The following is a 115,343-nucleotide window of genomic DNA, read 5'->3' as shown; positions in this document are numbered from 1 at the left end:
TTGGTGGCGGCTATTTGCTCGAGTTCCAGGCAGGACTCGCCATTTAACTCCCGTACGGTGCGCTCAACCACCACTGAAAAATGCTGGCGAATATAATTCGGATCCGCATCGGCCAGTTGCAGGGCGGTGTTGATGCCAAGCTGCTGCAGCCGTTTCGTCAGTTTACCGCCAATGCCCCATACTTCGCTGACCGGCAACAGCGCCAGCAGTTTGCGTTGACGGGCCTTATCGGTTAAATCGACCACGCCCCCGGTTTGCGGCCAGGTTTTGGCAGCATGATTAGCCAGTTTAGCCAGGGTTTTACTGGGCGCAATGCCGACACAGACAGTAATGCCCTGCCACTTTTGAACGCGCCGGCGAATAATCAGGCCAAACTCGGCCAGGCTCTGCAGCTGCTGCAGCCCGCTTAAATCCAGGAAAGCTTCGTCTATGCTGTACACTTCTAAAGCCGGCGCCAGGGCTTCCAGCGTCGCCATAACCCGTTGCGAGATATCTGCGTATAGCGCATAGTTAGAAGAAAATGCCAGCACACCATGCCGGCGCATCAGCTGCCGCACCTGAAAGACCGGCACGCCCATTTTAATGCCAAGCTTCTTTGCTTCTTTAGACCGCGCTACCACGCAGCCATCGTTATTTGACAGCACCACCACCGGGGTAGTGGCTAAGTCGGGCCGAAACAGCTTTTCACAGCTGGCGTAAAAGTTATTGCAATCGACCAGCGCAAACACCGGCTTATTTATTTGTACCACAACATCTGCTCATTATTTCCGTTTCATTTGCCGGATCACGTTAGTCACCACCCCAAAGATATTCAGCTCATCGCCGTCGCGCAGACATATCGGCTGATAAGCCGGGTTACGCGGCAATAACTGCAGGGTGGGCCGGGTGGCCAGTTGTTTCACGGTAAACTCGTTACCTACTGCGGCCACCACAATATCGCCATGTTCAGCGTCGATAGCCCGGTCGACCACCAGCACATCGCCGTCGAAAATGCCGGCATCCAGCATCGAGTCTCCTTCTACCCGGACAAAAAAGGTGGCCGTGGGGTGGCGCACACACAGCTCATTTAAATCCAGGGTGCGTTCAATATAATCCTGTGCCGGTGATGGAAAACCGGCCATTACCGGATCGCTGTAAAACGGCATGCGCCGTTTAGGCCAGACATCGGCGTTACCTAAAAATACTGCAGCCATGCTCACCTCAAATACTGTTTATTCATACAGTATACCAAGCCAGCTTAAATTGGCAATGACCTGCCCTGTTGAGGCATCACCGAAAGAACTTGATCCAGATCAAACTTCGGCCGTACAATAGTTTCAGAAATTTCTGAAAGTTCAGTAAGGGCAACAGATGCAAATGACACCAATGATTGAGTCTTTCGTTTGTCACTTCGGCGAGATGGGCAGCCGTTGGGGCTTTAACCGCACCGTGGGCCAGATTTACGCCTTGCTGGTGGTCAGCTCAGAGCCGATCTGCGCCAATGAAATTGGCGAGTTACTGGGGATATCCCGCGGCAATGTCAGCATGGGTTTAAAAGAGCTGGGCAGCTGGCAACTGGTGCAGGTGCAGCACAAAGCCGGCGATCGCAAAGAGTATTATTTTTGCCGCGGCAGTATCTGGGATATGGCCAATAAAGTGTTTGAAGAGCGGCGCAAGCGCGAAATGGACCCGACCCTGTCGTTGCTGCGCGACATTATGATGGACGAAGCGGCTAACCAGGACGAAGCCTATGCCCAGCGGCGGATCACCGAAATTCACGACTTGCTGGAAAACATTACCGAATGGACTCAAAGCTTACAATCGCTGTCGCCGGAAAAGCTCAACACCCTGATGAAACTGGGCTCCGGCGTCGGTAAAGTACTGGAATTTACCGATAAATTCCGGCCGAAAAAAGACGCCTAGCAGGTATTGGCAGTGAGGTAGTTATGTTAGATACATTAATTTTGTCGCGCATTCAGTTTGCGGCAAATATCAGTTTTCATATTCTGTTTCCTACTATTACCATTGCGCTCGGCTGGTTATTGTTTTATTTCAAAGTACGCTTTGACATATCACAGCACCCGGTATGGATGCGGGCCTATCGCTTCTGGGTAAAGGTTTTTGCCCTGACCTTTGCGCTCGGTGTCGTCAGCGGCATTACCATGTCATTTCAGTTTGGCACCAACTGGCCGGGCTTTATGGAAAGCATCGGCAATATTGCCGGGCCGCTGCTGGCATATGAGATCCTGACCGCCTTTTTCCTGGAAGCGACCATGCTGGGCATTATGCTGTTTGGCTTTCACAAAGTGCCACGCTGGGCTCATACCCTGGCAACCTTTCTGGTGGCGCTGGGCACCACGTTCTCGGCGTTCTGGATTTTAGTGTTAAACTCCTGGATGCAGACGCCGGCGGGCTTTGAAATGATTGACGGCGTCGCCCATGCCACCGACTGGCTCGCGATCATTTTTAATCCGTCTTTCCCGTATCGTTTCACGCATATGCTGCTGGCCTCTGGCTTAACAGTCTGTTTTCTGGTGGCGGGTATCTCAGCCTACCGGATTTTAAAAGGCGATAACAAAAAGGCACCAAAACTGGCCCTGAAAACGGCGCTGTTAAGCGCCGCTATACTGGCACCAACTCAGGTGCTGGTGGGTGATTTGCATGGTTTAAACACGCTGGAGCATCAGCCACAGAAAATTGCGGCGATGGAAGGGATATGGCACACCGAGCGGGGTGCACCACTGGTGTTATTTGCTATCCCGGATGAGCAAACACAACAAAACCGCTTTGCCATTGAAATTCCGCAGCTGGCCAGTCTGATCTTAACCCATGACGCCGACGGCGAACTCAAGGGCTTAAACGAGTTTGCCGGGGAACATCCGCCGGTAGCGCCGGTATTTTACAGCTTCCGGGTAATGGTCGGTATTGGCATGTTAATGCTGCTGACGGCCTGGTGGGGCAGCTACCGGTTACTGCGCAAAAAATCGTTCAGCCCACTGCAGCTGAAAATCTTCATTGGCATGACCTTTTCCGGTTGGGTTGCTACCCTGGCCGGCTGGTATGTGACCGAAATTGGCCGCCAGCCTTATCTGGTATACGGCGTGCTGAAAACCCGTGATGCGGTGACGACGGTGCCGGGCGAACATGTCGCCATGACCCTGGCAATGTATCTGACGTTGTATGCCGTGCTTTTACTCGCTTATATCAAAACCCTGTTCTGGCTGGCTAACCGCGCCGTCGAGGTTGAAGAATATGATTTAACCCAGCCAGGCCTGGCGGAAAACCGCAGCCAGCCACTGCCAGCGGCGGTTGCCGGCAATGTACCTGATACCCGCACCGGAGCCGCAGTATGAGTTGGTTAACAGCAGAAAACTTAGCACTTATTTTCGGTGGCCTGACGGCGCTGTCTATCCTGATGTATGCCATTCTGGATGGCTACGATTTGGGCGTTGGCATTACCCTGCCAATGGATAATGAGCCCTGGCGCGACACCGCTATTGCCTCTATCGGCCCATTCTGGGATGCCAATGAAACCTGGCTGGTACTGGCCGTTGGCCTGTTATTGGTGGCATTCCCGGCAGCGCACAGCGCCATTTTGCATGCACTGTATTTACCGGCAGCCTTATTACTACTGGGGTTGATTCTGCGCGGCGTTGCCTTTGACTTCCGGGCTAAAGTGAAAGCTAAACGTAAAATTCGCTGGGATTATACTTTTAAAGCCGGCTCAATACTGGCCACATTCAGCCAGGGCTTTATGCTGGGTATTTATGTGATGGGCCTTGAGTACACTGCCGGCAGTATTATTTTTGCCTGCTTTAGCGGCCTGTGCGTTACCGCCGCCTTTGCCATGATTGGTAATGCCTGGCTGATCGGTAAAACCAGCGGCGATTTGCAGCTGTATGCCATCAGGCAGTGCAAAATAGCCGGGATACTTACCCTGGCCGGCATTCTGGCGGTAAGTACCATCAACCCGCTGGTCAACGCCAATGCGCTGCAGGTATGGACCGAGCCACCCATGGCTTACCTGTTTGCTGCTATACCGCTGCTATGCTTTGCCATGTTTGTTATTGGCTACCTGGTGCTAAAGCGCTTGCCGCTGCCCGGTGATGCCGGCGCCTGGTTACCCTTTATTATTTGCAATATTATTTTTATCTGCAGCTTTCTTGGCCTGGCGCTTAGCTTCTATCCGTATGTGGTGCCTAACCAGCTAACCTTATATCAGGCTGCCAGCTCCAGAGAGTCGCTGATTATTATCTTTTTTGGTGCTGTGGTGGTGGTTCCGGTTATCGCCGGATATACCGCGCTGGCGTACTATGCATTCAGGGGCAAAGCCGATAGCTTAAGATATTATTGATCCATAAGGTTTTTAACGCTGTTAAACCATAGTCTATGCTTGAACTATTTAGCAAAACAGCAAACAGGCCTGACAGCGAATGAGTCAACCCAAGCAAAACAGCAACAGCAGTCCGCGGCGCCATTTATTCGGCACCTTTGCCGGGGTATTTACCCCCAGCATCCTGACCATAGTCGGTATTATCATGTTTTTGCGTACCGGCTATGTGGTGGGCGAAGTCGGCCTGGCCAGTACCTTGCTTATTATGGGTGCGGCCTTTAGTTTATGCCTGCTGACCGGTTTGTCGCTGGCCGTGATTGCAACCGACATAAGAGTGAAGGAAGGCGGCTTTTATTATGTTATTTCGCGCACCCTCGGGCCCGCTTTTGGTGGCGCTCTCGGTCTGACGTTATTTTTATCAATTTCGATATCAGTCGCGTTTTATATCATGGGCCTAGTCGAAGTCCTGGCTACTGTGGCTACGCTACCAGACTGGCTGAGTGTACGTCTGCTGGCATCGGTTATCACTCTGGTGCTGTTTGTCTTTGCCTGGCTGGGTGCCGACTGGACTACCAAATTGCAGTTTGTAACGATGAGCCTGGTTGGCTGTGGCTTACTGTCTTTTTTTATTGGCGGCACTATGACGTTCAGTCAGCAAACCCTGGCTGACAACTGGACCGTTAATGCCGGTACCGAGCAATTCTGGCTGGCCTTTGCCCTGTTTTTTCCTGCGATTACCGGTTTTACCCAGGGCCTGAATATGTCCGGCGATTTGCAGGCACCGCACCGCGCTATCCCAATCGGAACCTTTGCCGCTATTGGCGTGTCGGCCGTACTCTATTTACTGGTAGCGCTTATCCTGGCTGGCTCTGCCAGCTCCGCTGCGCTTAGCGGCAACTACTATATAATGGCAGACGTGGCGCTATGGCCAGTGCTGGTGGCAGCGGCGGTTATGGCAGCAACACTCTCGTCAGGCATGGCCTCGATGCTCGGCGCGCCGCGGGTACTGCAGGCGATGGGCGGCGACAAACTGATCCCGTTTCTTACCCCCTTTGCGCGGGGCGAGGGGCATGACAATAACCCGCGCCGCGCGGTTATCGCTGCCACAGCCATCGCACTGGCTTGTGTGCTGATTGGCGATCTGAACCTGTTAGCACCGGTGATCAGTATGTTTTTTCTGGCGGCTTATGCTTTGCTTAACTACGCGACCTTTTTTGCGCTGCACTCAGCAAGCCCGTTTTTCCGGCCCCGTTTTAAATGGTCGCATAAAACCGTCAGCTTGCTTGGCGGCATAGGCTGTGTGGCGGCGATGCTGGCCATCAATTTTATCGCGGCCGTTATTGCTGTAGCCGTGTTAATTGCACTGCATCAATATCTGGCGCGCAGCGATCAGCAGCGTAAGTTCACCGACCAGCAACGCGGCGTGTTATTTAAACGGGTACGCGACCTGCTGTTTCAGTTAAACGAACTCGAGCCTCATCCGGGCGACTGGCGGCCGCATATTCTGGTTTTTTCCAGGCACACAGAAAATCAGGCGCAGTTACTGAAGTTCTCAGCCATCCTTGAAGGCCAGAGCGGAATGACCACGCTGACCCGGATTATTCATCCGGACAATACTGATGAACCGCTCAGGGATGAGGTGCTTGAACAGCATAGTCAGGCGATTGATAGCGCTGAAGTCAAAGCCTTTACTCTGGTAACCCAGGCCGCTGATTTTCAAAGTGGTCTGCGCCAGATCCTGCAAGCCTATGGCATTGGCCCAATTCGCCCCAATACCGCCGTTATTCACTGGACGGCTGGCAAAGCAGATGCAGATAGTGATAACCAACCTGAAGATTATGCCGCTAATTGCCGGGAAACGATCCAGGCTGGCATGAATCTGGTGGCCCTGGCCTGTGATCAGCAACGGTTGTTTGAGCTGAAGTCGCTGGACAGAGACAGAAAAATTGATATTTGGTGGCGGGGCGGTCCTACCGCCCGTCTGATGCTGATGTTTGCTTACCTTTGCACCCGCTCTACAGGATGGCGACACACTAAGTTACGGATCCTTACTGAGGCGGAAAAGTACCCGACAGAGCAGGTCCGGCAAAGTTTCAGCACTTACCTGGATAATGTCCGGATCGACGCAGAGATAGAAGCGCTGGACCAGGTCGACCTGGCCATCATCGAACGCTATTCCGGCCAGTCTGATCTGGTGTTTTTCCCAATCGAAGTCGGAGAAGAAAACATTGTTGACAATTTTGGCGCAGGGCTGCAACAGCTGGTAGAAAATATGAATAACCTGGCGCTGGTCCAGGCCTGTCAGGCAATGCAACTGGATCCGGATCCCGACAGTGGTAATCATGCCAAACCTGAAGTTTGAACCGATGATGCTTATCTAACGCTAACTGCAAAAACCGGATCTGCCCCTTAAGATAATCAACAAGGGAAATAAAATGGGTCAGAGTGAATTAAAATTATCTCCGCCAATAGACTCAGCGGCTATTATGGCCGAAACATGCAAATTCTGTTTAAACATGATTTTTTTATGCAAAACTTCAGCTAGTGATTATTTTTAAATAGAGAATTTAAAGCAGAGGATTAAATGGTGCCCGGGGCCGGACTTGAACCGGCACGCCCTTTCGAGCGAGGGATTTTAAATCCCTTGTGTCTACCGATTTCACCACCCGGGCAGAGTTGCGTGCACTGAAAAGTGCTGGCAGAACGGCGCGCATAATAATGAACGCCGTCTGCTTATGCAAGTATTTTATTTACCACTCGATTGACGAGGGCACCCGTGGTGTTGTTAACAGCCGGCTAAACCGGGCCCAGCGCTCAGCCTGGTCATCTGTCTGTTCAATATAGTCTTTTACCAGGTCTTTACCCCAGTTATAGTTAATAACATAAGCGCCATAAGTGTCGAAAAAGCGCAGCCGCTGCCGCGCTTCGGCTTCGCTGTTCAGGCTGTATTGCTGCAGCAGCGCCACCGCCTGTTCACCATCAATATCACCATTAATATACTGGCGGGCAATTTCATTACCGGCATAACTTAACTTGGTCATTAATTTTAAAAATGCGGCGTACTCAGCCGCTTTTGCCGGGTCCAGCCCGGCCAGCGGATAGAGCACATCACGTTCAAATTCCATTTTCTGCTCGAGTGGAAAAGCCAGGGTAATACCATAATTAGCGGTACCTTCGGCTATCAATGATTGCGGACTGTACAGCGGATAGACACTGAATTCCTGCCAGCCAAGCTCATCGACCAGTTTATGCTCCAGCAACGCATTGTAAGTGTGGTGGCCCGGGTAGCCCTCATGACAGCCCAGATCAACGGCGCGGGAAATATCGATTGGCCGCTCACTGTTAATCTGAATTAAGCTGTATGCTTTGCCTTTATACCAGTTGTAACCGCTCCAGGGCTTATCCTGCACATACTCCAGACTGAAATCTTCATTTTCAGGCAGACTGATATGCGCGGCAGTGCGCTGCTTACACTCATCAATAGCGCGCTGAAATACCGCATCAAGTTTGTCTGCCGGAATGACAAAGTTTTCCCGGTATGCCACTACCCGCTCGGTTAAATTACCTTCGCCCGGTACCAGCTCATCGATACCGGCCAGCACTTCATCAAAATCAGTCAGGCTGTAATTGGGCGGCGTGGTGTCATACAACGCCTGGGCCTGGGCTTCAAAATTAGCTTTCTTGCCGTTAGTCAGATGTTCAGCATGAAATGCCAGTGCCTGTATTTGCTTATCAAGGTAATGCAGGCGCAGCTTGCGCAGATCGCTGTCTGCCGGCGGCTGGGTATCAATTTTTTCCAGCAGACTTTTTGCCTCAGCAGCAATTTCTGCCGGGGTCATGCCCCGGGCAACGGCCTCGTCGCGTAATTGCTGCGGGCCATAATAGGCATCAACGTAATTGCTGTCGTGCTCGCCCAGCGCCAATACCAGCTGCATATACTGGCGGGCGATATTGTCCACATCGACCGTCGCGGCCAGCCGCGGATCAGGTGCTTTGCCACACGCCGTAACCAGCGCAATGCTGGCCGTCAGTATCAATGGTTTTAACAGTGGGTTTCGCATAATCAGCTTCCTTGGTTTGTTTTAGTTTTAATAAGTTAGAACGCTTTCTAATCATTAATCCTAGCGCTTAGCCTGCCATGCGGCAACTTTTTAAGCATTTGACTTTACCTGCCTCTCCAAACCAGCCACGCCAACAGTTTTTTGCTGTTTAGCCATCTATACTGTTGCAGTTAAAAAATAACCATGTTATTACTAGTGTCGCTTTGCTATTAATTTAACCCATAAGAGCAATTAATGAATTTACAACGTTGTGTTTCTATTATTAGCCTCCTCGTGCTCCTCAGCGGTGCGCGGGGTGTGGTTTATTGGTAGAAACGTAACGAACCGATAACGAAAAACCCCGTGCCACAGGCCGGGGTTTTTTGCATTTAAACCCCCGCCACAGGTTGCAACCGACACCGGAATAACGGAACAGGAAACACAAGATGAGCGGCGACAATAAAATCTGGATCTTTGATACCACCTTACGCGACGGCGAGCAGGCATTGCGGGCCAGCTTAAGCCAGAAGCAGAAAATTCAGCTGGCGCATGCCATTGCGCGCTTAAAAGTCGATGTTATGGAGGTAGGTTTTCCGGTTTCCAGCCCGGGCGACTTTGACTCAGTGCAGCGAATTGCCCGCGAAGTCAAAGGCCCCATCATCTGCGGCCTGGCCAGGGCAGTCAGCGCCGATATTGAAGCCTGTGGCGCCGCGTTAAAAGATGCGCAGCAACGCCGTATTCATACTTTTATTGCCACTTCGCCACTGCATTTACAATATAAACTGCGTAAAACATTGCAGCAGGCTACCGAGCAGGCGGTTGCGGCCATTAAACTGGCCAGCCGTTATACCGACGATATAGAGTTTTCCTGCGAAGATGCCGGTCGCACCCCCATTGACGATTTATGCCGGATAATTGAACAGGCCATCAAAGCCGGCGCCACCACCATTAATATTCCCGATACGGTTGGCTATACCATCCCAAATGAGTTTGCAGCCATTATCAGCGCCTTACGCAACAAAGTGCCAAACATTGATAAGGCCCGCTTAAGCGTGCACTGCCATAACGATTTAGGCTTAGCCGTAGCCAACAGCATCAGCGCCATTCAGGCCGGTGCCCGTCAGATAGAATGCACGGTAAACGGCATTGGCGAGCGGGCCGGTAACTGTTCGCTGGAAGAAGTGGCAATGATTATCAACACCCGCAAAGATGTGCTGGCGCCACTGTATACCGATATTAAAACCACTGAAATTTACCGCAGCTCTCACCTGGTCAGCCAGATCTGTAATATGCCAATCCAGCCAAATAAAGCGATTGTCGGCGAAAACGCCTTTGCCCACAGCTCCGGCATTCATCAGGATGGCGTGTTAAAAGCCCAGAATACTTACGAAATTATCGCACCAGAGCAGGTTGGCATCCGCCAGAACGAGCTGAACTTAACCTCGCGCTCTGGCCGGCATGTTATCCAGCACCGGTTGGCTGAACTGGGTTACACCGATGCGGACTACGACCTGGAAGCCGTCTACAAAAGCTTTGTGGCGCTGGCCGATCAGAAAGGCCGGGTATTTGATTATGATCTGGAAGCACTGGTGTTTTTTGAAAATATGCAGGAGCAGAACGACTACTACTCGCTGGATTTTTTAAGCTCGTCTACCCACACCGGCCATATTGCCAGTGCTACCGTCGGCTTACGCTGCGGCGATCAGCTATTTACTGAAGCCGCTACCGGTAATGGCCCGGTAGAGGCCGCATTCAGCGCTATTGCCCGGATCAGCAAACTGCAAATCAAAATGGTCGACTTTAACTTACAGGCCAAAGGCAGTGGCGAAGATGCACTGGGCCAGGTCGATATTATTGCCGAGCACGAAGGGCGGCGTTTTCATGGTGCCGGCCTGGCCACCGATATTGTTCGCAGCTCAGTACTGGCCTACGTCCATGTGCTGAATATGATCCAGCGCGCCCAGACTATCGACGCTCACAGGCACGCCCGCCAAACCCATACAAACGGACAGAACATAATAAAAATTGCAGCAGGTGAACAACAATGAGTAAGCAATATAATATTGCGGTATTAGCCGGCGACGGTATTGGCCCGGAAGTCATGGCCGAAGCCGTAAAAGTATTACAGGTGGTAGCCGATCAATTTCAGTTTAGCCTGAACCTGACGCCCGCCCTGATTGGCGGTGCCGCTATCGATGCCAGCGGCGAGCCGTTACCGGCACAAACCTTGTCAGTGTGTCAGCAAAGCGACGCCATTTTATTTGGCTCAGTCGGTGGCCCTAAGTGGACCGGTTTAGCACCGGACAAACAGCCCGAGCGCGGCTCGTTATTGCCCCTGCGCAAAACCTTCGATTTATTCTGTAATTTACGCCCGGGCCAGATTTACCCGGCATTTGCCGATTTATCACCGCTGCACCCCAGGGTAAGTAGCCTGGGTATGGATGTATTGTGCGTGCGCGAGCTGACCGGCGGTATTTATTTTGGTGAAAAAGGCCGCAGTGACAGCGATGCGTTTGATACCCAGCGCTACAGTGTGTTTGAAATTGAACGGATTGCCAAAGTGGCATTCGAAGCCGCCCGGAAACGCAGCAATAAAGTCACGTCGATTGATAAAGCCAATGTGCTGCAAACCAGTATTTTATGGCGCGAAACCGTTGAGCGTATCGGCAAAGACTACCCCGATGTTACGCTGGAGCATATGTATATTGATAACGCCGCCATGCAGCTTATCCGCAGCCCGCAGCAGTTTGATGTGCTGTTATGCGATAACCTGTTTGGCGATATTTTATCTGATGAAATTGCCGCTATAGCCGGCAGTTTAGGCTTACTGCCCTCTGCCAGCCTGAACGCCAGTGGTTTTGGCTTGTACGAGCCAGCCGGTGGCAGTGCGCCCGATATTGCAGGCCAGGGTATTGCTAACCCCATCGCCCAGATTTTAAGTGCCGCACTGATGTTGCGTTACAGCTTTGGCGAAGAGGCTGCAGCCTGTGCTATCGAGCAGGCTGTGCAGCAATGCCTGGAGCAACATATAGTTACCCGGGATATTAACCCGCAATCAACTTATGGCACGGCGGCTGTTGGCGCCGCAATTGCGGCTACCTTGCGCCAGCAAATCCAGCGCCCGCCAGCACAGTCTCAGTCAGCACAGCATCAGCAGGGAGCACACTAATGTCGGCCTTTTCATCAGCACGAACCTTATATCAGAAAATTTATGCCAGCCATGTGGTCGGCAAGTTAAACCCCAGTACCGACTTATTGTTTGTCGACCGCCATTTAATTCATGAGGTGACCTCGCCGCAGGCCTTTTCCGGTCTAAAGCTGGCAAACCGTCATGTACGCCGGCCGGATTTAACCTTTGCCACCATGGATCACAATGTCTCCACCCAGCGCCGTAGCATCGATGCTGCCGGTGAAACGTCGCGCAAGCAACTGGAAGCATTAGCGGCTAACTGCAGCGAAAACAAGATTCCGTTGCTGGATTTAACCCACCCCGATCAGGGTATTGTGCACGTTATCGGCCCCGAGCAGGGTTTAACCCAGCCGGGAATGATTATTGTTTGCGGTGATTCGCACACCTCCACCCACGGCGCGTTCGGCGCGCTGGCCTTTGGCATTGGCACCTCTGAGGTGGAACATGTACTGGCGACCCAGACTTTGCCGCAACAGCAGGCTAAAACCCTTAAAATTGAAATAAATGGCGATTTAAGCGCCCATGTTACGCCAAAAGACGTGATTATGGCGGTAATAGCCCAACTTGGCACAGCCGGAGGCAATGGCTATGTTGCCGAGTTCTGCGGCAGTGCTATCAGTGCAATGAGCATGGAGGGGCGAATGACCTTATGCAATATGAGCATAGAAATGGGTGCCAAAGCCGGGCTGATTGCCCCCGATGCCACCACTTTTGCCTACCTGCAAGGCAAGGCCCATGCTCCCAAAGCAGAGCATTGGGACGCAGCCGTACAATACTGGCAAAGTTTGTATTCAGATGATGATGCGACATTTGATAAAGTGGTTGAAATTTATGCCGGCAGTATTAGCCCGCAAATTACCTGGGGCACTAACCCTGAACAGGTTATCGCCATTGACCAGAGCGTGCCCGCGCCGGCCAGTTTCAGCGATGCCAGCAAGCGCGACGCTGCCGAGCGCGCCCTGGCGTATATGGGCCTGTCCGCAGGTCAGAAACTGACCGACTGTAAAGTAGACGTGGTATTTATTGGCAGCTGTACCAATAGCCGGATTGAAGATTTGCGCGCTGCCGCCAGCATAGTGCAGGGCAAGCAAGTTGCCAGCGGTGTACGGGCATTAGTAGTGCCGGGCTCTGGTATTGTTAAACGCCAGGCTGAAGCTGAAGGCTTAGCTGATATTTTTAAAGCCGCCGGTTTTGAGTGGCGCGAGCCCGGGTGCAGTATGTGCCTGGGCATGAACGATGACCGGGTAACTGCCGGTGAGCGCTGCGCCAGCACCAGTAACCGCAACTTTGAGGGCCGCCAGGGCCGTGGCGCCCGCACCCATCTGGTCAGCCCGGCAATGGCCGCTGCCGCCGCGATTGCCGGACAGTTTGTTAATATCGCAGCTAACTCTGAATCTACCGCAACATCAGCAACATCAACGGGAGCACTGGCATGAGTAAGATTTTTGCAAAGGGCTTAGTTTGCCCGTTAGATAAAAACAATGTTGATACCGATCAGATTATCCCAAAGCAGTTTTTAACCAGTGTCAGCCGCGATGGCTTTGCCGACGCGATGTTTTATGACTGGCGCTATTTAGCTGACGGCAGTCCCAACCCGGACTTTGTGATCAATAAACCTGAGTATCAAGGCGCCAGTATTTTACTTACCCGGGAAAACTTTGGCTGTGGTTCCAGCCGCGAACATGCGCCCTGGGCCATTCAGCAGTATGGTTTTAATGTCATTATCGCTGAAAGCTTTGCTGATATATTCTTTAATAACAGCGTCAATAACGCCATGTTGTTAATTCAGCTAAGCAAAACCAATATCGAGTTGCTGTTTAACCGCTGCGCTCAGGGCCCACAGCACTGGCAGATTGACCTGCAAAGCCAGGAGATTATGTTTGGTAACAATGCCGCTATGGGCTTTAATATCGACGCCGATATTAAACAACGGTTACTATCCGGCCTGGATTTTATCGGCAGCAGCGAGCAGTTAAATCCGCAAATTGCCGATTTTGAGCAAAGTCGCAAAGCCAGCCACCCCTGGCTGGGGTGAGTGGTTATCAGGGGCGCCATGTTTGCGCCCTTGCTGGTATACCCTATCAACTAAGGCTGATGTGGCAATCCGCTACCGACTTTCTATACTTAATGCCTGTTTATCAGAGCAACAGGGATAACCTATGTTAAGTAAACATTTAATGAAGTCTGTAATCAGCGCACTGCTGCTTATCTTGCTATGGTTGCCGGATGCTGCTGCCCACCACGGTTGGGACTGGACCGAAAAGCAGCAAACTGAGATGAGCGGTACTATAACAGAGGTATATATTGGCCCACCGCATCCCCGTTTGATTATTGAAACCGACGATGGCCGCTGGCAGGTAGATCTGGGCAATCCGCGCCAGACAAAAGAGGCCGGTTTTGTTGACGGAGAAGCGAAAGCCGGTGATCAGGTGCTGATCCGTGGTCACCGCTCGGCGAAGCAAGATGAGCGGATTATCAAAGCAGTACGCGCTACCATCAACAACAAACAATATACTTTTTATCCGCAGTTATTGCGCGAGGACTAAGCCACAGTGCCTGAAACCTGGCTGCTGAGTCTGGGCGAGTCTGGGTTAGCCTCAGCGCTGCGACAGTCCGCTATCGGCTACCCCCTGCTGTCTTCAGCGCATATTCTCGGTCTGGGTATACTGGTTGGCAGTATTGTCACGCTCGACTTACGCATGTTAAACATTGTTAAGCGTGGCCGCCTTAGCGAACTGGCCCCGTTATTAAGCCGGGTTGCCGGCTGTGGGCTGTTGCTGTCAATCGTCAGCGGCTTACTGTTATTCAGCGTGCAGCCTGCGCATTATCTTGACAACAGCGCTTTTCTGTTAAAGCTGGTGTTGGTGAGTCTGGCATTGATCAATGTCGCCATTGTGCACAGTTTGCCAGCCTGGCGCGTTTTACTGGCAGGCCAGCCGGCCAGCTTGCTGCTGAAATTTACCGCCACTGTCTCACTTTTACTATGGCTTGCCATTCTAATTGCCGGCCGCTGGATTGCCTTTGTGTAGCTGGCACTAAGTCACTTGTTTATCCGCTCGCTAAGCCTTTACCATTTGTATATCATCAGTCATACAAGTTTAATCCATAGCAACTCAGGCAAATTTGAAGTAAAGGAATGCCCAATGCAAAGAAGTCGCAAACTAACGTTTCTGCTGTTACTTGCCGTTATAACAACAGGTTGTGCCAGTAACAACCTTAAGCAGGCAGCAGACGATTTTGCCGATGGTGCTGTCAGTAATGCAGAGCACCGGCAGCAAAAAAAGAAGAATCAGTCTGTTTATGACGATAATAAACTTAAAAAAGAGGACTCTGCCGCCGGTATCCTTAACATTGGCCTGCAGGGTTTTCTCAGGTTGTTTAAATCTGCCGAGCCGGAATAAACCATGCCTAAGCTTTTTTCCTACGGTACCTTGCAGCAAAAAAACGTCCAGCTGTCTAATTTTGGCCGTGAACTCACCGGCTGCCAGGACATTCTGCCGGGCTATGTTGTCGGTGAAATAGCCATTACCGACCTGCGGGTACTGAGGGAAAGTGGCAAAGCCATTCACCCAATACTGCGTTTTACCAGCAATAGCAGTGATCAAGTGGCCGGGACCGTGTTTGAGCTTACCGACACTGAGCTGGCCCGGGCCGACGATTATGAAGTGGATGCTTATATCAGGGTAAGTGCCTGCTTAAAATCGGGTACTGACTGCTGGATTTATGCGGCGGCGGCACCAGACAGCAGGTAAAACGCATGTCTGATAGCTTATTACTGTTCTTAGCCGATGCCATTCTGATTATTCACTTTTTAGTCGTACTGTTTGTGGTTGGCGGCCTGCTGGCCATTTATCTTGGCCATTTTCTGACGTGGCAGTGGGTTGGCAATAAAACCTTCCGGCTGCTGCATCTGCTGGCAATTGCTATTGTGGTCCTACAATCCTGGTTGGGCGTTATCTGTCCGCTTACGGTCTGGGAGATGGCATTAAGGGAAAAAGCTGGCGCAGCTACTTATGCCGGCTCCTTTGTTCAGCACTGGCTGCAATATCTGCTGTACTACACGGCGCCAGACTGGGTATTTATCGCACTGTATACCGGCTTTGCCGCCCTGGTGCTGATAAGCTGGTATCTGGTACCGGTAAGGACGAACAAACATGACTGATAACCCACTGTCTGTAGCCAATACCGCGTTACTGGCCAGGGTTCGCCAATGCAATTTATGTGCGGCCGATTTGCCGCTGGGCCCCAGGCCCATATTACAATGGCATCCCGATGCGCGTATTCTGATAGCGGGCCAGGCGCCGGGGCGCAAAGCGCATCAGGCAAACATGCCCTTTGCCGATGCCAGTGGTGAGCGCTTGCGTTCGTGGTTGGGATTAACGGCTGCGCAGTTTTATAACCCGCGGCTGGTAGCAATTTTACCGATGGGCTTTTGTTTTCCGGGTAGCGGCACCAGTGGCGATTTAGCACCACGGCCAGAATGCGCCCCGACCTGGCAGCAGGTTTTATTGCAGCAGTTAACCCAGCTGCAGTTAACGGTGGTTATTGGTCAGTATGCGCAGGCTTATCACCTGGCCGATATTAAACCGACACTGACGGAAACTGTAGCCAGCTGGCAGGATTACTGGCCCGATAAGATACCCTTACCTCATCCCAGTCCGCGCAATAATATCTGGCTAAAGCGTAACCCCTGGTTTATTGAAACGGTATTGCCAAAATTACAGGCCAGGGTACAGCAGCTGCTGGCAACTACTAATGTTACTGCAGTCGGGGAGGAATAATGAAGTATTTTGCCTATGGCTCAAATATGTCGCTGGCCCGGATAAGACAGCGGATCCCGGGTGCAGCGCGACTTGGCGTGTTCAGGCTGGCTCAGCATGCGTTGCGTTTTCATAAGGTTGGTTATCTGGATGGCTCGGCAAAATGCGATGCGTTCTTTACCGGCAACTCGTCTGATCAGGTAATTGGCAGCTTGTTCAACATCTCAGCCAGCGACAAAAGCACCCTGGACAAAATTGAAGGCGTCGGTTTTGGTTATCAGGATAAAGTGGTACAGGTAACGGATAATCAGGGTGCCAGCGTTACGGCAGTTACTTATGTTGCAACCAATATTGACCCATCACTGCAACCCTTTAACTGGTATGTAAATCACGTTTTGCTTGGCGCGACAGAAAGCGGGCTGCCAACTGACTATATAGCGATAATAGCGGCAACCCCCGCCATCGACGATCCGGATAAAGCCCGCGATGCAGCAGAGCGGGCAATGTATCCATCACTCTGATCTTGTTATGCTCAGTAGTCCGGCAATAAAAAAGGCAGCCAGGCTGCCTTTTTCAACAAGCTTAATGGTTTAGTTAGCAACCATTTTCAGGTTAGCAAATTTAATCATCTGCTCTGGCGTTTGCAGTTCAGCCATTAACGCACCTGATTGCACTGCATCAAAGCTTAAGGGTTCGGCAAAGCTGACATTAACCTGCAGTTTTTCTGGCTGGTTTATAAAAGTAGTCAGGCTTTCTTTCATTTCCAGCGGCAGGTTTTCATCGGCGGTTATCGCCATCAGTGCCATGCCTTTTAATGCATCCATTGGTGGCATCTGGCCCTGGGCACTGCCCATTTCGACCAAACGCTCAATAAAACCGTTGTTAGTTACTACCAGCTCACCACTTTTCAGTGCGCCTTTTACCAGATTGGCCATCACGTCGGTCATGTAGCTGTCAGACATTGCTAACTGTTGTTGCTCTTCCGGCGTTTTTTCGCTCATATCGCGGGCGAAGGCCCATAATTCCTGCATCCGGGCAAAAGAGATGTTGTATGCCAGACTGAACTCGTCGTTGATCCGGGTATCCTGGCTGAAATACAGCTCACCGGTGGCCGGCGTATATTGGTAGCTGTAATCGGCATGCAGCGCCACGCCCTGCACAAAAGCACTGATATCCGGTGGTAACATCGCCAGCATCGGCTCGGCTACTTTCGCGCCAACCAGCTGAGCACTGCCTTTATCCGCCAGGCCTTTTGGCTTTATGCCCACAGCCGTAACTTTATCAATAGTTGCTACCTGGCCCATGCCTGCAACGCTGACATCTAAGCCGGTAACGCTGTAGCTGGACGTTAAGACATTGGCCGACACATCCTGATAGCCAATGCTGATTGCTGGCATCAGGCCGCTTGCCGCCATTTCCGCATAAGACTTATTTGCCTGTTCAATTTGTTCTTTAATGGCATTTTCAGCTTGCGAATTGGCATAATAAAAGCCCGCAGCGGCGGCAACCACAACAATACCGGCACCAACAACTAATTTATTCATAGTAATCCTTTATTCACTATTATTTATCAAACGTATTTTTTACAAAAGCGTGAAATCCTAGCACAACACCCCCGCCACCGAAAAGGCAGTATTTCAACTATTTCTCAAGTTGCTTAGCGCAGCGGAAAATATTTACCTGCCGGCCAAAGCCTGCTAGCGTGACACTATCTATCTGTCGCTGACGTATACCCTGCCATGGCCACTTACTTTCTCTGGTTTGATTTACTGGGCGTTGCCGTATTCGCCGTATCGGGCACGCTGGCGGCGTGGCGCAATCAGATGGATGGCTTTGGGGTCATCGTGCTGGCCAGTGTCACTGCTATTGGAGGGGGCACCCTGCGTGACCTTATTCTGGATGTTCCCGTTATCTGGATAAATAATAACAGTTACTTTTATGCCATTTTTATTGCGGCAGTCACCACTATTTTGCTGGTCCGCAACCGGCTAACCATTCCGCATAATACGCTGCAACTGTTCGACGCGCTGGGGCTGGCATTTTTCGTTATCATGGGCACGCAAAAAGCACTGGATCACGGTACTTCTGCCATGGTGGCTATTTTGCTTGGCACGATGAGTGGTGTATGCGGCGGCATGATCCGCGATGTGCTGTGCCGGGACATTCCGATGGTATTTCGCGGCGAGTTGTATGCGGTAACCTGTATTGTTGGTGGCGGTGTTTATACCAGCTTACTGATGCTGGGCGTCGCGCAATTGCCGGCCATGTTAAGCGGCATGGCGGCATTACTGTTGCTGCGACTGGCTGCGATTAAATGGCAAATCAGCATACCGGTTTTTGGTAAACATCATAACGAATTAAATGAGCCGTAAGTATGCAGCAAGCAACTGACACTACAAGCCCTGGCCAGCGGCTTGTCCAGCTGGATATTATCCGGGGCCTGGCCATTTTAGGTATTTTACTGGTTAATATTTTTGCTTTTGCCAACCCGCCGGACTACTCCCACAGCCTCATCTGGCAGCAAAGTGTCAGCACCCTGGATGTCTTTCTATTTAACGTGCAGACAATACTGTTTTCCGGCCGCTTTTTAACCCTGTTTAATCTGCTGTTTGGGGTCAGTTTGCTGCTGATCATCCAGAAATATGGCGAGGACTACTTAAACCGACGTTTGCAATGGCTGGCCGTGTTTGGCCTGATCCATATTAGTTTTATCTGGTTTGGCGACATTCTGCTTTGGTATGCCCTCACCGGCTTGCTGGTAGTAAAGCAGGGCTACCATAAACTCGACTGTGCGGCATTATGGCGCAAAGGGGCCCGGCTATTCGCTGTTTCGCTGATTTTGCCGGCTATTTTCAGTGTGTATCTGCTGCTCGATGCTCCCCCCCCGCAACAACCACTGCCAACCGAGGAATTGCTGGCACAACAGCAATTATGGACCGGCCCCTATCTTAAGCAACTGCTTGAACTGTTAGGGCACAACCTGTTTATGCTGGCAGGTTTTGTGTTAACCCTGTACTGGCTGATGGCAGCGCTGATGCTGTTTGGCATGGCATTACACAAAGGCGGCTGGTTCAGCCAGGGCTACTCGCCCCGCAAAACCCTGCTGTTGTTGCTGACGTCACTTTTTATCAGCGGCACTACCGCAGTGCTTGATCATTTGACCGGTTATGGTTACGACCTGGGTATTTCGCTACCATGGGAGCAAATCAGCGCCTTATTGATGGCATTAGCCTTTGCCAGCTTGCTGATTAATGCCAGGCAAAAGCCTGAGGTATATTATTGGCTGCAGCGCTGGCTGGCCCCCTGCGGCCGCATGGCGTTTACCCTGTATTTAAGCCAGAGCCTGTTAATGGTATTGCTGTTTAAAGTGCTTAAACCAGACTGGTTTGCCAGCCTTGACCGCGCCGCACTGCTTGGCATTGCCATTGCCACCATTGTTCTGCAACTGCTGTTCTGCCGCTGGTACCTGCAGCATTTTAACCAAGGCCCGCTGGAATGGATCTGGCGGCGGTTAAGTAAAAAGCCGGTTACTGCTGCGGCTGACAGCAGCCATTAACCTGAAAGCTGTCTGAAAATTATCTGGAAAAATTAATAACCCTCTGTTTGTCAAAGCCTTGCCAACAAAAGTGAGCTGTAACTTTCGTTCAGCACTAGTTACTTAATAAACAATTGACTCTCATTTCATTTACAGTTATCTCTATAATAAAAACAATAGAGGAAACAATATGAAGGGATTTATTACCAGTCTGCTGCTCTGGGCCATCTGTTTTACCGCGCAAGCCACCCCACAGAATATGGATTTTTCTCAGGTTAAAGATGAAAAGCCGGAGCATTGGTATATTCAGGGCAGCGAACCTGACACCATCAGTGATGATCACCCAACCAGCGCTGGGCAGAGCTTGCGTTTAAACAGAACCAGCAGTAGCGAAGCTAGCTTTGCCTCAGCTGCGCAACGCATTCCTTTTAGCTACGATGGCCAACAACTTACCATAAGTGGCTGGATAAAAACCGAGCAGGTGACAGCAGATGGCGCAGCGTTTTGGCTAAGATTACATAGCGGTCAGGATATGGTTGCGTTTGACAATATGCATGGACGACGACTAGTGGGTGACCAAGCCTGGCAACAGGTGCAACTGTCAGTTGATGTGCCAGCGGGTGTCGATAGCTTAGTATTCGGGGGTATCTTAATTGGTACAGGCCAGGCCTATTTTGCCGATCTAAAGCTGACACTGGACGGTGTAGCTATTGAGAAAGCGCCAAAGGCCAAATTTCTTCGTGCTGCGGCACCTCATGAATTTGAGCAGGACTCTGGTATTCGCCTAACTGCACTTAGCCAGCAGCAACATGCTAACCTTGCGGCGCTGGCCAAGGTTTGGGGCTTTATTAAGTATTATCACCCCGAGTCTGCTGCGGGTAATATCAGCATGGACGCCGAGCTGTTTAAACTGATCCCCAATGTATTAAAAGCAGATGCCAAAGCACGCGACCAGTTGTTGGTGCAATGGATAAAAGGTTTGGGTCAGTTGAACGGCTGCAAAAAATGCAAAGACAGCACCAATGCGGCACTGGCGCACCCCGCGCAGCACTGGTTAACCTGGCAGTTATCGCCAGAGCTAAATAACGCCCTCGCCAACGTGTATGCCGCAGAGTTACCAGCTCGCCATTATTGGGTAGGGTCTGTAAGAGGTGTAGGTAACCCGGTCTTTAATGAAAAGTCCTACGCAGAAGTTGGCCATGAAGATAGCGGCTATCGGTTACTGGCCGTATTCCGGCTATGGAATATTATTCATTATTATTCGCCCTATCGTGATTTAACCGAACAACCATGGCCGCAGGCGCTGGATACGGCTATTAGCGACGTTATCGCCGCATCTGACGAGACTCAGTATCTATTGGCACTGGCGACGTTTATCTCGGCTATTGATGATACTCATACGCAGCTCTGGCCTAACCAGAACAGCACCGCGTTAGCAGATTATATTGGCCGCAATATAGCGCCGGCAGAGGTTAGGTTTATTGAGGATAAGCCCGTTGTCCGACTGGTGTATGATGCTGAATCTGCTTTGCAGGTGGGTGACATCATTACCCACATCGGCGGCAAGCCGGTAGCAGAGCGCCTGGCGTATTTAAGGCCGCTGGCGGCAGCCTCCAATGAGCCGACCCGCTACCGCCAGTTTGCCTGGATGTTACTGCATGATAACGCCGGGCAATTAGATTTGAAGATCGAGCGGGCCGGTCAGGCCATGCAACTAACGGTACCCCTGGTTGAGCGCAGTTCACTGCAACGCCAATTTGGGTATTACAACGTTGGCGACACCGCGTATCAGATTTTGCCAGACAATATTGGTTATGTCCGGCTGGATAAAATAGCAGAGGTCGATCTTGAGCAGATGATGCAGCAGCTGGCCGATACCAAAGGGCTGGTTATTGATATTCGTAATTATCCATCAGATTTTGTGGTGTATAGTCTGGGTAAGTACCTCTACCCCCAGCCTTATCCATTCGCTAAATTTACCCAAATACAACCCAGCAACCCGGGCCAATTTAACTGGGCTGAGCCTATCCAGGTCGGCAGTGAAAACCCGGATTACTATAAAGGTAAAGTCGCAATTCTGATTGACGAGCACAGCCAAAGTCAGTCGGAATTTACCACCATGGCTTTTCGCGGTGCCCCAAAAGCCAGGGTAATAGGCAGCACGACCTCTGGTGCGGATGGTGATTTTTCGAGTATTGTGCTGCCCGGCGGCCATTACACTGCATTATCCGGGATTGGCGTATTCTACCCGGATGGCACCCCGACCCAGCGAATAGGTATCGTACCGGATATCGAAGTTAAACCAACCATCGCCGGCATAGCAGCAGGCCGCGACGAGCAGTTAGAAGCCGCTATTGAGTATATAAACCAGCAATAAAAACGTTTAGGCAGGCAAAAGATGCGTAAAGCCGGCAGTTTCCCTAGCTGCCGGCTTTTTCGTTATATCAGCCGGCACTTTTTCCTAAAAGAGTATTTATACCATTGCACCTTTTTACCGAACCGGCCTGAAACGCAGGCCTTTGGTGACGATGGTGTGCCAGCAGCTACGCCAACTTTCTGTTTAACAATAGTTTATAGCCGCTTTATTAAGCCGATATTCAGTTAACTGCCGCTAGTTTATGATTTGTTAATTTAACGATTAAATCTCATTACATTTACAGCTATCGCTAATATAAGAACAATGAAGGAACAAGTATGAAAGGACTTCTATTTAGCTTAGGACTATTGGGCTGTAGTTTCGCTGCCCTGGCCACCCCCCAGAATATGGATTTTTCAGAAGTATCTGACAACCTGCCAGCTCATTGGCAGATTGCCGGGACCGAGCCGCCAACCTTAAGTAAAGTAGCGTCACTTGATAACGCCACTGCAATAAAAATCAGTCGCAATAGTACTACCGACGGCGCATTTGCCGATATTCACCAGCAGATTAAATTTCCCTATGGTGGAAAAAGCATAATTATCAGCGGCTATATAAAAACAACAGAGGTTAGCGCAGATGGTTTCGCCGGTTTCTGGCTTGCTCAGGCTTCAGAAAACGACGACACAATTCACTATGCCGACATGGAGTTAAATGCAATTAATGGCAGCAATGACTGGCAGCAATATACACTGAGCGCTGAATTGGACCCTGATACAGCACACTTATATTTTGGCCTGTTGCAAGTAGGCAATGGTAGCAGTGAATATGCAAAGCTTAGCCTGACCATAGACGGCAAACCGCTGGCGCAGGCACCTGCAAGAGAACATGTGGTTTATCAGGCAGCACTACCCCATAAATTTGAACAAGACTCTGGCATTCGCCTGACAGCAATTGACCAACAGCAACATGCTAACCTTGCGGCGCTGGCCAAGGTATGGGGCTTTATTAAGTACTATCACCCGGAGTCAGCTGCGGGCAATATCAGCATGGACGCCGAGCTGTTTAAACTGATCCCGAAAGTGTTAAAAGCTGACGCCAAAAAGCGCGACCAGCTGCTAGTAAAGTGGATAAATGATCTGGGTGAGCTTAGCACTTGCAAAAACTGCAAAGACAGCACCAATGCGGCACTGGCGCACCCGGAGCAACACTGGTTAGCCTGGCAGTTATCGCCAGAACTAAATGTCGTGCTGGCCAACGTTTATGCTGCAGAGTTACCTGCCCGGCACTTTTGGGTAAAGCGTTCAGCACAAGGTAACCCGATGTTTAATGAAAAGCCTTATGCTGACATTAGCTATTTGGATTCTGGCTATCGTTTACTAAGCGTGTTTAGGCTATGGAATATAGTTCACTACTACTCACCATACCGTGATTTAACCGAGCAACCGTGGCAACAGGTGCTTGATGAGGCAATTGCAAACGTTATCGCTGCATCTGATGACACCCAATATCAACTGGCGCTGATGACGTTAATCTCAGATATCCATGATACCCATACCCAATTCTGGCCAAACCGGAAAAATACGGCAATTGCTGACTACCTTGGCCGTAATGTAGTACCGGTAGAAGTTCGCTATGTAGAAGACAAACCAGTCATTGGTTTATTGTATCAGCCAGACCTGGCGTTACAGGTTGGCGATATTATAACGCATATTGATGGCAAAAATATCGCGGAGCGCCTGGCAAAAATTAAACCAATAGCTGCCGCTTCAAATGGCCCGACTTTACAGCGCCAATGGGCAGATTCTTTGTTGCGCAGTAATACGCAGCAACTGACTTTAGGCATTAACCGTGCTGGTAAATCATTAAATGTTGAGGTGCCGCTGATAGAATACGACTCTTTAAAACGGCAATTTTTGTATAACCCGGCGAGCGATGACGCCTATAAGCAGCTGCCGGATAATATTGGTTATATCCGGCTGGATAAAATAAAAGGTGTTGATCTTAAGCAGATGATGCAGCAACTTAACGATACCAAAGGCTTGATAATTGACATTCGTGAAACTCCGTCAGAATTGGTAGTGTTTACGCTGGGTAGCTATCTGTATCCGAACTCTTATCCATTTGCAAAATATACCGTTATGCAGCCTGAAAACCCGGGCCAATTTAACTGGGATGACCCAATAATTGTGGGCAACGACAATCCGGATTACTACACAGGTAAAATCGCCATTCTGATCAACGAGCAAACGCAAAGCAGTGCGGAATACACCACTATGGCATTTCGTGGCGCGCCAAAGGCAAAAGTAATTGGGAGTACCACCGCAGGTGCAGATGGTAATTTCTCCGGCATTATTCTGCCCGGTGGTCACTGGACCGCTATATCTGGTATCGGCGTGTTCTACCCGGATGGCACCCCCACCCAGCGAATAGGTATCGTGCCGGATATCGAAGTTAAACCAACAATAGCAGGCATTGCAGCAGGGCGTGATGAGCAATTAGAAGCCGCTATTGAGTATATAAAGCAGCAATAAAACCGCCTGTGCAGGCAGTTAGCTGAGTAAAGCCGGCAGTTTCCCTAACTGCCGGCTTTTTCGTTATAATCAGCCGGCATTTTTTCTGAAAAAGACTATTTTAGCATTGAACCCCTACACCGAACTGGCGGCGCCGGTTGAGCATTGCCTGACTGAGAAAAACAGTGAGTTTCTGAGCTTTCTGCTGCCGGTTCGTAACCGGGATGAAGCAATGGCCCTGGTTAATCAGTACCGCAAACAGTACCGGGGTGCCAACCATGTGTGCTGGGCTTACATTATTGGTAATACCCGCCAGCCTGAAACGCAGGCATTCAGCGACGATGGCGAGCCGAGTGGCACCGCCGGCAAACCGATGCTGCATGTGTTAACCGAGCAGGAGCTGGGCAATAGCCTGGCGCTGGTGGTGCGTTATTTTGGCGGGGTAAAGTTAGGCGCGGGTGGCCTGGTACGGGCATACTCGGCAGCGGTATCGCAGGCCGCAGCAAAGGCGACCCGCCATCAGGTGTTACCACAACTGCAGCTGACAGTACGGTTAGACTTTGCGCTGGAAACCCGGGCCCGCCAGCTTATTAATGAACTGGCTGGCCAGTTGCTGGCCACTGACTACCAGCAGCAGGTGCAGCTTACTGTTAGCCTGCCTGTCACTGCTGTCGCTGAGTTTGCTAATCAGCTGCAGAATATCAGCTCTGGCAGTGCGCTGATCAGTGAGCTGCCGGATACCGCTCAGGCTTAATCCCCTTGCCTGGCTCAATCTTGCAGCCATGCTGTTTTCAAACTGGCATTTACGGCCATTCCATGGATAATAAGCCGGATTAAAATGACAACAGCGGCGCCGGTGTATCGCGCTGCCGACAGGATGCGTTATGTCTCGTTTACTTCGTATTGTGCTACTTCACACCCATCTGCCCGGGGTGGTGGAATTGCAGTTGGATCAGCACACTAATATCTGCGGCACCAACGCTTCAGGTAAAACAACCTTGCAACGGCTGGTGCCGGTGTTTTATGGCGAACAGCCAAACCGGGTGGTGCCGAAAACCCGCAAAAAGTTTGACGAGTTTTACCTGCCCTACAGCAACAGCTACCTGATTTACGAATATCAGCGCGAAGGCGGTGCCTTATGTCAGGTGGTATTAACCCGCAAAAGTGATGGCGGGGTGGAATACCGCTTTGTGGCTGCACCGTACCAGAGCGAGTTCTATTTAATAGAGAGCGACGATGGTGTAAAAGCATTAAGTTACAGCGACTGGGCCGCCAGTATGCGCAGCCGCCCCGAGGTGCAGGTATCGGCGAAAATCAGTGCTACCAGCGAGTATCGCAGTATTATTCAGAACGATGCGGCCGCGCTTAGGGGCAACAATGCCGACAGCGTAAAATTACGCCGGCTGGCCGCCAGTTTCAGCCTGGTCAGCAGTGGCCACAAGCTGCGTCATATTGAAAAGCTGGTCAGTGCCGTGCATGCCAAAGAAGGCAAAATGGATACGCTAAAGGCGATGCTGGCCGCCATTTTTGAAGAAGACGGCGTTACCCTGCCCACCACCAAGGTTAAAAATACCAAGGCCCGTGACTGGATCCAGCAAATGCGCCAGTCGATGCGTCTGGATAAACTGCAACAGGATTTTGAGCGTTTAAAACAGCTGGCCCAGCAACTCGATGGCGCCGAAGCCCAGTTAGCGGGCTTATTACCGTTATTACAGCAGGATGAGCAAAACCAGAAGCAACGTAAAGCCGATGCCGAGCAACAGGTGATTAGCCTGCGCACTCAGCTGCAAAGCTTAAAAGAGCAGTTTCAGCTGCAACAACTGGAGCTCAGTAGCAGCCTGGCGAAAACCGAAGCTGATTTACATGAAACCAGTGCCCGACTGGATCAGCTGCAGCAGCGTTATGACGATTTCGACAGCCAGGATATGCCCAAGCTGCAGCGGGATACCGATGCGCTGCCGCTGTGGCGCGAAAGCCTGCAGGAGCTGGCCGAGCAATACCAGTTAATGGTCGAGCAGCACGGCGATTTAGAACGCCAGTTAGAGCAGCGTAAAACAAAACTGCTTGAGAGCTTTAACCGCTTAAGCGAGCAGCACCGCGGCAAAGCCCGCCAGTTACAGCAGCAAAAAGATGCCACCCGCGAGCAGCAGGACAGCAAACTGGCGGCACTGGAGCAGGCCTTTGGTCAGCGGCTGCAACAGGCCCAGCAGCAATTTGCCGGCCAGTTAACCACCCTTAGCAGCAGCATAGCGGTGCTGAACAGTCAGTTACAGGCACCGATGCTAAGCGAAGCCGAGCATGACGAGCTGCGTAGCGCCGACTTGCGCTTAGAACAGGCCCAGCAGCAGGCGCAGCAGCAAGCCCGCCAGTTGCAGCAGTTACAACAGCAGCATCAGCAGGCCCGGGTAGCCCGCGACAAAGCCGATAACGAGCTGGAAAGCAGCCGCAAAGCATTGCACAGCAGTGAGCAGCAACTGCAGCAGCTGCACCGTCAGCTGACGCCTGAGCAGGGCAGCCTGCGTCATTTCCTGCGCTTACATTACAGCGGCTGGGAGCAAAAATTAGGCAAGGTACTGGACGAGCGCTTATTAGAGCGGCAGGACTTACAGCCGCATTTAGCCGAGCTTTCCGACAACCTGTATGGCCTGCAGCTAGAGCTGGCCGCCATCGATACCCCGGATTATGCCCAGGATGAAGCGGCAATCCGCCATCGTATTCACTCTGCAGAGCAGCAACTGGAGCAGGCAACAGCCACTAAGCTGCAGGCCGAGAAAAACCTGCAGCAGCTGCATCAACAGGCCGAGCTAAGCCGCAGCCAGCTGGAGCAGGCGCAGTGGCAGCTGACCGAGAATGAACAAAATATTGACTACGCCCGCGATGCCCGCAATCGCTTGCAGGCCCAGCAGCGCGAGCTGACGGCCCAGCGCCAGGCCAAAGTTAAAACCGAACTGACGGCACAGCAACTACAGCTGGAAAAACTGCAGCAGCAGCAACAACAGGATTTACAGGCGCTGCAAAGCGACCATAACAGCCAGAAAATGGAGTTAAAAGCTGACTGGCAGGCCGAGCTGCAGGTGTTCGATGAGCAAATCGACGAGCTGGAGCGTCAGCTGGAGCATAAGCGCGAAGATAATAAAAGCCAGATCAAAGAATTACAGCAAGCGTTCAGCGAAGAGCTGTCGGCCAAAGGCATCGATCCGCGCCGGCTGACCGAGCTGAAGCAAAAGCAGGAAAGCCTGAAAACCGCCATTAAAGCGGTGGAAGCACGCCAGGATCAACTCAGCGCCTGGCAGCAGTTTATTAAGCTGGACTGGCAGCAACTGCGGCCGCAGCTGCTGGAGCGGGAAACCGGCCTGAAACAGCAACAGCGCAGCGTAAAACAAGCGCTGGAGCAGCAAAAAGCCGATTACAGCAGCCAGAGCAAACAGCTGGATGAGCAAAAGCGCAGCCAGCAGGAGCTGATGAGCCAGGCCGAACAATTGCTGAACCAGATGAAACCGCTGCTGCAAAAATTGCAGGAATTGCACCTGGCAACCATTACCCCGGCCAGTGTCAGCAGCTCAGCCGATTTAGTGGAGCGTTTGGCCCGTGCCAGTGAAGCATTAGAGCAGCGCGGCAAAGCCGACAGCGCGTTAAAGCAGGCGCTGGCCCAGTTTGAAAGTATGCTGAGTAAAGACGCCGGCCCGGAATTTTTAGACCGGCTGGAGCATGAGAAACGCAAACTGGCCGATTACGCTGCCGAGCGCCAGCAACTGCCGATACTGCAAAACCTGCTGCAAATTTTAAAAGATGCCCAGCAGCAATTGCTGGAAATGGGCGAGAACATTGGCGGCGATCTGAAAAAGTTCTTTACCGTATTCAGCGACATTAACCGCCGGATTGCCCTGCAAAGCCGCCGCTTAAGCGAAGCGGTAGCTGATGATTTGGTGCTGGAGGGGATCAGCCGCTCAGAAGTGCGGATATTATCGACTATTGACGAGCTGGGTTTCTGGCAGCCGTTAAAGCACTTCGCCAAACTGTATGACGACTGGGGCAGCTCGGGCAAAGCACTGCCTTCAGAGCAGTACCTGAACGCGCTGGCCGATGTGGTCGAATTGCTGCGCGCCGATGAGCAGTACAGCATTGAGTCGTTGCTGCGGCTCGAGCTGCATTTAAGTGAAGGCGGCTCGGAGCTGGTGATTAAGAATGATCGTCAGTTACTGGAGTCATCCAGCCATGGTATGGCTTACCTGATTTTATGTAAGTACTTACTGGCCTTTACCCGGCTGTTGCGCGGCGATGCCGACGTGGCCATTCACTGGCCGATTGATGAAATCGGTACCCTGGCCTATCACAATGTCGAAAAACTGTTTGCCGCCTGCAGCAGCAACAATATTGTCATTGTTGGCGCCTTCCCTAACCCGGAATCTGACGTGCTAATGCTGTTCTCACACCGTTATTTAATTGAGCCGGATCAGCATGAGCCGGGCAAGCGGCGCTTAAAACGGATCCAACCGAAAATAAGCCGGCTGGCCGAGCGGCTGGCCAGTAAACAGCAGGAGGCAAGCTGATGTTACAACACGGACCTTTACTGGAGCGCCTGCTGGCCGGCGATTTTATTTGCCAGGTAACCGACGAGGATGCCTTTCGCCATTTAAGCAATGAGCAAACTCAACAGGACATTAACCACTACCTGCGGCCACTAAACCGGCGTTTAGTCAGCAACGACGATAATACGGTGTTTTTCTTAGGCTACTTTGAGCTGAATAAAGCCGCCCGCGAGCAGCTGAGCAGCCAGTTTTCGGTAACGGTGCAATCATTGCTGCCGTTGCTGGAATGGCTGCAACTGGTGCAGGAAACCCTGGGCCGCGACAGCGCATTAACGGCCGGCGATACCATTAAGCTGCAGGAGTTTGTGCTGCGCACTGAAGATAACCAGAGTTTGCGCCAGCGCTTAAACCAGCTGGCCAGCGACCGCTTTTTTAACAGCCAGAGCGAGCAGCTGGATAACCAGGTAAAACTGATTTTCCGCCGCTTAAAAGAGCATGGCTACCTGCTGCAGCCGCACCATGACCGCCAGTATTATGTGGTTACCGGTAAAATTGACTATTTAATTGATGTTATCCGCTTTATCCGCGATGAAGAGCAGCTGCCGGTAGATGACACCCCATCTCAGGAGGCATTGCTCTGATGGCGCCAACAGATAGCGGGATAGCCTCTAACCTGTTTACTATCGGTAGCGATCGCCTGGCGCTGCTGGGCAAGCACCATAAAGCGCTGATGCAGGGTTATCTGGACGGTTTTATTGATGAAACCGCCTTTAGCGAAGGCGCCTTAAAGAAACTGATTGCCGCCCGGATTTTATGGCGGCCGGACGAGCAGCAACCGCTGGCACTGCGGCCGCTGGTCAGTGAACTGATTGCCAGTATGGTGGCCGATGAAAACCGCCGCCAGATTAATGCCGATGTCGCGGAAAAGCTGGAGCAAATCCGCAACCGGGTGCAGGCCTACCGCGACGCCCAGTTTAAAGGCGATTACAGCGTTGCTGAGCTGCAGCTGCAGCGCTTAACCGAGCATGTGCACGATTTAAGCGGCCAGTTTGAAGAAGCCATCGACAGTTTATGGCACCGCTTAAACAGTGACTTTGGTTTTGTCGCCAGCCTGGATGATAAAATCCGCGAAAACGAGCGGGCCCAAAAACAGCTGCGCCGTTTACTCGATGGCCTGGATTTACTCGATTTTGACGAGTTAATTGAGTTATCTGAAGGCAATAACCACCTGCGTAAACTGCTGGTCAGTCAGCTGCAGAACCAGCTGAGCTCGCACCACAGTAGCTTGCTGGAAGTACAAAAGCGGTTGGTGGAACTGCTGGCCCGGTTCCGTCAGCAGCAGGCCCGTTCAATGCTGATTGCCAATATGGCGGCCTTTTTACGCCAGCACCCGAAATACCAGCCGGCCGACTACCCTAACCGCTCTGAGTTACCGGCGCTGTTTAACCAGGCCAGCGCCATAGTGCCGCAAGCCGCCATTGCCCTGGATAAAGCCAGCGAGCGGCAAAGCCTGGCCGAACTGGTCCGCGCCCTGCCGCGGTATCAGCCGGTAAAACTGCTTGATACCGAAAGTGCCAGCTTCAGCAGCGTGATGGTCGATGACGAAATAGCTGCCCGCCAGCAGGCGCTGAAAACCGATGTTGAAAACTTCTACCTGCGGGTGATTGATCAGGGCGGCAAACTGAGCGCGCTGGCTTATCTGCAGCAGCAGGCCCTTAAGTGGGATAGCGAAATCTGGCTCTATCAGATCATCGCCGAGTATCAGGCGCTGCCGCAGGATGAAAAGCAAATGTTCGCGATATTACGTGACGAAGCCCCGGCCAGCCCGATGAACCAGCTGCTGCTGATCCGCGATATCAGCCTGCAGTTGCTGGTGCAGGCAGCGTAATGCATTACCCACCGCTCAGTGCTCTAGCCCTGCGCTACTTGCTAAAGCTGCAACAGCGGCTAAATGCCAGTGGCAGCGAGCGGGTAACAACCAATGTTAAAGCCGTACAGCAGGTCCTGGCCTGGTGTACTGAGCATGAACTGGTGCCGGGAAACAGCCTGCAGCTGCCGCATTTTACTTTTAATCAGGCATTACTTAAAGACATTGCCGCCGTGCAACGTAACTTGCAGCAAGCTTGTTTTCTGGACGCCTTAAGCCAGAACAGCCGGCTGGAGAACGCCGCGTACAGCCGGCAAGAGTTAAAGAGCATTGGCCTGCAACCGAGGCAAAACAGGGTATTGCTGCGGCTTAATACGGCAACAGAAACCAGCCTTGGCATAACCGCAGAGTTTATCGATAGCGACTGGCAGCAATTGCCACTGGCGCAGTTTGATGCGCTGTTAATAGTAGAAAACCTTGATTGCTTTTATCAGCTGGCAAGTTTTAAGTTCGAGCTGCCGTATCAGCAGCTGCTGATTATTTATCGCGGCGACACTCAGTACAGCAAAGGCTGTAAAGCATTATCCGCCGCCTGGCACGGCACCGGCAAACCCGCCATTTACTTTGGCGACGCCGATTTAGCCGGGCTTAACATTGCGCTAAGCCTGCACTGCCACAACATGGTACTGCCCGACATCAGCGAGTTTATCCAACACGCCAGCCCCACCATGCTGGCAGATGAGCAACTTCGCTACCAGCAACGGCTGCAGAATATCCAGGTAAGCACCGCATTTTTACCCTATCAGCAAATCATCTGCCAACACCTTAACGGACTCAGGCAGCAGAATATGCAGGGAATGTTGCTAATACCGGTTAGTCTGCTGCTCTAAACCCCTTGCTGCCCCTTTTCTACATCGCCAATTCCTGTACCTATTAGCCCTTTTCATCTGCCAGCCGTAGCATTTATCGAAATATTTAAATATGTAGTTGATTTAGAGAAAAATGCTGGCTAGTTTTTCAACATGAAAAATTGTGATGGAAAGGAATTTCCACTGCGTAAAAGTGTGGAAGTTCCAACCTAAAGGTTTGTTAGACAATATGGGCAAAGAATCATGAACAACCTTGAAGACTTAAAAACAATAGGTGTGCTCATAGGCATTTCTCTGCAGGTGATCGGCTTGGCATTTGTGATCTATCAACTCAAAAAGCTCAACACCTCGATCCGCATATCTGCTCAATCTGCACTCTATCAGCAATCTTCTACCGTTAGAGCAATAATCGTAGAGCATCCAAATCTGCGCAAATACTTCTTTGAAAAAGAGGAAATAAGTTCTGACTCTGAGCATTATGATAGAGTCAAAACTATTGCGGAGATGTTCTTGAATTACCTCGAACATTTGGTCATTCAACAAGGCAGTTTAAGAGCTGGTGATTTGGCTGCATGGCATAGGTTCGTATCCCGTACAATTAATGCTAGCCCAATAATGCAGAATTTACTGAAGGAAAAGCCCGAGTTTTATTCAGATGATTTGCTGCGATTATACGATATAGGGCAAACTAAAATGACCTAACAAGGCAAATACACTTAGAAACCAAAAAGCGTAGTTCCTATCTCACTCCGCTTTTAGTCGCCGGTGATTTGAAACGTTGCACTACACAAAACACTGTGGATAACAGCAACTTTCGAGGTTTAAAAAGTATGAAAGCAAATTCAGTGTCAGTAACCACGTTTTTGCGCTTAGCGATGCTGCCAAGAGTTGTCATGCAGAGTACAAATGCATGACCGAAAATGGGGCAATAGCATTAAAACCAACCAATCCGACATCCAACAAGCCGCCGCACTCTCTTTTGGCGGAAAAGCTGGAGCAAATTTGCAACCGAGTACCAGGCATTACCGCAGGATGAAAAGCAGATGTTCGCCATATTGCGTGACGAAGCCCCGGCCAGCCCGATGAACCAGCTGTTGCTGATCCGCGATATCAGCCTGCAATTACAGGCAGCGTGATGTCCTTATGACCCTGGAGACTAATAATATGACTTTATTTGCATACGCCAGAACCCTGATCCTGGAATGGGCAAACTCTCATCGCCGGGTTAGCCTGTTTCTGACGGGTATGCTGGCCGTTCTGGCCTATGAAGCTGCGCGTGCCTGGTACCGGCCATTTATTTATGCGGCTGATATTTATGACTTTCACCTTGCAGATACGCTGGGCAATAGCCTGGGCACGGTCGCCACCGTACTCACGTTCGCGTCATTATTCGGTCGCACAGCAAGTCAGGGCCAGTTTGTGCTTCGCGCCACCGCTATTGGCATCGCTGTTTATGAGATGCTTCATCCGCTTCTGGGTAAGCCAATCGATCCGTTGGATCTTGTGGCAACCTTGCTCGCCGGTTTGGTATGCGATATTGCCTATCGTCTGCGTTTTAACAAAACCGTTCCCGAGAAACATTGAACGACTTCGCGACACACTGCATAAGGATCAACGGCTGACGTTACGAAAAAGCGCAAGTAAGCAGCAGTTTGAGAGGGCTTTGCTATACTATCTGCTGACTTTTTAATCACAGGCAGGAGATATGTTATGAGCCGGCAGCTGTTTGCGCTTTTTCTCGGATTACTTCTCACCTTTATGGCATCGGCGCAGGATAAGCTGCCGTTTAACACTGAGGAAATTACCCGCTTTGATGAACCCTGGTCGATGGCCTTTTTGCCGGATGGACGGATGCTCGTCACCGAAAAGAAAGGGCGACTGCTTATCGTCAGCCAGCAGGGAGAGAAGTCGCTGGTCGGTGGTGCACCTGATGTGGATTACGGCGGTCAGGGTGGCCTGGGCGATGTTGCCTTGCATCCGGACTTCGCCAATAACAAGCTGGTCTACCTCAGCTATGCCGAAGCCGGTGTTGGCGGCGTGCGCGGTGCAGCCGTAGCCCGCGGTACCTTAGTTGAAGAAGGGCGCCGCGCGCAGCTGCAAAACCTGCAGGTTATCTGGCGCCAGTATCCCAAGGTACTGGGCTATGGCCACTACGGCCACCGCATACTGTTTGATAACGACAAGTATCTGTGGATTTCTTCAGGTGACCGCCAGAAATTTACGCCTGCGCAGGATATGCAATCATCAATGGGTAAGGTGCTGCGCTTATATGACGACGGTTCAGTGCCCAAAGACAACCCCTTTGTTAATTACCGCCAGGAAAATCCTTTTGTCGACGGTGAAGCAATTTACCAGCAGATCTGGTCGCTGGGCCATCGCAACCCGCTGGGCATGGCGTTCGATCTGAATGGCAAATTGTGGGTTATCGAGATGGGCCCCGCTGGCGGCGATGAGCTTAATTTAATTAAACGGGCGGCTAATTATGGCTACCCGGAGGTCTCCAATGGCAAACACTATGATGGCCGGCCCATTCCCGACCACGACACTGAACCTCAGTTCGCGGCACCGGCAATCAGCTGGACACCGGTAATTTCACCGGCCGATATGATAGTTTACCGTGGCAACCTTTTTGCCGACTGGCGCGGCGATGCCTTAGTGGCAGGCCTTACTTCCCAGGGTATAGTGCACATTAAATTTGATGGCGAGCGCGCCACAGAGGCCGCGCGTTACGCCATGGGCGCCCGTATTCGTAAAGTCACCGAAGGGCCGGATGGCGCACTCTGGGTGCTTGAAGATGAGCGTGCGCAAAGCGAGGGACGCCTGCTGAAGTTGACGCCAAAGCGCCGTTAACCGCCAATCTCGTGGCTTTAATACCCGCAACAGCGGGTATTTTGCTTTTCGAACTGCTGCATCTGATTTATCAGCGCCGGCAGACCTCACGCGAAGCCCTGCCGCTGATTATTCAGGGCTTAAAGCAGCAGGGTTAGCGTTTTGTCACAGTTAACGGGTTACTGGCGCTGCGTATTCAGCCTTAACCGCTGGCAACCTTACTTTTAAGCCAAACAGCCAACGGCTGAGCCAGAAGCGCTTTACCAGTTCATAACCCGCCCAGCAGCCAACACAGGTCAGCACTATTAACAGCAAGGCTTCAACAGCTACCGGCAATGCCAGCGCTTTTAGCCATACCGCAAACACAATAATTAGCGTTTGGTGCAACATATACCAGGGCAGAATAGCGTTATTGGCGTAGTGCAGCACTTTACCTTGTTTATCCCAGGCATTGGCCGGCCGGTTCAGGTAGCGCCCGGCATAACCCAGCAGCGCCAAAATCCAGCCCCAGTGGTTAAGTGCCAGTACCACGCCAACAAGCAAACGGCCACTAACCGACTCGCCAAAAGCGGGCGGCAGGCTATCGAACAGGCCGTTGCGATCGGCAATAATCAGGCTGTAGCAGGCAATCGCGGCCAGCAGCAACCAACGCCGAAATACGATGACGCTGCGCCACCAGTTACCTTGTAAGGCAAACAGATAACCGGCGATAAAGACACCGAAGTATTTGGCATGATTGTACCAGTCGTCCAGCAAGGCATGGCTGGAAGGATAAGCCTGGCGCAGGAAATACCAGGAACAAATAAGTACCGCCATTGCCAGCAGCAGGGCAATAAGTCCTGGTAGCGGTTGCAGGCGGCCAGCCAGCGCATTTAGCAGCGGTGCAGCCAGCAACACAATAGCGCTGTAACACCATAAATAGGGCAGAAACCACAGATGATTCCAGGTTAACAGGCCTAGCGGGCTATGATGCTCAGGCAATAGTGCGGTATTGGGGTTGATATACTGCCACCAGAAACTGATAAAGCCCGGCTCTATAAGCTGCTGCGCTAACGCCTCAAAATACACCTGGGGCACCACAACAATGAACATGCCAGTCAACAGCGGTATTAACAGCCGGTTGCTGCGCAAACTAAACAGGCTTAACCGGCGGCTGCTTTGCTGCGCCAGCGCTAACGCCATAGCACTGATAAAGAACAGCAGCGACATGCGCCACGGGTTCGTTAAAATCATCAGGTTTTGCAACGCCGTGCTGCTGCTGTCACTCTTAATATGCCAGCCCCAGTCGGCGACATAGTACATGCCAATGTGGTACAAAATTAACAGGCCAAAAGCCAGTGTGCGCAGCCAGTCTAAGTCGTAGCGGCGGTTATCGGTTAGTGTTGTCATGCTAAAGCTCCGAGGTTGCAGTTGCGTATTCACTTGCGTAAGAATGCACTGCTGCACTAGCATGAGACACAAGGTAATGGCCAACAGGCAGCAAACAGGGATAACAGGTGGCAGGGTGTGACGAACGATAAGGCAAAAAGTATATTTGAGCAGTTTGACCAGCGGCCGCTGCTATACAGCTATCTGTTATTGGCTCTTTATTTTTTTATCAATGCTGCGATAAATGCCAGCTCAGTCTGGATGGAACATAGCCGCAGCGCAGATAATCAGTTGCAACTATGGGAACCCATTGTCTGGGAATACAGCAGCGCCATCAGCACACTGTTATTGTTTCCGCTGTTATTCTGGTGGTTCAATCGCTACCCGCTGCAGCTTGGCGATATCCGCCGTCAGCTGCTGGCGCATCTGCTTGGCAGTCTGCTGTTCTCAATGTTGCATGTCGGCCTGATGGTCGCCATGCGCGAACTGGTTTATCACTGGCAGGGCGGCAACTATAACTTTGGCCCCATTCTGCGTGAGTTCTTTTACGAGTACCGCAAAGATGCCTGGGGCTATCTGTCGTTTTTAGTGGGTTATCGGCTGCTGCTTTTTTTCTACAGCCGGCTAAAAGGTGAGGCACATCAGCTGGACAGCGCAGAAGAATCGAGCGGGGCACAACCGATAAAGGCACCGGAGCATTTTCTGGTGAAGAAACTGGATAAAGAGTTTTTGATCCGCACCGACGATATTGAATGGCTGGAAGCAAGCGGCAATTATGTCAATCTGCACAGCAAAGGCCGCATTTATCCGCTGCGCGCGACGTTAAGTAATACTCTGCTGCAACTGAGCAGCAAAGGCTTTAGTCGTATTCACCGCAGCCTGGCAGTAAACCATAATGCTATCGACAATATCAGCTATGACAGTAGCGGTGATGGCGATATTTTACTGAAAAACGGCAAGCAGCTGGCGCTGTCGCGCCGCTATAAAGAAGCATTCAGAGCGGCTTTGCAGCCGGATTAAACAAAACCTTTTGCTGCTATAACCGTTCGCAAGTTAGTGGTTGGAAAACAGGTTGAGCAACCGTATCAACGATTAGCTGCTACCAAAGCACCAGCGTCAGAAAGCTGCCAAAAGCAATTACAAACATCAGGAAATACATTGCGGTGTAAACAGTGCGGTGGCGGCCCTGGAATACCGTATACAACATGCGGGCATCACCATAATTGTTTTTATGTTCGAATAACGTCTCACAGGCCAATAGTTTAAATGCCTCCAGTAATTTGCTTTTCTCATTGGCAACACCATTAAACATCAGTTTTTTGCCATCAAGGTAGATATCCTGCGTCCAGGTTTTAATGCAGATAGCATCGATAAAATTATCGACGCTGTGCCTATTTTTGATCTGATAAGTGTGGAGTATTATCCGGCGGATTATTTCAGCGTCAATAATGAGATCTTTTTGCTCAGACTGCCCTCTTTTATAGATTAACCATTTGGGGATAAACAACTGACTGGCGGTTATCCGAAAGGGTTTTAGATAGCGGGGTAACAAATAGCGCGACAATAGGAAGTCGGCAAATAGAGCAATAACCAGCGCCAGCATCGGTGTAAAAATAAGCAACATATAATTGATTTGTTTTGGCCAGCCAAAATTAACTATCAGCGGCAGAAAACTAAGTATCAGAAAAATAACAATAACCAGCACCTGGGTTTTCCGGCCACAATGCTGATAAAAAGACGGATAAAAATCATACTGCATAATCAGCCTTAGCTGGAAACAAACAAGTAAAACAAAATGATATTAGCCACTACCATTCCCTGAGCTATACGCACCATAGGTAAACAATTTGCTTGTCTGGCATCTGCAGTGTACTTACCGCGCAGTACTCGCCATTGCATACCAATAATTAACAGCGGCAAAGTGCCTCCTTTGCGGTCATGTTTTATAAACCGCTCCAGAATTGGAGAGTTAGTATTTAAGTCATTGTATATTGCCGGCATCAGCATAAAAAACAGATAAAGAGTCAGGATTGGCCAGTTAAATAGCACCAACATAATGGCCCAGGCTATTTTCTGCTTTGGCCAAGCAGATCCGCTGGCTGGATAGTCAATAAATTCCTCTTTCGTACTTTTACCCTCTTCCCAAAATGGCGTATTTTGTTTAACCAGAAAAATTTGCCAGTAAGCACAGTGGTTAAAACAGACTATTCCCCTGTCGGGCATCAGGTATAACCTGAATATTATTCCTTCAGTGGTAGTAGCAGTAAATTCAGTTACCAACGACGGTACGGAATAATTAGGAAAGATGTTCTTCAGAAAATTACGATGCAACCTCCTTCGATACTTGTTGCCAAGCTGCTTTGCGGAAACTGTCAAAAAATACCCTGAGCTTTCAGCCTTATTGCTCCTTTTAAGCGGTTGTCTGGCATACGCATAGAAGGGCGTGTTCAGCAAACTAAGCCATGTGACGTCGGTATTGGGCTCAAGTCGATGTCCAAATTTATCACATGCTAATCGAAGGTATCGGAATTCAAAACTAAGTGGTAGCGCTGCAATAGCACCTGCAGGCAAATCACTACAATTTGTTAATGTTTCTTCAGATAAGACGGGCATTGCAAAGCAGCTGAAAACTGCAACCAGACAATACGCGGCAATGCGTTTAAAAACAAAACTCATCTGCTTTTTAAGAATCCATTCCAGCTTATTATGGTGAGGCTTGCGCTATCGGCTAGCAATACTTTGCGATAAACTAATTAACCCCAATACTGCCATGTTTGCTCTGGGTATACAGGGTGTAAGGCAACGCCGCGGTATCTGCGACGAACGAGAAGGTGCCGTCGATAATAAAGAACGGCACGTTGTTAAAGCTGCTTCCCAGATTTACCTGACGGCTTGGTTCACCATTCAGCTTACATAAGTTGTAGGCAAAGCCGCTGTAAATACGCGGTATGCTCTGGCAGTAACTTTTCTTACCTTCGTGCTCAATGCTGACATGTGTAGTGCTGGCAGGCAGGGTTTTCACCGTTGCGCAGCCTGTCATCGTTAGCACCAGCACTACCGGTATTAGTGTTTTCATTTCATCATCCCTGCATTTAATCTGGCACCGAGTTTAGAGTTAAGTAAACTTAAAGTAAATAAAAATCAGGTACAAACTACTGATTGGAAAATGAAACTACAAATTATCTGCAATAACCGTTTATAACAATAAAGTTGTACTACTCTCATTAAAACAGGGACGTTTATCACTCACCCGGGGAAAGCAAGATGGCTGATTTTTTATCAATTGCCAATATCGTTGCGGCTTTTGCAGCTATTGGTACAGCGTGGCTTGGCATTGTCACCTACCGCCGGCAAAAAGAAATTGATCTTGAATACCATAAAGAACAGCTGGAGCGCGAGGCCGTTACTGAGTATCTGGCGTCGCTGGATACCTTGATAAATCATGCAGCTTACTGCGAAGGGAGCGGCACTCACGATCAGGCTGATAAAATACTGTTGTGCAAAAAGAATATTAATAAAATATACATTTATGCACCGGCAGAGGTCGTTAATGCAATGGATAAATTACTGACCGAAGCTACCGAGCTGGCCAGTATTATTTCCAAGATCCCCAATGCTGAGATTTATGATGAAGATAAAGAAGCCCTGTACAGAAACGAACGGGATAAAACTCAGGATGCCTACCTGGAGGCCGTGAACGTTGCAAGGCAGCATATTGGCTTGCATAAGCAACAGGTTGGCGCGGTTCAGCTGCTGTTGCTAGGCAAGAAATAACGGCTCAGGCCTTTCATCCAAGTAATCTTTAAGCCGGTAACTCTTACCTGCGTTGCTAAAATTATTACCCCTGCCACGACTAATTTCAGGCTTCGCAACCAAGCTGCCGATGTCTACCGCCCGGTTTTAGCGGGCTGGAACGCCGTTTATAAAGTGGTACTGGTATTGCTTTACTACCAGCTTTAAACCGCACATTGTATTACGTTAGGAGATACCAGATGAATCGCGAAAAAATAGTAGTTATTACCGGCGCATCGAGCGGCATCGGTGCAGCCACTGCAGAAAAGCTGGTTGCTGCAGGCCATAAAGTTGTTATTGCGGCCAGAAGCACCGACAAACTGAATGCCTTAGCCAAAAAGCTGGGCTCCGATAAGGCGTTGGCGGTAACCGCGGATGTATCAAAGCTGGATGACATTCAGAATGTCATTGCGCAGGCTAAGCAGAAGTTTGGCAGAATAGATGTCGTGTTCGCCAATGCCGGCACCGGCCTGAATACTGCTGGCATTGAGGACGGCGATCCGGCTGAATGGCAAACCCTGCTTGATGTTAATGTAACCGGCTTATTGCTGACGGCAAAAGCCAGCCTGCCGGCACTAAAACAAAGCCAGGGCCATTTTGTTTTAACCAGCTCTGTTGCCGGCAAAATAACTCTGCCAGGCTCGGTTTATGGTGCCTCAAAGTGGTTTGCTTATGGCTTTGGCCAGAACTTAGCCGCAGAAATGAAGGAGTGGCAGGGTCGCTGCACCACCATTTGTCCCGGGATGGTCAATACACCGTTTTTTGATGAAGCCAAGCCAGATAAGTTAGACCCTGACGATATTGCTGAGGCGGTGCTATTTGCTATATCAGCGAACCCACGCTGTGATGTCAGGGAAATTACTCTGATGCCAACAAAATAGCCGGCTTTATTTTGTTACTTGCCAATACCTGAATATACCGTGTACCTTAGTTAAAAAGCGCCATGGCTTAATGCTTACCCGGCGGCAATAACAATAATAATGAGACGGCTATGACAAACAAACTTTGGCTGACTATGCTGGCATTGGCAGCCCTGCATGGCTGCGCCAGCATGGATAAATCACAATGTCTGACGGCGGACTGGCGCACCATTGGTTTTGAAGACGGTGCCAGTGGTAAGCCTGAAACCGCCATCGGCACTTACCGGCAGGACTGCGCTGATCATGGTATTGCGCCCGATCTGAATGCCTACCGCCTTGGTCATCGCCAGGGATCTGAGAACTTTTGTACCCAACGTAATGGCTTTAATGTCGGTTTACGCGGCGCCAGCTATCAGGGCAGCTGCACGGCTGATTTGGCAGAACAGTTCCTCAGCGGCTATCGGGATGGTCAGCAGCTGTATGGCCTACAGCAGGCTGTGAACAATGCCCGCTCGGCTATTGACCGGCAACATCGGCAAATCAGCAACGTTGAGAAGCAGATTGCCATCCACACTGAGTTACTGGTTGCAGATGGCCTGGTAAGGGATGAGCGCATCCGGTTATTAAATGAAATTGAAGCGCTGAAAGCTGAACATTTTGATTTGATAAATCGGCTACCTGAACTGGAAGATCAACTGCAATACGCAGAACAACAGCTGCAACAAGGCGAGCAACGATTTACTTCGTACCGCTGACACTCTGCTTTATTTTCAATGACAGCTAAACAGGACATAACACATGGCAACTACATTTAAAGAATACAAAATGATTTATATTGCCGAAGGCGGCTGTGGCACGATTTTTCTTGGGGCATCTGGCCTGCCGTTAAAAAAGGTTGAAGCCGAGCTCAATGCCCAGGCAGCACAAGGTTGGCAGGTGGTGTTTCAGCTGATTGAACAAAAACGGTTCTGGCTATTCTGGACCCGTGAAGCCATGGTCGTTACCCTGGGCCGCTAAGATGCAGCGCTTGCTGTTGTGGCTTATTCGCCGCTACCGCAGAACCGGTGGTGGCATGCGCTGGTTTGGCATTGATTGCAATTATCAGCCGAGCTGTTCTGCTTACACTTACACCGCCATTAAGCGCTTCGGTGCATACCGCGGGGCAGTGATGGGCTGGCAGCGGATTAAGCGTTGTAACCGGCACGATAGTTTCTGTAAGTGTTTAGAACCGGTACCAACCGCTGGAGAAAAGTGTCATGCTGAATCAGCAACAGGTTGATGCCGAAGAAGAGCAGCTGCGCGAGCAGGTTGCTGCCCTGCCTGATGAACAGCGCAAACTATTTTATCAGCAGTTAAAACCGCTGCTGCGTGATCCCGATACCTATGCCACACTGAACTGGTGTTTTTTGGCCGGGCTGCATCACTTTTACCTCGGCCTGTGGGGCCGTGGCCTGTTAAACTTGCTGGTGTTTTTGGTGGGTGTAGCGTTGCTATTTACTCCGCTGATATTAGTTGGTATTGCCTTGCTGGTGCTGATTAGCGTGGTGGAACTGTGGGCGCTATTCCGCGCCCAGATTATTATCCAGGACTGGAATAACCAGCTAATCCGCCGGCTGCTGCAACGCTAGCGGTATGGCCCCGGCGACTGGCATTAATAACGATAAGTCGGTGCCTAACAGCAAGTCTGCAATTAACTGCTGCTGTTGCTGGTTAACCTGCGCCTGCAATAGCCGGACAAAATCCATTGAGGTAGCGGGCGTTTGCGGATAACCGTGTTGCTGCCATAAACTTCGCAATGCCTGGCTGATAACTGCATCTCCCAACTGCTGACGCAAAATGGCAAACACCAGCGTCGCCCGTGAATACAAATCATAATTTGCGGTAGCATCTACCAGTGCTGCAGGACGCTCGGTGCTGCGCATCACCGCAAGCTTAAAGCGCTGCCGCTCATATTCTACTAACGCCTGCATCGCGTCGGGCCCATAATGCTGCTCGATTAGCACCAGCTCAATATATTTTGCCAGCGACTCCACTAAAAAGGCACTGTCTGTCAGCACGCCGTTACCGATGTCATGACCAAACCATTGATGGGCCGTTTCATGCACGGCGCGCCGGTAGCGCTGATCGAAGCCCGCATCAACTGTCGGTTCAGCCCGAAAACCCACCCGGTGATTAATCATAATTATTTGCGGCAACGCATAGCCTGTCATCCCCAGATCAGGCATTGCCAGCAAACTTAATTGCTTACCGCGATAAGGCGCCACATGTTCACTCATCCAGCTTAGCGTGTCCTGCATGGCCTGCATATTCACTTCTGCAGCAGCATTTAACAGTGGGCTATACACTGTCAGCGCCACATTGTCGTGTTGGCGGGATATTGAGCTGTCTGCAAGCGAATACCAGGCGGCAAGATTGCGGATGGGCTCGTTTGTCTGATATTCCGCATAATTCCGGCCGTTTTGTTGCCACTGTCTGAGACGCCTGCCCTGCGCCAGCGGCGTTTGGCCGGCATCAGTAGACACCACAGAGTGCAGCGTGAACCAGTCGTAGCTGGCCTGGGTTGTCTTTGGTATAGCAAATAGCTCTGATGGTTTAGCCAGATTAAGCGGTGCCAGGCCATATTGCTGGCGCAGTTGGGCATCACGTAAGCGATATTCTTGCTGAAACCCTATCGTCGGTATTAGCGGCATGCCACGTAGATAGCTAAACGATGGTTTTACTATTTGCGGCATCACGGCCGGCCAGTGTCGCGGTTGGGTATAGCTTAACGTACTGTGCAATTGCACTGAGTCACCCGGCGCCAACCCCTCGGTTAGCAACACGGTATATTGGTTAAGGTCTGGGTCAAACTGTAACGTGTGGGCGACCGGCAGGCTAAGGCTGGTAATGGCGGTCGTGGAATAATTGCCAATTAATAGCCTGCTAATGGCCTGTTCTGTGCGGTTTTCCAACGTGTAGTTTAATGCAAATTCCGCTTTACCCGCTTGCGGATAAATATCTACCTGCGCGTCAATATGCCGGATATCCGGCTGGGCAACCCCGGTCCAGCTGATATAACGCTGCTCATAATCGGCTCGCCATTGCTCGCGTAAATCAGAGCTGAGCAGTGGCCTTTCAATCTTGATGTTATGGTGCAAATTTACGCCACTGCCCATCGTCAGCGCCAGTAACAACCACGAACTTAGCGTCAGCCTGCCGCGCTGAGGGTTGGCAAAACTACTGGTGCGATGCGACCATTGCCCTGCCAGCCATAGCAAACAGAAGGTTAGCAGCAACCAAAATGCCATAAAGGGCCAGAATACAGACTGACTTTGCTCAGCCCCCCAGAAGGCATCTGCCGGTTGTAGCGGTGAGCCGGCTATATTCCACAAGGTATGAGTCAGGCCTAATTTACCGCTGAGCGGGGTGTATTTCATAACCAGCATACCGGCACACCAGGCTGCTGCTGTCAGCGGAGAGCGGCATATCGCATGAAAAACACTGAACAATGCACCAAGCAACCATAATGACAACGCGACCTTACTGAGCACCACCGGATAGTGCCACAGCTGGATATCGCTGTTTGTCAGCCCTTCAGCTATCAGACATGCCAGGCCTGCAAGTACCATCAGCAGCATAATAAGCGCTGTTAAGGCCAATATATGGCCTGTCAGTAATATACCCGAGCGAACCGGCGTGGCAGCTATCAGTTCCGCCATGGCGGTTTGTCTGTTACGCCAGCCTAGTTGCCATGCCCATAGCAATACCAGCAAGCCACCCACCAGCGGCAACACATCATCGGCAATCCGGTTCAGCGCATCCAGGCTGGTTGGTTGCAACACCGCCAGTGGCTCAGCATAGTTAATGCCCGATAATACTTCGCTGCACATCAGGAAAACCCAGGCCAGCAGGAACAGCTGGTTCAGACGTTGCTTTAACAAGGTTAACAAAGCCATTAGTGTCAGTTGCCACAGTTGTCTTGCGGCTGTTGGCCGGGCAGTAATGGTCTGATAGATTTGCGGTTCGCTGGCATCCTCGCCGTCCGGGCTTTGCCAGGGTTTAACCGCCACACTGTGCGGCTTAAGCTTTAAACTGATAATAAACAGCCCGCCGGCCAGCAGGCAAAACAACAGCCTGTTCAGGTACAAACTAAAATCACCATACAACTGCGGCGCACTTTGCTGGTACAAAGCAACAAGACCGGTATTGCCGAAGGGGTCTAACAGGCGCATAGCCTGAAATAGCCAGTCATAGCTTATGCTGCTGCCGGCCAGCATCGGCGCGCCGTTGATACTGGCTAAAACCAGATACAGTAGCCAGCCAGCAGCAAATACAGCATACAGTGTTACGTTGCCTGAAAAACGCTGCGCCAGGCAGCAGGCCAGTGCGGTGTAAAAAGCACAGGCCGGCACCGCTAACAGGGTAAAGTTCCAGCCAGTGATTTTCAGCAGGCCGGCGTTAAAGCCATATTCCCGGCCAAGCATAAACCACATAATTATGAAGCCGGTCAGCATTAGGCCGGCACACAGCAAAAACAGTGCGGCCAGCCGGGTAAACAATCGCTGCCGCGTGCTTAGCGGCGTGGATAACACCAACTCTGCCATCCCGTGGTTCTGGTCGCGCAGAAAAACCAGTGGTGCCAGGGCGCCACAAAGCAATGGCAGGGTGAACATCAGCAAAGTCATTTGCAGTGCCTGCAGGCGTTTATCTGCTATGGTGTCGATACCGCCAATACCGATGGCAAAAATCAGCGCAGTTAGAGGTACCAGCAAAAAAGCCAGCCACAGCAAAGGCTGCCTGCCAAGGTAGCGCCACTCGTTATTCAATAACTCATGCTGGAACATCAGATACCGCCTTGTGTGACAGTTCGAAAAAATAACGATCCTGTAAATTAGCAGTAACCGGTACCGCCTCAGCACAGGGCTGTTTTCTGCTGAACAGCCGGTATAGCGGTAAACCAAAGCGGTAGCTGGCACTGAGGACACTGCTGTTGTCTGCCGGCCGTACCGGACTTTGCCAAACCTGCCCCTGCAACGGTGTCAGCAAGCTTTGCACCGCACCACTTTCGATAATCTGCCCATCGTTGATTAACGCTACAAAGGGGCAAAGATTTTCAATATCCTCAACAATATGGGTTGAAAGTAAAATCAGTTTGTCTTTGCTGATACTTACAAGCAGGGTGTGCAAACGTTCGCGCTCAGCCGGGTCCAGCCCGGCTGTCGGTTCATCCATAATCAATAACCTTGGGTTGCCTAACAGCGCCTGTGCAATCCCAAACCGTTGCCGCATCCCACCAGAAAAAGTTGCCACACTCTTATTAGCAACCGCACTGAGATTGGTAAGTTGTAACAACGCGTCAATCTGCTGCTGTTGTTCTGCCTTCTGATTAATGCCTTTTAAAATAGCCATGTGCCTTAACAAGGCATAGCAACTCATGTGCGGATACACCCCAAAATACTGCGGCAGGTAACCCAACTGCTGGCGCAGTACCTGTGGCTGTTGCAACACATTGATGCCGGCAAACTGAATTTGGCCCTGATCAGGCGGTTGCAGGCAGGCGAGAGCCCTCATAAGCGTTGATTTACCGGCACCATTGGGGCCTAGTAAACCCACCATACCGGTGGGCAACTGCAAATTAATATCACGCAGGGCGCGGGTGCCGTCAGCGTAAGTCACAGAGAGTTGGCGGATAGTCAGCATAAGCGGTTCCCATATAAATAATGGTTTCAGGCTAGGCTGAGCACGGGTTCGCTACAATCAACCAATGACAAAGTATCTGATTAAAATGATAAAAGGAGCCGACAGCAGCAGATGGCTGCCAAATTTACTTTCATCAGTAAAAAGGCTAACTTCGTCATTGACTGGCTGACACAAGTGGCCTGTTACGCCACCCTATGCAAAAAATCTGGCAGGATAACACCATGGCTAACCCGGCTGTCGCCAACACTAAAGCAACCTGCAATGCCGTCGCCAACAACCAACTGGCGCTTGTGGCGGCGTTGTTGCTGGAAGCGATTATCCGGCACTTTTCCTGGCAAAGTCAGAGTGCAATTGATTTTTTGTTTATCGTGCTGCAGTTAGTGCTTGAAAGCTTGCCGTTGCTGCTGGCCCATTATTTTGCCGGACGCTTAACCTTGCTGCGACGCCGTTGGTGGGCAGGGGCAGTCTGGTGTGCAGGTTTTGTGCTTTATCCGTTAGCTCATTTCTGGCTGGGTAGCCAGCTGCCGGTTTTTGCTGAGTGGGCGCTGTTTTCTGTTCAGGGCTGGTCGCTGCTGGTGCTGGCCAGTGCTGGTTTTGGCCTTAGCCGCATGTTGGCAAAGCGCAATACCACCGCGGGCTTTCAGTTTTTCTCCCGTTTATTGTCACTCAACTCGGTATCGCTTTTGCTTTTGGCGGCATGGGCAATTGTTATGGCAGGGATTTTTGCCTCCACAAACGACCCGGTGCGCAACCAGCCGCTCCGGGCATTTATTGACACCGATACTGTCATTGTCAATTTTGAAAGCTTTCTGCAATATCTCTGGCAATTTTTGTTGCTGGGAAGCTGTGTTTTGTTCATTTGCTGGCTTAACCGCTACTTTCTGATCAGACGGATACTGGCCCGTGAGGGCGTTTTTGCCTATGTAGCAGGCTGCCTGATTAGTATCATTGTGCTGACACCACTGTTGAGCTCTATCGTATTATTGTTACCGCTGAATATTCCGGAATTTAGCTTTTTACCTTCTCAGGACTACAACATTTTCGACCCTGTTAATTATCGGTTCTGCTTTTTTGTACTGGCGATCAGTACGCCGGTTATAATGGCTTTTGAACGTCAGCAACAAGAAAAAGCACTGGCCGAAATCGCTCAACGTCATAGCCAGACAGAACTGCAGCTGCTGCAGCAACAGGTTAATCCTCACTTTCTGTTTAATACCTTAAATAATTTGTATGCTTTAACATTAACCGGCTCAGAACAAGCACCAAAACTGGTGTTGCAATTAGCCAACTTGCTGCGATACACGGTATACGAGGGGCAAAGTCAGCAGGTTAGCCTGGCCCGGGAAATTCAGTACCTGCAAGATTTTCTGGCGTTGCAGGCCATTCGCAGCGGTGAAAAATGTCAGCTTCACGTGGAATGGCCCGACAACACAGAACAGTGGCAAATTGCGCCATTACTACTAATAATATTGCTGGAGAATGCCTTTAAGCATGGGGTTGAAGTCAGTGAGTCCAGATGTACTGTTAATCTTAAACTCAACATTATAAACGGCCGGTTGCTGCTATGTTGTGCCAATACCATGCCAGAAAAGCCGACCAGCCATAAAGCCGGGATTGGGCTTGAGAATCTGCAGAAACGCCTTAACCTATTGTATGCTGAAAAACACCGGCTCACCGCAGAGCCCCGGGATGGCTGGTGGCATGCAGAGCTGAGCCTGGAGCTGGAACCATGCTGACCACATTAATTATTGATGATGAGCCGCTGGCCCATAATGTTATAAAACACCATTTGCAAAGGTGTAACGATATTGCTGTGGTGGCAAGCTGCTACAATGCCACTGAAGCCCTCAGTTATCTTGCCCGTCATCAGGTCGATTTATTGCTGCTGGATATAAATATGCCGGCTTTAAGCGGTATTGAACTGCTAAAAGTGCTGCACCACCGGCCGCACGTGATTATTATCAGCGCCTATAAAGAATATGCGCTAGACGGCTTTGAACTGGATGTGGTTGATTATTTACTAAAGCCGGTTAGTGCAGAGCGTCTGTACCAAGCCATTAATAAAGTACAGCGTCGTATTGGCGAGGCAATACCGGCCGCCGATAGTTATATTGCGCTAAAGGTAGACCGGGAAAAACGCAGGTTTCTGCTTAATGAGATTATATTGTTAGAAGCCTATGGTAACTATGTCAAAGTATGGCATGGTCAGCAGATAACCCTGGTTAGCAGTACACTGAAGCGGTTATTACAGCTGCTGCCCCGGCAGCAGTTTTTACAAATTCACAAGTCATTGGTGGTTAATAAAAACCATGTTGTTGCTGTCGATGGTGATCAGGTGCGGCTGGCTACAGAGAAAGTGGTTAAAGCAGGTAAGCTATACAAACAAAATCTGGCACAATTGCTGTAGCATAATGCGCAGAAGAATAGGCTAAGGGCGCAGCACTGCGCCCTTTTACTGATTTACCGGCTTAGAAGCGCTCTACCACTTTCGCCTGCATAGCCGGGTCAGCAAAATCCAGCTCTACCGGTTGTTCCAGAATAATCCGGCCCTCTACCACTGCATCGGCGGCGATATGCAGACTGGGCTTATTGTTGTTGCCCCAGCCAAAGAACGATTTTTTCTTACCGGGCTTTTTAAAGATAACATCGCCTTCAACCACAGTGTTGCCGGCCAGTTGAATATCACCGTTCACGGTGCTGATATCCTGGGCTACCCGGGCACTTTTCAGGGTAATATCGCCGTTTACCGTACTAATGTCACCGGCAATGTTGGCATTATCGGCTGCCATTATTTCGCCGTTTACTGTGCTTAGGCTACCTGTGACCTGCAGATTGCGGCCGGCTTCAATGGCGCCATTAACGGTTTCAGCACTGTCAATAGTGACATCATCACGAATCGCAATGCTACCATTGACCAGTGATACCGCTTTAGCACTGCTGTTGCTGGCCATTTGCACGCTGCCATTCACCAGAGATACATCGCCATAGTGCTGACCGCTGCCGACCACCGCACTGCCCATCACTTTATCAATATTGCCGTGACGGCTTTCGGCCATTGCTTTGCTAAAAATGCCGCTGCCTGCAACGACAACAGCCAGCAAAGTAGTTACAGCAGCAAATTTCGAGAGTTTCATTTTTTATATCCTTGTTTGTGATTACGCTGCTGACCAGTTTGCAAATGGCCTGCCAATTTTAAATATTTGATTTATATGAACTTAAATAATATGGCTGCCGTACTGACATTGTAAAATTGCCACTAATTGGTGAAATTAACTAATTATTACAGTAGCTGGCAGCGTTGGCGGGAATTTACTCAGAGCGTCACGCGCGCCAGTACCGTTGCCGGTACCGTTAACGGCAGCGCGATAATTGCGGCCTCTGCTGAGGCAGGAAAGTAACCGGTAAGGGCAGTAAAATTTACCTGATGGCTGACCAATACTGTCGGTATGGTCTGCCTGGCAGCGAATTGCTGCAGTAATGCCTGGGTTTGCTGATCACGATCGCCCCGCCCGGCAAAAAATGAGTTTAAGGCCGGTAATGGCTGTACCGGAGCAATGTTCATTAATCTGGCCGTATCAAGACATCGGCACCACTGACTACTGTACAACGCAATATCACCGGCATATTGCTCTTGTAATAACACACCCCAGGCTTGTGCCTGTTGCCGGCCCTCACTGTTTAAATTGCGCTGCGTACTGCAGTCAGTCAGCTTGAAGCCGGCCGGGTCGCCAGTGCCTGGCGCTAAGGCGTGGCGCATAATCAGCACCGCCTTACCATCACGCCAGGCTTCCCACGCGGCGTCGTTGGCGATACAGCAAAAAGGCAGTAAGCCCAGCAGCAAGCATAATGTTCTCATACCCTGACCTAATCTGATTTTGGGATCCGGTTACACTTGTGTACGCCACTGCCGGCCAATGGGTTCTGCCGGCAGCAGAGTGGCGTTAAAAATAAATTTACCATAAGGTAATTTTAGCGTTATTATTTTGACCATCTTTGTTAACGGAGAAGCAAGTTGAAAAAAATATTCTTGTCATTGTTGTTCAGCGGCAGCGTGCTGGCAAATTCGGCCCAACAGGAACAGCAACTCAATATGATGCTGGCCATGATGGAACAAATGGGCGAGCTGACCCGGTTGGCCGAATGTGTGGACCTGCCGCCGGCTCGTCTGAAAAGTGCCTTCCGGCAAACCTTCGCTGAATGCGGTATGGGCGACATGTCATCAGAAGAATCTGACCCAGAGCATAAAGCTTGCATCCTGGATAGTCTGGCGAGCCACAGCGGTGTGGCTGCCGAGCGCTGGCAAGCGTGTGACAACAGCGAGGAAGAACCAGCGGACCCATTGATGGCGGAACTGGACGCTTTAACTGAGCGGATAGGTGAGCGCGAACCCACTGCGGCAGAACAACAGCAAATGGATCAGATTATTGAGCGGATGCAGCAGCGCGGCGTGGCTGAAATGCAGCAGGTGGTGGATGGCATGATTGCCGGCAGCCAGGGCACAGAAGCCTTAGTCACGCTGCCGGTTTTTCCGCAGGCGAAACTGCTGATTAACTTGCCCGCGCAGGGCGAAATGGAAATTGCAGAACAGCGCTATGTGACGTTACCCGGGGCGTCGTTTGTGACAACCGCCAGTCCGGCCGAGGTGTTAGATTTCTACCGGCAGCAATTGCCAAGCTACCGCGAGCACCGGCCAGCATTAATGGCCGCTACCGACGTTGCTTATATGCAAAATGTACCGGCAGGCTTTGATTATGTGAAGGACGTCGGCAGGGCGCTCAGCATTCCACACATTTTTATTCAGCCTGCTAAAGCGGGTTCACAAAAGCAGTTGCCTGGCGCACAAACACTGTTTTTTGTGTACTACCCACCCGCTGAATAAGCGCTAATCGTCCTGATCCGCGGCAATGCGGGCCCGGCGTTCTTCAGCTTCAGCAAAGGCGGCTTTAATTTGCTCCAGCACAGCGTCGACATCGGCGGCGCTGTCATCGGCAATAAATTCGCCGGTTAATACCACATCAGGGTGCAATTCACCGGCTTCATATAAAGCCCAGATCTCGCCGGCATAATGGGTTTGCAGCAATTGGGGAGCATACTGGCCGTAATAATCACGCATATTATTAATATCGCGCTCCAGCATCCATTTAGCATTGTTATTTGCAGCGGCATCAACCACCTGCGGCAAATCGATAATAACTGGCCCGTAATCATCTACCAGCACGTTAAACTCTGACAAGTCACCGTGAATAAGCCCTTCACACAGCATAATTACCACGTACTGCATCATAGTTGCATGATCAGCCAGCGCAATATCCTCAGCCATAGCAACATCGCCCAGTCGCGGCGCTACCATGCCCTCGTCATCGCATACCAGCTCCATCAGTAACACGCCGTCATAACAGCCAAAAGGCTGTGGCACCCGGACACCGGCTTTCGCCAGCTTAAATAAGGCGTCTACTTCGGCGTTCTGCCAGCTTTGTTCCTGCTGGGCCCGGCCAAACTTCGAGCCTTTTTCGATCGCCCGGGTACGACGGCTGTTGCGGCCTTTGCGCCCTTCCTGGTATAGCACCGCTTGTTTAAAGCTGCGTTTGTCCGCTTCTTTATACACTTTGGCGCAGCGAATATCCTCGCCACAACGGACGATATATACTGCAGCCTCTTTGCCACTCATCAGCGGCCGGATAACTTCATCCACCAGGCCTTCATCGACCAGCGGCTGAATACGTTTCGGTATTTTCATAGCGCCCTTATACCCTAGTTAACAACGGCAGGGAATATGTCAGCGCCAGCCTGATGATAAAAAAGTCAGACAACGCTCCCCGCCCCATAGCTGAACAGGCTTTGAGCGGTGTCAGATCCTATCACACAACCGGTAATAATTACTGCCAACGGTATTTTTTACTGGCCTGTGCATCCGCTAATTTTACTGATACTGAGTATCTTCAAGATGTTAGCGTAGTGGCATGATGTTCGCTTGTTGAGGGAGTGTAATTGTTCAGCACGTTTTTGCGTTGCTGATTAATCGTTAACTTAAAACACAAGGAGATGACCATGAATATTAAAGACGTAATGACTGCTAATCCGGTTTTAGTTAAACCTTCGACTTCTGTCAAAGACGCTGCGGCGCAGATGGCACGCGAAGGTATTGGATTTATTCTGGCCGGTGCCGATGATGAGTTAAAAGGTACCCTGACCGATCGCGACATCGTACTCAGAGCCGTGGCAAATGGCAAAGATGTTGATAACACCACCGTGGCCGATATTCTGACTGATGATTTGCTATATTGTTTTGAAGATCAGGACGTCGAGGAAGTCGCCCGCAATATGGGCGAAAAACAAGTACGCCGTTTACCGGTAGTTAATGCTCAGAAAAGACTTGTCGGCGTGGTCAGCCTTGGTGATTTGGCCAAACATTTACGGCCGGAAACTGCCGGTAAGGTGCTCGGTGATATCTCAATGAAATTTACCGCTCATTAGCAGCAAACCACAGTTTACCCGGAGGTTTATGATGTCACATGAGAAATATCATGCCTGTATTGATGCCTGTAATAACTGTGCCAATGCTTGCGATCATTGCTCCACCGCCTGTCTGCAGGAAGATAATGTAGCAGACATGGAGCGTTGTATCCGGCTGGATATCGACTGCGCAGCATTATGCCGGTTTGCCGCCGCAGCCATGGCGCGCAGCAGCGAGCATGTCAGCGATATTTGCCGGCTATGCGCTACGCTTTGTGAGGCATGCGCGACAGAATGTGGTAAGCATCAGCACAGCCATTGTCTGGAATGCGCTGAGGCGTGCCGCAGCTGTGCCGAGGCCTGTCAGGCTATGGCTGCCTGAGCCGCGACTTAGCTCAGTATGGCTTTGCTGCCATACAACATAAAAATGGCCAGCGCCGCCAGCAACAGCACTGTAAACGTCAGGATCATGCCAAAAACCCTGAATTTCAGTGGTTCCAGTTGCTGGCTTACTCCGTAGGCGTGCGACAACCGCCCTACAAGCAAAGCAATACCCAGAATATGCAGATATAACGGTGCCAGGCCACTGTATTCGGCCAGAAACATCAGCAACAGGGCAAAGGGCACGTATTCGGCAAAGTTTGCCTGCACCCGTATTGCCCGCTCAAGTAATATCTGGCCATCACTGCCTATCGCTACCTGATACTGATTTCGTCTGGTGATAACCCTGACACTTAATACAATAAACAAGATTGCCAGTATGCCGGCGTATAAAGCGGTTGTCATTGTGCGATATCCTTATAAAGCAGCAGGCCCACTGCCAGGCTGCTGGTTAGCAGTATAAGTGCTCTGCCGGCGCTGGCAGCTTATTTCTGCTTAATTTTTGCTGGTTAATTGGCCCGGATAACGATTCTGGGGTCATACTCTTCGCACCCTTCAACCGTCACGCCATAGTCATACTCTCCGCTTGCGTCACTGGTGATCAGGCATTGCAGCTTGCCATTTTGATTAGCCTGCAGCCGGCATCCTGGCTGAAACGGACTTTGATCGTAAAATCTGATGCTATACGCCTTTTTCGGGTCAGTTTGCCAGACAATGTGTTTGTCGCGAGCGCCGCAGACACAATCTTTACTGTTACCGCAACCGGCACGCTGGCCGCTATTGTTGGTTTTACAGTTATCATCTGCCGGAGGTTTTATCTGATCAACGCAGCCTGCTGCATTCAGCATAATGGTTAAGGTCTGGTCTTTTTTATCGGCGTGACTGTCGGTAGCGAACAGCAGCCCGGCTAGCAGTATTGTCAGGAAAATCGTTTTCATAGCTTGCTCCAGATGGTTTTTAACAGCATGCTCTGCACAGTAAGTGAGGCAATGCTTACTCCGGTATTTTTGGATCAGCAGCAATTAATGCAGCGGCATATCCCCCGGCAATGGCCTGCGCTACCAGTTCAGCTCCGGCAGCTGGTCTGGCACAATTAAAGCTGGCAATTGCCAAATCGTAATAAATATAGAAATCGTCAATAGTGGTGCTGAGCAGTTGCTGAAGGCTTTCCAGTGCCTGCTCACACTGGCCCAGCTCTGATCTGATCCGGATAATTTGCGACAGTAAGGCGCTGGCATCCTGATTTACCGAAAGGTTCGCCAGTGCCTGCTGCAACGCCTGCTGATAATACTGCAATGCTTCCTGTTGCCGGCCAGGCTGGGCGTCCAGGCTATCGGCAAGATTGGTTAAAATAGTATAGTCATCGTTGCTGTTTTGCAGAGCAGCCCGGTACATCTGCTCGGCTTTGTTGAATTCGCCATTGAAATAATACGCGGTACCCAAATTGGAATACGCCAGTGATAGCGGAGAAGTTGCCACCACCTTTTGCCAGGCCCGGCTTGCTGCTGCAAAATCATTATTAAAAAAATAGCTGGCCCCCAGGCTGTTTTGTAAATCCACACTGTCGGGGTTAAGCAGCGCAGCACGCTCCAGCTGCCTGATAGCCTCGCTGAATTTGCCGCTGTTATATAAAAACCGGCCATAATTGCTGTAGTGCTGCCAGTACCCCGGTTCAAGCTCAATGGCCTCCTTAAAAAACTGCTCAGCCTGCGCCGGCTGCTTCAAATCGGCCAATAACAGCGCCTTGCCGGTTATTGCATCCGGCCAGTGCGAATTAAGCTGTAATGCTGAATCGTATTGCAGCATTGCTTTGTCGTATTCACCCCGGGTACGGTATAAATCGCCCAGCACACTGAATATTGGCGCCTGGTTGCTGGTGAACCCCGCGGCATGCTCGCAGGCCTGGCGGGCCTGCTCAAATTCAGCGACACTGCGATTGATGGCATACTTTTCAAGATGCAGCTTACATAATCCGGCTGAGGCCATCGCAAAACGAGGGTCCAGCTCCAGTGCCTGCAAAAATAGCAGCTCTGCCTGCTCCAGACTCTGCATATCTGCAAATTGCTGCAATAGATTATTCGCCCGCAAGTAGGCGTCATAGGCCTGGAAGTTGGTGGTCAGGCTGTAATCGGCACCCGGTATCGCCTGATTTTGCAGCAATAAACCAAAGGCACTGGTTAATTGGCGGTACAGTTCCTGTTGTAATTGCGGTAGCTGCTGGCGCGGCACCGCTATGCGGCTAGCCCACTGCCTTACCCCATTACTAAGCTGAATAATCACCACCTCCAGCTTCAGCTCCTGCTCACTGGCGTGTAATTTACCTTCAATCGTATATTCAGCACCAAGGCGTTCAGTCAGCAATTTATTGTCTGCCATATCGGGTAGCCCCTGCATGGCTCTGGCAGAAATAACCGGAAAGGCATTCAGTTGGGTCAGCGAATACAGCAATTCGTCGCGAATACCCTCTATCAGGTAGCTGTCAACGGCCACTACTGACCGGCTGTCCTGGCGAAACGGCATCACTGCTACAGCGTTCTCCAGTAAGGGCACGGCAATTTGTGTGTAAGCTGGCGTGGCGTTTCCCTGGCTGGTTTCAGTGTCCAGCGCCCGCTTCAATGAACCGCCCAGCACGATAACGGTAATGCAGGATAACAACAGAAAACCAATATCTACTTTTAGCTGCCGCCGCCAGAACTGACGGGCCTTAGGGTTTTGAGAAATATTCAGTCTGGCGCGTTGTAATTTTAAGTCCCGTAGCCAGGTATAAACCAGAATAACCGGAAACAGCATAACAATAACCAGTAGCGTCAGCTTCATGCCGCGACCGGTGATATGCAGCAACGGAAAGGTGATTGCCATCACCTGAATAAACAACCAGACCGCCACCAGAAACGCGACGCTGACCCGGAACAACCGGCTGCCTTTTACCAGCGCATACAGCCAGGACCACCTGACCCGATCCGAAGGGCCACTGCTCAGCGATAAAGGTTGCATAGTCACGGGCTGCAGCAATCGGTAGCCCCGGCGTGGCAATGTCTGGATATAAGCCGGGCAGGCGGTCTGATCGCCAAGGGCATGGCGCAGCTCACTGACCAGATGCGACAGGGTTTCTCTGGAAGAATCAGCACTGCCGGTTACCGCCTGCAGCAATACCGGCTGGCTGACAACCTGCTGGGCATGCGCGGCCAGAATTAACAGCAACTCCATGGCTTTGGCCGACAGGTGTCTGTGCTCGCCTGCCACAACCAGCTGACCATTGTCAGGAATAACCTGAATTTCGCCAATAAAAAAGCCGGCATGCAACGCATTCTTGTGCTGCATGTCTGCAACAGTATGGTCGGAACATGTGCCGGAAAGCCCGCTGTTATCCATATTACCCGTACATAGGTTTAGCGATATCTATAGCAAAAACACTACATTACTATCCTTAGAAACTGCTAAAGTATGGCGCAGAACCCCGAAATATCCAGCTACCAGCAGATAAATAACCGAACATCCCGGCTTTACTTTCAGGTACAGCAAAGGGTAACCTTGTAGCAACAATTTCTTGATTTCGCTAACTAAAATGCAAGGAGCAATATGGCCGTTTTAAAAACACTGGTGCGCGGTTCCATTAAATTTATCCTGGGTTTATTGCTGCTGCTAACTGCGTTCTATCTGCTATTGCTGGTCATTAACTGGCAGGATGCCAAACCCAATGCCGCCAGCCTGCATATGCAAAGCCTGTTGCAACAACCGCCAATACCGGCAGCGCAAAATGGCTATCAATATTACCTTGCCCACAATACCAATAATAATCTTTTACTGAGCGGGCCACTACAGCAGCTTTATGGCCAGTGCAGCGACGTGCAGACTTGTACGGAAGCGCTGGCTGCTCAAACTGATCTGACAGAACTGGTTGCTCAGCAGCATAAACTATTAGCGTTTTACAAAGAATTGCTGCAATACCCGCAGTGGCAAGAGCCGCCACCGAAACTGGAGCACATGCCTGCCTATCAGTTGTTTTTGCATGGCCAACGGTTATTTCTCTGGCAAGCCTGGCTGGATGCTCAAGCTGGCAACAGCCAGCAGGTTAAAGCTGCGCTTACGGCAGATTATCAGTTCTGGAGAAACGTGCTGGCGAATAATAATACCGTTATTGCTAAAATGATTAGCCTTGCGGCTGTAAAGCATCATTTTAATTTAGCCACAATCGTTATCAGCGAATTGCCGGCAGAGCAGCGCGATGCCGCTATACCAGATGGATGGAATAATGTTTTTAGCGATAAGGAGTTAAGCCTGGAGCTGGCACTGGCTGGCGAGTGGCATTTTGGCTCCGATATCACTTACAACGCCTGGCATGGTACGAACCCCTATGATGAAAGCGAGAGCAAAGTATCGGAAAAACTGCTGGCCTGGGTAGTTCGCCCCCTGTGGCTATTAGAAGATACCAACAATCTTTTAGCTACCCAATTGCAGCAGCATTCTGAGCAAGTCAGCTACCCTTGGTATAGCTGGCTGCGCAATCCGGTTGGTAAGATATTTATGGCAATTGGCACAGTGCCCTATGAAAATTACCAGCAGCGGCTGCTGCAACTGGAACAACTACGCCAGGATGCGCTGCAACAAGTGAATTAACTGGCTAAGGCTTAACCGGAATTGCCGTAACAGGCCCGGCTGACTATGTTATCTTTATCTTCATTCCGCAAACTTTTTCAGGAGTTAATTATGGATATTCTTTATAAAGCAGTTGTTACCTCGACCGGCGGCCGTAACGGCGAAGCAAAATCAGACGACGGTTTACTGGAAGTAAAATTGTCTGCCCCGAAACAACTTGGCGGTGATGGCGGTGCCACTAACCCGGAACAATTATTTGCCGCGGGCTATTCTGCCTGCTTTATTGGTGCGCTAAAGGCTGTAGCCGGTAAAAGCAAAACCAACCTGCCTGATAACTTAAGCCTTACAGCAGAAGTAGGCATTGGTAAAATTGAAGGCGGTTTTGGTTTAGACGTTGATTTATATATCAAACTGCCAGGAATGGACCAGGCCGCGGCCGATAAGCTGGTTGAGCAGGCGCATCAGGTATGCCCGTATTCAAATGCCACCCGGGGCAATGTCGATGTGCGGCTGCACGTCTCAGTTTAAAAGATTGTTAGACTGAAAAGCGCAGGCTCTGGCCTGCGCTTTTTTATGCGGCGGTTCCTTCAGCACACTATTGTGGATAGAAGCCTTACTGTGGCCAGAAGCCTTATTGCGGGCAGCCGCCTGGTTGCCAGAAACTGTCATCGGCAGACGATAAGGTCGTTATACCCCAGGTAGAGCCGGCCATTGCTGCATTACTGCCATTGGCAAAGTAAGCGGGCGCGTAAATATTGCCGGTACTGTAAGCCCGTCCGGCCACTTTATGGCTGTAGTTATTAGTGGTAAAGGCGACACAATCAGCTGGTGGTGGCGGCGGTGGTGGATTGTCGTCATCACCTCCATCACTGCCATCATCGCCCGGGCCAGCGGCACTGCAACTTTGCGCCGGACCAAAACAGCTGGCATCGTTATCCTGCCAGCGACACTGGCTGCCGGTAATTACCTGCTCGCGCAGCACAAAACTGGCTGTACCATACTCCAGATAACAGTTGGCATAATTGGTGTAGTCCAGCCGGCCGGCACTGATATGCTGATCCAATGTGGCATTCTGGCCGGCATCGATGGTAAATATCAGCTGCTCAGCACTAAACAAGCCGCCCTGATCGGTGGCGGTAATTAGCGCAGTTTGCTCGCCACCCGCCAGCTGGCAACGCTGTGCACTAAATAGATCATCGTTGATGCTGGCAGTAACAGTCGCACTGGCAAACTCTACCGTTACCGATGCCAGATCGCGATTTAAATCAAACACCCGGCCACTCACCACAGCGCACTGACCGTCAACAGCAACTACCAGCTCAGACAGCTCTGGCGCAGCAGCTGGTGGTGGCGGGCCAATTAACAACTGCTCAGTATAGGGTGTACTGACCAAACCGCCGCTATCGGTTGCCGTTACGCTAAGCTGATACCAGTCATCATTCAGTGCCGGGCTGCTAAGGCTGAAATTACCGGTAGCAGCAGGTGTGGTACTGACCAGTTGTTGTTGGCCGATACTGTCGGTAAAGCTGGCGCTGACCGTTATTGCATCGCCGTCAATGTCAGCAGCATTGCCGGTTACCGTTACAACACTGGCTTGCTGGCTGACATTAATATTGGTCAGCCCAGGGGCACTATTGCGATTCACCCGCTGGTTATTGTCCAGAAAATACTGACCCAGATACACCGCATAGTTAATGCTATTACCATTAATATAGGAGCCGCTGGCACCCTGACCACCTGACCAGGCATGATCGACATTATTAAACCACAACATCGATACCCGGCCATCCTGCCACAGTGTTTCGTCTGCGGTGCGACTGCTTCCTTCACTGATCAGATTCTCGCCACTCAGCTGACTGACATTATATAAATCAGCCATACCATTGGCGTTCTGCTCGTTGTAACACAGGTTAACGGTAGTATCACTGCGGCCATGGGCAATAGAGGCAATCTGCGTGTCGAAGTGGCTGGCATAGCTGCCGGCATACTGCGCACAGCGGCTGGCGACATTGGCAGTTTCGCAGGGGCCAATGGCACCACTGGAGCTGGTGCCAATGCTAGGCCCGGCACTAATGCCCATGCCGGCAAACACGTCGGGTGCCAGGCAGGCAGTGGTATTGGCAAAGGCAGCACCGGATGATAAGCCGGCAATATAAACCTGATTCGGGTCTATCTGCAGGTTAACATCAGCCACCAGATTATTGGCCAGGGTAATTAAATTTTTATAGTCACCGGCACTGCGCGCTTTAGTGCCCTGCCAGTAAGACCAGCAACCAAAACCCGCTTTGTTCATGGCATCCGGCACCGCAATGACCAGGCCGAACTGCTCAGCTGCCGCAGTTAAGTTGGCATTGAGATAGGCATCGATCGACTGGGTACAGCCATGCAGCACAACCAGCAAACCACGGCCCTGGCCAATGGCCGAGACGCTGTCTGGTGAGTATAAATGCACTTTATTAAAACCACCGACACTGACATTTTGCTGCCAGCTACCGGCAAAAGCCGGCATGGCAAACATAGCTGCCGTAAAGAGTATACCGGCCGCTACTGCGCTGGTCCGGCTGAAAGCTTGAATTTTCACGTCTGTTGTTCCTTATCATTATTTTCATTTAAGTGAACACCGCAGCGACGCTACTTCTCCCTGTTCCGACCTCTGACTTTCCGGTAGCAAGCCCCGGTGCCCACCAACTATAGAAGTCGAAAAGCAATTACGGTTTAGTACTTTAGTGCTGCTTCAGGGGTTTAGGAGAGCGGGACTTAACGCACAAGCCTGACTCGCAAGCCTGGCAGGAATAACGTAAACTGCCGGCAAAATACCTGATTGCAGCTTCTATGACAAAATCTGCCCAACTACACCCGCGTAACCCGCATCAGGGCCGCTATGATTTAGCACAGCTAAGCAGCGACTATCCGCCGTTACAGCAACATCTGGCCGTAAGTCCGGCTGGTGAACAAACGATTAATTTCAGCGATCCGGCGGCGGTACAATCACTGAATGCGGCCCTGCTTAAGCACTACTATCAGGTTGACTACTGGCAATTACCGCCGGGCTATTTATGCCCGCCGATACCGGGCCGGGCCGACTATATTCACTACGCCGCCGATTTACTGGCCGGGCCGGATGGCATAGCGACCGGCAAACAGATTAACCTGCTGGATATTGGCTGTGGCGCCAACCTGATTTACCCGATAATAGCCAATCGAAGTTATGGCTGGCGTTGTGTCGGTACTGATATTGATGCTATGGCGTTAAAAGCCGCCCGGTTAATTATCGACAGCAACCCAAAGCTACAGGGACAGATAAACCTGCGCCGCCAGTCAGATAGCAACAATATTCTGCGCGGCATTATCAAGCCCAGCGACACCTTTACACTGACTGTTTGCAATCCGCCGTTTTACGGCTCTGCCGCCGAGGCTGCTGCAGCCAATCAGCGCAAAAGAACTAACCTGAAACTGGCAGATAGCCCACAACAACGTAATTTTGCCGGTCAGCAGCATGAGCTATGGTGTCCGGGCGGAGAACTGGCATTTATTAAGCAATTAATTGCTGAAAGCGTAGAGTTTGCCAGCCAGGTTGGCTGGTTTAGCAGCCTGGTATCACAGCAACGTCATGTTAAGGCTCTTATCGTGGCAGCGCGTCAGGCCGGCGCGGTTGAAGTTAAACAGGTTAATATGCAACAAGGCCAGAAAAGCAGCCAGCTACTGGCCTGGCGTTTTCAACCAGCGACATAAACACGGCTAAGCAGTAATTACCAGCGGGCAAAATGGTCTTCCGCCAGGCCCTGCTGGCCGTTGCAGTTAATCTGCTGGCCGTCACTCAGTTTTATGGTGCCATGCCAACTACCGCAATACTGACGAAAATTACTGGCCAGCAGCCCCAGATTCAGCCGTTCCTGGCGTTTAGCTGCCGGCATAAACTGTAATTTAACCGCGCCGGACTGACTTAACACCTGCCAGAGGCTATCAGGTTTCTGGCGGTTGAATATAAATTGCAGCGGCGGCAATCCATAGCGCTTACCGTTTAACCAGCAGCAGTTCTCAGTACCGCCGGTTTCATTAACGCCGGCCGCTAAGTTAAAACCAATAACATCAGCTCCGCTGTAACCACTTAAACTGCCCCAGCGCCAGCTGGTTTCCCGGCGCATATAGCCTGCCGAAAAATCATAGCCGCCGAGCGCACCGTTTACTGCTACCGGCTGCTGGTACAGATTAATATCTCCACTTACCTGCAAGCCATTATGTTTCTGGGTATAAGTCCAGCCGCTGTAACCTGTGGGTAAACATAGCGCCAACGGCTCAGCAATATCGCCTGGCGCTAACAGCAGGTTGGCACTCAGCTGCTTACTATGCAAAGCCAGCCGCCAGCAGTAGCCGTCAGGCTCAATGCTGATCCTGTTATTAGCGCTTTGGATCCGTGCCACGCCGGCAACGGGTGAATGGCTCATCTGGCTGTGCCAGCCGAAAGGTTGCAGCAATTTAAACTCGGTTAAACTGGCGGTACTGCGCTGATAAAAGTAAGCGAAGCCGGAACATAAATAGCGGATGTCCGCTATGGCTGCCGCCAGGATCCAGTCCGGGTGGCTGATGCTGATAAATTGAAACTGCTTATAGTGGGCCCAGCGCGCCAGACTGGAAGCCAGCTTATCCATTGGAGTGCGATAGACAAAACGGGTCAGGTTGAGATCGGTAACCGGTTGCTCAAAAAGGCCATACTGTGGCTGACCATCAGCCTGAATAAGCCGAAAGGGCTCGGGTTGCAAAGGGCTGGTCATAGTGGTTCCGCAAATAAATATTCAGTGGCTAATTTAAGCTTTTAACCAGTGTAATGCAGCCGTTTTGCTTAAAAAACATGTGGTTCGCTGCTTTTTCTCAGTATTTTCTCTAAAAACAGCGCACTCAGTACAAAATTAGCCATTGCCGGGCTATCGCAATTTTGCTAATTTCGCTATCTTTAAATATACAAATTCCCCGCTGATTTGTTAACAATTTAACAGGCAACGTGGGCCTTCATTTGCAATTAGTGGTGGTAGGGCTAACCATGTTTAAACGCAGCTTACTGGTCTCAACGGTTATTTTACTCACTGCCTGTGGCGGTGGTGGTTCTGGCAATATTGGCAGCGGTGGCGGCTCCGGCGGTGGTGGCTCGGGGGTTACCCCTCCCACCTGGACCCCGGGCGTATTTGCCCCGGCAAGTAACTTTAAAAACTATTGCGCTACCCCGCGTACCGGTGCCGACCCTTACAATAACAACCAGCCTTACCCTGACCGGGCGGGCACCACTATGCATGAAAAAATGTGGCTGCGATCCTGGAGCAATAACACCTATTTATGGTACCGCGAGTTGCCTGATAATAACCCGGCCAACTTCAGTTCTGTACTGGCGTTTTTTGACCAGTTAAAAACGGATGAGCTAACCGACTCCGGTGCAGCAAAAGATAACTTTCATTTTGCTCAGAGTACCGCCAGCTATCAACAGCAAACTCAGTCCGGTGTCAGTTCAGGCTACGGCATTACCTGGTCGTTTGGCCGCACCACCCCGCCGCGCTCATTAATTGTCGCCTATACCGAGCCTGGCTCACCGGCGGCCAATGCCGGTATATTGCGTGGCGCAGATTTACTGGAAGTCGACGGCATCGATTTTGTTAACGACAACACTAACGCCGGCGTTAATGCCATTAATGCGGCATTATTTCCGGAAAGTGCCGGCGAACAGCATGAGTTTGTGTTTTTAACCAATGACGGTGACACCCTTACCGTAACGATGACCTCTGCCGATGTTGCCAGCAGCCCGGTACAAAATGTTCAGGTGCTCGACACCGATGCCGGCAAGGTCGGCTACTTACAGTTTAACAGCCATATCGCGCTGGCCCAGCCGCAGCTTATCAGCGCCGTTAACAGCTTTGCTGATGCTAATGTTACCGATGTCGTGCTCGACTTACGCTACAACGGCGGCGGCTTGCTGGCACTGGCCTCGCAGTTCGCTTATATGGTCAGTGGCGATGCGATTATTCAGGACAGGATATTCGAGAAAACCATTTTTAATGACAAACATCCGAACCGTGATCCGGTCACCGGTCAGACGTTAAGCCCGATGCCATTTTATGGTTTTGAAATTGATTACGAAGCCGGCCGGTTAACCAGCACACCGCTGCCGGAATTAAACCTGAACCGCATTTTTGTGTTATCAACCGGTGACACCTGCTCGGCCAGTGAAGCTTTTATTAACGGCTTACGCGGTATCGATGTTGAGGTAATTCTGATTGGTGACCAAACCTGTGGTAAGCCTTATGGGTTTTATCCGACCGATAACTGCGGTACTACCTACTTTACCATTCAGTTCAGCGGCGCCAATGCCAAAAACTTTGGCGAATATGCGGATGGGTTTTACCCGACCCCCGCGCCGGTATTTGCCGCCGATGTCCCGGGTTGTCAGGTTGCAGATGACTTCTCAGCTCAGCTGGGCGACCCGGCTGAGCGGATGCTGGCCAGTGCCCTGTATTATGCAGCAAATAACAGCTGCCCGGTGGCTGTAACTGGCCAGAGTCTGAGCCAGCAACAGCGCAGCCATGACGACAGCGGCCTGAGCATTCAGCGCCAGGATCCAAGAATGCAGGCGTTTTTGCTGGAGAATAAGCTGAACCAGCCCATTAAACCGGCGCAGGACCAACAACAGTGAAGCGCAGGTTACTACTGAGCACCAGCCTGCTGGCTGGTGCCTGCTTACTGGCAGGCTGCAAAATGACAACAGCTGAACCCCAACCCGCCCGGCTGACTAATATGAGCCCGGAGATTAAAGCTGAGCTGCAACAAGCCATTATCGAGCTTATTGGCGGTGAGAAAGTAAAACTGGCCGACACTGCCTTTGCTGACAGCCACCAGTTGTTTATTGAGCGAGCCATACTGCGCGACCCGCAAGGCCTGCCAATAATGGGCCGGCATAGTCAGCCGGCTATTTTACTGGAGTTACAACAAGCTGATAACCAGTGCCTGCTCAGCCACCCGGCCAGCGGTCGCAGCGTGGCACTAACTAAAAGCAACTGCCAGCTCAGCGCCGTAACCAGCGACTAGGCGTGGTGGTTTAACACAATTGCCGGTTAATGGACTTTACCGGCGATTTTCTCTATATCGTGCTGTAATTGTTTACGCAGCCCCAGCATAAAACTCATTTCAGCAACCACAAACAGAGGGCCAACAAACAAGCCAACGATATCGTCGACAAAGGCAGGCTTTTTCCCTTCATAGTAATGGCCAACAAACTGCAACACCCAGCCAATAACAAACAGTGCCAGCGAACTACCCAGCCAGAAAGCAAACGGCTGGGCTGCCAGATAGGTTGCAAGGGCAAAACAGCTGCCGCTGAACAGCAACATCACCAGGCCAAAACGTAAATCGAGCCGGAAATAAAACAGCGCCGCGGCAATAAACAAAAATAGCGCCGGAGTCAGCATAATGCCTGCCACGCTTACCAGCGGCAGTGACAACAAACTGAAAATGGCCACGATGATCAAGGGGATGCCAATATAATGGGTTTTTATATTGCGCTGATCGCGATGATACAGCGCATACTGGCTCAGGTGTTCAGTCAGGTTTTTCATCGTTATTCACTCCGCTCATCGCAGTAATACCACTAAACAAAATACAACTTAACGAAATAAATTCAATTTTGCCATAGTGTGATTGTGCCATTATTGTCGCACCACCAAACCATAACCGGTCGGCCGGTAGCCCGGGTGCCATTCGCGGTCGCCGCTGATAAAAGGGTTGTCGTGGCCCATATGCTGGCGGGTGCGTTGGTTAAGCTGCAGCTCGGCCGGGCTTACCGGGTCGAGCTGATGCCAGGCCATAAACAGTTGCAGCTGGGCGCGGGACAGGATCAGGTTGTATTTATCGGCCATGTAGAAGTAGGTGCGGGCAATGTCGCCTCGTACCGATGCAGGGGGTTCAAATACCTGCTGTTTAAAATCGACCCTGACCGGACAAGCACCATGCAAGGCGGGAGTAGCGGGCAGCATGCCAAAGCGATAATTACTCCGATCACCGTTTACCTCGCCGATTACCGGTACCAGATTATATAAATCGGCCTCCATTAACCGGAAAACACTGTCGGTTTTAACACAGTTTTTTCTGCCACCGCTTTGCCAGCACTGGCGCTGATGGCCAAAGTGATGGGCCGGCATTACATGCTCCCATTCAATCCGGTTGGCCCGCGGGCCATTTTTACGCACCTGATAACCACAGCCAGCAAGGTCGGGAATACCTTTACTCCCCTGCCAGCGTATAGTGCAATCACAATAAAAGCTTGTAGCCGCTGGCGCATGAATACGCTGCGCCAGCTTTTTGGCCTGATCAAAATTAGCAGGAGCTGCCTGGGCAAAAGCAGCCAGTAACAGCAATACGCTGCTGCAATAAAACCAGAGTAACTTCATTCACTACCACTTACTTCAGTGAAAACTGCAAAGGCCCAACTATAACCTGCTGCGGCCAGTTTGAATACGTCATTCAGCTGCAACAACCCTTACAGTCTGACCGCCTGCGTTCCTGATATTTATAAACTGTAAGCATATTGTCATTTTGGCGTGAAACAACAATATTTCGCTGCTGCAGCTAAGTATGCTGAAGTTGTGTTAAAGGGGTCTTGTTGTCACTAACACTTCGCTGGCGTTGCTGGCGGCTCATGCACGGATGTCTTGCATAACAACACATTACAGGACGAAAACATGCGAGCTTTTACTATAACTTCCCGCAGTATGCTGCTTGGTATACTGCTGTTTATTACCCCACAGGCGCTGGCCGACGTTATTTTACATGCCTTTGACTGGCACTATAACGAGGTTGCCAACCGGGCAGAGGAAATAAAAAACCTCGGTTATAAAGCAGTACTGGTTGCCCCGCCGTTAAAATCGAATGCCGGCAACTGCGCCTGGTGGCAACGTTATCAGCCACAGGACATCAGAGTTATTGACCATTGCAAAGGCAATAAGCAATCGTTTCAGGCGATGATTAACGCCCTTAACGATAGCAACCCGGCACGGCGGGTAGTGGTGTACGCCGATATTGTCCTGAACCATATGGCCAATGAACGCAATGGCGCCACCGACTTCCCCGGTCAGGCTGCGCTTAACAGCTACGGCAGCAACCAGACATACTGGAATAATCAGCGTTTGTTTGGCAATTTAACCCAGGGGTTATTCAGCCCGTGGGATTTTAATCCGGCCAACTGTATTCAGAATTATAACGATGTCTGGCAGGTGCAAAACTGGCGGTTATGCGGCGGCAATGGCGACAGCGGCTTGCCCGATTTAGATCCCAACAACTGGGTGGTACAACAGCAGCGGGCTTACTTACAGGCTTTGAAAAATATGGGGGTGAAAGGTTTCAGGGTTGATGCTGCCAAACATATGACTATCTGGCATATTAACCAGATTTTCACCAGCACTATTAAAAACGGTATGTATGTGTTTGGCGAAATTATTACCAGCGGTGGTGCCGGTAATAATGAGTACAGCAGTTTTCTGGCACCTTATTTACAGTATACCGACCATAAAGCCTACGATTTTCCACTGTTTGAAAGCCTGCGCCGGGCGTTTAACCCCAGTGGCAGCATGAACGAGCTGGTTGATCCGGGCAGCTATGGTCAGGCACTGGCTAACAGCCGGGCTGTCACCTTTACCATTACCCACGATATTCCAACCAATGCTGGTTTTCGCTATCTGATTATGAACTCAACCGATGAATACCTGGCCTATGCCTATGTAATGGGCCGTGACGGCGGTAAGCCGTTAGTATTCAGCGACAGTACCGGTACCGATAACAACCGCTGGGTTAATGCCTACCGGGCCACCTTTATGCAACGGATGATCAATTTTCATAACCGGATGCAGGGTCAGGGCATGGAAGTACTGGCGTCGAGCAACTGCGCTATTTTATTCCGCCGCGGCCAGGAAGGGGTGGTAGGGATAAACAAATGCGGTGGCCAGGTTAGCTTTAACGTTAACACCAACGGCCGCTTTTACTGGTACCGGACTTACCGTGACGCTTTAAGCGGGGCGGCAACCTTTAGTATTGGGGGCAGTAATCACAGCTTCAGCATTCCGGCCCGTCAGGCCAGAATGTGGTATGCCGACTAACTTTTAACGGAGGATCACTAGGCTTTTTTCAGTCGCTGTGGCAGGCTGACAATATTAAATTCAGGAGCTGTCGATGAAGAAAGCCTTTGCCCCCGCCAAACGCCTGGCGTTACGTTCTGCAGCAGCAGCAATTGCGCTGAGTAGCCTCAGCGCCTGTATCGAGCCGACTCCGGATGCCAGTCAGCAGCAACTTGTCGCCAGTTTGACCGAACCACAACGCCAGCTGTTTGAACAAGGCCAGTTAAAGGCTTACAGCTGTGCAGCGTGTCATGGCCGTAACGGCATTTCCAGCCACCCGAACTATCCCAGCCTGGCGGGACGTTCAGCCACTGAGTTGGCCAGCGCGTTAACGGCTTATCGGACAGGTGAGCGCAAACATGCACTGATGACCCCACAGGCCCGCGGCCTGGCAGATGCAGATATTAATGCCCTGGCCTATTACTTTTCTCTGCAGGCGCCGCCGGCTTCTACTACAGCGCAGGCCGACTAGGGCGTGTTGCCACACAACACCAAGCAAATAAAAAGGGCAGCCACTGGCTGCCCTTATAGCAATACTGCATTGCTGCGCGTGAATTACTTAGCCTCACCTATTGCCATCTGACTGTGCATAACCACGCCCTGGTCATTAATATCCATATTGGCCTGAACCTGCATCTTCATCTCGGTCAACGAACTGAACTCTGCAGGTACCGGCTGGCCACTGGCTTGCATCGCTTGTTCCATAATGCCAAAAAACCGCGCGTAATCCATGCCGAAGCTTAACATGCCGTTTTTCTCAATCGCCTGCTTAGTAAGCGCTTTAGCCTGGGCTGTACCTTTATCACCGGCATACACCACCAGATGTGAGTCACTGACCTGCAGCATTGGTGTTACGCCGAAGGCATCCAGCATCGGCAGTACCGTGTTCAGTGGCAGCTCTTCACCATCGGCCGGCAGGGTGATTTCAGCCATACCTGGCACCATGGCTTTTAAACCCTCCAGATAACTGCGGGCATTTTTTGCAGTCACACTCAGCATGGCATCAACCGCTGCTACCTGCATCGTAGCGGGGTCTAATGTCAGGTTATTGATGGTAACTGAGGTACCCTGCACACTGTGCACCATAGCACCGGCGGCCAGCATTGCCATCGGGTTAGCCTGCTGCATTTTTTGCTGTAATTCTGCCAGCTGTGGGCACTGATAGGCTGGCTGGGTTAAACCACGCCAGATTTTGGTCAGCGCAGGTGCAAACTCGGCCATATCCAGTCCCAGCGCAAAGCTGAATACTGCATCGTTGTTACCCTCTGCAACATGGCCCGGCACAAAACCACGCATGCTACTCAGGGTAGTAATGGTCTCTTTATTGGTTGTTGGCAGCAACATTTTACCGCGGACCTGAGTTTGCTGGCCGGCTTTACTGGTAATTTTGCTATCGAAATACATACCTGGCCAGCTGGTGGTGATACTGGTCAAATCCTGCTGACACTCGGCACTGCGCCACGGCTCCATCGCTGCAACAAAATCCGGGCTGGCCAGCAGCTGAATATCATTTGCCAGACGATTACCATCTGTAGTCGTCAGGCCGGTCATCAGCTGCTGAAAGCTGATAAAGCCAATAGAATTCGGGTTTAATTTATAGTCTGATGCAATGTTCGCCAGCTGATTATCACTGGTAATACTGCGTTCTGGTTTGGCCGCCAGCAAAACCAGCTCGCGGGTTTGCTCACCCTGGGTCGGCAGTACCAGCGCCATATTGCCCCAGCCGTCCTTTACCGACACCAGAAGCTCTGCGCTGTACTCACCAAAGCTGAACGGGTAAGAGCGAAAACCGCCGTCAGCACCCGGGATTGCCTGATGGCTGATACCACTCGCTTCCTCGGCCCGATCAAACAATGTCCAGAACGCCACTTCATTTGCCAGTTCAATGCGCATTACCGGCGATAAGCCAACCATATAGCTTAGCGAGCGCACCTGCGGTTTAATGCCGGTAATCACTTCCAGCTGTTCCGGTTGCGCCAGCGCCCGCATATACTCTTTGGCTAAACTTAACACGAAACGCAGTTGCGGGTCGTCAGTATTGGCGGCAAGCTCTGCTACCTGCTGCTGACTGGCTTCACTGTAATATTCAGGAGTTAAGCCAAACGCATTTAAATAGGCAATAAAATCGACCGGCTCCAGCTGCGCCGATAAAAATACGGTATCGGCCGGTACAAACTCCAGCTGCTGGTGATCAACCGTAACGGATTCTGTCCCGCTGAGTTTAATATAACCATAAACTGCGCCGGCAATAATGGCCGCCGCAACGAGTAACTTACGCATCACTGACTCCTTGATATTGTTATTAAATCCTGTTGTTACACTTCGGCTTCTGTCTTTACAGGGTACTGCTCGCGACAAAACCGGTGTGCCGGAAGCTTGCTAACAGAGTAGATTAAACCGCTTTGATATTACATTCTTAACTGCTTAATAACAATGTTGCTGTAACCGCGTTTTGCTGTTCATCATGCTTTATTCATCGGCACGCCTATTCATCACTGCTAAACAGCGCCAGCAGATCTGCCGCCTCGCCCTGCCAGACCTGGCCTTTACTGCCCCCTAGCAACTGATCGGCAAGACCCTGCTTAAAGCTCTGTAATTGCTGTACTTTCTCTTCCACAGTATTGCGGGCGATCAGTTTATAGACAAACACGGCTTTATCCTGACCAATCCGATGCGCCCGGTCCGTTGCCTGCTGCTCGGCTGCCGGATTCCACCAGGGATCATAATGAATCACCGTATCGGCTGCGGTCAGGTTTAAGCCGGTACCGCCAGCTTTCAGGCTAATTAAAAACACCTCTGTTTCGCCATTCTGAAAGGCATCAATCTGGGTTTGCCGTTGTTTAGTCTGGCCGGTCAGCTTGCTGTAACTGATCCCCATAAACTGCAGTTCCTGCTCAATCAGATGCAGCATACTGGCAAACTGGCTGAACAACAGAATACGCCGGCCCTCTTCCAGCATTTCAGGCAGAGTGTCGCGCAGCCATTGTAATTTAGCGTTATGCCGCACACTCTGCGCTTGTTCTATCGGCACCAGCCGGGCATCACAACACACCTGGCGCAGCTTTAATAATGCATCTAAAAACTCAATCTGGCTGGCAGCAACGCCTTTGCGGACAAACAATTCCCGCACCTTGGTTTCCATAATTAAGCGGATACTTTCGTACAGATTACGCTGATCTGCTTCCAGCTCCAGCAACTGAATAATTTCGGTTTTTTCCGGCAGTTCGGTCGCCACCTGACCTTTGGTGCGGCGCAGCATAAAAGGGGCTATTTTCTGGCGCAGCACCCGCGCTCGCTCTGCATCAGCGTGTTTTTCTATGGGCTTACGGTACACCTGACTAAAATGCTGCTCAGTGCCCAGTAAACCCGGCAGCACAAAATCGAACAACGATTTTAATTCGCCCAGATGGTTTTCCAGTGGCGTGCCGGTTAGTGCCAGACTGAAGTCGCGATGCAGTGCCCTGACACTTTGCGCTGCCTGACTACCGGCATTTTTAATATGCTGCGCTTCATCCAGCACCACCACACTGAAGCGATGCTGCCGGTATAAAGCAATATCGCGCACCAGTAACGGATAGCTGGTTACAATCAGCTGGTAGTTGGCCAGCTCTTCAAACAGCGGCCGGCGTTTCGGACCATATACCTGCAATACCTTTAAATCAGGAGTAAAGCGGCGCGCTTCCTGCTGCCAGTTGCCCAGCAAGCTGGTGGGGCAGACAATCAGCGCCGGCTGCTGCAGCTCTCCCTGCTGATACTGCTTTAAAATAAAACTGAGGGTTTGTAGGGTTTTGCCCAGGCCCATGTCATCAGCCAGTACGCCGCCCAGACCATACTGCTTTAAAAAGCTCAGCCAGTTTAAGCCCTGTTGCTGGTAGCCTCGCAGGGTTGCCTGCAGGTTGGCCGGCAGCGCCACATCGGTAATGCCACTGAAGTTATGCAATTGCTGGTTCAGGCTGGCGAGGCGGTTGGCATTTAAGTACTGAATTTCGGCCGCACCAGGTGGTGGCAGTATCGCCGCTTTGTAATCGGGCAATTCAAGAGTCAGCGGTGCTTTATGCATATTCAGCAGCTCGACAATGGTGTCGATAAGCGGCTGAATTAATGACATTGGCAGGGCCAGCTTGCCCTGTGGCAAACTCAGCCAGATTTGCTGATCATCCCCGGGCAGACCGTTCTGGCGTAGCCACTGGCTGATCAGGGGTAGCAGCGGTACCTGCTGGCCGTCAATGTCCACCTGGATCCCCAGCTCAAAACCGCTTTGCTTGCCATCCTGTACCTGTAAATACGGAGTGGCAGCCAGAATATCCAGATTAAAATCACTGGCCTGTTCTACCAGCCAGCCATCATCGCGCAGGCTGTCCAGCTGCTGCAGCAAGGGTTGCCATAATTCCGGGTTGTCAGGGCCTTCGCCGACCCCAAAAGCAGCCTGTTGCGCATTTGGCGCCGGTAATGGCGGCAGACTGTGCAGCTCCAGTTCCAGCAACACTTCCAGTGCCGCGGTTTCGCTGGCGCGGTGTCTTTTGACAAAATAGGTTCGTGAGCCTTGCTGTACTTCAGTTTGCGATGCCTGTAAATCCAGCGGCAGCCGCTGTTTATCGTAATCAAAACTCAGTAGCGCCACTGGCTCCAGCCGGCCTTTACTGTGGCGCGGCAACATTTTTAATTGCAGCACCGGGGTGGGCGTGACATTTATTTGCTCAACACCCAGCCCCTCTGGCATTGGCAGGCTGATTTTTGGCAATAATTGCTGCAGCCGGCCTAACCGGCTTTGTAACAGGGCGGCGGGCGCTGGCGGCATTTTCGACAATAGCTTTAGCTCACGGCCACTTAACGGGGTAGTCAGCCGCCCTAACTGATAATTATCGGTGTCCAGATAGCAGGGCGGATCGGTAAACACCAGCACGCTGCTATGGTCATCACCTATCCGCCAGCCTAACTGCTGACCGGCCTTGCTGCTATGCCAGCTTAATTCCAGTGGCCGCTGCTCACCCCAGCTTAGCGGATACCGCGCTTCACTGAACATACAACGCTCAGTTGCCAGCAATTGCTGCAGCAACTGGTAACCCCAGTTATCCTCCAGCACCGATTGCTCGGCCAGGTTGTGGCTGCGAAACAGGGTTAGCAACTGATAGTCACTTTCACTTAACCAGGCCGGCGGCTGTGGGCTGACCAAGTCATATTTGCCAATAGCCTGACCCTTGGTAAAGCCGCCTTTTTTCATCGGCCTGACCCGACGCGGGTACAACTGCAAGCCGGCCTGACCATAACTTAATAAATACAACACGGTGTCGCCGCTGTCATCACGGGCAGGTTGTTGCAACTGTTCCAGTTCGTTAAACCAGTTGTCCAGTTTCAGTTGCGGTAATTGTTTTATCCGCAGCTGTTGCTGGGCATAGTCACGTTTTAACCGCAGTAACACGGCCAGAATATGCTTGCAGCGATGCCCCACCGGACAACTGCAGCTGTCGCGCAATGCCCAGCCCTGGTCAGTCTGCGCCAGCACAATATTCTGCCTGTACGGTGCAAAGCCAGCGCCCCATACCTGAGCACTTATCTGACTTAAATCATCGTTATACTCCAGCTTAACCACTTTGCCGGCCTGCAAATACGCCCTGGCCCGGTGCAGGGTTGTGCTATCAAACCATTGCAACAGGCGGTCTTCATCCAGGGGAAAGGCGTGCTGTTCAGTCGGGCTGTTCAAAATAGTGTTAACTCTTGCTGAAGTGACTTCTGACAGCAGGGATAAGCCTGCCGCCAACGAAAACCCCCATGCTAGCTTACTTTGGCAGCAGACCAAAGCGTCTTTGTAATTTACCGGCGGTTTTTCAACAAATTCATTACTGAAACGATCAGGCTTAGCAGTAATTCAGCAGCAGCTAAAAATAGTAATCCAGGCTCAGCTCCAGATAGTCGTCCTGGTGCAGGTTGTACAACACATCAGTGACGTCATCTGTCTGAAACAGCCAGGCATTAACCCGTAATCGCAGGCTGTTCGTCAGCCGCATAGAGGCTTCCAGTCTGGCACTACGGCTACTGCTGCGATCTAAATCCTGCAATACCCCAAACAGGATCTCGCTACCCGCTACATCATTCAGGGCCAGTCGCCAGCCAATAAACATATCGTTCTGGCCAATAGCCGTCGCCTGCAGGCCGCGGCTGTCATATTGATACTCGGCCAGCCAGCCTAAATCCCAGCTGCGGTTGAACACACCCACCCTGGTATATTCAAACCCGGCGGTGGCGGCAGCAAATTCCTGCGGGCCACTGCGCCGGTAAATGCTTTCCAGCTTCCACAGCCAGTCACCGGCAACAAACTGGCTATCTATACCAAATTGCTGCATCTGAAAGTAATAAGGCTGCAGCCGCTGGCTGGCAGGTTGCAAAATTAACAGCGGTTCGCGGCTGTTACCGGCAAAATAGCTTAAACCCAAATCAAGCGAGCTGAAGCGTTGCGACCAGCGCACGGCAACATCAAGGTTGTTGCGCTCGTCACTCGATTCATAAACGGCAATATCATGTTCGACCGGCCAGGGGGTGGTCAGCCGGCCTGCCGGATCGGCAAATAACCGCTCACGAAAATAGGGTAATAAATACAGCTCCAGGGTACCGGCGCTGTTCCAGCCTTTAAAACTGAGCATTGGCTGGCCCAGCCGGGTTTCCATATCGACACCACCGACCATATCCACCTGATTTATTACATCAACCAGCCGCTGTGACTCAACGACGCCCCAGAACACGATGTCGTTGCCGGCTTTAACTTCCCAGTTGCGGCTGGCATAACGCCAGTATGCCTGACGCAAATCCACCAAATTGCTGGCGCTGTCACGCTGGTGCCAGCGTAAAAACGGCGTTAGCTGAAAGCTATGGATACCATCGTCGTCCTGCCACGACCAGTCAGACAACAAACTAAGCAAGGTATGGGCACGGGCCTGACCGGCCATGCCGGTTTCAGCAAAATAACGCTGCTGCGCGGTCACCTGATGTTGCTGGCGCAAACTGAAACCGCCTGCTGGCCGGGCAATAACCGGTGGGCTGGCGGTTGCAGCAGCAGTCGCAGCTGTTGTACTGGTCACAACAGGCTCAGTTACTATTGGCGTGGGTTCTTTTTCCGGATCAGCAGGCTTAACTGGCTTTGGCGCTGGCACGTCAGCGATAACCGTTGCAGCTGCAGGCGTGATTGCTGTCTGACGGTCTGTGGTTGATGCTGGCGTAGCAGCAGATGCCAGCTGACCTCTGATAGCCTGGTAATACCAGAGCCGGGCTTGTGCAGCGTCGGTATCCAGCATCTTGCTGCGACCGGGAACCTGCAGCACAGTGCCGGCACGCAATTTGTTAATATCACCGGCAACGAAGGCTTCCGGGTTGGCCTGCCACAGCGCATAAACGACCTGCGGCATGCTGACCGCCTCGTCGGGCCTGGCCTGCACGGCAAGGCGCCACAGGGTATCAGTGTTGGTTACCGGGCCAAGTTCTGCTGCCTGCACCGCTCTGCTTAGTGGCAGTACGCTCAGCAACAAGCTTGCCAGCAAAGCAAGCGTCAGAACGCGCCTGAGCAGCTGATTGCTCAACGCAGACGCTCCAGCACGTTAACATCAAAATCTGCGGCGGTACGTCCCAGATCAAACTGCAACTCCTCTACCACCAGATCAGTGCTTTTGCCGGTCTGATGGTTGTGCATCTTCAGTAACATCGGCCGCCAGTATTTATCCTGAAACAGCTGATAGTCACTGGCCACCAGTGTTTTAAGCAGGCTTTGTTTTTTATCGTAAAATTCAATTTTCTGAACCCGGTAATGTTCTTTGTCGACCCAGGCAATTGTTTTACTGTAGCCGGAGAAGGGATCAGCCGGGATCCGCTCAATCACATAGCTCATTACCCCGTTTACTTCTTCTTCGCGTAAATAGCGAAAATGGTATTTTTCCAGCTCAAACGATGCCATATCCTCGTACGCAAATTCGCTGGCCATAAATGGCCCCGATTTATTGCGGCTGGCAATGCGCCGGGTCCGGTTTATCGCTGGCAAATACAGCCACTGATCGTCTTCTGCCGTCGGGTGAGAATGGCTTAAAAAGGCTGAACCCCGCACATCCCGCGGTTCATCAAAAATAATCAGCGACTTATCACCGTCGTCCGGTACTTCCAGCGCCAGGGTACGCATCCGCCGGATACTTTCATTGCCGCTGGCATCGCGCAGGATCATCAGCACTTTACTTTCGCTGTCGCCCCAGCCACTGTCGCGCTGTTTCTGCTCGGTAGCTATCTGCAGCCCTTTTTCCTGGCTGGCAACAGTATCGGCGTTGTCAGTAGCCGCATGCGCCGGCAACCCCAGCAGCAGGCTGGCAGCCAGCAACAGCACGCCCGGGCGGCTTATTTTATGCTGTAGCATCTGTTTTATACTCCTTTGCATCAAATTTCAGCAGGCAGGCCGGTAAGTAAAGAAAATCGATAATTAATGCTACCAGAATTACCAGCGCCGTTAACATGCCCATATCAGAATTCAGCCGAAAGCCCGAGAGCATTAATACCGCAAAACCGCAGACTAATACTACTGTGGTGATCCACAGCGCCCGTCCGACTGTGCTAAAAGCATAGCGTATTGCCTGCTCGGTTGCCTGCCCTTCCACTCTGGCCGCCCGGTACTTACTGAGAAAATGCACGGTATCATCGACAATGATCCCCAGGCTCATGCCGGCTACCACCGACAACGCCAGATTAATTTCACCACTGATAAGCCCCCATAAACCAAAGGCGACCAGAGCCGGCGTAATATTGGGAATAAGGCTCAGCAGCCCCAGGCGCCATGATCGTAAACTAAATACCAGTAACAGCGAAATCAGCAACAGCGCCACCGGCAGGGTTTGCAGCATTGACGCCATATTGCGCTCGCCAATATGGGCAAACATCAGCGCTGTACTGGCCGCGCTGGCAGAATATCCGCTGGCATGCTCGCTAAGGTACGCCAGCGCCCGGCTTTCAAAAACAGTAAGCTGTTTACTGCCCAGATTCTGTAAACTGACCGCAACCCGGGTGGCACTTTTATCCAGATTCAGCTGGTTATTTAAATCCAGCCCAAACGGCAGTGACATTTCATACATCAGCAGGTACTGCGCAGCCTGTTGCTGGGTTTCCGGCAGCCGGTAATAGGCCGGGTCGTCCTGATGCATATTCATATTCAGCCGCCTGATAGTGTCAGTAATGCTGTTAACATGCTGCACTTCCGGCTGGCTTTGCAGCCAGGCAGTAAAATCGGCCACTGCGGCTATAAAATCCGGATGATTAACCGCGCTGGCTTCATCGCCGGCAATGACAAAATCAACGGTGGTAGCACCGGTCAGGTTCTGCTCCAGAAAATCATTGGCCTGGCGAAACTCAGTATCGGCGGCAAAATATTTTACCGCTTCATCATTAATGGTATTCAGACTAATCAGCGCACTGCAACCAATAATCAGCACACTCATGCCCCAGAACAGCGGCCGTTGCCAGCGGATCACGGCATTTGCCAGCCAGAGCATGGTTTTATCAGCGCTGCCCACAGCATTATCGGCGCGCTGACCGGCACTGATTGGTAAAGATAGCAATAAAGCGGGCAGTAATACCAGGCTGAATAAGCATGCCAGCATGACGCCAACGGCGGTCATATTACCCAAATCCCGTAGTATCGGCACATCAGAAAAATTCAGGGTTAAAAAACCAATAGCGGTGGTGGCGCTGGTAATAAATACCGGCATGATATTGCGCTTTAAGCTGTACTGGATTGCCTGAAACCGGCTGTCGCCGCGGCGCAGCGCGAACTGCATCGAGGCAATCAAATGCACTGAATCAGCCACCGCTAATGTCATTAAAATGGTTGGCACATTAACAGTGGCAGTACTTAAAAACAGGCCTGCCCAGCCGGCCAGCCCCAGTGTACTGACAACAGTCACTACAATAATGACCAGGGTCGCCAGCGACGCCAGAACGGATCGCAGCAACCAGGCCAGCATAATTAAAATAGCGGCAAACATTATCGGGATCAGGGTTTTAACGTCGTTTTCTGCTTCATAGGCAAAAGCATGATTCATTGCCACTACGCCGCTGACATAAAAACGGGTATCGGGGTGCGCTGCTTTAAACGTCTGCAGCATGTCTGAGACAGCCCGCCACACCTCCTTAACTTCCTGTTGCAGGTTTTCTTCCGGTAACTGCAGGGTAATGTTAATCGCCGTCACCGCGCCATCGGCAGAGACCAGTCGCTGCCGCAGCACCGGCTCGTTCAGCGCGACTTCAGCAATTTTTGTCAGTTCAGGGCCGGTTAGTGCAAGTTCTGCAGCCACCAAATCCGCAACCCATAAATCATCGTCTATCGCTTCGGTATGCTGATAGTTACTTAGTGAATCTACCCGGATCGAATAGGGCGTTTGCCAGGCTGCTTCGGTTAATTGCCTGACCAGATCGAGCGTTTCAGCACTGAATACCTGTTTGCTGGCCGGGGCAATGGCAATCAGAATATTGTCGCTTTTATTAAACTGTTGCTGCATCTGCTCAAAGGCCAGCAGTTGCGGATTATCTTCAGTAAAAAATATCCGGTAATCGCCGCGAAAATACAGCTTGCCAATACCCATTGCACTGCCCGCAATCAGCAGCAGACATAATACGGTGACAAGTCGCGGATAAGCCAGAATATGCTGCAGCCAGCGCTGAATCATCTGTTGTTACCTTAGGTTGAAATGAACGGTATACCGGTTTGTCTCTCAGCTTAGCAGGCAATTGACAAAGGCGGGAATAACCACCTGTATTCATATTGCTTTTTCTGGAATAAGCCATAAAACTTGCAATAAATTAACATCATGCTAAATATAATGCAGTGTTTACGTAAATTATTGGAGACAGGATGTCACTGGCTGTTGTTTACAGCCGGGCCCGCCACGGCCTGGATGCCCCGCTGGTTACCGTTGAAGTGCATATCAGCAATGGTTTGCCGGCTTTCCAACTGGTGGGCCTGCCTGAAACCTCGGTAAAAGAGTCACGCGACCGGGTACGCAGTGCGATGGTTAACAGTGGCTTTGCCTTTCCCGATCGCAAAATCACCGTTAACCTGGCACCGGCCGACTTACCCAAGGAAGGCGGAAGGTTCGATTTACCAATAGCGCTCGGTATTATTGTCGCCAGCGGTCAGCTGAATGAGCACAGCACCGGTAATTATGAATTTTACGGCGAGCTGGCATTATCCGGCGAAATACGGCCTATTCTTGGTGAGATCCCGGTGGCGGTGGCCTGTCGCGATGCCGGCCGGGCAGCGCTGATGCCAATGCTTAATGCTCAGCAGGCGCAGCAGGTACCCAAGGCGCAGGTGCATGGCGCTGAGCATTTGTTGCAGGTTCATAGTTTTTTGCTGGCGCAGCAGGCATTACCGGCTATTCCGCCATTACCCGAGCGGCCGGTGCAGCAGCTGGCCGATTTGGCTGATGTCCGCGGCCAGGGCCATGCCAAGCGGGTGCTGGAAATTGCCGCCGCCGGTGAACACAATATGCTGATGCTGGGCCCGGCCGGTACCGGCAAATCGATGCTGGCGCAGCGGCTGCCGGGCATTTTACCCCCATTAACTGAGCAGGAGGCACTGGCCACAGCGGCCATTTATTCGATTGCCGGCCTGCAACGCAATCTGACCGACTGGCAACAGCGGCCCTTTCGCAGCCCGCACCATACCAGCTCAGCCGTCGCGCTGGTCGGCGGTGGTTCAGTGCCACGGCCCGGTGAAATTTCGCTGGCCCATCATGGCATCCTGTTTTTAGATGAGTTGCCTGAATTTCCGCGCAAGGTGCTGGACGTACTGCGCGAGCCGCTGGAAACCGGCATAGTCCATATTTCCCGGGCCGCCCGCCAGGCCGAGTTCCCGGCGCAGTTTCAGCTGGTGGCGGCGCTTAATCCCAGCCCGACCGGCCACCACGAAGATGGCCGCGCAACGCCAGAGCAGGTTATGCGTTATTTAAACCGCTTATCGGGGCCTTTTATTGACCGGATAGAGTTGCAGATAGAAGTGCCATTGCTGCCCAAAGGCATGCTGAGCCAGCAACATAGTCAGGAGGAAAACAGCGCCAGCGTCAGACAACGGGTGGTGGCAGCGCGCGATATGCAGCTGGCGCGCCAGGGCAAAGCTAATGCCCGGCTAAGTGGCAGTGAAATTGCCGACTTCTGCCCGCTAAAGCAGGATGATGCCCGTTTTCTGGAAGACACCATTTACCGTTTTAAGCTGTCGGCCCGCACCTACCATAAAATCATCAAAGTAGCGCGTACCATTGCCGACCTGCAGCAGCAACCCAACATCAGCCGCGCTCATTTAATGGAAGCACTTAGCTACCGCGCGTTGGAGCGGCTGCTAAGCTACTTAAAAAACTAATCTATCTGAGCAGGAATCGTTGTACTCTAAGGCAACCGTTGCAGGCCTGGAGGGCCGACAAGATTCGCCGGGAGCGAATTTGAACAGCCCTGCTGGTCCGAAGGATAAGCTTCATGGACGAAGCTTATAATCGAGCCCCCAAGGATGGGTTCACGGCGTGTTGACGTGAGTACATCGGTTCCAGCGATTCAGAAAAACTAAGCGTTATACCAGTTTCCAGTTTAGCGTTTCACCGGCATAAAACGGGACTATCGGATTACCATTTGGCAGAGTGATCTCGGCCGGTACCTGCCACGATTGTTTCTGCAGGGTTACCGTGCCGGTGTTTCGGGGCAGGCCGTAAAAGTCGGCGCCGTAATGGCTGGCAAAGCCTTCCAGTTTATCCAGACAACCCAGCTCGTCGAACACCTGAGCATATAGCTCTATGGCGCTATGTGCGCTGTAACAACCGGCACAGCCGCAGGCGGATTCTTTGCGGTGCTTTTCGTGCGGCGCAGAATCCGTACCGAGGAAAAACTTGGCCGAGCCACTGGCTACCGCTGCCCGCAGCGCTTCCTGATGGGTGCGACGCTTTAACACCGGCAAACAATAGTTATGGGGCCGTACGCCGCCTACCAGTAAGTCATTGCGGTTCAGCAGTAAATGCTGCGGCGTAATGGTAGCGGCCACATTGCTGCCCGCTTCGCTGACAAAACTGGCGGCATCCGCTGTCGTAATGTGTTCAAACACCACTTTTAATTGTGGCAGGCGGGCGACAATATGCTGCAGGTAGCGGTCAATAAATACTTTTTCCCGATCGAAAATATCGATATCGTGATCAGTCACCTCACCGTGCACCAGCAGCAGCATGCCCTGCTCTGCTATCGCTTCAAATACCGGATACAATGAATCGAGCGCACTGACTGCCGCAGCAGAGTTGGTGGTGGCGCCGGCCGGATACAGTTTTACTGCCACTACCCCGGCCGCTTTGGCATCAATAATTTGCTGGCGGCTGGTTTTGTCGGTTAAAAACAACGTCAATAGTGGCTGAAAATCACTGCCGGCAGGGCGGGCTGCCAGGATCCGTTCGCGGTACGCCACGGCCATTTCGGCTGTCGTTACCGGTGGCACCAAATTTGGCATGACAATGGCGCGGGCAAACTGGCGGGCCGTGGCCGGTACGGTTTCCAGCAGCATATCGCCATCGCGAAAATGCAAATGCCAGTCATCGGGGGTTTGAATAGTTAATTGGCTCATCAGCAGCTCCGGGCGGGGTCAGAAAAGATGAGCACTATAATAGCAAGGAATCCGCAGCGGTGAAATCAAGCTGCGCCGGAAATAGCTAACCGGCTGCGGTTTTATTTTGCACTGGCGGTTTTAACCGGCCCCGGCCGTTTGCTACACTGACAATAACAATGGTGATCATTACTCGGGTTGCCAATAACAGGAGCTATCAGAATGTCTGACGTGGATTTTGATCTCGATTTTGATTTAAACAACCTTGATTTTGATGGTGCCGAAGCAGCACTTGCCAAACAGCAGGCAGAAGCCGAAGCAAAAGCGGCCGAGCCCCAATTTGGTGACGACGATGACGAATGTAGCGGTGGCGCCTGTAAAATATAGTGTTTACTGGTGATAAGGGCTTATACTGTCAGAAAATTGCTTCTGGATAACAGCATGAAAAAAACCCGCATTATCACCACCGATGACATTCTGCTGACGTTGTGTCAGGCCGTAAATGGCGTGCTGGCCGCTGCCGGCAACCCGGCTATCAGCCATTCGCCGATGGTTCAGAAAATTCAGAAAACCTGCCTGCGACCCGATCTTGGCTGCTTCGTGCTGTTCGACGGTGGCTTTTCCGGGTTGGTGATTATCAATTTCACCGCCCCGGCAGCCCTGGAAATTTACCGGAAATATATGATGAGCATGGGCATGCCGGAAAACGAGCTGGCCCAGTTTCATACCTCTGATGAAGTGGGCAACGTGATGGGCGAGCTGATGAATCAGATCGTCGGTGATTTTACCAATAAAGTACGCCAGGATTTACACACCTCAATTAACCAGAGCCAGCCGAAAATGATGGCGATTAATAAGCAGGTACAAATTCTGATTAATACTCAGCTTGACCAGCCGCAGGCCCGCCGGGTTACCTTCAGTACGCCGGAACATAATATTTTTTATATGGAGCTGGCGATGGATAAAACCGAGTTTATCCAGCTGCAGGAATTTGAACGGACTGAACAGGAAAACCCGGACGACATTCTGGCTAATGCCCAGCAATACCGTCAGGAAAACACCGTCGATATCGAGCCGGAAGTAGACGATGACTTTCTGAAAAACCTCGGTTTCTGAGTTCGCCTAAGTTGCCGACGCAAGCTGCTGCAGCCTGACTTACACTGATTCTGCTGTAGCGGCAGCTGAGTGGGCAAAATGGCGCCATAGCTGGCTTAACAAAATGGCGAGTACACCACCAAGCATCAGCACAGAAAACGGCAAAGCATCGCCGGTATAAAACCACGCCAGCAACGGCCCTGCCAGGGCGCCACTGCCAAAGCGTAAAGTACCAATGACTGCAGTGGCCGTGCCGCTGTTGTCCGGAAACTGCATAATAATCATTGCGTCAGCATTAGTGGCCATTAACCCCAGGCTGGCCATTAACGGTGCTATGGTAAACACCGTATACCAGAGCCCCAGTCCGAAATAATTAAAACCACACAACAGGCTGGCACAGCCCAGCGCCACCACCAGGCCACAGCGGAGCATCCGTTGCGGCCCAAAGCGCACCACCAGCCTGCTGTTCAGCAAATTTGCACTCATTAATGCCAGCACGTTAAAACCAAATAACAGCGCAAACATCTGCTCACTGACCCCGAAATAGCCAATATAGACAAAAGATACTGCGGTCAGAAAACAAAAAAAGGCGAACGAGGCAAACATTGAGCTGGCAATATCCGGCCAGGCTGCTTTATGCCGGAACACCTTAACGTAGCCACTGAAAAAAGCCGGTCGTTGCTGCACACCAAAGCTGCTGATCTCGGGCAAAAAACGCCAGCAAAAACCGACAACCACGATGCCATACATCGCCAGAAACAGAAAAATGGCCTGCCAGCTGGCCAGCCAGATCACGCCACTGCCCATGGCCGGTGCCAGCAAGGGCGCCAGCATCATAATCATCGACACATAAGACATGCCTTTAGCAGTGTGCTGCTGATAAAGGTGACGAATGATCCCGGGCACCACCACCGAGGCAGCTGCGCCTGCCAACGCCTGCACTGCCCGCCAGCCCAGAAACCATTCAATGCTGTTAACCAGGCTTAAGGCAACACTGGCCAGAATAAAGCCGCTTAAGCCAAATACTGCCAGTGGCCGCCGACCCAGCATGTCGGCTAACGGCCCGAACAACAGCATGCCGCAACCATAAGCGGCCAGAAAAATACTCAGCGATTGCTGCACCAGACTAATGCTGGTGTCCAGTTCAGCAGCCATCATTGGCATGGCGGGCAGATACATATCAATTGCCAGTGGGGTAGTGGCAACCACGGCGGCCAGTAACATCAGCAACCAGACAGAAGGCTCAGAACGCATTACAGATACTCTTATTGGCGGCAGATAGGCTGCCGCTTGCCCTATATACTAACAGGCTTTAACGGTGGATTGTGGCAGATACAGGGGTTAACTTACCGGTAGCAGCAGCTGTAAGCTGGCACCACCGAGTGAACTGTCACTGATAAGCAGCTTGCCCTGATGCCACTGCACAATTCGCTGCACAATCGCCAGGCCAAGACCAAAGCCGCCTTCTTCCCGGTTGCGACTTTGCTCCAGTCGTTGAAACGGTTTAAGCACTTCAGCCCGGCGATCAGCAGGAATGCCAGGGCCATCATCATTCACACTGATCCGCCAGTAACCTTGCTGGGCTTTGACATCGATCACAATGCGCTGTCTGGCGTAACGCTTGGCATTAACCAGTAAATTCTGAATGGCCCGCTCCAGATAATGGGCATCACAATAAAACATCGCTGCTGCCGGTAACTGCAACTCGATCGCGGCCCCCGGCAATGGCGCCAGCTTTTCGGCAACATTGTTAATTAATTCTGTTAAATCAACCTGTTGCATTTTAAGGTTTAGCTGATGACTTTGTAATTTGGCATAGTCGAGCATTTCATCAACCAGTTGCTGCAATTCCCTTACATCCTGCAGCATCAGCTGTTTATCACTGTCCGGTAATTGTGCGGCCATTTCCAGCGCAAACTTAAGCCGGGCAATCGGGGTTCGTAACTCGTGCGATACCGCATGGGTCATTTCCCGCTGCAGCTCCAGCAGAGAAATAATCTGCTGACTCATTTGCTGAAAACTGTCAGCAATTGGCGCAATAAACGACCGGGCCGGCAGCTGTAATTCAGCCGGCTGGCCTTTGCCAAAACGTTGCAAGCCCTGTTGCAGAAAGCGAATATCCCGCGCCACCGGCCAGAGCCATAGCGCCACCGCTACCGCCAGCAAGCTGAAAAACAAAATACTGAACCAGTCAAAACCTGAACGTTCGTTTAGTAGCAGCGGGCCAACCAGCCATAGCTGCTCGTCACGCAGGCCATAAAAAAACACACTATTGTCCTGAAACAGCGGTAACAGATGGTCTTGCTGCAATAGCTGCCACTCCTCAGGCTGCCAGCTTACACTGTCAAGCGGTACAGCCTGATAAGGCAACCCCAGATGACTGGACCACTGCGCTTCAGGCAGGCGCATAACCAACGCCATTTGCTCGGCCAGGGTATCAACCAGTGCCGGCGGCTGATCACCCTGCGCATATTGCCATAGCTGATCAACTGCCCAACCCAGGCCTACTAATACCAGAAATAGAAACAGATAAAAGTGCAGAAAAAGACGATGCATAATTACCAGGCATCAGCGACAAATAAATAGCCTTTGCCCCAGACGGTTTTAATCCGGAAAGGGACTTCCGCATTATCGCCCAGCTTACGGCGTAAATGTGATACCCGCACATCGACCGTGCGATCAAGCCCATCGTATTCCCGGCCGATAATCTGTTGATGAATCGCTTCGCGTTTCACGGTCTGACCGGCATGACGGGCCAGCATCCATAGCAGGTCAAATTCATAGCTGGTCAGCTCTACCAGGTTATTGTCAAACCAGGCTTCGCGCGAACGTTGTTTCAGCAGCAAACGGCCGAAGGCCAGTTCCTGCTGCTCTGCTTGCGGGCTGGGCTGGGTGCGGCGCAGCAGCGCGTTAATCCGGGCCAGCAGTACCCGTGGTTCTACCGGCTTAATCACATAGTCATCGGCCCCCAGTTCCAGCCCCAGTACCTGGTCAATGTCACTCTGCCGGGCGGTAAGCATTAATACCGGGCCCTTGAACCAGGGCCGGATTTGCCGGCATACGCCAAAACCATCCAACCCGGGTAGCATTAAATCCAGCACAATTAAATCAGGTTGGAATTGCTTGCATTGCTCTGCCACCAAATCGCCCCGGCTTTGCTGCTGCACGCTGAAACCATGCTGTACCAGGAAGCTCTGTACTAACCCCGCCAGCCGCGCGTCATCTTCCACTAACAGAATTTTGGCCATTAAAAAATACTCCATGCGCCGGAGATACGGCGACGTTTCGCCGGTTGCCGGCTTAGCACCTGTAATTCAGTACTCAGTAATACCTGCTGTTGCTGGCGCATGCTCAGCCAACCCTGGCGCCAGTCAACCTGCTGGCGCCATTGGCCGCTGGTTGCCTCCTGCCAGCAGCGCTGAGCCTGCTCAGCCAGATATAAACACACTGTTCTGGGGGTGTCACTGAACCAGATCACCCGCAGCTCTGCTTCACAGCCTTGCTCAAGTTTATCGGCGACACACACTATCGGGCTGACCTGCCAGCATAAAGGTTCCTTGCACTGGTCAGCTGCGCTGTCAGCCAGACTGCCCAATGAGAACACAAATAGCAGGGCGAGCCAGCAACGTAGCAGCCACATCAGAAAAACCGGTAACTGACGCCACCAAACCAGGTTGTGACGTGGTCAGATCGCACCAGAGCGCTATCTGTCATTGCGCTGTCAAATTGTAAATATCTAAGCAGCATTAACACGCTCAGCCGTTCTGTTAATGGTTTGTTCCAGTTTAACCGAAGTTCTGCCTGCCAGCTATCCCGCCCCTGATATTCCTGGCCCGCCGGCACCTCTAATGCCGTTAAGCCATAGTAGGTATCTATCAGCTGGGCACTTTTCCAGTGAAGATGGGCCGATACCTGCCATTTACCGTACGGGCTTTGCCACCCCCGGCGTGCGCCCAGACTGGCATACTGGCCATGGTGTTGCCTGCTGGCGTCAGTCCAGTACGCCAGCTGCCATGAAGTGCCGCGGCTGACCGTATCTAACTGCAGACCAACATCGAAGGCGGTAGGCCGTTTACTTACTTCACTGATAGCAATCTGCATAGGAGCCTGCCGCTCCATGGCAGTGCTGAACTGAGGCATGGTCAATGTGTTGGCTTCGAACTGCAGCAAGTTGCCGCTGAACCACTGCTGGAAATAACCCTTTTCCTGATTAAACTGACCGATAATACTCAGTGACGTGGTATCGCTGAGTGTCAGGCTGCTGCCAAGCCGGCCATTGTCAAAAAACCAGTATTTGCTGTAGTAATAAATTTCAGGCAGCACCACTAAATTAAGTTTTTTGCCACCATGCAGTGGGTTACTGCGTTGGCCATAGCCTACCGCCCAGCTCAAATACAGTTTTTGTTCAGCAATACAGTCATCAGCCTGACAGCTGGGTGTGTTGGCAGTCGCGGCAAAACCGCCAAGCAACAAGCTGACTAATAAAATTATTTTTAACGGCAATTTAGACACAGCAACTTACCTGATTATACTGGCCACTTAGTTTAGCAAGCTGCGGGCTTTGGCCGAAACAGAAATAACATAGTTTCACAAATTAACCGGAATGATTACTCAGGCCGCAGTAGTTGCCATTGGCAACGCCGAAATTGAATCTGCTGCCGAATCCATCTATGATGAGCAAACTATAACTATAATGCGCTGAGCAGATTGCTGCAGTTAACTGCAGGGCTGCACCGCTGTAACAGCAGAGCAAATGATGAAAGACAAAGCGACATCTTTTGATATTGCCTATTTAGCCGGGGTGTCTCAATCCACGGTGTCCAGGGCTCTGCGTAACAGCCCGCAAGTTAATAAAGAAACCCGCGAACGGGTGCACGCCATTGCTAAACAGCTTAACTATAAAGTAGATAAAAATGCCAGTAACCTGCGCAAACAACGCAGCAGTACCCTGGCATTACTATTGTTTGAAGATCCCACCTCAGATGAGTCATTGATTAACCCGTTTTTTTTGTCGATGCTCGGCAGCATTACCCGCGCCTGTGCCAAACGCGGTCAGGATTTGCTGGTGTCTTTCCAGCAGTTAAGCGATGATTGGCACGCTGATTACGAAGACAGCAATAAAGCCGACGGTATTATTTTGCTCGGTTATGGCGATTACGTTGACTACGAGGAAAAGCTGGAAAAACTGTTAGCCCAGCAAACACACTTTGTTTGCTGGGGTGCTGAAGTGCACGACCATCCGGAATCAACCATTCGCAGTAACAACCGTGAGGGCGGCCGGCTGGCCGGCGAGCACCTGCTGGCCAATGGCTATAAAAACTTTGCTTTTGTAGGCAACGCCTCTGCGCACAGCCCGGAATTTTTTGAGCGCTACCAGGGTTTTACTGATGCCCTGCACGCCGCTGGCATTCAGCCGTCTGACATTGCGCAGTGCGATGCCATTTCCACCGAAAATGCCGGTGATCATGCTATCCGCCAGATTATGGCGCTGGGTAAGCCAGTCGATGCAGTATTTTGTGCCAGCGACATTATCGCTATTGGCGTGATGCGGGCATTGCACCAACTGGGTTACCGGATACCGGCAGATATCGCTGTGATGGGCTTTGATGATATTCCGGTGGCCTCATTCGCCACCCCGGCGCTTAGTACCATTCAGCAGGATACCTCGCTGGCTGGTGAGATGCTGGTCGATAATCTGCTGCGGTTAATTAACAACGAAGCGATTGTCAGCACCCATATTCAGCCAAAACTCATTGTCCGCCAGTCCTGTGGTACCCGCTGAGATCGATGTCTGGGCATCCAGCGCTTCTTTTAAGTAAGCTGGGGAAAAAGCGCAAACTGCCGGCAGGCGCAATTAGGCTGATAAATAACTGATTTTAAGCCGCTGCAGTGTAATGCTACAGCGGCAGAACGGTTTACAGGTATTGTTTTAACCAGGCTGCAGTCTCCGCTTCGGCTTCCGCGCGGTTGGGGTTCAGGCCATGATCGGCCCCAGGATACACCACCAGCTTGTGTGGATGGCCTTTTTCAGCCAGTGCGTTGGCCAGGGTTTGCGATTGCGCCACTTCTACCCGCACATCTTTATCGCCGTGCAGCAGCAATATCGGTAACTTGGGTGGTAGCTTATCCAGCCAGTGCAGCACAGAGCGTGCCTGTAATTGCGCGGTTTTTTCTGTAGCGTAGTTAGGAATAAATCTGGTGTAGATATTTTCCATGGCCTGGCGTACCTCCAGGCTGGCTGCTAAATCGGCAACGCCTGCTTTTACAATTAAGGCTTTTAATTGTGGAATATCACGTGCTGCGAGATAACTCATCATGCCGCCACGGCTGCTGCCCAGCATGGCAATGCGTTCGCTGTCGGCATCGGACATACCATTGATTATCGGCAGCAGGTTTTTTATATCGTTAACGTCAGCGCCACCAAATTGATCGAGCTGGATTTGTTCTTTCACTTTAGTTGGAAAGCCTTTGGCTCCGCGATATTGACTGGCAATAACAATATAGCCCAGCTCCGCCAGCGGCATTAGGCTGTGCTGAACTGCGCCGTATACCAAAGTGCCACCCCTTGCGTTACCACCGCGGTTATAGATAACTACGGGTAACTTATTACCATCGGCATTAATCGCTTTTGGCCGAACCATTACCCCCTCAACCAGAATGCCGTCTGACTCATAAACAAATACCCGACAATCCAGCGTCTGCTGCCGGCGTTCAACATCGGCTCTGGGCAAGTGTTGGCTAAACATCTCAGCATTAAATTTCGGGTTTTTACTTAGCATCGCCAGCCAGCTGTCGTAGCTGGCGAAAGGGCCACCGTAGCAGCTGAAATTCTCTTTCAACGAGCTTGCGCTGGAAAACGCCGGTAATAACTGCGGGCCGGTTTTTGCTTTTGCCGGTTCAGCCTGCACGGTAGCAGCCAGTAGTAAACTGCTGAGTAACATAATAAAAGGTTTCATAAACACTCCTTGTTAATTTCACAGGTACATTAAGTTAACAAGGATGGATTGGCAAGTGGTAAAGAAAAACCGCCTCTAACTGAGCCGGCGGTTTCAGGGAAGCCTTACTAGATTCAGGGGGCGCTTTGCAGCACCAGCAGGCCATAAGCGGCCAGGTTGTTGCCGTCGGTGTCAAAGGTCCAGGCCGGGGTTAAACCTTCGCGGTTAATAGCGCTGATATCCTGCACCGAATCGGTTAAGTTCAGCACAAACAGGCTTTTGCTGCTGTTCAGCTCACGACTGATTAGCACCACGCCAATATCCAGCTGGCTAACCTGATAGCTGCCGGCAGTAGCCAGCTCTGGCCGCTGTTTTTTCTGGGCAATTAAAAATTTATACAACTGCCAGACAGAATCTGGCTGCGCTTGCTGCGCTGCGACGCTGCGATTTTCTGCTGCCAGTTGCTCAGCCAGAAAATCCGGCCACCAGTTCGGAAAATCAGCACCAAACAATTCAAGCTGTTCTACCCAGCTATTGTCACTTGCGGTAAAGCCCGCCTGTTTACTGTTATCCCACAACATCGGCGCGCGCTTAAATACGTCATGGCCACTGCGGTCCTGGGTTAAGCCGATTTCTTCACCATAATAAATGTAAGGCGTACCGGGCGAGCTGAATAACATAGCTGCAGCCAGTTTGGCTTTAGCATCGTGCTGTTTTAACTGATATGCCACCCGCTCCTGATCATGGTTGGTTAAAAACGGTGCAAAGAAAGATAACGGCGCGACCGAATCAACCCGTTGTTGCACGTTCTGGCTCAGTACCGCGGCATCCGCTACCTGCTGCTGATTCGACTGCATGGTGCCAAATTGCGCCTCACCTGCCGTATCCTGCTGCAACAAGCCAAGAATTTTATAGCCCACTTCAAAGTCAAAGCCCTGATCCAACCCCTTACCGTCGCCAAAATAACGGGCAGCAACCGGAATATCAACCCAGGCTTCACCGACCAGATAAGCTTGTGGATTAACGCTTTTTACAAACTGATTAAAACGTTGCCAGTAGGCAATGGTTTCAGCGGTATCGGCCTGCGCGTCCGGCCCGCCTTCCATCGCAAAGCGCACTGCGTCTAACCGAAAGCCAGCTACGCCTTTATCCAGCCAGAATCTGGCCATTTTCTCCATTTCAGCCGCCACATCAGGGTGGCGTAAATTAACGTCCGGCTGGCTGGCGCCAAACGCCGCATAATAATATTGCTGGCGGGTGTCATTCCAGTGCCATACCGCATCGGGCTTATCATTGTCGCTCCAGGCATGGCCCCAGCCGCTGCCAGCGGCGGGCATGTCATCGCGCCAGATAAAATAATCTTTATAAGGTGCTTCACCGGCGGCAGAGCGGGTAAACCATTCATGCTCACTGGAAATATGGTTAATCACTAAATCCAGGATCACCTTCATACCTTTGGCCTCAGCGGCCTGAATAAAGGCTTCAAATTCGGCCATACTGCCGTAATCGCTCTCTACCTGATAAAACTCAGTAAAATCGTAACCATGATAGGACGGTGCTTCAAACATTGGCGTTAACCACAGCGCATTTACCCCTAGCTGTTGCAGATAAGGCAGTTTGGCGGTCATGCCGTTAAAATCGCCATGGCCGTCGCCATCAGTATCATAAAAACTGCGGGGCCAGATTTGATAAAATACCGCATCATGCCACCAGGCCTGTTCGACCTGCGCGCTACGGGCTGCTGTACTTGCTGTCTGCGGCGCTGCAGTGCTGCCGGCAGTATCTGACGGTGCTGGCTGACAACCGCCCAGCAGTAAGGCCAGGGCCAGGGAACTTAAGGTAAAGGCTTTCATCGCATCCTCTTTATTGTTTTAACAGGTATTTTAGTTGTGATACTGACTGCTGCACCATAACACAGCAACATACCGCTGCTATGCTTGCTAAAGCGGCTTAATGCTTGGTAATAGCGCCAAAACAGTGCAACAACAAGATGAATACGTATGCACCCTTTTGCGCAAATAAGCTGCTTTCGTGTAGTTTAAGCTGACTCATATTGCACATAATGATAATAACAACCTCCGGGGACGTGAAATGAAACAACCTAAGCTCTCTTTCTGGCAGATCTGGAACCTCAGTTTCGGCTTTCTTGGGGTGCAAATAGGCTTTGCACTGCAAAACGGTAACGTTAGCCGCATCCTGTCAGATTTGGGTGCGGACCTCTCATCATTGTCATTATTCTGGCTGGCAGCCCCTATTATGGGCCTGCTGGTACAGCCCATTGTCGGTGCTGCTTCTGACCGTACCTGGAATAAAATGGGCCGCCGCTTACCCTTTATGCTCGGCGGTGCTGTTATTGCGGCCGGGGCGATGATGCTACTGCCCAATGCTTCTATGGTGGTTGCTTTTATTCCGCCGATGCTGTTTGGTTTAGTGATTTTCGCCATTAAAGACGCGGCCTTTAACGTCACCTTTCAGCCGTTCCGCTCCCTGGTATCCGATATGGTACCGCCAGAGCAGCGCAACCTGGGCTACTCGGTACAAACCCTATTGATCAATATTGGTGCCGTATTTGGCTCTATTCTGCCGTTTGTGTTAACTAACGTTGTCGGCCTCGATAACGCCTCACGGGCCGGTGAAGTGGCGCCGTCGGTAGTTTGGGCATTTTATATTGGTGCTACTGTGCTGCTGGGTAGTGTGCTATGGACGGTATTTCGCACTAAAGAGTATCCACCAGAACAGTACTATGCATACAAGGGGCTTGATTCTGAAGCTCAGGCACTGGCCGAACAAGTGCGAAAGTCACGCACGCTGGGCGAAAAACTTAGCGACTTCTGGCAAACCATGAAAAGTATGCCACTGATTATGAAGCAACTGGCGGTAGTGCAGTTTTTCTCGTGGTTTGCCCTGTTTATTATGTGGACCTACTTCCCGGCGGCGATCGCCCAGAACGCCTGGGGTGTCGGTACAGAGTGGTACAACGGTGCCTATATTGCCGAAATGGGCGGCATACCCGCCCATATTGCTGCGGCTAAAGGCGCAGCCGGCGACTGGGTCGGTATTTTATATGCAGGCTACTCGTTGTTTGCGGTGTTGTTTTCGCTGGTAATGGCAAAATTAGCTAACCTGTTTGGCCGCAAGTTTGTTTACTCTATGTCGCTGCTGGCCGGTGGCCTCGGTTATTTAAGTTTTGTGCTGTTTACCGACCCGACCATTACCCACGTTAACCTGTTAATTACTCAGGTAGACGTACCCAAAGGCGCGCTGGGCCTGATGATCCCGATGATTGGCGTGGGCATTGCCTGGGCCGCTATTCTGGCTATGCCTTATGCAATTCTGGCCGGTGCCCTGCCGCCTGAGAAAACCGGGGTATATATGGGCATTTTTAACTTCACCATTGCCGCGCCGCAAATTATCTCAGGCTTAATTGCCGGCTGGATTTTAGGCTCGCTGTTTCAGAATGAAGCAGTCTATATCGTTATGCTGGCGGGCGGCGCCATGGTACTGGGGGCGTTATCGGTCTGGCTGGTGAAAGAACAGGACGTTAGCGAGCCTGCCGGACACTAATTGCTTTACATAAATAAGGCACCCAAGGGTGCCTTACTTTTTAATCGCTTGCTGTCGCTGCCGTTCATATTCTTCATAGCTCTGGTCCATACCACGCATGCATGCGTCATATTCGGTGACAGGCAAGCGGCGACACTCTTGTTTTTTATTCAGCTGCAGGTTCTGATATACCGCTTTATTACTGCAACCCGCCCCAGCGAACACTATTGCCGCCAGTGCGACTACCATAAACTTAGTTTTCATAACGCCTCAACTTGTCCTGAATTTGCTGAACTTAGCGATGCTGATCCAGCATAATCTGATTGCCATCAGGGTCCTCCAGCACAATGTGGGCAGGCCCGGTTGTGCTGACATCGGCACTTTGCATTAGGGTAAGGCCCTGTGCCTGCAACTGCTGCTGGATCTCACGGACATCGGTAAAATCAGCCATATTGTGAGCATTCTGATCCCAGCCCGGATTAAAGGTAAGAATGTTTTTATCGAACATGCCCTGAAACAGGCCAATGACAGTGCTACCGTTTTTTAAGATAAGCCAGCCCTGGCTTTGATCGCCACCCATAGCGCTAAAGCCCAGTTTTTCATAAAAGGCTTTTGAGGCGGCAATATCTTTTACCGCCAGACTAACCGAAAATGCACCCAATTCCATAACCATATCCTTAGTGGCTTTCCAGCCAGTTTAGCTGCGGTTACAGGCTTCTGCCAGCCATGGGATCATTTAACTATTTGCCGCTAGGCCAGAATGGCAACGCCAGGTATTTCGCTAACGGTTCTGGCCTCTGCCCGGTCGATAATTCTGATTAATACTGATTGAATTGTCTCATCTTCGCGGACATCCTGCTCACTGACAAAACGCTGTTGCTGCGGCGCAGCGCCCGCCTCTGCGATAAAGCTTATTACCACTTCGGTGGCACAATCAGCTGTGGTGCCGAAATAAGCCAGCGAGATTTCCGGATAACCGTCGAAACCTTTTTTTATTTGCTTTGAAATGCGCTTTTTTGCTTTATCCAGATTCATATTACTGCCTTGCCATATGCTTGTGGTGGTTAGTTATCGCGAAACTATAGCACCAAACCATTATCTGCCAGCGATATGCTTTTCAGCATTTTTACCTTACCCCTGACAAGCAGCGGTGGCCTGCACCTGACAACGGGCCTGCGCTTCCTCCATAGTACTGCCGCCCATACAGAAATCCAGCCGTATCAGCTTTTGCTCGGGCGCATTGGCCTGGCTACTGTTGTTAACCCACTGCCAGTCTCTGATTACTTTGCTGGCAGGGCGGGCAATCACTTTTTCCGGTACCGAGCTAACCAGACTTACCTCGGTAGCCTTACCGTTTTCATCTATGCTAACGTTAAATACGCCACAGCCAATCACTCCTTTTCTGGCTAACTCCAGCGGATATAAAGGCGTTACTTGCTTTTCCCTACTCCAGATTGTGTCAGCCGCTGCCGGTTGCATATAAGTAATATGCACATCAGCGTAATTAGTCGCTTGAGCCTGAACAGCGGCAAGGGCCAGCGCAGCGCCAAAAAGTATCTGTAATTTCATTGGTTTTCCTTGTTGTTGATGCGGAATATTTCCGTTAACACCCAACAACTGTACCAATTATATTTACTAATTCAACTATTAGTTAACCGCAAGGCCCTTCTTTGGTTTATCTGCCTGGCAGCATCAGGCTATAAACTTTTCTTTGGCGGCAGTGCCACATTGGCAAAAATAAGGCCGCCGACCAATGCCATTAAAATCATAAAGGTTTGCTGGCCCACCCGGTCTGATACCACAAAATCCTGGCCTGAAATCAGTGAGTTTAAGCCGATATAGGTTTTACTGCCGGGTACCAGTACGATCAGGCCATGCATGGCGACAATAACCGCCGGTGCTCTGGCTAAGCGGGTAAACAGGTTGCTGTAAATCCCCACAGCAAAAGCTCCCAGAAAAGCGCCCATGGTGTAATCGACTAAAGTGGCACCGGTAATACTGACCCCATAAGCAATAAAGCCGGCCGCCAGCGACCAGAACGTGTACTTACCGCGGCTTTTAAACAAAACAATCAGCGAGCTGACCAGAATACCTACCGCCAGCCAGGCAAAATGGCGGGAAATCGGCTCAGGCTTCACAAAGTCGACGATGCCAAACAGGGTAAAACCAATGGCTATGCCCAGAAATGCGCCGAAATACAGCTTAAACAGCATCATTAACGCATCCATAATGCGGGCATTACCCGACACCAGATGGCGCGCCGCCAGTTCGGCAAAGCCAATGGTCAGTGCCAGGCCGGGAATAAACGAAATAATGGCCGATAACACACTAAGCCGGATATTAATGCCGGGGTCAATATAACGGCTGATGGCACAGGCACCAATGGCTGCAGCAAGCGCCACCAGAGGCTCCAGCATATTGGCAATCCGCGGGGAATGCTGCGCCCACAACACAAACAGATACACTAATAATGACAGTAACGCCGACCACAGCACATCATTCCAGCTGGTGGCCATCAGCATCGCGAAGGCACCACCCGATGCCATCATCGCCACTGCCGTTGCTAACTTATTGTAGGAGCTTGGCCGGTTATCAATGGCATCCAGCAGCGCATCCGCTTCATGAATACTGACCTGCCCCTGCAGTACCTGATCAACCAGCTCATCAGTACGGGACAACGCACCTAAATCCAAATCACCGGGGTTTACCCGGGCGGCATGGGTATATTCCTGATCATGGCCTTCGGTCCAGACCACAAACGTCATCGAGGTAGGTGAAATAATAAATGAGGCTTTCAGGCCTAAATGGGTGGTCAGCTCAATTAAATGGGCTTCCAGCCGGTAAGCTGGGGTACCGTATTTATGCAGCATCTTACCCAGCTTAACAATAAATTTCCGTTTATGATTAAAATCATCTGTATACACAATTGGCTTCCTGCAGAAAGAGACAAATAACCGTTCAGCTGGCTAAGCCTCTCATTGTAATGGAAAGACTTATTTATGCCAGCGCTGCCCATGATTCACCGCCAGAAAGTCGCCAGGGTTATTCAGGGGCGTAGCGACAACAACGCAGTTGAATAAAACAATGGCGGAAAATATGCAACCATATGGTTGCGAATTTCAGTTTACTGTGCTTTAGTTGAATCGTTGGTAAGACGAACTTAACCAGGAGCAACCTATGCAAAATGTTATTCAGCGCGAACTGCTGATTAATGCCACAGCAGAGCGCATTTACAACGCCATTGCCAAACCAGAGCAACTGGTAAAGTGGTTTCCCGACAGCGTAACAGGTGATTACCGGCAAGGTTCGCACGCACAATTTAAGTTTGGTGAAAATCATAAAAGCAATGTCTTTGTTGAAGCAGCCAGTCCTAACCACTATTTTGCCTATCGCTGGGTACCTGGCGGCAACAATTTCACCGACGACGTGCTAACGGTGCCGCACACTCTGGTCGAGTTTCGTATTACAGAACTGGCACCGGGTCGTTGCAAAGTCAGCTTAACTGAAACCGGCTTTGCCAATCTGCCACCAGAAATTGCGGCCAACAGCTTTAGCGAAAACAGCGGTGGCTGGGACTTTATGCTGGGCCGGCTGCAGCAATATTTCATGGCGGAGGCCAAATGAGCCAGGCCGCTGTAGCACAGTTGTTTAAAGCGCTGGGTGATCCGGTGCGATTGCAGATGGTCCAGCGTTTGTCGAACGGAGCGGCGCTCTGCCTGGGAGAGCTATCTAAAGATCTTGGTATTAGTCGTCAAGGCGCCCGTAAGCAAATCCAGACCCTGGTGTCGGCCAGGGTAGTTCAGCTGCACCCGCGCGGGCGTGAAGTTAAGGTGCAACTGGATGCCGCAGCACTGGCTCAGGGGAGGGCTTTTATTGCCAGTCTGGAAGCGCAATGGGAGCAGCGGCTACAGGCATTAAAGCAATTTACTGAGCAGTAACAGATTGATTATTTATACCTTTTTACGTCTCTTTTTAATAAATTGCTATATTGCCTGTAAGGCAGCACAATGCGATAGCCAACTCACCACTAAGCGCAAACATAAAAGGACAGGATTATGACTCTGCATATTGACCTTATTCCAGTGATCTCCATCATTGCCGGTATTCTGATATTAATCCGGCCCAAGATCCTAAACTATGTTGTGGCTATTTATCTGATCGCAGTAGGTGTAATCCAGATTTTTGGCTTACAAATTTGAGTAATGGGGCAACCTAAAATTAAGTCTGTTTAAAAACAGATGTTAGTTTTGTTCTGCCCCTGATCCACGCATCCGCAAGATATAAATGACATTCTGTCTTTATCGTCCGGCTGATTTAATTCCGCTATTGTGGGATCAATGCCTGCTAAGGCCTAAAGTGTGCACCGTAAATCTTTGAATAAAGCTAGGCTTTTGCTGGCCGCGAACTTCGTACTAAAAAATAACAACACACTGCCAGCAAAATGCAGCGTGACAGGGTAGTTGCTGTTACGTAAAGCAGCTGCGGCTGAGACTGCTGCAGATCCTGGAGCCAAAAATACAGATGGTATAACACCAGCGGTGCCAGCAATAGCAGGTAAAAGGTGCTGTCTGGCTTGTTAATTACCAGCTTACTGGCAAAAGCCAATACTAAAAAAGCCGCAGCCAGCGGAATAGCAATAGTGAAAAAATCGGCCAGGGTCAGTGCCAGCAAGCCTGATACCTGTGCCACCGGCTTAAATATTTCCGCCGGAATGGCTACTGCGGCACCAATTCCGATAATCGCTATCGATGCCCAGGCTAAGGCCCCCCCTAAAAGTACGGCAATCAGCCGGTTGGTAACTTGATCCATTTGTTTACTCCTTTTTATCCGGCAACGTTGTCGCAAACGGTTTCACGCAGTTACACGCTCTGAATGCTATTCGATATGTTGTAAATTAAATTACTAAATAAATTACAATAAAACTACGTGTCAATTAACATTTAATGCTTGGCAAGTGTCGAGTGGTGAATTACCCAGTATGCTAGAGCGACAAATACTCCACCTACCAGCACAGCTAAAGACCACAACCAGGCGTTTACAAATATCAGATTACCTTGCTCATTTTGCAGCCTGTTTGCATCGTTAAACACGGCGGCGCTAAATGCGAGGTGCACCAACAACCCGACAATTATTGGCAAAACGTTCCAGAGAACACCGAACGTCATCAGTTGTTCAGAAGTAAAATTATTATAAAAATCCACTTTATGACCTTTTTAAAATAAACATGTAATTGCTGGCTTTCAGCACCTCAATTTAGTGCTGAAGCGCCGCAGCAGGTTGCCAGTGCAGCTAGCAAATTTTGCAGGTGTTAGAATTTTTTTGTTATGTTCCGAACCTAACTACGCCGCCAAATAAACCCGCAAGCAATATTGCCAAACCCAGTTGAACACCTATCGATAACACTGCAATCACAATGCTTTGTAAGTATTTTGCCCCTAAGATCAATGAGATACACAATCCGGTAAACGCAATTGCAATGAGTCCCGCAATAAGCTCATTATCAACCAAATTACTTGCAATAGTTTCGGCAGCAACTGATGCAATTACAACCAGCAGACATCGCATAAACGACGTTCGTTCTGCCCTTAAAATCTTTGCTGCAATCATTACAGGTATTACCGTGAACATTATTACTAATGCTATAAATATCAAAAAGCCCAATCCAATCTCTCCTGATTATATGGCGCATCAAAGCTTAGCGCGTTACCTGCACCTTATTCAGTGTCGGGAAAGCTCATGTTGAACGGCCTGGTTGTTTAATTTTTGGTATAGCTGATGCTAGATGCTAATTGAATTTATTTATTTAGGGAACAATTAATTTACAGATAGAGAAGGCGGCGTAGGTAGGGGCATTGCTGAGCATCTCAGGTAAACCTCAGAATATTACAGGCGTTGACCACAACAAGGTTGGCCGTTACGCATACGTATTCAGCGTAATGACTTGCACGGCAGCCAGCTTTCCGCGGGCTGTAGAATTTACCTGATTGCCTGAAGTTGTTGCACTTATCTGGCGACCGCAGCGGGCTATTCAAATAAACCGGTTTAATAACAGTACGCTACAACGCACTCAGCCTGGCATTATGCTTGCAAATTCTTAAGGTGTTCAGTTGGAATAATAATGCTTAACCCCAGACGAGGAGGTATTTATGATTAAGCACAGATCTTTATTCACCACTCTGTTACTGGCCAGTGGCATGGCATTCGCGGCGAATACCTTTGAAACTGCCGACACGAACCGCGATGGCATGTTGTCTGAACCTGAATATCAGCGTTATGTATTTAATTACGATGTGTATACCAACCGGGATACCAACAACGACAGCTTGTTAGATGAAGAAGAGCTGGGCATTTCGGTATTTGATGCCGATGATTTCGCCAGCTGGGATGCCGACGGCGATAATTACCTGACTTACGATGAGCTTAACATCTCTCTGTTTGACTACTACGATGAAGATGAAAGTGGTTATCTGGATGATGATGAATGGGATAACGCCGGCGATGACGGCTGGTTCGATATGTAACCCGCCCGCTATGCTTAACATCCCACTCTACGCTTAATTTATAATAAGGCCTGGCACATGCCAGGCCTTTTTTACTGCGTTTATTCTGGCTTAAAGCGAATAGCCACGCCGCCACTGCCGGCCAGTGGCAGGGTAATACTATCGGCGGCGGTTACGCTTTGCTGCTCAATAATCATCTGATAGGGCTTAGTGCGCCAGTCAGCCTCTTTGCCATCGCGGTAAATTTGCGCGCTATAGCGTTTACCGGCGGGCAGAAAGTCGAGTTTTACCGTCAACGTGCGCGGCTGCTCGTCAGTTAGTGCTCCTAAGTACCAGTCGTTACTGTGTTTATCCTGGCGGGCAAATACCACAAAATCGCCAACTTCGCCTTGCAGCGCTTTGCTTTCTGCCCAGTCAGCGGGGACATCTTTAATAAACTGAAAGGCTTTGGGGTGGGCATCATAGTGTTCGGGCAGGTCGGCCACCATCTGAATAGGGCTGTACAGCACCACATAAAGCGCTAATTGCTTAGCCAGAGTGGTTTGTACCCGATTTTCCGCATCCAGTCCGTTATACGCCAGGTTAAAAATGCCAGGGGTGAAATCCATGGGCCCGGACAGCATCCGGGTAAATGGTAACATAGCAGTATGCTCCGGCGGGTTAGGTGGCGAACCCCAGGCATTGTATTCCTGGCCCCGGGCGCCCTCGCGGCTAATCCAGTTTGGATAGGTGCGACGCAAGCCAGTATCTTTTATCGGTTCATGGGTATTAATACTTATTTGCCGTTTCGCGGCTTCCGTTACCGAGTGCAGGTAGTGGTTTACCATTAACTGGCCGTCATGCCACTCTTTGCGCTCAATGCCATTTTCATCAATACGGGTAGCCAGGCCACCATCGGCAACATAGCCGGTTTTAATCTGGCTGACCCCGTGTCTGGCATATAGGTCGTACGCATCGGCCATTTGTGCTTCGTAGTTGCTGATATGGCCGGACGTTTCATGATGGCCCACTAATTTAACGCCTTTTTCAGCACCGTAAGCGGTTACCGCCGCCAGATCAAAGTCGGGGTATAGGGTGGTAAAGTTAAATACCGCGCCGTTTAAAAACCATTCGCCGTCCCAGCCCAGGTTCCAGCCCTCTACCAACACACCATCAAAACCGTTGGCAGCAGCAAAATCGATATAGGCTTTGGTATTTTCGGTGGTGGCACCATGGTTAGGGCCACTGCCCCAGGTTTGGGTTGCCAGGTGCATGCCCCACCAGATCCCGGCGTATTTACCCGGTTTTACCCAGGACACATCACCCAGTTTATTCGGCTCATTTAAATTTAAAATTAAATCTGAATTAAGCAGGCCGACGGCTGTATCAGCAATTTGGACTGTCCGCCACGGCGTGGTAAAGCTACCATCGGTTTTTACCCGGATCCCATCCGACCAGGGGGTTAAATCACTTTTTAATACGCCATCGCGCTGCTGATCCAGCACCATAGCGGCAAAGTCGACCAACGCAGCTTCATGAATACTCAGATGCACACCGGTTGGCAATTTAAAGGTAAATGGGGTGTGGGCGCGGTCAACCTCATTCAGTGCTGTGGTCCGGTACAGCATTTCATAGCGGTTCCAGCCGCGGCCCGGGAGCCACCAGGCAGTGCTTTGTTTGGCATCAGTAATGCGAAACTCGGTCAGCTCGTCAATTATATCCAGCTTTGCCACGCCCTGCGCGGGTACCTCATAGCGAAAACCCAGGCCGTCATTAAACAGTTTAAAGCGCAGGGTGAAGGATGCCTGCCGCTCAGGGTGCTGCAAGGTAACGGTAAGTTCATTATGGTGATCAATTACCGTTTCTCGCTCACCCCACGGCTGCTGCCAGCGCTGATTGACGCTGTTGCGACTATGGCCGACGATTTTATAGCCCTTACCGATGGCCGGCAGTTGCAAAAACCGGAAACCCAGCGCTGAGGGCGCAATAACCTGCTGGTCGTTAAACTGCACCTGATAGTTGAGGTTGCTATCATCCAGTGTCAGTTCGATATTGCCATCCGGCGAGATAACACTAAGCGTAGCCGCAGACAGCGACCAACAAGTAATAATGGCAAACAGCAGACACAAGGCATGATACAGGCGCATAAGCTTTTCCGGTACAGTGGCAAAGGTTTCACCGTAGAGCATTGCACCGGTTTGCAGCAAGCCATTTGCCGCCGCTGCATACGTATTCAGCTACTGCCCAGACCAGCACTGGCTATGCTTGCCAACCGGGGCAGCAATTGCTGCCCTCTGTCATTCCCCAAAAACTATTATTTTGAGCTGTTACCACGCACGGTAAAACGTTTAATAATAGAGCGGACATCTGCGACGGTTTCGCTTAAGCGGCTATTGGCTTGCAACGAGTTTCCCGCTGAGGTTTTAGTACTGGCAGCGCCGTCTGCTATTTCAACAACCTGCTGGTTAATATGTTCAGCCACGGTGCTTTGCTCTTCAACCGCAGCAGACATCTGCATAGTTGACTCGGTGATTTGACCGACTGCGGTATTAATAGAGTCCAGTGCCTGCCGGGTTTGTTCAACAATATCCACCCCACGGCTTGCCGCTTTTTCACCGGCTTCAGATACCTTCACTGCATTACTTGCCCGCTGGGTCAGCACTTCAACGATTTTATGTATTTTGTCTGTCGATTCGCGGGTTTTTAACGCTAAAGAGCGCACTTCATCGGCAACAACGCTAAAACCGCGGCCCTGCTCACCGGCTCTGGCTGCCTCTATCGCCGCATTAAGTGCCAGTAAATTGGTCTGATCGGCTATCGATGAAATAATTGATGCCGCCTGGCCAATTTCAGTGGTTGACTCAGAGAGCTCCCTGACAGTTTTGGCAATTGATGCCACCGAGTCGCTTAACTGATCAATGGCCGTTTTGGCGTCTTTTGCCAACACAGCGCCGTCTTTGACGTTATTCAGGGCATTTTTAGCACTTTGCGCATTGGCTTCAACATTCCCGGCAACTTCCTGAATGGCGGCAGACATCTCGGTGATGGCGGAAGCAACCTGCTGGGTGGCATTTTCCTGATGCTCGGTTGCCCCGAAAGTTATTTTAGTTTCTTTTAAGGTTGCAGTAACAATGTTGTCCAGTGTGACAGTAGCATCTTCTATCCGGGTCAGCGCTGTTCGGCTTCTGGCAATTTCGCAAGCCAGTGCCAGCTTTGCGCGGGCCATGCTGGCATCGTCACTGAAATAGGTTTGCGCCACCATAACGTTGCTATAAGACTCCGGGCTGATATCCAGCAGTGACAGCCATTCACTGCGCCGCTTTAGCATCAGCCAAACCGCTGATACTGCCGTTGCCGTCAGCACCACAGCAGCACTACCTACAGATGATAAGTAGCCGATAGCTAACGTTGTCAGTAAGCCAGGAATAACGACCGGTATCATTACTGATATCTTATGTCCCAAAGTAACCCAGCGTGATATCGCTGTTTTGCCAGCATTGATACGCTGATAAGCCTGTTCTGCCCGGGCGATTTCATCAGGCAGCGCCACCACGCGAACCGATTCATAACCCACGATTTTACTGGCACTATATACCGGAGTAACAAAGGCACTTACCCAGTAATGATCACCATTTTTACGCCGGTTCTTTACCAGCCCCATCCAGACATTGCCTGATGCAATGGTCTGCCACATCTCTTTAAACACCGCAGGCGGCATATCGGGGTGGCGGATCATATTGTGTGGCTGACCAATCAGCTGCTCGCGGCGATAACCACTTACCTCAACAAACTCATCATTACAATAAATGATATTGCCCTGGCTATCTGTGCCCGAAATAAGACGGTACTTGGCAGGGAACTGATGTTCTTTTTGGGTAACAGGCTGATTAACTCGCATGGAATCCTTATAAAGATTGGTAGGCAGAAATTTAAATAGCGTTGATGTAATCTGAGGTAACTAACTATAGCAGATATAGAAAAATCCCAAGGCGGCGCATTCTAGCCAAACTCGCTGAATTAAAACTTAACAGCCTGAGATTCTTATTTAGGAACAAAAATTTGGATAAAACAAATCATTTATATCTATTTAAACGGCGAAGCAATAAGCAGAATCATCGCAGCATCAAAGGTTTGGGTAAGGCTTTGTTACGCTCAGTTGCTGCCAATTGCGCCGCTGCGCGGCGTGAATTGTTATATTTCCGGTGTAAGATAAAGAGGCTCACTCATTCCGATAATTACATTGGTATTACTTGTCTTATTCTGATGAATAGCGACGAGGTATTTGAGCGGTACCTGCATTGTATTCAACTCTGCTGGCGAATACCGGGCACTCGTTGAGAACGGCGTGTCCCACTTTATTGCTACCGAACCACTTTCTGAATCAATCTTGCACGGCGCCTTCTCTTTAGTTGTCGTTATCAGTGTACCCTCAGAGCTCGCAAACAGGACTGAGCAGGTATATAACCCGGAAATATCTTTATAGTCCTGAATGCTGTAATCGAATTTCACATCTAACTGATGCTTGTCAGTTCCAGCTTTACCCTGCTCAGACACTGTCAGATTGCTAATAACGGCCTGGCTATCGTTAATTTCTGAATAATTAGTTGACGCACATCCTGCCAACAAGGCAAAGGATACAATCCCCAGAACTTTCTTCATCTCTTCTTCCTTAACAACCTAAAGATTTGCAACAGCCGCGATTTTACATCACGAAAACCAAAATTAACTTTTTATAAACGAATTGAAGTTACACAATAAGTTTAAGCAAATCAATATATTTGTGGTGTGATATTTGGTACGGACAACGAAAGGAGAACCGACCAAACAACAACCTCAGTAAAAACTCAGGTTGTTGTTTGGCACAGCTAACTTATAAAAGGAAGTTGTTCGTGGCTTAACGCACCTGCAATTGCAGCTTATCGCCTTGCCAGTCGGTTTTAATTTTTAACTGTTTACTGGCTTTATCGTAGTAGGCGACATTTTGCTGGCGGGCGAAACGCTGGGGTTGGGCGACGATGGCGATAAACTGGCCATTTACTGTTATCCGGCCGGCTTTGGCTGGTTGGTTGTGCAGCACGACTGTTAGCTCGCGGCTTTCGGGTTTGCCGCTGTAATCGCCACCATTCTCACCAGCACTGCGGCTAAATTCCAGCTTCAGGCTGTTTTCGCCGCTGTCACCGCCCTGAGCTGAAGCATTTTCACCAGTAGAATCCAGCGCATAAAAGTTTAATAACTCATAGTTGCCGTTTTCAATGCTGTTGGTGCTGCTGCCATCGTCTTCATACATCTGGCCTTTGCTGCAGCTAACAGAGCTATCGGCATAATAGTGTACGGTAAGCTTTTGTGAGCTGTAGTCTTTGGTACTGGCCATCGGCTCAACCATGGGTATAAAGCTGCCGGCTTTTACCAGTACCGGTATGGTATCGATGCTGACCGGTACTTCTGTCAGCTCACCGCCCTGATAACGCTTATCGTTGAAAAAGTCGAACCAGACGCCATCCGGCATATTGACCGGCCAGCTGCGCACGCCAGGCTTAGTAACCGGTGCCACTAAAAAGGCATCTCCCCACAGGTAGCTGTTGGTTTCGTCCATAAAATTACGTTTGTCTTCATCGAGTAAAAACAACGGCCGCATCAGTGGCATACCGGTCTGGCTATGCTGCCAGGCCATGGTGTATAAATACGGCAGCAACTGATAACGCAGGTTCAGGTAGGGCCGCAGCGTATCGATAACCTGCTTACTGTGAAACACCGGCTCTGGCGCGATATGCTCCTGGGCATGTGGCCGGTACACCGGCTGAAACACGCCGTATTGTAACCAGCGGATATACAGCTCAGGGTCGAAGGTTTCGCCACCGGCAAAGCCGCCTAAATCAGAATGAATATAGCCAAAGCCAAACAGGCTCATTTGCAGTGCTAATTCTACCTGCGGTTGCAGGCCGCCCCAGCTGCGGTCCACATCGCCGGTCCAGGGTACCATGCCATAGCGCTGTGAACCGAGGCTGCCGGCCCGCATCATAATAAAGGGCCGGGTATCAGCAAAGTTACGCTTATAGCCGCGATACACCAGCTCGGCCCAGCGATGGCCATAAGCATTGTGCAGCTCATCGGCCGTGCCCAGCAGGTGCCGGGTGTCTGACGGATGCACTTCCGGCTCACCTAAATCGCCCCAGACCCCGGCCACGCCCTGCTCGGCCAGGTCTTTATAAATTTGCCAGAACCAGTCGGCAGCCACCGGGTTAAATACGTCAATTAAGCCGGTATTGCCAAAGTAAAAATCAAAGATTTTAGGGCTGCCGTCCGGCGCTTTAGCCAGCACATCGGCGGCCACGGCTTCCTGCCAGCGTTTTGAGCTGGTTAACACAAATGGCTCCGTCACCAGTATGGTATTGACGCCATCGGCTCTAAAATCGGCCAGCATTTGCTCGGGCTCAGGAAACGCTTCGCGATCCCAGGCCAGGTTACCCATATGGCCTTTGATATCCGGGCCGAACCAGTATAAATCGAGCACTATCGCATCCAGCGGCAGGCCCAGTTCACGGTATTTTTGCACCACAGCCCTTGCTTCTGCCTCATTGCGATAGCCAAAACGCGAGGCATAGCTGCCTAATGTCCAGCGCGCCGGTAGTGGCGGCTTGCCGCTTACGGTCAGGTAATTATCGATAAGCTCGGGAAAGCTGTCGCCGGCCACCACAATATAGGCGCTACGGCCACCGACGGCACTGAATTCCAGGGTATCGGCGGCGGTTTTACCTAAATCGATATGGCCGCTGGCCGAGTTATCGAACAACAACATATATTTCTTGCTCGACATCACCCCGGCCAGGCTGAAATACATTTGCTCAGACTCAGTGCTGTAACCATAGTGGGCTTTGTTATAGAGCGGCAGACGGTGACCACGCCGGTCCATGCCCAGCACCCGCTGGCCGGCGCCAAACAGCTTTTCCTGCTCGGTTAAGCGGAATTTAAAACCCAATTGCTCCTTGCCATGGAAAAAGCCCGGTTGCTCTTCGGTGATCAGCTGCCCGCCTTTATAAAAGCTCAGTTTAAGCGGTGATTTGGCAATTTTAATCTGCATATCTGCTGAACGATACAGCAGGTGATCACCATTATCGGCCACCGTTAGCGTAAGTGGCGCCGGTGCAGTACCAATGGTGAACGAGGGTAATTGTTTTACCCCGGCGTTCTGATAATGCACTTCAGCAACCTGCGACTGAAAAAAGGTAATGGCCAGCTCGCCATCGCTGGTGGTTAACAATAACTGATTCCCGAGCTGACGATGCGACTGATAGTCAGCCGCAGCCAGCCCTGTCGCAGCCAGCCCTGTCACAGTTAAAGCCAGCGCCGCCAGCAAGCGGCTGAATGTAATGAAATAGCGCATGATTACTCCTGATACTGCACGCGATACACCACTGAGCCCAGCGGCGGCAAGGCAATATTAACCTGCCCCACGCCATTTGTAACCCGCAGTTCAGCCATACTGTCTGTTAACTGGCCTGCCAGGCTATAGTTGCCATCGCTGAGCTGCCACTGGCTAATCAATTCAGCTGGAACAATCAGCTCAAATTCAGCGGCCTGCTCAGAACTGAAGTTGCTGACTACCAGTAATTGCTGGGCGTTTTGCTGTTGGGGCCCGGTGTAGCGGGCAAATGCCAGTTGTTGCTCGCTGTAAGCACTGTTGCTGGCCAGATTAGCACTGTGCAGCTCAAAGTAGTCGCCCATTAACGCCGGCGCGGTAGCGCTGAACTGCATTAACCTGACATAAAAATCACGCAGTGCTGCTTCATCGGCGCTAAGCGCTCCGCCATCAAATTTACCATCATTCATCCAGCGCTGATGATGCGGCACGCCAATATAATCAAAAATGCTGGTGCGGCTCGGTTTGCCAAAGCCAGCATTTTCAGCGCCTGGCTCGCCGACATCCTGACCGAAATACAACATAGTAGGCGAGGTACTGATTAACGCCGACACCACCATTGCTGGCATACCTTTGCGGGCATCGCCGGCAAATTCTGGGCTGGCAATACGCTGCTCGTCGTGGTTTTCCAGAAAATGCAGCATATGCTGCTCAATATCGCCCATCCGTTGCTGGGTGGCTACCAGGGCCGACGTGGGCCCTTTACCCTGCATCACCAGCTTTAAGCTGTCGTAAAACTCCACTTTGTCGTACAGGTAGTCCATTAATCCCAGCTTGATATAGTCGCGATACAAATCAGGCTGATATACCTCTGCCAGCAGGAATGCATCCGGGTTAAGCTGTTTAATATGCGAGTTTAAATAGCTCCAGAACTCTACCGGCACCATCTCGGCCATATCGTACCGAAAGCCATCTACCCCGAAATTAAGCCAGTACAAGGTGATATCACGAAATTTCTGCCAGGAATCCGGTACGTCTTTACCCTGCCAGAACTGATAATGGGCCTGCCAGTCTTTATCGGCATAATCTGCCGGCAGCCGGTCAAAATCGTAACTGCCGTCGGGCCGCACGCCGTAGTTAATTTTTACCGTCTCGTACCAGTCATCAAAGGCCGGCTGCGCTGCCCTGGCGCCATTGCCGGTCCACTTCGCCGGGTTCTCGCTAAACCGGCCATCGGCCAGCGGATGCGGCTCGCCGCCTAACACTTTATAGCTGTCAGGCCAGGCTGGTACCTGAAACGGTTGGCCCGGTACATAGTAAAAGTTATTGTCGCGCTGGTATTCAACCCTGCTGTCATCATTGGCGCCAAAATCGCTTAGCCCAGCGGGTTTAGCCAGTGACTGGTAATCGCGGGCGACATGGTTAGGCACAATATCTATCAGTACCTGCATATCATGTTTATGAGTGCGCTCGACCAGCGCTTTAAATTCCGCCAGCCGGTTAGCCGGGTCTTCTGCTAAATCCGGATTAACACTGTAATAGTCTTTTACCGCATATGGCGAGCCGGCGCGGCCTTTAACCACATCGGGATCATCCAGGCTGATGCCATAAGCAGTGTAATCATTAATCACTGCATGGTGCGGCACGCCGGTATACCAGATATGGCTGGTACCCAGCGCTTTAATGCCGGCCAATGCTTCATCGGTAAAGTCGTTAAACTTGCCTACACCGTTTTGTTCCAGAGTACCCCAGGGTTGATTGCTGGTATTAGTATTGCCAAACAAGCGGGTAAATACCTGATACACCACTGGTTTACCATGGCGACTGGCTTTAAATGGTTCAACTGCGGGTTCAGCTTCAGCCACCGCTGGTGCTTGCTCGGCAGGCGGCTGACCGCAACTGGTCAGGCTAAGCGCAGCGAAAGCCACCAGCAAAAGATTAATGCATGGACGAAAAGGATTAGTTTTGATTTTAGCTTGAGTCGTCATTTCGGTTTACCCTGCCACTGTGTTAACCCAGTAAGTTACCGCAGAATAACTGTTAATAGCTGCCTTTTTTTGGTGCATACGTATGCAAAAAGCCATAGTGCTCAGTGCAGTAAATACTGTCTTTTCGTTTTGATGCTGGCTATAGTAGTGGCCCGATGGAGGGAACTGATGGAAATAGTTGCTGAAGCCAGGCTTTTAATTTTATTTATTGCGGTGCTTTCCCTGGTGGCATGCGTGGGTTGGTGTCTTATGACCTGGGTTGTTCGCATTTGCCCGCGCGCCAGCCGCCGGTTTGCCCTGGCCAATCTGCTGGTACTAACGGGGACATTATTACTGAATGCACGCAGCAGTGAGCCCTCTTTCTGGTTCTGGTTTGTGGCGGATGCCGCAGTATTAACCGGCTTCTTTTTCAGCTATGCCGGTTTGCTTAAATTGTTTAAATTAAAGTGGTCAGCCCGCTCGGCCCAGCTTAGCCTGGGCCTGGCACTGGCGTTCCTGCTGCTAACCAATCAGGGTAGCGACAGTGTCTGGCTGGCCAGGTTAGTGTTTTCCGCTGCTGCCAGCAGTTTATTGGCCCATGCCGCCTGGGCTAATTATCAAGCAATTAAACAGGAATTCAGTACTGGCGCGGCGCTGTTAGTCAGCAGCCCCTTTTACGTGATGTCGCTATTTTTCATGTTACGTTTTGGTTTGTTATGGCAAAACCAACAAGCTGACCCAGAGTATTTATCGCTACCCCATCCGGACGCACTGCCCCAATTATGGTTTTTTGTGGTAATGACCGTAGTGATTAATGTCAGCCTGGTTGGTAATGCCTTTGCCAGACTGGTGACTAAAATACGCGCTTTAGCTGATCGCGATAGCCTTACTGGCTTATGGACCCGTCGCGTGATGATGCAGCAATTGCTGAATCATGCCCGGAGCAGTGCGCGCCACCATTCGGTATTTAGTATTTTGTTGATTGACTTGGATTATTTTAAAAAAATTAATGATAAATATGGCCATCAGACGGGTGATCAGGCCTTGCTGTATGCCAGCCAGTGTTTTAAGCAGGAATTGCGGGCGGAAGATTGGCTGGCGCGCTATGGCGGAGAAGAATTTCTGATCTTGCTGCCAGATACCGGCCTGGCAGAGGCGGGCGTTATAGCGGATCGGATCCGTCAGCGACTGGCGTTGCAACCCTTTAAACCGGCTGCTGGCTTGTCCCTGACAGCCAGTATTGGAGTGGCCAGTTACCATACTGGTGATAATCTTGACCAACTTATTTCCAAAGCAGACGCTGCGCTATATCAGGCTAAAGCACAAGGCCGCAACCGGATATGTATGCCAGAGAACTGGCGAAGCATGCCTGAAGTTAACTAACCAGAATACTGTCTGCCCAGCGCACTGCCTGCTGATACACCTCGGCCAGCTCAGCAATACCGCTGATTTGTTGCTCCAGGTTTACGGTGGTCTCCCAGTCGCCGCGCTCAAACGCCATGGTCAGCTGTAACATCTGGCCCAGCAAACCACTTTGGGTCAGTAACGCCTGTTTTATCTCGTCTTGTAATGGCAGCTGCTCCAGCATTAATAGTTGTGGCTGCTCAATAATTTCATGCACGTTGGAAAACAATCCGGTTAAAAACGCGCTGGGTGGGTTATTTGATAAATGCTTCTGTTCGGCCAGTAAATCACAAAAGCGGGCCCGGATTAAGGCAACTGTCAGCCGGTCATCCTGCGCACTATCGGATAAATTAGCCAATGCCAGTAGCGCAATAAATTTCTTTAACTCGGGCTCACCCATCGACACCATCGCCAGCTTTAAAGAGCTGATTGGCTGGCGGGCAGCAAACTGGCTGTTATTAACAAAGCGCAGTAACTTATACGACAGGCCGACATCGCGCTGGCAAATACCGGCCAGCAACTCAAAATCCAGCTCAGGTTTCGAGGCCTCAGAAATTAGCGCCAGTAAATTAGCCTTATTCGAGCTTAACTGCTTTTGCTTCATCATTTCCGGCCGGGCAAATAAATAGCCCTGAAACAACACAAAGCCCATCATTTTCAGTTTTTCAAACTGCTCGGCGGTTTCAACTTTTTCAGCCAGCAGCACCAACGGATAGTCGGCGATTCGCCGCAGATAGCGGCTGATTTGCAGCAGGTTAAACTGCAACACATCAATCTTTACGTAAGTGATATAAGGTAAAAACTCATCCCACTTCGGGTCAAAGTCATGATCATCCAGCGCCAGCTTATAGCCCTGACTGTGCAAATTCTGGCAAACCTCCAGCAACTGCGGGCTGGCAGGAACCGTTTCCAGAATTTCAATAACGGTACTGGCCGGGTTAATAGAGGTAGGAAAGCGATGGAGCAAGGTGTCGGCAGAGAAGTTGATAAAGGCCGGCTTATTGCCGGTGATACTTTCGACACCCAGCAATAAATGGTGCTGCAGTAGTAATTTACTGGTCGCTTCGTCTGCATCAATATTCGGAAAGCTATTAGCTTCGCCATCACGAAACAGCAACTCAAAACCATATACCGCTTTATCAGCAGAGAAAATGGGCTGGCGGGCAATATAACCATACATACTGCGTAACTCCCTTACATCCTGAACTTCAGTATATTCGGTTTTACTGCAATAACAATCATAAGTGCGCTGTTAGAATCGATAACTTAAGCCCAACATGCCACTATTCGCTTTACTGCCGCTTAAGTTATATCGGGTGTATTGTAACTGCACCGTCAGAGACTCAGTTAACGCATAACCTGCCGTTGCGCCCCAGTAAATATCGGTGTCTGACTTACTGGAGTTAATGGTGTTATTGTTACGCTGACTCCTGCTATTGCTCCGCCAGCTGAATACACCACCTTGCAATGCCATTGACCAGCCTTCCACTTGCAATACTGTATAACTCAGACCGCTGCGAATACCTTGTGCCAGTAACGAATCCACCGCTGAAACTTGTTGATGTAGCTGCTCGGCACTTAGTGTATCCGCTTGAATGCTGAACGACGTCTCGCCCAAATCGACGTAATGCGCTTGTAATGCCAGCTTATCCGTCAACGAATAGCTCCCGCCAATAGCAAAACTGGTGGCGCTGTTGTCGTAGTCCAGCAACATTGCCTCTGCTGGCAAGCCAGCCGCAATATCACTTGCAGACTTGCTCGCCGTGCTCTGACCAATATAACCATCAAGGGTCAAGCCCTTCGCTTGCGCCGTTGGCGTGCTGACAAGCAATACCGAACTCATTAACACCATCAATATGGCGGCAGAGCCTTTGCTAAACAGTACTGCAGCGCCTTTAAACCGCCGCAGCACTACCAGACTTAACAACATTAAGCTCCACATGCCGGCAGTTCCACCAGATGATTTATTTACTACCGTAATCACCTCATACGCTTGAACCGAGACTAATACTTCACCTTGCGCAATACCACCGCGACCATCGCTAATAACAAAACTCACGCGATCAGTACCATCAAAGCCAGCTTTAGGAACATAGCGCAGCATGCCTTCTGTGATACTGATCATGCCCTGCTCGGCAGAGGCTACAAGAATACTGAGTGAATCGCCGTCAGGGTCGCTGGCACTGCTTAATACATTGATATTAATGGCGGTACGATCATTGGTACTGGCAGTAGCTGTAGCAATAACCTGGGGTGCCTGATTAAAGAACACCACAACAGTCACCTGAGCACTGCCTGTGCCGCCCTCGCCATCGCTTACCCCATACACCAATGTATCGGTACCAATAAAATCAACTGCCGGGGTGTAAATAAGCTGGGTGCTATCTGCGCTGATACTGACCTGACCAAAGTTGGCCGATACCTGATTAATACTCAGGGTATCGTTATCAGCGTCGCTATCGTTACTTAATACATCCAGCTCATGGCTTTCATTCCACTGCACGCTGTAATTGTCGGCCGCAGCTAACGGCAAGGCATTGCCAGAAAACAGCACAGCCACACCACCCGGGTCCGCAATACTGTTGTTCACAATACCATCGGCATCGTTTGGTCCGCCATCTTCAATTTCCAACTGCACACACCAATGGCCTTCAGTCAGGCCAGCTTGCCAGCTTGCATCTCCCGGCGGCGGACAGTAACCAGCGTTACCGTTTGCACTGAAAACGCTATTGTTAGCATTTATGACAAAGTTAGCCCAGCCAGCCGCTGCGGTGTACTTGCGGTAAACACCACCGGCTGGTACCGGTTGCACCTGTGGGATCACTATTTTCACCGACTGGCCCGCTCGCGGTAAATCCAATAACTCAAAGTCGAATATCCCGCCCGTGTTCGTCGCTTGCATATCCGGCTCCAGCATCGGCACGATGTCGTTGCCCAGTTCAATGCCACCCGTATTGGTAAGCAAAGACGTAGCCCCTTTTGATATACAAACGCCCGGCTCGGCTTCTGCCAGATAACTGGATATCTGCTGCAACTTTTCTGGCAATGCATTACACGACAAACCCGGGTCCTGGTAATCAGGTATGCCATTGCCGTCGCGATCACCAAAACCCTCTTCAACATCCGGTATTAAGTTGCCATTGCTGTCGCCATCGCCCAACACTGGCAGGCTGTTTACCAGCAACAGGTTAATGGTGCGCGAGGTGCTCAGGGCGGGGCTGCCGTTATCGGTGACCGTTAATGTCAGCTTATAGACTCCCGCTGCTAAACCTGCAGGGTCAAACACAAACTGCGCCGGATACGTTGCCGTGTTGATTAACGTCTCCGCTTGCCAGGTTAAGCTTAATGCGTCTGATGCATTCGCATCTGACACTACGCCACTCACCGTAACCAGCCCCGCTGTTTTACTTAGCTGGCTGCTGATCACGCCGTTTTGAGAGGCCTGTAGTTTTAACTCTGGCGCAATATTGGCGTTACTTACCGTAATACGCGTGCTGGCATTTGCACCCAGGTTAAGGCTCTCATCCAACGTAATGACGATGTCTTTGCTTTGTTCACTCGCTAAATCCGCGAACACATTAAACTGTATTTCGGCACTGTTACCACTGGTGATTTGCACCGTGCCACTTGCCAGATCATGATCCGTCATTGCCATTGCAGAGCCACTGACACTGTAATTAATATCAAGTGGATACTGCGGCGCAGCACCGTTAAGTAATACTTTTACCGTCACAGCACTATTGGCATTAACTTGCTGAGACTTGCTCAGGGATACCAGCGGATGCACATTCACAACCTGAGTTTCGGTGCGACTGATACCGTTGGCATCGGTCGCTTGCCAGTAGGCCTGATGTTTACCCGGCGCAAACAGCGGCTGGCCATTGAGTAACGTCACGGCTAAACGATTACCTTCTGCATCACGCGCACTCACACCGGTTAAATTTACCTTCGTAAACATACCGCTGGCATTAACGTCAATATCCTGCGGTATGGTTATCGTTGGTGCTAACGGATTAACACCGGTAATCGTCACCTCAACCTTGGCCGCGGCACTTAACTCACCATCACTGATCCGGTATTGCAGGCTCGCCTGGCCAGTAAAGTTATCGCCCGGCGCAAAACGCAGGCTGTTATCCACTATGGTAACCTGGCCAACGCTGCTACTGGCAGCGGTAAGCTGCAGCGCATCTTCATCCGGATCGGTGTCGTTTAACAGCACATCCAGGATATAGATACTATCGGCAGCGATAGGCAGGCTGTAGCTATCATCTTGTGCGACCGGTGCATCGTTAACATTTACCACTTTCAGTGTAAACGCCGGCAAACTGGCTGATAATTCTCCGTCAGAGACACTGATAAGGATCCCCGCCGTTTCAGTCACATCTTCGTTTGTCGGCGTGCCGGTTAAAGCCCCGGTGCTGGAACTGAACACCGCCCAGTCTGGCTTATTCGTAATGCTAAATGTCAGCGTGGTGTCGGCATCAACATCATCGGCTGTTGGTTCGAACAAATATGCCGTATCTTCATCTACCGTGGTAGCCGGTGTGCCGCTAATCGTTGGCGCATCGTTGGTGTTAGTTACACTTAAGTTAAATGCTGGCAGCGCGGCACTTAAACTGCCATCCGAGACACTAATCACAATCGCATTAGTTACACCAACATCGCTATTGCCTGGCGTGCCGGTTAACGCACCTGTTACGGTGTTAAAGCTGGCCCAGCTTGGCTTGTTGGCGATGCTGAACGTCAACGTCGTATCAGCATCTACATCCGCCGCGGTAGGCGTGAAAGTATAAGCGCTATCTTGCGCCACGGTCAGCACAGGCGAACCACTGATGGTCGGCGCATCGTTAGTGTTGGTCACACTCAAGTTAAATGCCGGCAGTGCTGCATTTAAACTG

104 protein-coding genes and 1 tRNA gene (1 of these 105 running past the window's edge) are annotated in these 115,343 nt (G+C 50.9%); 56 read left to right on the top strand and 49 right to left on the bottom strand.

Annotated features, from left to right (window positions below; genetic code table 11):
• Both umuC and umuD read right to left on the bottom strand, forming a co-directional pair.
• Positions 1-740, bottom strand: the 5' portion of a protein-coding gene (gene umuC / locus R3187_RS15930) for a translesion error-prone DNA polymerase V subunit UmuC (RefSeq protein WP_318968112.1). 547 nt of this gene lie to the left of the window's left edge; 740 of the gene's 1,287 nt are visible here — the first part of the coding sequence; it begins with the start codon at positions 738-740; its stop codon lies off the left edge, out of view.
• Positions 741-761: 21 nt separating this feature from the next.
• Complete coding sequence (umuD, locus tag R3187_RS15925; RefSeq protein ID WP_413229035.1) at positions 762-1,145, bottom strand: translesion error-prone DNA polymerase V autoproteolytic subunit; 384 nt, start codon at positions 1,143-1,145, stop codon at positions 762-764.
• A 205-nt stretch (positions 1,146-1,350) separates the two neighbouring features.
• Between umuD and R3187_RS15920 the strand changes: the two genes are divergently transcribed.
• The 4 genes from R3187_RS15920 (at position 1,351) to R3187_RS15905 (ending at position 6,674) form a co-directional block, all read left to right on the top strand.
• Positions 1,351-1,902: a GbsR/MarR family transcriptional regulator gene (locus tag R3187_RS15920; RefSeq protein WP_318968047.1), complete on the top strand. Its 552-nt coding sequence runs from the start codon at positions 1,351-1,353 to the stop codon at positions 1,900-1,902.
• Between the two features lie 23 nt (positions 1,903-1,925).
• A complete protein-coding gene (locus R3187_RS15915; RefSeq protein WP_318968046.1) occupies positions 1,926-3,332 on the top strand; it encodes a cytochrome ubiquinol oxidase subunit I in 1,407 nt (468 codons plus the stop codon).
• Entirely contained in the window at positions 3,329-4,333 is a 1,005-nt protein-coding gene (locus R3187_RS15910) for a cytochrome d ubiquinol oxidase subunit II (protein ID WP_318968045.1), read from the top strand. Before R3187_RS15915 ends, R3187_RS15910 begins: the two co-directional genes overlap by 4 nt.
• Positions 4,334-4,412: 79 nt before the next feature.
• Entirely contained in the window at positions 4,413-6,674 is a 2,262-nt protein-coding gene (locus tag R3187_RS15905; RefSeq protein WP_318968044.1) for an amino acid permease, read from the top strand.
• A gap of 223 nt (positions 6,675-6,897) precedes the next feature.
• Here the strand turns inward: R3187_RS15905 and R3187_RS15900 are convergent.
• A tRNA-Leu gene (locus R3187_RS15900) sits at positions 6,898-6,984 on the bottom strand.
• 78 nt (positions 6,985-7,062) lie between these two features.
• Positions 7,063-8,373: a hypothetical protein gene (locus R3187_RS15895; RefSeq protein WP_318968043.1), complete on the bottom strand. Its 1,311-nt coding sequence runs from the start codon at positions 8,371-8,373 to the stop codon at positions 7,063-7,065.
• A 425-nt stretch (positions 8,374-8,798) separates the two neighbouring features.
• On the opposite strand from R3187_RS15895, the gene leuA reads away from it, so the two are divergent.
• The 11 genes from leuA to R3187_RS15840 all read left to right on the top strand — a co-directional run bounded on the left by leuA (position 8,799) and on the right by R3187_RS15840 (position 16,823).
• Positions 8,799-10,400 (top strand): 2-isopropylmalate synthase, encoded by a 1,602-nt coding sequence (leuA, locus tag R3187_RS15890; protein WP_318968042.1) that lies wholly within the window; start codon positions 8,799-8,801, stop codon positions 10,398-10,400.
• A complete protein-coding gene (leuB, locus tag R3187_RS15885; protein WP_318968041.1) occupies positions 10,397-11,521 on the top strand; it encodes a 3-isopropylmalate dehydrogenase in 1,125 nt (374 codons plus the stop codon). The genes leuA and leuB overlap by 4 nt, the downstream gene beginning before the upstream one ends.
• Positions 11,521-12,978 carry a 3-isopropylmalate dehydratase large subunit gene (gene leuC / locus R3187_RS15880; protein ID WP_318968040.1) on the top strand — a complete coding sequence of 486 codons (1,458 nt, stop codon included), beginning with the start codon at positions 11,521-11,523 and terminating at the stop codon, positions 12,976-12,978. Before leuB ends, leuC begins: the two co-directional genes overlap by 1 nt.
• Positions 12,975-13,577 (top strand): 3-isopropylmalate dehydratase small subunit, encoded by a 603-nt coding sequence (gene leuD, locus R3187_RS15875; protein ID WP_318968039.1) that lies wholly within the window; start codon positions 12,975-12,977, stop codon positions 13,575-13,577. The genes leuC and leuD overlap by 4 nt, the downstream gene beginning before the upstream one ends.
• Positions 13,578-13,701: 124 nt before the next feature.
• Positions 13,702-14,088 carry a DUF6152 family protein gene (locus R3187_RS15870; RefSeq protein ID WP_318968038.1) on the top strand — a complete coding sequence of 129 codons (387 nt, stop codon included), beginning with the start codon at positions 13,702-13,704 and terminating at the stop codon, positions 14,086-14,088.
• A gap of 6 nt (positions 14,089-14,094) precedes the next feature.
• Positions 14,095-14,571: a DUF6644 family protein gene (locus tag R3187_RS15865; protein WP_318968037.1), complete on the top strand. Its 477-nt coding sequence runs from the start codon at positions 14,095-14,097 to the stop codon at positions 14,569-14,571.
• Between the two features lie 114 nt (positions 14,572-14,685).
• Positions 14,686-14,943 carry a hypothetical protein gene (locus R3187_RS15860; RefSeq protein WP_318968036.1) on the top strand — a complete coding sequence of 86 codons (258 nt, stop codon included), beginning with the start codon at positions 14,686-14,688 and terminating at the stop codon, positions 14,941-14,943.
• A 3-nt stretch (positions 14,944-14,946) separates the two neighbouring features.
• Positions 14,947-15,294, top strand: a complete 348-nt coding sequence (locus R3187_RS15855; RefSeq protein WP_318968035.1) for a gamma-glutamylcyclotransferase family protein — start codon at positions 14,947-14,949, stop codon at positions 15,292-15,294.
• 5 nt (positions 15,295-15,299) lie between these two features.
• The gene (locus R3187_RS15850) at positions 15,300-15,704 is read left to right on the top strand and encodes a DUF2784 domain-containing protein (protein ID WP_318968034.1); all 405 of its coding nucleotides are present in this window, start codon (positions 15,300-15,302) and stop codon (positions 15,702-15,704) included.
• On the top strand, positions 15,697-16,323 hold the full coding sequence (locus R3187_RS15845) for a uracil-DNA glycosylase family protein (protein WP_318968033.1): 627 nt from the start codon (positions 15,697-15,699) through the stop codon (positions 16,321-16,323). Before R3187_RS15850 ends, R3187_RS15845 begins: the two co-directional genes overlap by 8 nt.
• Positions 16,323-16,823 (top strand): gamma-glutamylcyclotransferase, encoded by a 501-nt coding sequence (locus tag R3187_RS15840; RefSeq protein WP_318968032.1) that lies wholly within the window; start codon positions 16,323-16,325, stop codon positions 16,821-16,823. Before R3187_RS15845 ends, R3187_RS15840 begins: the two co-directional genes overlap by 1 nt.
• 69 nt (positions 16,824-16,892) lie before the next feature.
• Here R3187_RS15840 and R3187_RS15835 read toward each other — a convergent pair whose 3' ends face one another.
• Positions 16,893-17,846: a hypothetical protein gene (locus tag R3187_RS15835; RefSeq protein WP_318968031.1), complete on the bottom strand. Its 954-nt coding sequence runs from the start codon at positions 17,844-17,846 to the stop codon at positions 16,893-16,895.
• A gap of 195 nt (positions 17,847-18,041) precedes the next feature.
• On the opposite strand from R3187_RS15835, the gene R3187_RS15830 reads away from it, so the two are divergent.
• From R3187_RS15830 to R3187_RS15775, 12 genes are all read left to right on the top strand, one after another.
• Entirely contained in the window at positions 18,042-18,674 is a 633-nt protein-coding gene (locus tag R3187_RS15830) for a trimeric intracellular cation channel family protein (protein WP_318968030.1), read from the top strand.
• A 2-nt stretch (positions 18,675-18,676) separates the two neighbouring features.
• Positions 18,677-19,858 carry a DUF418 domain-containing protein gene (locus R3187_RS15825; RefSeq protein ID WP_318968029.1) on the top strand — a complete coding sequence of 394 codons (1,182 nt, stop codon included), beginning with the start codon at positions 18,677-18,679 and terminating at the stop codon, positions 19,856-19,858.
• A 169-nt stretch (positions 19,859-20,027) separates the two neighbouring features.
• On the top strand, positions 20,028-22,214 hold the full coding sequence (locus R3187_RS15820) for a S41 family peptidase (protein ID WP_318968028.1): 2,187 nt from the start codon (positions 20,028-20,030) through the stop codon (positions 22,212-22,214).
• Between the two features lie 317 nt (positions 22,215-22,531).
• Positions 22,532-24,727, top strand: coding sequence for a S41 family peptidase (locus R3187_RS15815; RefSeq protein WP_318968027.1), 2,196 nt, complete (start codon positions 22,532-22,534; stop codon positions 24,725-24,727).
• 106 nt (positions 24,728-24,833) lie between these two features.
• Positions 24,834-25,460 (top strand): YigZ family protein, encoded by a 627-nt coding sequence (locus R3187_RS15810; protein WP_318968026.1) that lies wholly within the window; start codon positions 24,834-24,836, stop codon positions 25,458-25,460.
• A gap of 130 nt (positions 25,461-25,590) precedes the next feature.
• Complete coding sequence (locus R3187_RS15805) at positions 25,591-29,256, top strand: ATP-binding protein (protein WP_318968025.1); 3,666 nt, start codon at positions 25,591-25,593, stop codon at positions 29,254-29,256.
• Positions 29,256-29,876 (top strand): condensin complex protein MksE, encoded by a 621-nt coding sequence (locus tag R3187_RS15800; RefSeq protein ID WP_318968024.1) that lies wholly within the window; start codon positions 29,256-29,258, stop codon positions 29,874-29,876. Before R3187_RS15805 ends, R3187_RS15800 begins: the two co-directional genes overlap by 1 nt.
• A complete protein-coding gene (locus tag R3187_RS15795; protein WP_318968023.1) occupies positions 29,876-31,123 on the top strand; it encodes a hypothetical protein in 1,248 nt (415 codons plus the stop codon). Before R3187_RS15800 ends, R3187_RS15795 begins: the two co-directional genes overlap by 1 nt.
• Positions 31,123-31,992, top strand: coding sequence for a Wadjet anti-phage system protein JetD domain-containing protein (locus R3187_RS15790; RefSeq protein ID WP_318968022.1), 870 nt, complete (start codon positions 31,123-31,125; stop codon positions 31,990-31,992). The genes R3187_RS15795 and R3187_RS15790 overlap by 1 nt, the downstream gene beginning before the upstream one ends.
• A 222-nt stretch (positions 31,993-32,214) precedes the next feature.
• Positions 32,215-32,673: a hypothetical protein gene (locus R3187_RS15785; RefSeq protein ID WP_318968021.1), complete on the top strand. Its 459-nt coding sequence runs from the start codon at positions 32,215-32,217 to the stop codon at positions 32,671-32,673.
• Between the two features lie 462 nt (positions 32,674-33,135).
• Complete coding sequence (locus R3187_RS15780; protein WP_318968020.1) at positions 33,136-33,555, top strand: hypothetical protein; 420 nt, start codon at positions 33,136-33,138, stop codon at positions 33,553-33,555.
• Between the two features lie 126 nt (positions 33,556-33,681).
• Positions 33,682-34,821 (top strand): PQQ-dependent sugar dehydrogenase, encoded by a 1,140-nt coding sequence (locus tag R3187_RS15775; RefSeq protein ID WP_318968019.1) that lies wholly within the window; start codon positions 33,682-33,684, stop codon positions 34,819-34,821.
• Between the two features lie 150 nt (positions 34,822-34,971).
• Here the strand turns inward: R3187_RS15775 and R3187_RS15770 are convergent, their stop codons facing one another.
• Complete coding sequence (locus R3187_RS15770; RefSeq protein ID WP_318968018.1) at positions 34,972-36,189, bottom strand: acyltransferase family protein; 1,218 nt, start codon at positions 36,187-36,189, stop codon at positions 34,972-34,974.
• A gap of 117 nt (positions 36,190-36,306) precedes the next feature.
• Between R3187_RS15770 and R3187_RS15765 the strand changes: the two genes are divergently transcribed.
• A complete protein-coding gene (locus R3187_RS15765) occupies positions 36,307-37,188 on the top strand; it encodes a LytTR family DNA-binding domain-containing protein (protein WP_318968017.1) in 882 nt (293 codons plus the stop codon).
• Between the two features lie 79 nt (positions 37,189-37,267).
• Here R3187_RS15765 and R3187_RS15760 read toward each other — a convergent pair whose 3' ends face one another.
• The 3 genes from R3187_RS15760 to R3187_RS15750 all read right to left on the bottom strand — a co-directional run bounded on the left by R3187_RS15760 (position 37,268) and on the right by R3187_RS15750 (position 39,244).
• A complete protein-coding gene (locus R3187_RS15760; protein ID WP_318968016.1) occupies positions 37,268-37,927 on the bottom strand; it encodes a hypothetical protein in 660 nt (219 codons plus the stop codon).
• Positions 37,928-37,935: 8 nt separating this feature from the next.
• The gene (locus R3187_RS15755; RefSeq protein ID WP_318968015.1) at positions 37,936-38,844 is read right to left on the bottom strand and encodes a hypothetical protein; all 909 of its coding nucleotides are present in this window, start codon (positions 38,842-38,844) and stop codon (positions 37,936-37,938) included.
• A 73-nt stretch (positions 38,845-38,917) separates the two neighbouring features.
• The gene (locus R3187_RS15750; RefSeq protein WP_318968014.1) at positions 38,918-39,244 is read right to left on the bottom strand and encodes a YceK/YidQ family lipoprotein; all 327 of its coding nucleotides are present in this window, start codon (positions 39,242-39,244) and stop codon (positions 38,918-38,920) included.
• Positions 39,245-39,432: 188 nt separating this feature from the next.
• Between R3187_RS15750 and R3187_RS15745 the strand changes: the two genes are divergently transcribed.
• The 6 genes from R3187_RS15745 (at position 39,433) to R3187_RS15720 (ending at position 42,448) form a co-directional block, all read left to right on the top strand.
• Positions 39,433-39,942 carry a hypothetical protein gene (locus tag R3187_RS15745; RefSeq protein ID WP_318968013.1) on the top strand — a complete coding sequence of 170 codons (510 nt, stop codon included), beginning with the start codon at positions 39,433-39,435 and terminating at the stop codon, positions 39,940-39,942.
• A 218-nt stretch (positions 39,943-40,160) separates the two neighbouring features.
• On the top strand, positions 40,161-40,841 hold the full coding sequence (locus R3187_RS15740; RefSeq protein ID WP_318968012.1) for an SDR family oxidoreductase: 681 nt from the start codon (positions 40,161-40,163) through the stop codon (positions 40,839-40,841).
• A 110-nt stretch (positions 40,842-40,951) separates the two neighbouring features.
• Positions 40,952-41,575, top strand: coding sequence for a DUF2799 domain-containing protein (locus R3187_RS15735; protein ID WP_318968011.1), 624 nt, complete (start codon positions 40,952-40,954; stop codon positions 41,573-41,575).
• A gap of 43 nt (positions 41,576-41,618) precedes the next feature.
• Positions 41,619-41,837 (top strand): DUF4177 domain-containing protein, encoded by a 219-nt coding sequence (locus R3187_RS15730; RefSeq protein WP_318968010.1) that lies wholly within the window; start codon positions 41,619-41,621, stop codon positions 41,835-41,837.
• A 1-nt stretch (position 41,838) separates the two neighbouring features.
• Complete coding sequence (gene yidD, locus R3187_RS15725; protein WP_318968009.1) at positions 41,839-42,099, top strand: membrane protein insertion efficiency factor YidD; 261 nt, start codon at positions 41,839-41,841, stop codon at positions 42,097-42,099.
• The gene (locus R3187_RS15720; RefSeq protein WP_318968008.1) at positions 42,077-42,448 is read left to right on the top strand and encodes a TM2 domain-containing protein; all 372 of its coding nucleotides are present in this window, start codon (positions 42,077-42,079) and stop codon (positions 42,446-42,448) included. The genes yidD and R3187_RS15720 overlap by 23 nt, the downstream gene beginning before the upstream one ends.
• Here R3187_RS15720 and R3187_RS15715 read toward each other — a convergent pair.
• On the bottom strand, positions 42,422-45,643 hold the full coding sequence (locus tag R3187_RS15715) for an ABC transporter permease/M1 family aminopeptidase (RefSeq protein WP_318968007.1): 3,222 nt from the start codon (positions 45,641-45,643) through the stop codon (positions 42,422-42,424). The two genes, R3187_RS15720 and R3187_RS15715, sit on opposite strands and share 27 nt — an antisense overlap.
• Positions 45,630-46,499 (bottom strand): ABC transporter ATP-binding protein, encoded by an 870-nt coding sequence (locus R3187_RS15710; protein WP_318968006.1) that lies wholly within the window; start codon positions 46,497-46,499, stop codon positions 45,630-45,632. The genes R3187_RS15715 and R3187_RS15710 overlap by 14 nt, the downstream gene beginning before the upstream one ends.
• Positions 46,500-46,720: 221 nt before the next feature.
• Here R3187_RS15710 and R3187_RS15705 point away from each other — a divergent pair, with 221 nt between their 5' ends.
• Positions 46,721-48,235 (top strand): sensor histidine kinase, encoded by a 1,515-nt coding sequence (locus tag R3187_RS15705; protein ID WP_318968005.1) that lies wholly within the window; start codon positions 46,721-46,723, stop codon positions 48,233-48,235.
• A complete protein-coding gene (locus R3187_RS15700) occupies positions 48,229-48,906 on the top strand; it encodes a LytTR family DNA-binding domain-containing protein (RefSeq protein WP_318968004.1) in 678 nt (225 codons plus the stop codon). The genes R3187_RS15705 and R3187_RS15700 overlap by 7 nt, the downstream gene beginning before the upstream one ends.
• Positions 48,907-48,967: 61 nt before the next feature.
• On the opposite strand, the gene R3187_RS15695 is transcribed toward R3187_RS15700, so the two are convergent.
• Positions 48,968-49,633: a hypothetical protein gene (locus R3187_RS15695; RefSeq protein WP_318968003.1), complete on the bottom strand. Its 666-nt coding sequence runs from the start codon at positions 49,631-49,633 to the stop codon at positions 48,968-48,970.
• A 179-nt stretch (positions 49,634-49,812) separates the two neighbouring features.
• Positions 49,813-50,355 carry a histidine phosphatase family protein gene (locus tag R3187_RS15690; RefSeq protein WP_318968002.1) on the bottom strand — a complete coding sequence of 181 codons (543 nt, stop codon included), beginning with the start codon at positions 50,353-50,355 and terminating at the stop codon, positions 49,813-49,815.
• Positions 50,356-50,511: 156 nt separating this feature from the next.
• Between R3187_RS15690 and R3187_RS15685 the strand changes: the two genes are divergently transcribed.
• The gene (locus tag R3187_RS15685; RefSeq protein ID WP_318968001.1) at positions 50,512-51,378 is read left to right on the top strand and encodes a hypothetical protein; all 867 of its coding nucleotides are present in this window, start codon (positions 50,512-50,514) and stop codon (positions 51,376-51,378) included.
• A gap of 3 nt (positions 51,379-51,381) precedes the next feature.
• Here R3187_RS15685 and R3187_RS15680 read toward each other — a convergent pair whose 3' ends face one another.
• Entirely contained in the window at positions 51,382-52,236 is an 855-nt protein-coding gene (locus tag R3187_RS15680; protein WP_318968000.1) for a PA4780 family RIO1-like protein kinase, read from the bottom strand.
• A gap of 311 nt (positions 52,237-52,547) precedes the next feature.
• On the opposite strand from R3187_RS15680, the gene R3187_RS15675 reads away from it, so the two are divergent.
• Both R3187_RS15675 and R3187_RS15670 read left to right on the top strand, forming a co-directional pair.
• Complete coding sequence (locus R3187_RS15675; RefSeq protein WP_318967999.1) at positions 52,548-52,973, top strand: CBS domain-containing protein; 426 nt, start codon at positions 52,548-52,550, stop codon at positions 52,971-52,973.
• Positions 52,974-53,001: 28 nt separating this feature from the next.
• Positions 53,002-53,334, top strand: coding sequence for a four-helix bundle copper-binding protein (locus tag R3187_RS15670; RefSeq protein WP_318967998.1), 333 nt, complete (start codon positions 53,002-53,004; stop codon positions 53,332-53,334).
• Between the two features lie 8 nt (positions 53,335-53,342).
• Here R3187_RS15670 and R3187_RS15665 read toward each other — a convergent pair whose 3' ends face one another.
• The 3 genes from R3187_RS15665 to R3187_RS15655 all read right to left on the bottom strand — a co-directional run bounded on the left by R3187_RS15665 (position 53,343) and on the right by R3187_RS15655 (position 56,654).
• Entirely contained in the window at positions 53,343-53,738 is a 396-nt protein-coding gene (locus R3187_RS15665; protein ID WP_318967997.1) for an MAPEG family protein, read from the bottom strand.
• A 104-nt stretch (positions 53,739-53,842) separates the two neighbouring features.
• Positions 53,843-54,271, bottom strand: a complete 429-nt coding sequence (locus R3187_RS15660; RefSeq protein WP_318967996.1) for a hypothetical protein — start codon at positions 54,269-54,271, stop codon at positions 53,843-53,845.
• A gap of 55 nt (positions 54,272-54,326) precedes the next feature.
• Positions 54,327-56,654 carry a tetratricopeptide repeat protein gene (locus tag R3187_RS15655; RefSeq protein WP_318967995.1) on the bottom strand — a complete coding sequence of 776 codons (2,328 nt, stop codon included), beginning with the start codon at positions 56,652-56,654 and terminating at the stop codon, positions 54,327-54,329.
• Positions 56,655-56,912: 258 nt separating this feature from the next.
• On the opposite strand from R3187_RS15655, the gene R3187_RS15650 reads away from it, so the two are divergent.
• On the top strand, positions 56,913-57,950 hold the full coding sequence (locus R3187_RS15650; RefSeq protein WP_318967994.1) for a hypothetical protein: 1,038 nt from the start codon (positions 56,913-56,915) through the stop codon (positions 57,948-57,950).
• 90 nt (positions 57,951-58,040) lie between these two features.
• A complete protein-coding gene (locus tag R3187_RS15645; protein WP_318967993.1) occupies positions 58,041-58,457 on the top strand; it encodes an organic hydroperoxide resistance protein in 417 nt (138 codons plus the stop codon).
• 103 nt (positions 58,458-58,560) lie between these two features.
• Here R3187_RS15645 and R3187_RS15640 read toward each other — a convergent pair whose 3' ends face one another.
• Entirely contained in the window at positions 58,561-60,510 is a 1,950-nt protein-coding gene (locus tag R3187_RS15640) for a PHB depolymerase family esterase (protein WP_318967992.1), read from the bottom strand.
• 251 nt (positions 60,511-60,761) lie between these two features.
• On the opposite strand from R3187_RS15640, the gene rlmF reads away from it, so the two are divergent.
• On the top strand, positions 60,762-61,661 hold the full coding sequence (rlmF, locus tag R3187_RS15635; protein ID WP_318967991.1) for a 23S rRNA (adenine(1618)-N(6))-methyltransferase RlmF: 900 nt from the start codon (positions 60,762-60,764) through the stop codon (positions 61,659-61,661).
• Between the two features lie 17 nt (positions 61,662-61,678).
• Here the strand turns inward: rlmF and R3187_RS15630 are convergent, their stop codons facing one another.
• Positions 61,679-62,701 carry a DUF2804 domain-containing protein gene (locus R3187_RS15630; protein WP_318967990.1) on the bottom strand — a complete coding sequence of 341 codons (1,023 nt, stop codon included), beginning with the start codon at positions 62,699-62,701 and terminating at the stop codon, positions 61,679-61,681.
• A 266-nt stretch (positions 62,702-62,967) separates the two neighbouring features.
• On the opposite strand from R3187_RS15630, the gene R3187_RS15625 reads away from it, so the two are divergent.
• Both R3187_RS15625 and R3187_RS15620 read left to right on the top strand, forming a co-directional pair.
• Entirely contained in the window at positions 62,968-64,605 is a 1,638-nt protein-coding gene (locus tag R3187_RS15625) for a S41 family peptidase (protein WP_318967989.1), read from the top strand.
• Positions 64,602-64,997 carry a hypothetical protein gene (locus R3187_RS15620; protein ID WP_318967988.1) on the top strand — a complete coding sequence of 132 codons (396 nt, stop codon included), beginning with the start codon at positions 64,602-64,604 and terminating at the stop codon, positions 64,995-64,997. Before R3187_RS15625 ends, R3187_RS15620 begins: the two co-directional genes overlap by 4 nt.
• Positions 64,998-65,023: 26 nt before the next feature.
• On the opposite strand, the gene R3187_RS15615 is transcribed toward R3187_RS15620, so the two are convergent.
• Positions 65,024-65,524: a DUF962 domain-containing protein gene (locus R3187_RS15615; protein WP_318967987.1), complete on the bottom strand. Its 501-nt coding sequence runs from the start codon at positions 65,522-65,524 to the stop codon at positions 65,024-65,026.
• A gap of 90 nt (positions 65,525-65,614) precedes the next feature.
• Positions 65,615-66,355: an endonuclease gene (locus tag R3187_RS15610; RefSeq protein WP_318967986.1), complete on the bottom strand. Its 741-nt coding sequence runs from the start codon at positions 66,353-66,355 to the stop codon at positions 65,615-65,617.
• A gap of 291 nt (positions 66,356-66,646) precedes the next feature.
• Between R3187_RS15610 and R3187_RS15605 the strand changes: the two genes are divergently transcribed.
• Positions 66,647-68,056 carry an alpha-amylase family protein gene (locus R3187_RS15605; protein WP_318967985.1) on the top strand — a complete coding sequence of 470 codons (1,410 nt, stop codon included), beginning with the start codon at positions 66,647-66,649 and terminating at the stop codon, positions 68,054-68,056.
• Between the two features lie 73 nt (positions 68,057-68,129).
• Complete coding sequence (locus R3187_RS15600; RefSeq protein WP_318967984.1) at positions 68,130-68,546, top strand: cytochrome c; 417 nt, start codon at positions 68,130-68,132, stop codon at positions 68,544-68,546.
• 83 nt (positions 68,547-68,629) lie between these two features.
• On the opposite strand, the gene R3187_RS15595 is transcribed toward R3187_RS15600, so the two are convergent.
• The 5 genes from R3187_RS15595 to R3187_RS15575 form a co-directional block, all read right to left on the bottom strand.
• Entirely contained in the window at positions 68,630-70,354 is a 1,725-nt protein-coding gene (locus R3187_RS15595) for a hypothetical protein (RefSeq protein ID WP_318967983.1), read from the bottom strand.
• Positions 70,355-70,559: 205 nt separating this feature from the next.
• Positions 70,560-73,775 (bottom strand): DEAD/DEAH box helicase, encoded by a 3,216-nt coding sequence (locus tag R3187_RS15590; RefSeq protein WP_318967982.1) that lies wholly within the window; start codon positions 73,773-73,775, stop codon positions 70,560-70,562.
• A gap of 175 nt (positions 73,776-73,950) precedes the next feature.
• Positions 73,951-75,642, bottom strand: coding sequence for a FimV/HubP family polar landmark protein (locus R3187_RS15585; RefSeq protein WP_318967981.1), 1,692 nt, complete (start codon positions 75,640-75,642; stop codon positions 73,951-73,953).
• Positions 75,639-76,460, bottom strand: a complete 822-nt coding sequence (locus tag R3187_RS15580; RefSeq protein ID WP_318967980.1) for an outer membrane lipoprotein-sorting protein — start codon at positions 76,458-76,460, stop codon at positions 75,639-75,641. Before R3187_RS15580 ends, R3187_RS15585 begins: the two co-directional genes overlap by 4 nt.
• On the bottom strand, positions 76,447-78,759 hold the full coding sequence (locus R3187_RS15575) for an efflux RND transporter permease subunit (RefSeq protein WP_318967979.1): 2,313 nt from the start codon (positions 78,757-78,759) through the stop codon (positions 76,447-76,449). Before R3187_RS15575 ends, R3187_RS15580 begins: the two co-directional genes overlap by 14 nt.
• A 185-nt stretch (positions 78,760-78,944) precedes the next feature.
• Here R3187_RS15575 and R3187_RS15570 point away from each other — a divergent pair, with 185 nt between their 5' ends.
• On the top strand, positions 78,945-80,450 hold the full coding sequence (locus R3187_RS15570; protein ID WP_318967978.1) for a YifB family Mg chelatase-like AAA ATPase: 1,506 nt from the start codon (positions 78,945-78,947) through the stop codon (positions 80,448-80,450).
• Between the two features lie 204 nt (positions 80,451-80,654).
• On the opposite strand, the gene pyrC is transcribed toward R3187_RS15570, so the two are convergent.
• Positions 80,655-81,686, bottom strand: a complete 1,032-nt coding sequence (gene pyrC / locus R3187_RS15565) for a dihydroorotase (RefSeq protein ID WP_318967977.1) — start codon at positions 81,684-81,686, stop codon at positions 80,655-80,657.
• A 201-nt stretch (positions 81,687-81,887) separates the two neighbouring features.
• Here pyrC and R3187_RS15560 point away from each other — a divergent pair, with 201 nt between their 5' ends.
• Positions 81,888-82,052 (top strand): hypothetical protein, encoded by a 165-nt coding sequence (locus R3187_RS15560; RefSeq protein ID WP_318967976.1) that lies wholly within the window; start codon positions 81,888-81,890, stop codon positions 82,050-82,052.
• Between the two features lie 54 nt (positions 82,053-82,106).
• The gene (locus R3187_RS15555) at positions 82,107-82,781 is read left to right on the top strand and encodes a DUF3334 family protein (RefSeq protein ID WP_318967975.1); all 675 of its coding nucleotides are present in this window, start codon (positions 82,107-82,109) and stop codon (positions 82,779-82,781) included.
• Between the two features lie 39 nt (positions 82,782-82,820).
• On the opposite strand, the gene R3187_RS15550 is transcribed toward R3187_RS15555, so the two are convergent.
• The 5 genes from R3187_RS15550 to R3187_RS15530 form a co-directional block, all read right to left on the bottom strand.
• On the bottom strand, positions 82,821-84,014 hold the full coding sequence (locus R3187_RS15550) for a multidrug effflux MFS transporter (RefSeq protein ID WP_318967974.1): 1,194 nt from the start codon (positions 84,012-84,014) through the stop codon (positions 82,821-82,823).
• An 87-nt stretch (positions 84,015-84,101) separates the two neighbouring features.
• Positions 84,102-85,316 carry an ATP-binding protein gene (locus R3187_RS15545; RefSeq protein WP_318967973.1) on the bottom strand — a complete coding sequence of 405 codons (1,215 nt, stop codon included), beginning with the start codon at positions 85,314-85,316 and terminating at the stop codon, positions 84,102-84,104.
• A 2-nt stretch (positions 85,317-85,318) separates the two neighbouring features.
• Positions 85,319-86,008, bottom strand: coding sequence for a winged helix-turn-helix domain-containing protein (locus R3187_RS15540; protein ID WP_318967972.1), 690 nt, complete (start codon positions 86,006-86,008; stop codon positions 85,319-85,321).
• Positions 86,008-86,400 carry a DUF3019 domain-containing protein gene (locus tag R3187_RS15535; protein WP_318967971.1) on the bottom strand — a complete coding sequence of 131 codons (393 nt, stop codon included), beginning with the start codon at positions 86,398-86,400 and terminating at the stop codon, positions 86,008-86,010. The genes R3187_RS15540 and R3187_RS15535 overlap by 1 nt, the downstream gene beginning before the upstream one ends.
• Positions 86,400-87,272 (bottom strand): MipA/OmpV family protein, encoded by an 873-nt coding sequence (locus tag R3187_RS15530; protein WP_318967970.1) that lies wholly within the window; start codon positions 87,270-87,272, stop codon positions 86,400-86,402. Before R3187_RS15530 ends, R3187_RS15535 begins: the two co-directional genes overlap by 1 nt.
• A 241-nt stretch (positions 87,273-87,513) precedes the next feature.
• Here R3187_RS15530 and R3187_RS15525 point away from each other — a divergent pair, with 241 nt between their 5' ends.
• Complete coding sequence (locus tag R3187_RS15525) at positions 87,514-88,542, top strand: LacI family DNA-binding transcriptional regulator (RefSeq protein ID WP_318967969.1); 1,029 nt, start codon at positions 87,514-87,516, stop codon at positions 88,540-88,542.
• A gap of 133 nt (positions 88,543-88,675) precedes the next feature.
• Here R3187_RS15525 and R3187_RS15520 read toward each other — a convergent pair whose 3' ends face one another.
• Positions 88,676-89,716, bottom strand: coding sequence for an alpha/beta hydrolase family protein (locus tag R3187_RS15520; RefSeq protein ID WP_318967968.1), 1,041 nt, complete (start codon positions 89,714-89,716; stop codon positions 88,676-88,678).
• A 113-nt stretch (positions 89,717-89,829) separates the two neighbouring features.
• Positions 89,830-91,548, bottom strand: coding sequence for an alpha-amylase family glycosyl hydrolase (locus tag R3187_RS15515; protein WP_318967967.1), 1,719 nt, complete (start codon positions 91,546-91,548; stop codon positions 89,830-89,832).
• 238 nt (positions 91,549-91,786) lie between these two features.
• Here R3187_RS15515 and R3187_RS15510 point away from each other — a divergent pair, with 238 nt between their 5' ends.
• A complete protein-coding gene (locus R3187_RS15510) occupies positions 91,787-93,259 on the top strand; it encodes an MFS transporter (RefSeq protein WP_318967966.1) in 1,473 nt (490 codons plus the stop codon).
• A gap of 33 nt (positions 93,260-93,292) precedes the next feature.
• Here the strand turns inward: R3187_RS15510 and R3187_RS15505 are convergent, their stop codons facing one another.
• The 5 genes from R3187_RS15505 to R3187_RS15485 form a co-directional block, all read right to left on the bottom strand.
• Positions 93,293-93,502: a hypothetical protein gene (locus R3187_RS15505; RefSeq protein WP_318967965.1), complete on the bottom strand. Its 210-nt coding sequence runs from the start codon at positions 93,500-93,502 to the stop codon at positions 93,293-93,295.
• A gap of 31 nt (positions 93,503-93,533) precedes the next feature.
• The gene (locus tag R3187_RS15500) at positions 93,534-93,905 is read right to left on the bottom strand and encodes a VOC family protein (protein WP_318967964.1); all 372 of its coding nucleotides are present in this window, start codon (positions 93,903-93,905) and stop codon (positions 93,534-93,536) included.
• 83 nt (positions 93,906-93,988) lie between these two features.
• Complete coding sequence (locus tag R3187_RS15495) at positions 93,989-94,273, bottom strand: hypothetical protein (protein WP_318967963.1); 285 nt, start codon at positions 94,271-94,273, stop codon at positions 93,989-93,991.
• A 96-nt stretch (positions 94,274-94,369) separates the two neighbouring features.
• Positions 94,370-94,807, bottom strand: coding sequence for an energy transducer TonB (locus R3187_RS15490; RefSeq protein ID WP_318967962.1), 438 nt, complete (start codon positions 94,805-94,807; stop codon positions 94,370-94,372).
• Positions 94,808-94,935: 128 nt separating this feature from the next.
• A complete protein-coding gene (locus R3187_RS15485) occupies positions 94,936-96,162 on the bottom strand; it encodes a threonine/serine ThrE exporter family protein (RefSeq protein WP_318967961.1) in 1,227 nt (408 codons plus the stop codon).
• Between the two features lie 253 nt (positions 96,163-96,415).
• Here R3187_RS15485 and R3187_RS15480 point away from each other — a divergent pair, with 253 nt between their 5' ends.
• The 3 genes from R3187_RS15480 to R3187_RS15470 all read left to right on the top strand — a co-directional run bounded on the left by R3187_RS15480 (position 96,416) and on the right by R3187_RS15470 (position 97,437).
• Positions 96,416-96,862, top strand: a complete 447-nt coding sequence (locus R3187_RS15480) for an SRPBCC domain-containing protein (RefSeq protein WP_318967960.1) — start codon at positions 96,416-96,418, stop codon at positions 96,860-96,862.
• A complete protein-coding gene (locus R3187_RS15475) occupies positions 96,859-97,176 on the top strand; it encodes an ArsR/SmtB family transcription factor (RefSeq protein WP_318967959.1) in 318 nt (105 codons plus the stop codon). Before R3187_RS15480 ends, R3187_RS15475 begins: the two co-directional genes overlap by 4 nt.
• Positions 97,177-97,293: 117 nt before the next feature.
• Entirely contained in the window at positions 97,294-97,437 is a 144-nt protein-coding gene (locus R3187_RS15470) for a DUF3096 domain-containing protein (RefSeq protein ID WP_318967958.1), read from the top strand.
• Between the two features lie 184 nt (positions 97,438-97,621).
• Here R3187_RS15470 and R3187_RS15465 read toward each other — a convergent pair whose 3' ends face one another.
• The 3 genes from R3187_RS15465 to R3187_RS15455 all read right to left on the bottom strand — a co-directional run bounded on the left by R3187_RS15465 (position 97,622) and on the right by R3187_RS15455 (position 98,845).
• Entirely contained in the window at positions 97,622-98,047 is a 426-nt protein-coding gene (locus R3187_RS15465) for a hypothetical protein (protein WP_318967957.1), read from the bottom strand.
• A 131-nt stretch (positions 98,048-98,178) separates the two neighbouring features.
• The gene (locus tag R3187_RS15460) at positions 98,179-98,439 is read right to left on the bottom strand and encodes a hypothetical protein (protein WP_318967956.1); all 261 of its coding nucleotides are present in this window, start codon (positions 98,437-98,439) and stop codon (positions 98,179-98,181) included.
• Positions 98,440-98,560: 121 nt separating this feature from the next.
• Positions 98,561-98,845, bottom strand: coding sequence for a hypothetical protein (locus R3187_RS15455; protein WP_318967955.1), 285 nt, complete (start codon positions 98,843-98,845; stop codon positions 98,561-98,563).
• 539 nt (positions 98,846-99,384) lie between these two features.
• On the opposite strand from R3187_RS15455, the gene R3187_RS15450 reads away from it, so the two are divergent.
• Positions 99,385-99,759 carry a hypothetical protein gene (locus R3187_RS15450; RefSeq protein WP_318967954.1) on the top strand — a complete coding sequence of 125 codons (375 nt, stop codon included), beginning with the start codon at positions 99,385-99,387 and terminating at the stop codon, positions 99,757-99,759.
• An 80-nt stretch (positions 99,760-99,839) separates the two neighbouring features.
• Here R3187_RS15450 and R3187_RS15445 read toward each other — a convergent pair whose 3' ends face one another.
• The 5 genes from R3187_RS15445 to R3187_RS15425 all read right to left on the bottom strand — a co-directional run bounded on the left by R3187_RS15445 (position 99,840) and on the right by R3187_RS15425 (position 109,062).
• Positions 99,840-101,924, bottom strand: coding sequence for a glycoside hydrolase family 97 protein (locus tag R3187_RS15445; protein WP_318967953.1), 2,085 nt, complete (start codon positions 101,922-101,924; stop codon positions 99,840-99,842).
• 107 nt (positions 101,925-102,031) lie between these two features.
• Positions 102,032-103,615 carry a PAS domain-containing methyl-accepting chemotaxis protein gene (locus R3187_RS15440; RefSeq protein ID WP_318967952.1) on the bottom strand — a complete coding sequence of 528 codons (1,584 nt, stop codon included), beginning with the start codon at positions 103,613-103,615 and terminating at the stop codon, positions 102,032-102,034.
• Between the two features lie 293 nt (positions 103,616-103,908).
• The gene (locus tag R3187_RS15435; protein ID WP_318967951.1) at positions 103,909-104,376 is read right to left on the bottom strand and encodes a hypothetical protein; all 468 of its coding nucleotides are present in this window, start codon (positions 104,374-104,376) and stop codon (positions 103,909-103,911) included.
• A gap of 235 nt (positions 104,377-104,611) precedes the next feature.
• Positions 104,612-107,098 (bottom strand): TIM-barrel domain-containing protein, encoded by a 2,487-nt coding sequence (locus R3187_RS15430; RefSeq protein WP_318967950.1) that lies wholly within the window; start codon positions 107,096-107,098, stop codon positions 104,612-104,614.
• Positions 107,099-107,100: 2 nt separating this feature from the next.
• Positions 107,101-109,062, bottom strand: a complete 1,962-nt coding sequence (locus R3187_RS15425; protein WP_318967949.1) for an alpha-amylase family protein — start codon at positions 109,060-109,062, stop codon at positions 107,101-107,103.
• Between the two features lie 249 nt (positions 109,063-109,311).
• Here R3187_RS15425 and R3187_RS15420 point away from each other — a divergent pair, with 249 nt between their 5' ends.
• Entirely contained in the window at positions 109,312-110,424 is a 1,113-nt protein-coding gene (locus tag R3187_RS15420) for a GGDEF domain-containing protein (RefSeq protein WP_318967948.1), read from the top strand.
• Here R3187_RS15420 and R3187_RS15415 read toward each other — a convergent pair.
• Together R3187_RS15415 and R3187_RS15410 are read right to left on the bottom strand one after the other, a co-directional pair.
• A complete protein-coding gene (locus tag R3187_RS15415) occupies positions 110,417-111,625 on the bottom strand; it encodes an EAL and HDOD domain-containing protein (RefSeq protein ID WP_318967947.1) in 1,209 nt (402 codons plus the stop codon). The genes R3187_RS15420 and R3187_RS15415 overlap by 8 nt on opposite strands.
• Before the next feature lie 72 nt (positions 111,626-111,697).
• Positions 111,698-115,306 (bottom strand): Ig-like domain-containing protein, encoded by a 3,609-nt coding sequence (locus R3187_RS15410; RefSeq protein ID WP_318968111.1) that lies wholly within the window; start codon positions 115,304-115,306, stop codon positions 111,698-111,700.
• Between the last annotated feature and the right edge of the window lie 37 nt (positions 115,307-115,343).

Source organism: Arsukibacterium sp. (assembly GCF_033721375.1).
Classification (GTDB): Bacteria; Pseudomonadota; Gammaproteobacteria; order Enterobacterales; family Alteromonadaceae; genus Alishewanella.
The sequence above is the reverse complement of the archived record's forward strand: the minus strand, read 5'-3'. Positions and strand labels throughout refer to the sequence as shown.

Excerpts from the sequence above, each read along its gene's own strand:
- umuD (WP_413229035.1), bottom strand. The coding sequence starts at position 1,145 with ATGCCGTTTTACAGCGATCCGGTAATGGCCGGTTTTCCATCACCGGCA.
- R3187_RS15920 (WP_318968047.1), top strand. The coding sequence starts at position 1,351 with ATGCAAATGACACCAATGATTGAGTCTTTCGTTTGTCACTTCGGCGAG.
- R3187_RS15915 (WP_318968046.1), top strand. The coding sequence starts at position 1,926 with ATGTTAGATACATTAATTTTGTCGCGCATTCAGTTTGCGGCAAATATC.
- R3187_RS15910 (WP_318968045.1), top strand. The coding sequence starts at position 3,329 with ATGAGTTGGTTAACAGCAGAAAACTTAGCACTTATTTTCGGTGGCCTG.
- R3187_RS15905 (WP_318968044.1), top strand. The coding sequence starts at position 4,413 with ATGAGTCAACCCAAGCAAAACAGCAACAGCAGTCCGCGGCGCCATTTA.
- R3187_RS15895 (WP_318968043.1), bottom strand. The coding sequence starts at position 8,373 with ATGCGAAACCCACTGTTAAAACCATTGATACTGACGGCCAGCATTGCG.
- leuA (WP_318968042.1), top strand. The coding sequence starts at position 8,799 with ATGAGCGGCGACAATAAAATCTGGATCTTTGATACCACCTTACGCGAC.
- leuB (WP_318968041.1), top strand. The coding sequence starts at position 10,397 with ATGAGTAAGCAATATAATATTGCGGTATTAGCCGGCGACGGTATTGGC.
- leuC (WP_318968040.1), top strand. The coding sequence starts at position 11,521 with ATGTCGGCCTTTTCATCAGCACGAACCTTATATCAGAAAATTTATGCC.
- leuD (WP_318968039.1), top strand. The coding sequence starts at position 12,975 with ATGAGTAAGATTTTTGCAAAGGGCTTAGTTTGCCCGTTAGATAAAAAC.
- R3187_RS15870 (WP_318968038.1), top strand. The coding sequence starts at position 13,702 with ATGTTAAGTAAACATTTAATGAAGTCTGTAATCAGCGCACTGCTGCTT.
- R3187_RS15860 (WP_318968036.1), top strand. The coding sequence starts at position 14,686 with ATGCAAAGAAGTCGCAAACTAACGTTTCTGCTGTTACTTGCCGTTATA.
- R3187_RS15855 (WP_318968035.1), top strand. The coding sequence starts at position 14,947 with ATGCCTAAGCTTTTTTCCTACGGTACCTTGCAGCAAAAAAACGTCCAG.
- R3187_RS15850 (WP_318968034.1), top strand. The coding sequence starts at position 15,300 with ATGTCTGATAGCTTATTACTGTTCTTAGCCGATGCCATTCTGATTATT.
- R3187_RS15845 (WP_318968033.1), top strand. The coding sequence starts at position 15,697 with ATGACTGATAACCCACTGTCTGTAGCCAATACCGCGTTACTGGCCAGG.
- R3187_RS15840 (WP_318968032.1), top strand. The coding sequence starts at position 16,323 with ATGAAGTATTTTGCCTATGGCTCAAATATGTCGCTGGCCCGGATAAGA.
- R3187_RS15835 (WP_318968031.1), bottom strand. The coding sequence starts at position 17,846 with ATGAATAAATTAGTTGTTGGTGCCGGTATTGTTGTGGTTGCCGCCGCT.
- R3187_RS15830 (WP_318968030.1), top strand. The coding sequence starts at position 18,042 with ATGGCCACTTACTTTCTCTGGTTTGATTTACTGGGCGTTGCCGTATTC.
- R3187_RS15825 (WP_318968029.1), top strand. The coding sequence starts at position 18,677 with ATGCAGCAAGCAACTGACACTACAAGCCCTGGCCAGCGGCTTGTCCAG.
- R3187_RS15820 (WP_318968028.1), top strand. The coding sequence starts at position 20,028 with ATGAAGGGATTTATTACCAGTCTGCTGCTCTGGGCCATCTGTTTTACC.
- R3187_RS15815 (WP_318968027.1), top strand. The coding sequence starts at position 22,532 with ATGAAAGGACTTCTATTTAGCTTAGGACTATTGGGCTGTAGTTTCGCT.
- R3187_RS15805 (WP_318968025.1), top strand. The coding sequence starts at position 25,591 with ATGTCTCGTTTACTTCGTATTGTGCTACTTCACACCCATCTGCCCGGG.
- R3187_RS15800 (WP_318968024.1), top strand. The coding sequence starts at position 29,256 with ATGTTACAACACGGACCTTTACTGGAGCGCCTGCTGGCCGGCGATTTT.
- R3187_RS15795 (WP_318968023.1), top strand. The coding sequence starts at position 29,876 with ATGGCGCCAACAGATAGCGGGATAGCCTCTAACCTGTTTACTATCGGT.
- R3187_RS15790 (WP_318968022.1), top strand. The coding sequence starts at position 31,123 with ATGCATTACCCACCGCTCAGTGCTCTAGCCCTGCGCTACTTGCTAAAG.
- R3187_RS15785 (WP_318968021.1), top strand. The coding sequence starts at position 32,215 with ATGAACAACCTTGAAGACTTAAAAACAATAGGTGTGCTCATAGGCATT.
- R3187_RS15780 (WP_318968020.1), top strand. The coding sequence starts at position 33,136 with ATGACTTTATTTGCATACGCCAGAACCCTGATCCTGGAATGGGCAAAC.
- R3187_RS15775 (WP_318968019.1), top strand. The coding sequence starts at position 33,682 with ATGAGCCGGCAGCTGTTTGCGCTTTTTCTCGGATTACTTCTCACCTTT.
- R3187_RS15770 (WP_318968018.1), bottom strand. The coding sequence starts at position 36,189 with ATGACAACACTAACCGATAACCGCCGCTACGACTTAGACTGGCTGCGC.
- R3187_RS15760 (WP_318968016.1), bottom strand. The coding sequence starts at position 37,927 with ATGCAGTATGATTTTTATCCGTCTTTTTATCAGCATTGTGGCCGGAAA.
- R3187_RS15755 (WP_318968015.1), bottom strand. The coding sequence starts at position 38,844 with ATGAGTTTTGTTTTTAAACGCATTGCCGCGTATTGTCTGGTTGCAGTT.
- R3187_RS15750 (WP_318968014.1), bottom strand. The coding sequence starts at position 39,244 with ATGAAAACACTAATACCGGTAGTGCTGGTGCTAACGATGACAGGCTGC.
- R3187_RS15745 (WP_318968013.1), top strand. The coding sequence starts at position 39,433 with ATGGCTGATTTTTTATCAATTGCCAATATCGTTGCGGCTTTTGCAGCT.
- R3187_RS15740 (WP_318968012.1), top strand. The coding sequence starts at position 40,161 with ATGAATCGCGAAAAAATAGTAGTTATTACCGGCGCATCGAGCGGCATC.
- R3187_RS15735 (WP_318968011.1), top strand. The coding sequence starts at position 40,952 with ATGACAAACAAACTTTGGCTGACTATGCTGGCATTGGCAGCCCTGCAT.
- R3187_RS15730 (WP_318968010.1), top strand. The coding sequence starts at position 41,619 with ATGGCAACTACATTTAAAGAATACAAAATGATTTATATTGCCGAAGGC.
- yidD (WP_318968009.1), top strand. The coding sequence starts at position 41,839 with ATGCAGCGCTTGCTGTTGTGGCTTATTCGCCGCTACCGCAGAACCGGT.
- R3187_RS15720 (WP_318968008.1), top strand. The coding sequence starts at position 42,077 with ATGCTGAATCAGCAACAGGTTGATGCCGAAGAAGAGCAGCTGCGCGAG.
- R3187_RS15715 (WP_318968007.1), bottom strand. The coding sequence starts at position 45,643 with ATGTTCCAGCATGAGTTATTGAATAACGAGTGGCGCTACCTTGGCAGG.
- R3187_RS15710 (WP_318968006.1), bottom strand. The coding sequence starts at position 46,499 with ATGCTGACTATCCGCCAACTCTCTGTGACTTACGCTGACGGCACCCGC.
- R3187_RS15705 (WP_318968005.1), top strand. The coding sequence starts at position 46,721 with ATGGCTAACCCGGCTGTCGCCAACACTAAAGCAACCTGCAATGCCGTC.
- R3187_RS15700 (WP_318968004.1), top strand. The coding sequence starts at position 48,229 with ATGCTGACCACATTAATTATTGATGATGAGCCGCTGGCCCATAATGTT.
- R3187_RS15695 (WP_318968003.1), bottom strand. The coding sequence starts at position 49,633 with ATGAAACTCTCGAAATTTGCTGCTGTAACTACTTTGCTGGCTGTTGTC.
- R3187_RS15690 (WP_318968002.1), bottom strand. The coding sequence starts at position 50,355 with ATGAGAACATTATGCTTGCTGCTGGGCTTACTGCCTTTTTGCTGTATC.
- R3187_RS15680 (WP_318968000.1), bottom strand. The coding sequence starts at position 52,236 with ATGAAAATACCGAAACGTATTCAGCCGCTGGTCGATGAAGGCCTGGTG.
- R3187_RS15675 (WP_318967999.1), top strand. The coding sequence starts at position 52,548 with ATGAATATTAAAGACGTAATGACTGCTAATCCGGTTTTAGTTAAACCT.
- R3187_RS15670 (WP_318967998.1), top strand. The coding sequence starts at position 53,002 with ATGATGTCACATGAGAAATATCATGCCTGTATTGATGCCTGTAATAAC.
- R3187_RS15665 (WP_318967997.1), bottom strand. The coding sequence starts at position 53,738 with ATGACAACCGCTTTATACGCCGGCATACTGGCAATCTTGTTTATTGTA.
- R3187_RS15660 (WP_318967996.1), bottom strand. The coding sequence starts at position 54,271 with ATGAAAACGATTTTCCTGACAATACTGCTAGCCGGGCTGCTGTTCGCT.
- R3187_RS15655 (WP_318967995.1), bottom strand. The coding sequence starts at position 56,654 with ATGCAGCACAAGAATGCGTTGCATGCCGGCTTTTTTATTGGCGAAATT.
- R3187_RS15650 (WP_318967994.1), top strand. The coding sequence starts at position 56,913 with ATGGCCGTTTTAAAAACACTGGTGCGCGGTTCCATTAAATTTATCCTG.
- R3187_RS15645 (WP_318967993.1), top strand. The coding sequence starts at position 58,041 with ATGGATATTCTTTATAAAGCAGTTGTTACCTCGACCGGCGGCCGTAAC.
- rlmF (WP_318967991.1), top strand. The coding sequence starts at position 60,762 with ATGACAAAATCTGCCCAACTACACCCGCGTAACCCGCATCAGGGCCGC.
- R3187_RS15630 (WP_318967990.1), bottom strand. The coding sequence starts at position 62,701 with ATGACCAGCCCTTTGCAACCCGAGCCCTTTCGGCTTATTCAGGCTGAT.
- R3187_RS15625 (WP_318967989.1), top strand. The coding sequence starts at position 62,968 with ATGTTTAAACGCAGCTTACTGGTCTCAACGGTTATTTTACTCACTGCC.
- R3187_RS15615 (WP_318967987.1), bottom strand. The coding sequence starts at position 65,524 with ATGAAAAACCTGACTGAACACCTGAGCCAGTATGCGCTGTATCATCGC.
- R3187_RS15610 (WP_318967986.1), bottom strand. The coding sequence starts at position 66,355 with ATGAAGTTACTCTGGTTTTATTGCAGCAGCGTATTGCTGTTACTGGCT.
- R3187_RS15605 (WP_318967985.1), top strand. The coding sequence starts at position 66,647 with ATGCGAGCTTTTACTATAACTTCCCGCAGTATGCTGCTTGGTATACTG.
- R3187_RS15600 (WP_318967984.1), top strand. The coding sequence starts at position 68,130 with ATGAAGAAAGCCTTTGCCCCCGCCAAACGCCTGGCGTTACGTTCTGCA.
- R3187_RS15595 (WP_318967983.1), bottom strand. The coding sequence starts at position 70,354 with ATGCGTAAGTTACTCGTTGCGGCGGCCATTATTGCCGGCGCAGTTTAT.
- R3187_RS15580 (WP_318967980.1), bottom strand. The coding sequence starts at position 76,460 with ATGCTACAGCATAAAATAAGCCGCCCGGGCGTGCTGTTGCTGGCTGCC.
- R3187_RS15575 (WP_318967979.1), bottom strand. The coding sequence starts at position 78,759 with ATGATTCAGCGCTGGCTGCAGCATATTCTGGCTTATCCGCGACTTGTC.
- R3187_RS15570 (WP_318967978.1), top strand. The coding sequence starts at position 78,945 with ATGTCACTGGCTGTTGTTTACAGCCGGGCCCGCCACGGCCTGGATGCC.
- pyrC (WP_318967977.1), bottom strand. The coding sequence starts at position 81,686 with ATGAGCCAATTAACTATTCAAACCCCCGATGACTGGCATTTGCATTTT.
- R3187_RS15560 (WP_318967976.1), top strand. The coding sequence starts at position 81,888 with ATGTCTGACGTGGATTTTGATCTCGATTTTGATTTAAACAACCTTGAT.
- R3187_RS15555 (WP_318967975.1), top strand. The coding sequence starts at position 82,107 with ATGAAAAAAACCCGCATTATCACCACCGATGACATTCTGCTGACGTTG.
- R3187_RS15550 (WP_318967974.1), bottom strand. The coding sequence starts at position 84,014 with ATGCGTTCTGAGCCTTCTGTCTGGTTGCTGATGTTACTGGCCGCCGTG.
- R3187_RS15545 (WP_318967973.1), bottom strand. The coding sequence starts at position 85,316 with ATGCATCGTCTTTTTCTGCACTTTTATCTGTTTCTATTTCTGGTATTA.
- R3187_RS15540 (WP_318967972.1), bottom strand. The coding sequence starts at position 86,008 with ATGGCCAAAATTCTGTTAGTGGAAGATGACGCGCGGCTGGCGGGGTTA.
- R3187_RS15535 (WP_318967971.1), bottom strand. The coding sequence starts at position 86,400 with ATGTGGCTGCTACGTTGCTGGCTCGCCCTGCTATTTGTGTTCTCATTG.
- R3187_RS15525 (WP_318967969.1), top strand. The coding sequence starts at position 87,514 with ATGATGAAAGACAAAGCGACATCTTTTGATATTGCCTATTTAGCCGGG.
- R3187_RS15520 (WP_318967968.1), bottom strand. The coding sequence starts at position 89,716 with ATGAAACCTTTTATTATGTTACTCAGCAGTTTACTACTGGCTGCTACC.
- R3187_RS15515 (WP_318967967.1), bottom strand. The coding sequence starts at position 91,548 with ATGAAAGCCTTTACCTTAAGTTCCCTGGCCCTGGCCTTACTGCTGGGC.
- R3187_RS15510 (WP_318967966.1), top strand. The coding sequence starts at position 91,787 with ATGAAACAACCTAAGCTCTCTTTCTGGCAGATCTGGAACCTCAGTTTC.
- R3187_RS15505 (WP_318967965.1), bottom strand. The coding sequence starts at position 93,502 with ATGAAAACTAAGTTTATGGTAGTCGCACTGGCGGCAATAGTGTTCGCT.
- R3187_RS15500 (WP_318967964.1), bottom strand. The coding sequence starts at position 93,905 with ATGGAATTGGGTGCATTTTCGGTTAGTCTGGCGGTAAAAGATATTGCC.
- R3187_RS15495 (WP_318967963.1), bottom strand. The coding sequence starts at position 94,273 with ATGAATCTGGATAAAGCAAAAAAGCGCATTTCAAAGCAAATAAAAAAA.
- R3187_RS15490 (WP_318967962.1), bottom strand. The coding sequence starts at position 94,807 with ATGAAATTACAGATACTTTTTGGCGCTGCGCTGGCCCTTGCCGCTGTT.
- R3187_RS15480 (WP_318967960.1), top strand. The coding sequence starts at position 96,416 with ATGCAAAATGTTATTCAGCGCGAACTGCTGATTAATGCCACAGCAGAG.
- R3187_RS15475 (WP_318967959.1), top strand. The coding sequence starts at position 96,859 with ATGAGCCAGGCCGCTGTAGCACAGTTGTTTAAAGCGCTGGGTGATCCG.
- R3187_RS15470 (WP_318967958.1), top strand. The coding sequence starts at position 97,294 with ATGACTCTGCATATTGACCTTATTCCAGTGATCTCCATCATTGCCGGT.
- R3187_RS15465 (WP_318967957.1), bottom strand. The coding sequence starts at position 98,047 with ATGGATCAAGTTACCAACCGGCTGATTGCCGTACTTTTAGGGGGGGCC.
- R3187_RS15455 (WP_318967955.1), bottom strand. The coding sequence starts at position 98,845 with ATGATTGCAGCAAAGATTTTAAGGGCAGAACGAACGTCGTTTATGCGA.
- R3187_RS15450 (WP_318967954.1), top strand. The coding sequence starts at position 99,385 with ATGATTAAGCACAGATCTTTATTCACCACTCTGTTACTGGCCAGTGGC.
- R3187_RS15440 (WP_318967952.1), bottom strand. The coding sequence starts at position 103,615 with ATGCGAGTTAATCAGCCTGTTACCCAAAAAGAACATCAGTTCCCTGCC.
- R3187_RS15435 (WP_318967951.1), bottom strand. The coding sequence starts at position 104,376 with ATGAAGAAAGTTCTGGGGATTGTATCCTTTGCCTTGTTGGCAGGATGT.
- R3187_RS15430 (WP_318967950.1), bottom strand. The coding sequence starts at position 107,098 with ATGCGCTATTTCATTACATTCAGCCGCTTGCTGGCGGCGCTGGCTTTA.
- R3187_RS15425 (WP_318967949.1), bottom strand. The coding sequence starts at position 109,062 with ATGACGACTCAAGCTAAAATCAAAACTAATCCTTTTCGTCCATGCATT.
- R3187_RS15420 (WP_318967948.1), top strand. The coding sequence starts at position 109,312 with ATGACCTGGGTTGTTCGCATTTGCCCGCGCGCCAGCCGCCGGTTTGCC.
- R3187_RS15415 (WP_318967947.1), bottom strand. The coding sequence starts at position 111,625 with ATGTATGGTTATATTGCCCGCCAGCCCATTTTCTCTGCTGATAAAGCG.